Source organism: Lacrimispora algidixylanolytica, assembly GCF_003609635.1.
GTDB lineage: Bacteria > Bacillota > Clostridia > Lachnospirales > Lachnospiraceae > Lacrimispora > Lacrimispora algidixylanolytica.
In genome coordinates this window covers 1-115,343 of sequence record NZ_MCIA01000013.1, presented here as the reverse complement: position 1 = coordinate 115,343, position 115,343 = coordinate 1, and the positions used below count along the sequence as shown (strand labels likewise).

At 40.3% G+C, this 115,343-nt stretch carries 109 protein-coding genes, 1 tRNA gene and 1 pseudogene (1 of these 111 running past the window's edge); 83 read left to right on the top strand and 28 right to left on the bottom strand.

What is annotated here, in order from left to right; genetic code table 11:
• On the bottom strand, positions 1-749 hold the 5' portion of the coding sequence (locus BET01_RS09705) for a DUF5688 family protein (RefSeq protein WP_120196603.1). It extends 217 nt beyond the left edge of the window; only the first 749 of its 966 coding nucleotides appear in the window; the start codon lies at positions 747-749; its stop codon lies beyond the left edge, outside the window.
• A gap of 292 nt (positions 750-1,041) precedes the next feature.
• Between BET01_RS09705 and BET01_RS09700 the strand changes: the two genes are divergently transcribed.
• From BET01_RS09700 to BET01_RS09675, 6 genes are all read left to right on the top strand, one after another.
• A complete protein-coding gene (locus tag BET01_RS09700) occupies positions 1,042-1,287 on the top strand; it encodes a hypothetical protein (RefSeq protein ID WP_120196602.1) in 246 nt (81 codons plus the stop codon).
• A gap of 416 nt (positions 1,288-1,703) precedes the next feature.
• The gene (locus BET01_RS09695) at positions 1,704-2,918 is read left to right on the top strand and encodes an HD-GYP domain-containing protein (RefSeq protein WP_120196601.1); all 1,215 of its coding nucleotides are present in this window, start codon (positions 1,704-1,706) and stop codon (positions 2,916-2,918) included.
• Between the two features lie 324 nt (positions 2,919-3,242).
• Complete coding sequence (locus BET01_RS09690) at positions 3,243-4,670, top strand: serine hydrolase domain-containing protein (protein WP_120196600.1); 1,428 nt, start codon at positions 3,243-3,245, stop codon at positions 4,668-4,670.
• A gap of 83 nt (positions 4,671-4,753) precedes the next feature.
• Positions 4,754-5,419, top strand: coding sequence for a hypothetical protein (locus BET01_RS09685; protein ID WP_243117175.1), 666 nt, complete (start codon positions 4,754-4,756; stop codon positions 5,417-5,419).
• A 101-nt stretch (positions 5,420-5,520) separates the two neighbouring features.
• Positions 5,521-6,099: a hypothetical protein gene (locus BET01_RS09680; protein WP_120196599.1), complete on the top strand. Its 579-nt coding sequence runs from the start codon at positions 5,521-5,523 to the stop codon at positions 6,097-6,099.
• A 203-nt stretch (positions 6,100-6,302) separates the two neighbouring features.
• Entirely contained in the window at positions 6,303-6,470 is a 168-nt protein-coding gene (locus tag BET01_RS09675) for a transposase (RefSeq protein ID WP_243117174.1), read from the top strand.
• A gap of 290 nt (positions 6,471-6,760) precedes the next feature.
• Here BET01_RS09675 and BET01_RS21565 read toward each other — a convergent pair whose 3' ends face one another.
• The 17 genes from BET01_RS21565 to BET01_RS09600 all read right to left on the bottom strand — a co-directional run bounded on the left by BET01_RS21565 (position 6,761) and on the right by BET01_RS09600 (position 28,513).
• Positions 6,761-6,907, bottom strand: a complete 147-nt coding sequence (locus tag BET01_RS21565) for a hypothetical protein (protein WP_158585022.1) — start codon at positions 6,905-6,907, stop codon at positions 6,761-6,763.
• Positions 6,907-7,290, bottom strand: coding sequence for a hypothetical protein (locus BET01_RS09670; protein ID WP_120196598.1), 384 nt, complete (start codon positions 7,288-7,290; stop codon positions 6,907-6,909). Before BET01_RS09670 ends, BET01_RS21565 begins: the two co-directional genes overlap by 1 nt.
• Positions 7,291-7,301: 11 nt before the next feature.
• On the bottom strand, positions 7,302-8,693 hold the full coding sequence (locus tag BET01_RS21560; protein WP_158585021.1) for a glycine-rich domain-containing protein: 1,392 nt from the start codon (positions 8,691-8,693) through the stop codon (positions 7,302-7,304).
• On the bottom strand, positions 8,686-9,312 hold the full coding sequence (locus BET01_RS09660) for a hypothetical protein (protein WP_120196597.1): 627 nt from the start codon (positions 9,310-9,312) through the stop codon (positions 8,686-8,688). The genes BET01_RS21560 and BET01_RS09660 overlap by 8 nt, the downstream gene beginning before the upstream one ends.
• On the bottom strand, positions 9,313-10,809 hold the full coding sequence (locus BET01_RS09655; RefSeq protein WP_120196596.1) for a DUF5048 domain-containing protein: 1,497 nt from the start codon (positions 10,807-10,809) through the stop codon (positions 9,313-9,315).
• An 8-nt stretch (positions 10,810-10,817) separates the two neighbouring features.
• A complete protein-coding gene (locus BET01_RS09650; protein WP_120196595.1) occupies positions 10,818-11,711 on the bottom strand; it encodes a hypothetical protein in 894 nt (297 codons plus the stop codon).
• Positions 11,712-11,726: 15 nt separating this feature from the next.
• The gene (locus tag BET01_RS09645; RefSeq protein ID WP_120196594.1) at positions 11,727-12,782 is read right to left on the bottom strand and encodes a hypothetical protein; all 1,056 of its coding nucleotides are present in this window, start codon (positions 12,780-12,782) and stop codon (positions 11,727-11,729) included.
• A gap of 50 nt (positions 12,783-12,832) precedes the next feature.
• On the bottom strand, positions 12,833-13,105 hold the full coding sequence (locus tag BET01_RS09640; protein ID WP_120196593.1) for a hypothetical protein: 273 nt from the start codon (positions 13,103-13,105) through the stop codon (positions 12,833-12,835).
• A 35-nt stretch (positions 13,106-13,140) separates the two neighbouring features.
• Positions 13,141-19,488 (bottom strand): hypothetical protein, encoded by a 6,348-nt coding sequence (locus BET01_RS09635; RefSeq protein WP_120196592.1) that lies wholly within the window; start codon positions 19,486-19,488, stop codon positions 13,141-13,143.
• Between the two features lie 51 nt (positions 19,489-19,539).
• Entirely contained in the window at positions 19,540-19,755 is a 216-nt protein-coding gene (locus tag BET01_RS09630; RefSeq protein ID WP_120196591.1) for a hypothetical protein, read from the bottom strand.
• 128 nt (positions 19,756-19,883) lie between these two features.
• Positions 19,884-20,612: a hypothetical protein gene (locus tag BET01_RS09625; protein ID WP_120196590.1), complete on the bottom strand. Its 729-nt coding sequence runs from the start codon at positions 20,610-20,612 to the stop codon at positions 19,884-19,886.
• 56 nt (positions 20,613-20,668) lie between these two features.
• Positions 20,669-21,490, bottom strand: a complete 822-nt coding sequence (locus tag BET01_RS09620) for a hypothetical protein (RefSeq protein ID WP_147422805.1) — start codon at positions 21,488-21,490, stop codon at positions 20,669-20,671.
• 4 nt (positions 21,491-21,494) lie between these two features.
• A complete protein-coding gene (locus BET01_RS09615) occupies positions 21,495-21,884 on the bottom strand; it encodes a hypothetical protein (protein ID WP_120196588.1) in 390 nt (129 codons plus the stop codon).
• A 253-nt stretch (positions 21,885-22,137) separates the two neighbouring features.
• Positions 22,138-22,986, bottom strand: a complete 849-nt coding sequence (locus BET01_RS09610) for a hypothetical protein (protein WP_120196587.1) — start codon at positions 22,984-22,986, stop codon at positions 22,138-22,140.
• A 14-nt stretch (positions 22,987-23,000) separates the two neighbouring features.
• The gene (locus BET01_RS09605) at positions 23,001-25,775 is read right to left on the bottom strand and encodes a hypothetical protein (RefSeq protein ID WP_120196586.1); all 2,775 of its coding nucleotides are present in this window, start codon (positions 25,773-25,775) and stop codon (positions 23,001-23,003) included.
• A gap of 53 nt (positions 25,776-25,828) precedes the next feature.
• Positions 25,829-26,002 carry a hypothetical protein gene (locus tag BET01_RS21555; RefSeq protein WP_158585020.1) on the bottom strand — a complete coding sequence of 58 codons (174 nt, stop codon included), beginning with the start codon at positions 26,000-26,002 and terminating at the stop codon, positions 25,829-25,831.
• A gap of 2,439 nt (positions 26,003-28,441) precedes the next feature.
• Positions 28,442-28,513: transfer RNA gene (locus BET01_RS09600), tRNA-Arg, on the bottom strand.
• 112 nt (positions 28,514-28,625) lie between these two features.
• On the opposite strand from BET01_RS09600, the gene BET01_RS09595 reads away from it, so the two are divergent.
• The 10 genes from BET01_RS09595 (at position 28,626) to argH (ending at position 40,352) form a co-directional block, all read left to right on the top strand.
• Positions 28,626-29,444: a hypothetical protein gene (locus BET01_RS09595; protein ID WP_120196585.1), complete on the top strand. Its 819-nt coding sequence runs from the start codon at positions 28,626-28,628 to the stop codon at positions 29,442-29,444.
• A 71-nt stretch (positions 29,445-29,515) separates the two neighbouring features.
• Complete coding sequence (queA, locus tag BET01_RS09590) at positions 29,516-30,556, top strand: tRNA preQ1(34) S-adenosylmethionine ribosyltransferase-isomerase QueA (protein ID WP_120196584.1); 1,041 nt, start codon at positions 29,516-29,518, stop codon at positions 30,554-30,556.
• 159 nt (positions 30,557-30,715) lie between these two features.
• Positions 30,716-31,375, top strand: a complete 660-nt coding sequence (locus BET01_RS09585; RefSeq protein WP_120196583.1) for a redox-sensing transcriptional repressor Rex — start codon at positions 30,716-30,718, stop codon at positions 31,373-31,375.
• Positions 31,376-31,394: 19 nt separating this feature from the next.
• Complete coding sequence (locus BET01_RS09580; RefSeq protein ID WP_120196582.1) at positions 31,395-32,321, top strand: LysR family transcriptional regulator; 927 nt, start codon at positions 31,395-31,397, stop codon at positions 32,319-32,321.
• A gap of 114 nt (positions 32,322-32,435) precedes the next feature.
• On the top strand, positions 32,436-33,626 hold the full coding sequence (locus BET01_RS09575; protein ID WP_120196581.1) for an iron-containing alcohol dehydrogenase: 1,191 nt from the start codon (positions 32,436-32,438) through the stop codon (positions 33,624-33,626).
• 142 nt (positions 33,627-33,768) lie between these two features.
• A complete protein-coding gene (locus BET01_RS09570) occupies positions 33,769-34,566 on the top strand; it encodes a sirohydrochlorin cobaltochelatase (RefSeq protein ID WP_120196580.1) in 798 nt (265 codons plus the stop codon).
• A 32-nt stretch (positions 34,567-34,598) separates the two neighbouring features.
• On the top strand, positions 34,599-35,564 hold the full coding sequence (locus tag BET01_RS09565; protein WP_408610161.1) for an FAD:protein FMN transferase: 966 nt from the start codon (positions 34,599-34,601) through the stop codon (positions 35,562-35,564).
• A 67-nt stretch (positions 35,565-35,631) separates the two neighbouring features.
• Entirely contained in the window at positions 35,632-36,057 is a 426-nt protein-coding gene (locus BET01_RS09560) for a GtrA family protein (RefSeq protein WP_120196578.1), read from the top strand.
• 15 nt (positions 36,058-36,072) lie between these two features.
• Positions 36,073-38,955: a YfhO family protein gene (locus BET01_RS09555; protein ID WP_120196577.1), complete on the top strand. Its 2,883-nt coding sequence runs from the start codon at positions 36,073-36,075 to the stop codon at positions 38,953-38,955.
• A gap of 23 nt (positions 38,956-38,978) precedes the next feature.
• Complete coding sequence (argH, locus tag BET01_RS09550; protein ID WP_120196576.1) at positions 38,979-40,352, top strand: argininosuccinate lyase; 1,374 nt, start codon at positions 38,979-38,981, stop codon at positions 40,350-40,352.
• Between the two features lie 89 nt (positions 40,353-40,441).
• Here the strand turns inward: argH and sdaAA are convergent, their stop codons facing one another.
• From sdaAA to BET01_RS09535, 3 genes are read right to left on the bottom strand one after another with little or no spacing between them, the layout of a single operon-like run.
• Complete coding sequence (gene sdaAA / locus BET01_RS09545; protein ID WP_120196575.1) at positions 40,442-41,320, bottom strand: L-serine ammonia-lyase, iron-sulfur-dependent, subunit alpha; 879 nt, start codon at positions 41,318-41,320, stop codon at positions 40,442-40,444.
• A 50-nt stretch (positions 41,321-41,370) separates the two neighbouring features.
• Entirely contained in the window at positions 41,371-42,030 is a 660-nt protein-coding gene (gene sdaAB, locus BET01_RS09540) for an L-serine ammonia-lyase, iron-sulfur-dependent subunit beta (RefSeq protein ID WP_120196574.1), read from the bottom strand.
• 29 nt (positions 42,031-42,059) lie between these two features.
• On the bottom strand, positions 42,060-42,857 hold the full coding sequence (locus BET01_RS09535; protein ID WP_120196573.1) for a histidinol-phosphatase HisJ family protein: 798 nt from the start codon (positions 42,855-42,857) through the stop codon (positions 42,060-42,062).
• A 422-nt stretch (positions 42,858-43,279) separates the two neighbouring features.
• On the opposite strand from BET01_RS09535, the gene gap reads away from it, so the two are divergent.
• From gap to holA, 11 genes are all read left to right on the top strand, one after another.
• Positions 43,280-44,311: a type I glyceraldehyde-3-phosphate dehydrogenase gene (gap, locus tag BET01_RS09530; RefSeq protein ID WP_120196572.1), complete on the top strand. Its 1,032-nt coding sequence runs from the start codon at positions 43,280-43,282 to the stop codon at positions 44,309-44,311.
• 93 nt (positions 44,312-44,404) lie between these two features.
• Positions 44,405-45,616, top strand: coding sequence for a phosphoglycerate kinase (locus BET01_RS09525; protein ID WP_120196571.1), 1,212 nt, complete (start codon positions 44,405-44,407; stop codon positions 45,614-45,616).
• Between the two features lie 65 nt (positions 45,617-45,681).
• A complete protein-coding gene (gene tpiA / locus BET01_RS09520; protein WP_120196570.1) occupies positions 45,682-46,434 on the top strand; it encodes a triose-phosphate isomerase in 753 nt (250 codons plus the stop codon).
• 125 nt (positions 46,435-46,559) lie between these two features.
• Positions 46,560-48,098: a 2,3-bisphosphoglycerate-independent phosphoglycerate mutase gene (gene gpmI, locus BET01_RS09515; RefSeq protein WP_120196569.1), complete on the top strand. Its 1,539-nt coding sequence runs from the start codon at positions 46,560-46,562 to the stop codon at positions 48,096-48,098.
• A 150-nt stretch (positions 48,099-48,248) separates the two neighbouring features.
• Positions 48,249-49,493: a hypothetical protein gene (locus BET01_RS09510; protein ID WP_120196568.1), complete on the top strand. Its 1,245-nt coding sequence runs from the start codon at positions 48,249-48,251 to the stop codon at positions 49,491-49,493.
• Between the two features lie 8 nt (positions 49,494-49,501).
• Entirely contained in the window at positions 49,502-51,283 is a 1,782-nt protein-coding gene (locus tag BET01_RS09505) for an ABC transporter ATP-binding protein (protein WP_120196567.1), read from the top strand.
• 12 nt (positions 51,284-51,295) lie between these two features.
• The gene (locus BET01_RS09500) at positions 51,296-52,162 is read left to right on the top strand and encodes a DegV family protein (RefSeq protein WP_120196566.1); all 867 of its coding nucleotides are present in this window, start codon (positions 51,296-51,298) and stop codon (positions 52,160-52,162) included.
• A 28-nt stretch (positions 52,163-52,190) separates the two neighbouring features.
• Positions 52,191-53,633, top strand: coding sequence for a sensor histidine kinase (locus tag BET01_RS09495; RefSeq protein WP_120196565.1), 1,443 nt, complete (start codon positions 52,191-52,193; stop codon positions 53,631-53,633).
• A gap of 16 nt (positions 53,634-53,649) precedes the next feature.
• A complete protein-coding gene (locus tag BET01_RS09490; protein ID WP_120196564.1) occupies positions 53,650-54,645 on the top strand; it encodes a GerMN domain-containing protein in 996 nt (331 codons plus the stop codon).
• Positions 54,646-54,698: 53 nt separating this feature from the next.
• The gene (locus BET01_RS09485; protein ID WP_158585019.1) at positions 54,699-57,065 is read left to right on the top strand and encodes a DNA internalization-related competence protein ComEC/Rec2; all 2,367 of its coding nucleotides are present in this window, start codon (positions 54,699-54,701) and stop codon (positions 57,063-57,065) included.
• Positions 57,066-57,107: 42 nt separating this feature from the next.
• Positions 57,108-58,079, top strand: coding sequence for a DNA polymerase III subunit delta (gene holA, locus BET01_RS09480; RefSeq protein WP_120196562.1), 972 nt, complete (start codon positions 57,108-57,110; stop codon positions 58,077-58,079).
• An 82-nt stretch (positions 58,080-58,161) separates the two neighbouring features.
• Here the strand turns inward: holA and BET01_RS09475 are convergent, their stop codons facing one another.
• From BET01_RS09475 to BET01_RS09465, 3 genes are read right to left on the bottom strand one after another with little or no spacing between them, the layout of a single operon-like run.
• Positions 58,162-58,359, bottom strand: a complete 198-nt coding sequence (locus BET01_RS09475) for a DUF6774 domain-containing protein (RefSeq protein ID WP_120196561.1) — start codon at positions 58,357-58,359, stop codon at positions 58,162-58,164.
• Positions 58,360-58,416: 57 nt separating this feature from the next.
• Positions 58,417-58,872 carry an ImmA/IrrE family metallo-endopeptidase gene (locus tag BET01_RS09470; protein WP_120196560.1) on the bottom strand — a complete coding sequence of 152 codons (456 nt, stop codon included), beginning with the start codon at positions 58,870-58,872 and terminating at the stop codon, positions 58,417-58,419.
• Between the two features lie 24 nt (positions 58,873-58,896).
• Positions 58,897-59,379 carry a helix-turn-helix domain-containing protein gene (locus BET01_RS09465; protein WP_120196559.1) on the bottom strand — a complete coding sequence of 161 codons (483 nt, stop codon included), beginning with the start codon at positions 59,377-59,379 and terminating at the stop codon, positions 58,897-58,899.
• 97 nt (positions 59,380-59,476) lie between these two features.
• On the opposite strand from BET01_RS09465, the gene BET01_RS09460 reads away from it, so the two are divergent.
• From BET01_RS09460 to BET01_RS09385, 18 genes are all read left to right on the top strand, one after another.
• Complete coding sequence (locus BET01_RS09460) at positions 59,477-59,776, top strand: toxin-antitoxin system, antitoxin component, Xre family protein (RefSeq protein WP_243117173.1); 300 nt, start codon at positions 59,477-59,479, stop codon at positions 59,774-59,776.
• Positions 59,777-59,803: 27 nt separating this feature from the next.
• On the top strand, positions 59,804-60,217 hold the full coding sequence (locus BET01_RS09455; protein ID WP_120196558.1) for a phage tail terminator family protein: 414 nt from the start codon (positions 59,804-59,806) through the stop codon (positions 60,215-60,217).
• 13 nt (positions 60,218-60,230) lie between these two features.
• Entirely contained in the window at positions 60,231-60,428 is a 198-nt protein-coding gene (locus tag BET01_RS09450; protein ID WP_120196557.1) for a hypothetical protein, read from the top strand.
• Positions 60,422-61,720 carry a phage tail sheath family protein gene (locus tag BET01_RS09445; RefSeq protein ID WP_120196556.1) on the top strand — a complete coding sequence of 433 codons (1,299 nt, stop codon included), beginning with the start codon at positions 60,422-60,424 and terminating at the stop codon, positions 61,718-61,720. The genes BET01_RS09450 and BET01_RS09445 overlap by 7 nt, the downstream gene beginning before the upstream one ends.
• 17 nt (positions 61,721-61,737) lie before the next feature.
• A complete protein-coding gene (locus BET01_RS09440) occupies positions 61,738-62,211 on the top strand; it encodes a phage tail tube protein (protein WP_120196555.1) in 474 nt (157 codons plus the stop codon).
• 22 nt (positions 62,212-62,233) lie between these two features.
• Entirely contained in the window at positions 62,234-62,662 is a 429-nt protein-coding gene (locus BET01_RS09435) for a phage tail assembly chaperone (protein WP_120196554.1), read from the top strand.
• 14 nt (positions 62,663-62,676) lie between these two features.
• Positions 62,677-62,844, top strand: a complete 168-nt coding sequence (locus BET01_RS21720) for a hypothetical protein (RefSeq protein WP_166428724.1) — start codon at positions 62,677-62,679, stop codon at positions 62,842-62,844.
• Between the two features lie 67 nt (positions 62,845-62,911).
• Complete coding sequence (locus BET01_RS09430) at positions 62,912-65,410, top strand: phage tail tape measure protein (RefSeq protein WP_243117178.1); 2,499 nt, start codon at positions 62,912-62,914, stop codon at positions 65,408-65,410.
• Positions 65,410-66,075 (top strand): LysM peptidoglycan-binding domain-containing protein, encoded by a 666-nt coding sequence (locus tag BET01_RS09425; RefSeq protein WP_120196552.1) that lies wholly within the window; start codon positions 65,410-65,412, stop codon positions 66,073-66,075. Before BET01_RS09430 ends, BET01_RS09425 begins: the two co-directional genes overlap by 1 nt.
• Before the next feature lie 14 nt (positions 66,076-66,089).
• A complete protein-coding gene (locus tag BET01_RS09420; protein WP_120196551.1) occupies positions 66,090-67,046 on the top strand; it encodes an XkdQ/YqbQ family protein in 957 nt (318 codons plus the stop codon).
• Position 67,047: 1 nt separating this feature from the next.
• Entirely contained in the window at positions 67,048-67,353 is a 306-nt protein-coding gene (locus tag BET01_RS09415; RefSeq protein ID WP_243117177.1) for a DUF2577 domain-containing protein, read from the top strand.
• A gap of 15 nt (positions 67,354-67,368) precedes the next feature.
• The gene (locus BET01_RS09410) at positions 67,369-67,770 is read left to right on the top strand and encodes a DUF2634 domain-containing protein (protein WP_120196549.1); all 402 of its coding nucleotides are present in this window, start codon (positions 67,369-67,371) and stop codon (positions 67,768-67,770) included.
• Positions 67,770-68,849: a baseplate J/gp47 family protein gene (locus BET01_RS09405; protein WP_120196548.1), complete on the top strand. Its 1,080-nt coding sequence runs from the start codon at positions 67,770-67,772 to the stop codon at positions 68,847-68,849. Before BET01_RS09410 ends, BET01_RS09405 begins: the two co-directional genes overlap by 1 nt.
• Positions 68,833-69,387, top strand: a complete 555-nt coding sequence (locus tag BET01_RS09400) for a putative phage tail protein (protein WP_158585017.1) — start codon at positions 68,833-68,835, stop codon at positions 69,385-69,387. The genes BET01_RS09405 and BET01_RS09400 overlap by 17 nt, the downstream gene beginning before the upstream one ends.
• Positions 69,377-70,324 carry a hypothetical protein gene (locus BET01_RS09395; protein ID WP_120196546.1) on the top strand — a complete coding sequence of 316 codons (948 nt, stop codon included), beginning with the start codon at positions 69,377-69,379 and terminating at the stop codon, positions 70,322-70,324. Before BET01_RS09400 ends, BET01_RS09395 begins: the two co-directional genes overlap by 11 nt.
• A gap of 90 nt (positions 70,325-70,414) precedes the next feature.
• On the top strand, positions 70,415-70,834 hold the full coding sequence (locus BET01_RS09390) for a phage holin family protein (protein WP_120196545.1): 420 nt from the start codon (positions 70,415-70,417) through the stop codon (positions 70,832-70,834).
• 189 nt (positions 70,835-71,023) lie between these two features.
• The gene (locus BET01_RS21550; protein WP_158585016.1) at positions 71,024-71,179 is read left to right on the top strand and encodes a hypothetical protein; all 156 of its coding nucleotides are present in this window, start codon (positions 71,024-71,026) and stop codon (positions 71,177-71,179) included.
• Between the two features lies 1 nt (position 71,180).
• On the top strand, positions 71,181-72,011 hold the full coding sequence (locus BET01_RS09385) for a peptidoglycan recognition protein family protein (protein ID WP_120196544.1): 831 nt from the start codon (positions 71,181-71,183) through the stop codon (positions 72,009-72,011).
• A 155-nt stretch (positions 72,012-72,166) separates the two neighbouring features.
• Here the strand turns inward: BET01_RS09385 and rpsT are convergent, their stop codons facing one another.
• A complete protein-coding gene (gene rpsT / locus BET01_RS09380; protein ID WP_120196543.1) occupies positions 72,167-72,430 on the bottom strand; it encodes a 30S ribosomal protein S20 in 264 nt (87 codons plus the stop codon).
• Positions 72,431-72,607: 177 nt separating this feature from the next.
• Between rpsT and gpr the strand changes: the two genes are divergently transcribed.
• From gpr to hemW, 4 genes are all read left to right on the top strand, one after another.
• Positions 72,608-73,585 (top strand): GPR endopeptidase, encoded by a 978-nt coding sequence (gene gpr, locus BET01_RS09375; protein WP_120196542.1) that lies wholly within the window; start codon positions 72,608-72,610, stop codon positions 73,583-73,585.
• A gap of 55 nt (positions 73,586-73,640) precedes the next feature.
• Complete coding sequence (locus BET01_RS09370; RefSeq protein WP_120196541.1) at positions 73,641-75,053, top strand: stage II sporulation protein P; 1,413 nt, start codon at positions 73,641-73,643, stop codon at positions 75,051-75,053.
• A 107-nt stretch (positions 75,054-75,160) separates the two neighbouring features.
• Positions 75,161-76,975, top strand: a complete 1,815-nt coding sequence (gene lepA / locus BET01_RS09365; RefSeq protein ID WP_120196540.1) for a translation elongation factor 4 — start codon at positions 75,161-75,163, stop codon at positions 76,973-76,975.
• Entirely contained in the window at positions 76,965-78,179 is a 1,215-nt protein-coding gene (gene hemW, locus BET01_RS09360; RefSeq protein WP_120196539.1) for a radical SAM family heme chaperone HemW, read from the top strand. The genes lepA and hemW overlap by 11 nt, the downstream gene beginning before the upstream one ends.
• Before the next feature lie 98 nt (positions 78,180-78,277).
• Here the strand turns inward: hemW and BET01_RS09355 are convergent, their stop codons facing one another.
• Together BET01_RS09355 and BET01_RS09350 are read right to left on the bottom strand one after the other, a co-directional pair.
• Positions 78,278-78,988, bottom strand: a complete 711-nt coding sequence (locus BET01_RS09355; RefSeq protein ID WP_120196538.1) for a 3D domain-containing protein — start codon at positions 78,986-78,988, stop codon at positions 78,278-78,280.
• Between the two features lie 229 nt (positions 78,989-79,217).
• Entirely contained in the window at positions 79,218-79,775 is a 558-nt protein-coding gene (locus tag BET01_RS09350; RefSeq protein WP_120196537.1) for a 3D domain-containing protein, read from the bottom strand.
• Between the two features lie 265 nt (positions 79,776-80,040).
• On the opposite strand from BET01_RS09350, the gene hrcA reads away from it, so the two are divergent.
• The 10 genes from hrcA to thiI all read left to right on the top strand — a co-directional run bounded on the left by hrcA (position 80,041) and on the right by thiI (position 90,855).
• On the top strand, positions 80,041-81,090 hold the full coding sequence (hrcA, locus tag BET01_RS09345; protein ID WP_120196536.1) for a heat-inducible transcriptional repressor HrcA: 1,050 nt from the start codon (positions 80,041-80,043) through the stop codon (positions 81,088-81,090).
• A gap of 12 nt (positions 81,091-81,102) precedes the next feature.
• On the top strand, positions 81,103-81,732 hold the full coding sequence (grpE, locus tag BET01_RS09340; protein ID WP_243117172.1) for a nucleotide exchange factor GrpE: 630 nt from the start codon (positions 81,103-81,105) through the stop codon (positions 81,730-81,732).
• Positions 81,733-81,790: 58 nt separating this feature from the next.
• Positions 81,791-83,647 (top strand): molecular chaperone DnaK, encoded by a 1,857-nt coding sequence (dnaK, locus tag BET01_RS09335; RefSeq protein WP_120196534.1) that lies wholly within the window; start codon positions 81,791-81,793, stop codon positions 83,645-83,647.
• A 149-nt stretch (positions 83,648-83,796) separates the two neighbouring features.
• Entirely contained in the window at positions 83,797-84,936 is a 1,140-nt protein-coding gene (dnaJ, locus tag BET01_RS09330; protein WP_120196533.1) for a molecular chaperone DnaJ, read from the top strand.
• A 40-nt stretch (positions 84,937-84,976) separates the two neighbouring features.
• Positions 84,977-85,543, top strand: coding sequence for a glucan-binding protein (locus tag BET01_RS09325; protein WP_120196532.1), 567 nt, complete (start codon positions 84,977-84,979; stop codon positions 85,541-85,543).
• Positions 85,544-85,956: 413 nt separating this feature from the next.
• Positions 85,957-86,700 (top strand): sulfite exporter TauE/SafE family protein, encoded by a 744-nt coding sequence (locus BET01_RS09320; RefSeq protein WP_120196531.1) that lies wholly within the window; start codon positions 85,957-85,959, stop codon positions 86,698-86,700.
• Between the two features lie 10 nt (positions 86,701-86,710).
• The gene (gene prmA, locus BET01_RS09315; protein WP_120196530.1) at positions 86,711-87,673 is read left to right on the top strand and encodes a 50S ribosomal protein L11 methyltransferase; all 963 of its coding nucleotides are present in this window, start codon (positions 86,711-86,713) and stop codon (positions 87,671-87,673) included.
• A 13-nt stretch (positions 87,674-87,686) separates the two neighbouring features.
• The gene (locus BET01_RS09310) at positions 87,687-88,424 is read left to right on the top strand and encodes a 16S rRNA (uracil(1498)-N(3))-methyltransferase (RefSeq protein ID WP_120196529.1); all 738 of its coding nucleotides are present in this window, start codon (positions 87,687-87,689) and stop codon (positions 88,422-88,424) included.
• Between the two features lie 58 nt (positions 88,425-88,482).
• On the top strand, positions 88,483-89,637 hold the full coding sequence (locus tag BET01_RS09305) for a cysteine desulfurase family protein (protein ID WP_120196528.1): 1,155 nt from the start codon (positions 88,483-88,485) through the stop codon (positions 89,635-89,637).
• Between the two features lie 39 nt (positions 89,638-89,676).
• Complete coding sequence (gene thiI, locus BET01_RS09300; RefSeq protein ID WP_120196527.1) at positions 89,677-90,855, top strand: tRNA uracil 4-sulfurtransferase ThiI; 1,179 nt, start codon at positions 89,677-89,679, stop codon at positions 90,853-90,855.
• 194 nt (positions 90,856-91,049) lie between these two features.
• Here thiI and BET01_RS09295 read toward each other — a convergent pair whose 3' ends face one another.
• Entirely contained in the window at positions 91,050-91,283 is a 234-nt protein-coding gene (locus BET01_RS09295) for an HPr family phosphocarrier protein (protein ID WP_120196526.1), read from the bottom strand.
• Between the two features lie 148 nt (positions 91,284-91,431).
• Between BET01_RS09295 and mtaB the strand changes: the two genes are divergently transcribed.
• The 24 genes and pseudogenes from mtaB (at position 91,432) to fsa (ending at position 115,139) form a co-directional block, all read left to right on the top strand.
• Entirely contained in the window at positions 91,432-92,763 is a 1,332-nt protein-coding gene (gene mtaB, locus BET01_RS09290; RefSeq protein ID WP_120196525.1) for a tRNA (N(6)-L-threonylcarbamoyladenosine(37)-C(2))-methylthiotransferase MtaB, read from the top strand.
• Between the two features lie 67 nt (positions 92,764-92,830).
• A complete protein-coding gene (locus tag BET01_RS09285) occupies positions 92,831-93,091 on the top strand; it encodes an IreB family regulatory phosphoprotein (RefSeq protein WP_120196524.1) in 261 nt (86 codons plus the stop codon).
• 261 nt (positions 93,092-93,352) lie between these two features.
• Entirely contained in the window at positions 93,353-93,787 is a 435-nt protein-coding gene (gene ruvX, locus BET01_RS09280; RefSeq protein WP_120196523.1) for a Holliday junction resolvase RuvX, read from the top strand.
• The gene (locus BET01_RS09275) at positions 93,784-94,065 is read left to right on the top strand and encodes a DUF1292 domain-containing protein (protein WP_120196522.1); all 282 of its coding nucleotides are present in this window, start codon (positions 93,784-93,786) and stop codon (positions 94,063-94,065) included. Before ruvX ends, BET01_RS09275 begins: the two co-directional genes overlap by 4 nt.
• Before the next feature lie 320 nt (positions 94,066-94,385).
• A complete protein-coding gene (locus tag BET01_RS09270) occupies positions 94,386-96,053 on the top strand; it encodes a ribonuclease J (RefSeq protein WP_120196521.1) in 1,668 nt (555 codons plus the stop codon).
• A 48-nt stretch (positions 96,054-96,101) separates the two neighbouring features.
• Positions 96,102-96,506, top strand: coding sequence for an endolytic transglycosylase MltG (locus BET01_RS09265; protein ID WP_120196520.1), 405 nt, complete (start codon positions 96,102-96,104; stop codon positions 96,504-96,506).
• Positions 96,493-97,134, top strand: coding sequence for an O-methyltransferase (locus tag BET01_RS09260; RefSeq protein WP_120196519.1), 642 nt, complete (start codon positions 96,493-96,495; stop codon positions 97,132-97,134). Before BET01_RS09265 ends, BET01_RS09260 begins: the two co-directional genes overlap by 14 nt.
• Before the next feature lie 21 nt (positions 97,135-97,155).
• Positions 97,156-98,385: a peptidase U32 family protein gene (locus BET01_RS09255; protein ID WP_120196518.1), complete on the top strand. Its 1,230-nt coding sequence runs from the start codon at positions 97,156-97,158 to the stop codon at positions 98,383-98,385.
• 178 nt (positions 98,386-98,563) lie between these two features.
• On the top strand, positions 98,564-99,385 hold the full coding sequence (locus tag BET01_RS09250; protein ID WP_120196517.1) for a YdcF family protein: 822 nt from the start codon (positions 98,564-98,566) through the stop codon (positions 99,383-99,385).
• A 34-nt stretch (positions 99,386-99,419) separates the two neighbouring features.
• The gene (locus tag BET01_RS09245; RefSeq protein WP_120196516.1) at positions 99,420-102,344 is read left to right on the top strand and encodes an insulinase family protein; all 2,925 of its coding nucleotides are present in this window, start codon (positions 99,420-99,422) and stop codon (positions 102,342-102,344) included.
• Between the two features lie 16 nt (positions 102,345-102,360).
• Positions 102,361-103,266 carry a GTPase Era gene (gene era, locus BET01_RS09240; protein WP_120196515.1) on the top strand — a complete coding sequence of 302 codons (906 nt, stop codon included), beginning with the start codon at positions 102,361-102,363 and terminating at the stop codon, positions 103,264-103,266.
• Between the two features lie 42 nt (positions 103,267-103,308).
• The gene (gene recO / locus BET01_RS09235) at positions 103,309-103,947 is read left to right on the top strand and encodes a DNA repair protein RecO (protein WP_408610160.1); all 639 of its coding nucleotides are present in this window, start codon (positions 103,309-103,311) and stop codon (positions 103,945-103,947) included.
• 187 nt (positions 103,948-104,134) lie between these two features.
• Positions 104,135-104,764 carry a hypothetical protein gene (locus BET01_RS09230; RefSeq protein WP_120196513.1) on the top strand — a complete coding sequence of 210 codons (630 nt, stop codon included), beginning with the start codon at positions 104,135-104,137 and terminating at the stop codon, positions 104,762-104,764.
• Positions 104,765-104,778: 14 nt separating this feature from the next.
• A complete protein-coding gene (locus tag BET01_RS09225; protein ID WP_120196512.1) occupies positions 104,779-106,167 on the top strand; it encodes a glycine--tRNA ligase in 1,389 nt (462 codons plus the stop codon).
• Positions 106,168-106,216: 49 nt separating this feature from the next.
• Positions 106,217-106,807: pseudogene (locus BET01_RS09220) on the top strand (family 1 glycosylhydrolase); the annotation flags it as partial.
• A 225-nt stretch (positions 106,808-107,032) separates the two neighbouring features.
• Positions 107,033-107,728: a FadR/GntR family transcriptional regulator gene (locus BET01_RS09215; RefSeq protein ID WP_120196510.1), complete on the top strand. Its 696-nt coding sequence runs from the start codon at positions 107,033-107,035 to the stop codon at positions 107,726-107,728.
• 365 nt (positions 107,729-108,093) lie between these two features.
• The gene (locus BET01_RS09210) at positions 108,094-109,086 is read left to right on the top strand and encodes a sugar ABC transporter substrate-binding protein (RefSeq protein ID WP_120196509.1); all 993 of its coding nucleotides are present in this window, start codon (positions 108,094-108,096) and stop codon (positions 109,084-109,086) included.
• A gap of 50 nt (positions 109,087-109,136) precedes the next feature.
• Positions 109,137-110,645 (top strand): sugar ABC transporter ATP-binding protein, encoded by a 1,509-nt coding sequence (locus tag BET01_RS09205; RefSeq protein WP_120196508.1) that lies wholly within the window; start codon positions 109,137-109,139, stop codon positions 110,643-110,645.
• The gene (locus tag BET01_RS09200) at positions 110,639-111,646 is read left to right on the top strand and encodes an ABC transporter permease (RefSeq protein WP_120196507.1); all 1,008 of its coding nucleotides are present in this window, start codon (positions 110,639-110,641) and stop codon (positions 111,644-111,646) included. Before BET01_RS09205 ends, BET01_RS09200 begins: the two co-directional genes overlap by 7 nt.
• Positions 111,647-111,680: 34 nt before the next feature.
• On the top strand, positions 111,681-112,493 hold the full coding sequence (locus tag BET01_RS09195; protein WP_120196623.1) for a transketolase: 813 nt from the start codon (positions 111,681-111,683) through the stop codon (positions 112,491-112,493).
• A 3-nt stretch (positions 112,494-112,496) separates the two neighbouring features.
• Positions 112,497-113,432, top strand: coding sequence for a transketolase family protein (locus BET01_RS09190; RefSeq protein ID WP_120196506.1), 936 nt, complete (start codon positions 112,497-112,499; stop codon positions 113,430-113,432).
• The gene (locus tag BET01_RS09185; protein ID WP_120196505.1) at positions 113,429-114,067 is read left to right on the top strand and encodes an RpiB/LacA/LacB family sugar-phosphate isomerase; all 639 of its coding nucleotides are present in this window, start codon (positions 113,429-113,431) and stop codon (positions 114,065-114,067) included. Before BET01_RS09190 ends, BET01_RS09185 begins: the two co-directional genes overlap by 4 nt.
• A 10-nt stretch (positions 114,068-114,077) precedes the next feature.
• The gene (locus BET01_RS09180; protein ID WP_120196504.1) at positions 114,078-114,452 is read left to right on the top strand and encodes a VOC family protein; all 375 of its coding nucleotides are present in this window, start codon (positions 114,078-114,080) and stop codon (positions 114,450-114,452) included.
• A gap of 33 nt (positions 114,453-114,485) precedes the next feature.
• Entirely contained in the window at positions 114,486-115,139 is a 654-nt protein-coding gene (fsa, locus tag BET01_RS09175) for a fructose-6-phosphate aldolase (protein ID WP_120196503.1), read from the top strand.
• The last annotated feature ends 204 nt before the right edge of the window (positions 115,140-115,343 follow it).

Below are 115,343 nucleotides of genomic sequence, written 5' to 3'. Positions count from 1 at the left end.
AAATCGCTGTCTGTGCACGCTGCGAAGTCTTTTAGTATGTCATCGTATAACATGCAGGCTGCTCCATTGATTCCTGTGGAGTTGGTGAGTACGTACATAGGAGGGGAAAGAGGTTCGGTATCAAAAAAGTCAATCAGATCATCTTCATCCATGTCACCCGATGAGGATTTTAGTGCGATATCTTTAATGACTTCTGAGAGAGATCGGATTCGAGCGGGAAAGAGAATCGGCGTATTGACTTTTGCTGCCTGCTTCAAATCTTCAAATGACAGATTCCAGGTCTTTAGATGGCTGTTATGAATGAGTGCTGTTAATAGATTATCCTGGGTTTCGTGAACGGATATGCAAAAGACAAGACATAAGTCAAGAGCTGGATAGGAAATGTGAGGGATATCGGTAAACTGTGCCTGATTGGCGGATTCATTGATAAGACGGTGGATAACTCTTCTTTTGATGTGATCGGGTGAAGTAAGGTCATTTAGATGGACCTCGTCTGGTAGTTTATTAGCCTGATAGAGTAAAAGAATATCACTAATAATCTCGTAAATAGGAATCCCATCTTGATAAAATTTGTAGAAGTGGTTTAGATAAATGGTGGGAGCAACTTTTTCTCCTGTTTTACCGATACAAAGTCCATCTAAACTTAAGCCGTTGTTCTTTGTTATGGTCTGAATACTAAGAGTAAAATCTGATCCAAGACGCTCTTCGAGGGATTGTTTAATAGTTGCTAGAAAATCTTCGTATACCATAGGTATACCTCCTTAGATGTGATTTATGTAAATTGCCTGAGCACATTTACAACAATTGAAGATGATTATCCTGTTATTCATCGATAGGATTTAGAAGTGTTATAGAAATTAGATGTGAGTTAGATTTGACCTAAATTCATTATACAGAACCAAAAGGAAAATAACAACAGGTTTATCTGTTTTTAGCGGTTCTTTTTTGATGATAAGATGTTTCAATAGAGGAAAATTAACATATTTTAACATCCATTTATGATATAATTAAATTATAAAATAATACGAGGGGGAGAATAGAATGATCAGAAAATTTCCTTATTTTGTTTTGGGTATTCCGATTACTTTAATTGCAACCTATGGGATTTTTAGTATCCTGGCAAACAGGAATCAACTCTCGCAGCTTATTGTATTTATCGGCCTTTTTGCTTTGGGCATGGGTCTGAATGTCTGGGGAGTTAGAGCAAAAGAAATTAAGAGACCTGAATTCCAGGCAGGAATTGTTAACCTGAACGGAGAAAGAAAATTGCATGAACTTGAGTATTAAGATGCAGGAGATAAGGAATTCTCTAGGCAAAGTTGCTCGTCGGATTGGTAGTATAAAATAAACACTTACAGGATTGTTTCTGGTTGGGAGTTCTTACCGGGAATGATTTCTGTAGGTGTTTTTTTGTGGGGAAAGAAAATAAGTAGAAAGTAATGATTTTATTGTGTGTTAGGGTCTATTCTTGTTTTGATATCTGTCTTTTGAATTATCTTCTGTATCTGAAGATGAGGAGGAGGATATAAAAAAAAGGGGTTGGAGATTGGGGATAGATAGTCTTTGTGCATTGTTTAACTGGAAAGGATTGACAATGTGTTTTTTGATGCTTAGAATTGTGGTTATATGGATTTTTACTTATGTATCACATCCTTTTTGACTTTTTAATTGAGACATAATATACGAAAGAGAGGATTATATGAATGAAATTTAGCTTGAATAATTTTTTGATCTCAGTTTCTTTTGCACTAGATTTTGTAGAGATGGACAGATTGGGAAAACAGTCTAATCATGGGAAGAGAACTGCATTTATTGCTTTGTATCTTGGAAGAGAACTTGGATTATCAAAAGAGGAGCTTTATGATACAGCAGCCCTGGCTATGTTGCATGATAATGGATTGAGTGAGTCTAGTTTATATGAAGTTTTACCTGGAGATGGTGATTTTTCAGTTAACGATTTTGAACGGTCAAAGGCTCATTGTGTGATTGGGGAGAAGAATATTAAGGACTATCCATTTCTCACTAATCCCGAAAATGTGATTCTTTATCATCATGAAAGGTATAATGGAAGTGGGTTCTTTGGATTAAGTGGAAATGATATTCCTTTGATTTCTCAGATTATTGCAGCGGCGGATGGGTTTGAGGATAGGTATCAGCCGGGTGAAAAAGGGGATTGGAAGGAAGTATTGTTACAATGGATCAAAGAAATGGATGGCAAAATGTTCTCTAAGGATTTGGGGATTGCGCTTCGTACAATGGCGGTTGATTCTTCTATCTGGGATAAACTCACGGATGATACTATAGGTAAAGCTATTTCGGAAGAGATACCAGTTTTTGATTGTCACCTATCCTTAGAGGAAATACATAAAATTACTAAGATCTTTTCTAGAATCATTGACTCCAAGTCTCATTTCACAAAGCGTCATTCCAGTGGGCTTGCAGAAAAGGCAGCAGCAATGGCGGATTATTATGGGAAGGATAGTGAGGAAAAGACAAAGCTGGTGATTGCAGCTGATTTGCATGATCTTGGAAAGTTAGCGGTTCCTAACAGCATTCTGGATTGCCCCAGGGCGCTTACGGATAAGGAATTCAAGATTGTGAAAAAGCATGTGTATTATACCAGGGTTGCACTTGAGACGATTAGTGGGTTCGAGGATATTACTGAGTGGGCAGCCAATCATCATGAAAAGTTGAATGGGAAAGGTTATCCGTTTGGGAAGACTGGAGATGAGCTTGATTTTAATTCGCGGCTGATGGGATGTCTTGATATATATCAGGCACTTACGGAGGAGAGGCCTTATCGGAAGGGGATGTCTCATGGGGAAGCGATGAAGGTGCTTGGGAATATGGCGGAGATTGGGATGATTGATGGTGGGATTGTGAGGGATGTGGATCGGGGGTTTGAGGGAGGAATTTAGTTATAATGGAATTTATATAATGCTGAATTAATATCGGGCAACGACAAAACAAGTATTTACTAGATACAGTACGAGTAGGGAGCGGGGGAAATTTCTTCTATAGAGTATTTGCAGCAGTTCTCGAATAAGTATGGAAATCTTATAATTAATTTGAAACAGTGATTATTTGACCAGACCTGATTTATGACATAATATATTGATTGATGAATAATTAAGATTCAATTGAATTGTTTTGCAATTTGTCATAGAATGATATTAAATACAAAATGGTCTTATTATAAAAATATTTTAATAATAATTATAAAATAATTTAGGAGGTACGGTATGAGATTTGAAAAAGCAACTCCAGAATCACAGGGAATCTCTTCCTCAGCAATTCTGGATTTTTTAAACAAGGTAAACAAACAGGGATTTGAGCTTCATTCGTTTATGCTACTTAAGAACGGTAAAAATATCGCTGATTGTTGGTGGAAGCCATATGCACCGCAGTACAGGCATCAATTATTTTCCTTAAGTAAGAGTTTTACTTCAATTGCAATTGGTTTGGCAGTGAAGGAAGGTTTAGTGACAACAGATACACTGATTGCTGACATATTTGAAGTTGAAATGAAAGAACTGGGCGAGAAGGTTGACGAAAAAATCAAGAAAATGACGGTAAAAAACCTCCTTACAATGGGAACAGGTATGACTTATGAAAACTGGGTATGGAATGATGAAAATTCTAATAACGTTCTAGGATTTTTAAGCTCCCATGTGAAAAATGAACCAGGAAGCGCTTTTTTCTACAATACCCTCGGCACATATATGTGTTCTGCAATAATCACAAGGCTTACGGGGCAAAAGCTTGTGGATTACCTCATGCCGAGATTGTTTGAACCTCTGGGAATTGACCCCATTTGGGAGGAAGATAAATTAGGAATCAACTATGGTGGATTTGGTTTGAATATCAAAACAGAAGACATCGCTGTTTTTGGGCAAATGCTTCTGCAAAAAGGGAATTTCAATGGAGTTCAGCTCGTTCCAGAAGCATGGATAGAGGAAGCATCCTCCAAACAAATGAATAATGGAGATGAGGCAGATAGCGATTGGGCGCAGGGATATGGCTACCAGTTCTGGAGGTGTGTGCCCGATGGAGTGTACCGTGGAGACGGGATGTACGGGCAATACTGTATTGTCATACCTGATCATAACTGTGTCATTGCCGTGACCAGTAACGTTGATATGGGAAAATTTATGAAGTTGATATGGAGTGACCTCCTTCCCTGGGTTGGAGGTGAAACTGCTCTGCTACAAAATAGTGATTATAATAAATTGGTTGAGTTTGAGACCAGCCAGACACATCTGCAGGTGAACGAAAATGCCCAACCCTATCCGACCTTTCGGGCGTCTTACCGTCTTACCAAAGACGCTGTAGTTGAGGATGAGTTCAAGATAAATAAGATCGATTTTGATTTTGAAAATGGCGAGTGTCTTCTTGCGCTTTATAACGAGGAAAGCTCTCAACCTTTATATGTGGTTCGCTTTATACAAAAAAAGTGGGTGGAAACAGCAAAGCAATTCTGGACTTCCGAATCCTATTATAGGGCTGTCTGCTATGGAGAGTGGAATGATGAAGAATTGACAGCTTGCATTTGGCACTATGAGACGCCTTTGAATACAAAGCTTAAATTCACGTTCAGTGAGGAAAGAAAAATCCTGGTACTGCACGTGGAAGCGCAGAAGGAACTGACACTTAGTTATGTTAAAATATAAAAGAATTGTAATAGGATAAATCGTTCTTCTGGTTTAGGTCAGGATATGTGGCTCTCAGGTTGGAATGAAGTTTAGAAGATAAGATGGCTTACGAATTGGAAGTATTCAGTTATTTATGTGTAAAAATGAAAAAATCCGAGAAAAGTCTTAGTAATCCCCTGAAATATCCGATAAATATTATAAGAAATGCAGCAGGCTGGTTGCTGATATTTTCTAACAATTTTAGAATAGGGGGTATTTTTATGAGTAGAAACAAGTTTTTAAAATTGATGTTCAGTGCCGTATTAATATTGACAATGGTCTTTACAACAACGAACGCTACATATGCTGCAACGGGAAGCAAGAAGGTGACTTCTTCAGGTACCATGAGCATTGCGTTAAAAACAGGACAAACCGGTAATTCCAGTGAAGTTGTATTTATAGTTTCAGGTCTGCCGACAAATGCTGTAATCACGAAGCTTGAGGTGAATCCGGGCTTCATAAAATATTATGCCGGTGGGATGCTGACCAATTATTTGACACTGACGAGCAGTAATAGGAGCGCATCGGAGAAAGTAACGTGGGGCGGTGCGGGTAATACAACTTTGAAAACAAGCGGGTTTTTAGCTTCAAGAGCGAATGGAACTTATACAATTTCATTTAACTGCACTTGCTTAAGCGGTGCTATTGTGAATGGTATGATACTAGACGTTGGTGGTAAAACATACTCCAGTCCTTATATTACAATTTATTGGGACGATTCTTTATAATTTTTTGTAATTTGAACAGATAAGCATTATATTAAAGATTTTCATATGACCAGCCCATATGGAAGTCTGAAATTAAATTAGATAGTAAGGAGTATATAGAGATGCGCATCGGAAACGACAACCCCTTTGCACAAAGCCACCTGCTTTCCGGAACGGAGAAACGGGGTAATGTGCAATTACCTGATTATACCGATTTTCATTTAAATACAAAAACAGCACCAGCAATGAGCGATGATAAATATAGGGCAGCCATAATTGAACAAGCAAAGAAAGATCAGGAAGCTGGAAAATTTCAGTCAGAATCCGCAGGGTTTAGAAGTTTGGTAAAAAGCTATGTTTCTGTCGTTTCTCCTGACAGAAAAAATATGATTTCAGAAGGCTTAAGAGCAATATATAAAAACAACAACCCTGAACCTAAAACCTTTAATTTGCTCGATTATTTACTTGGGACTGTTAAATATAATAAAGAAGGAAATGACTTGTCTTACGCTGAATTTTACGATAGTAATGGCGAAATGGTAGCCACTTATTCTAATAGCGGCTGGACTTCCTTTGGAACAAAAGAGGAAAATGCCCGTGAATCTGAACTTTGGGGTATTTATAATAATGCATGGAATAGTGCGGCGAGAGAAAGTCGGGGAAAACAAGGTGCTGCAGATTCAATTTATATTTCTGGTTAATATTTTTAAAAGGATAGAATGATTGGTTATAGATCAGTTTTTGATTTAATTATATCATTTGATCATATTAAGAAGAAAATACTGTATTTAAGCCTTCTTTCTTAGATACAGAGACTGTTTCAAAGTGGACTTGTTGACAAAGTAGCAAAAATGGCCTTCCTAATGATATAATATTTCTATAAAAATATGGGGAGGCTGTTTTTATGATGGGCAGACAGAGTAATCAGGTATGGTCGGAAGGAACGTTTTCCGTGTTAAAACGAGAACATAAATTGAAAAAGATTAAAAAAAGGGGCATTCATAAAGCAACGGAAGAATGCCTCTTATCAGTAACTGCATTAAATCTTAAAAGACTGGTAAAAGCGGTATAGGTACCGTGCATTACCAGTCTTATTTGAAGTGAAATGACCATAAAGTTAACCAACATAGAACTTAGAGTTTATTTGTCAACAGGTACATTTGTTCACATACTCCCGTAAATATCTCGGATATACTACCGCTATTCTGTGAATATACAAATAAGTAATACATATCTTTTTTATCGATTAGCTTTTTATTTTCTTTGGAAAAGAAGTTTCAATATACCTATCTTAAAAAATATTCTGATGATGTTACTATTTTTTATGGTAAATACTTTCAGCAGTATTAAAGTAGGTTTTATTTATACCTCAATATTCCTTTTTAATAATAATTCTTTTACTTCTGATTTGATTTTTTCAGGCACTTCATTAATTGATTTGTAATTAATACCTGTTTTTAAGCTAGTTTCTATTAAATCAGCGTAAATGTATGTGATAGGTGTAATCATTAGTTTGTTTCCTCCATCTTTTCATAAAGGTTAGCAATAGTTTGCTGTAATTTTAGTATTTTGTTTTCTAGTGACATTTTGTCTTCGTAGCTATCTGTTAATGCTAGTTGAGATTTTATTAATTTCACGTGTAATTCATCTATTATTACTTTTTCAGAGGGTAAATATATTGCTTCTTCTTGATTTCCGTTTTCATTAAGATAATAAAACTTTCCATTTATAAATTTATTTCCTATGCTTGTTAAGTAATCTGTCGTATCTACAGCAAAAGCATCATTACCGAAAGATGCTTTTGCTAATTGGTTTGCTAATTCATAATTCTCACATAAGAAAATATTTTTTATTTGATTTTCTTGTATTAAAGCATATTTGATTTCTTGCATAATTTGTCTCCTTAATTTGTATACCTTATTATACATATGCCTGAACTACCATTTCCTCCGTAAGCGTATCGGTAGTCATCGTCAGTTGCATGACCGCCACCACCACCGCCGCCACCACCAGAGTTAGGTGAACCGGACAAACCATTTTCGCTATTTCTTGACCAGTCACCACCTTTACCGCCGCCAGAACCACCAGCGCCACCAGAGGAACCAGTTGCTCCTCCCCCACGAAAGCCACCGCCACCGCCACCGCCGCCAGCATATAGCGTACCGTTTCCTTCTCCAAATGATCTAGTAGTGCTGCCTTGTCCTTTGCCTCCAGTATAGCCTTGGGAATCTGTACCGTTTCGGCCATCAGATCCGCCATCTCCAGCATATGGCCTTCCATAGGTAGAGTAACCATTATTAGACCCTCCACCCCCACCGGATCCGCCATTTCCACCATTGCCCCAGGACATGGATCCACCAGCCGCAGATAAATAGTTTCCAAAATATGTAGCTGACCCGGAGGTTGAGTTAGACCAATGGCCGATACCACCTGCACCTATTATTACATTAATTTGACTACCAGGAGTTACTAGAACTGTACCAGTATTAGTATAACCCCCTCCGCCACCACCCCATGCCCCTGAGTAATTTGAAACATTTCCTCCAGAACCTCCTCCTCCAACTAAAAAGACTTGTACTGTATACACATTTGATGGAACAGTCCAAATAGTACTAGTAGTAATGATCTGACTTGCCAAATTAATAGTAATTGTTGACATTCTTGTGGAATTATCAATCCATTCTTGATTGTTTACAGTAGAGTAGCTAAACGCTCTAAAATAGTAAGTTATACCTAGACTAAAACCACCAATTACTATATTAGAGACCCCAGAAGAATTTGTATTATTTCCAAATCCTTTATAATATCTTGTACCATCTGAAATATTTGCAGGATAGCCCCCTGTACTTCCGACAATTATCACTCCTGAAAATGGACCAGAAGTAGGATTTCGCCATGTAAATATAATTTGGTTTGTTGAATAGGGGGCACAACTAAAAGACAAAATACTTTGCACAGACATTGTGCCTGTAACTTTATTTCCATTAACCCAAGCTGTCTTTCCATTTACAATTTCATTGAAGGCGGCAGTAGCCGAAGTCTGACTTAATAAATTATTAGCATTAACCGAAAAATCCTGAGCATGGTATCCCTTCTTCACGCTAAAGGAACCACCGGCATTTAAACTCTGATTCCCCGTAGCTCCATTATTATCCATTGTTCCAGTACCAATCTCATCATTGGTATCAGAGCCTACATAAGTTTTGCCATTTAATATATATTCCTTAGTAGCGGAGACCTCATCGGATCCAATCCCACCTCCGCCGGCGACGTTTGTTACACCATATCTAGCCATCTTTTCTCATCACCTCGATTTCTCTAATTGTCAAAGTACTTTTGGGTAACTTATTTGCTTTTAAAACAAAGTTCCCTTCGCCTGTATTTTCTTTCACAACAATAAATGCTTTCGCAGCATGGAACATACTGTCAGAGTTAAAAAATACATTTACTCTGTCATTTTCCAGAATCTTATCAGATGAATAAGTATAAGTTAAATTCTCACCCCATGCACTTACCGGTATTTCCACATTATTTGCAATCGTAACACCGGTTAAATAATCCGTTTTTTTGGCGGAGTAAGCATTTCTTTTTTTGTCTTCCCCTTCTGCGGAATCGTTGATTCCCACAGTTTTCTGAGCAACTGTAAGAACCATTTCATCGACTTCATCTTTAAAAAACTTCTGTGTTGCTTTTACTCCGTCCAGCAGGACATTGAATTTATCTGCATTAAATAATGATTTTGTTAAATTGGGATACTGCTTTATCAATGCAGTCATTTTATCCGTATCATTATTCATCCATGCCTCATTATATTGATCAATGATGGGACGAAGAGTAGAAGACGCATCCTGCATGTTTGGCAGGTCGCATATTATTTCTGGAAATTTACTTTGTGGGTATTCTGAATAGCTCACTTAATTAGCTCCTTTCTTTTTTCTCCCATATACATAAGAATAGCTCTCTAAAAACTTATAAAGAGTCATACTCATTGTTCCGTCACCGGTTGACCAGCTTAGATTTTTAACAATATACTGGTTGGTTTCCTTGTTGTATCTGGGAGTGTATTCGAGTTTTGTGTTTACTTCTAACCAGGGGATCACTAAGGTACTTAAGTTTATGGTATCCAACATGGCAGTTGATTTATAGGTCAGATATTCGGCCTGATTATAACAGGCGGCATCGTCACTTAAATTTCCGTAATCCATTGACTGTGAAATTTCATAACCTATATTTTTTACTGAGTATGGACAATCTGGTGATTCTTCCACGTACCTTCCATAGCACTGAAACTGTCCTAAGAGAAACAGGGCATTCTGATCTGGTGAGAGACGCCGGTATCGAAAGACATAAATGTTATTTTTCTTTAATGCCCCTGGTTTTAATGGGTTCCCATCACCGTCATAGATAGGAATGGTGGGAGAGAAGCTGTTGATTATAAACTTTGGAGCAGCAAGATTGTCATCGCTTACCTTAAATGCCAATTGAGTCAGGTTATCTACGCTGTCCCAGGCTGTGTACATACTGAGATTGATCCCATACGTATTGTTGGTGTAGCTTGAGATATCCGCGTATCGGTCTTCCTGCTCCAATGTCAAGACCTTGCCCCATACTTCAGTAACATTAAAGATTCCGTCAAATTTGGAATCAGCATTTTCACTTACTACGATGTTCTGCATGACCGTATCATTTAGAATGACCGGGTCTTCCAGGCAGGTGGGGATCTGTCGCCAGATAAAGGTTCCGTCTGCATCAAAATAAAATTCCCAGGAATCGTATAGATCCCGGATCATTTGCCAGATATCTGCGTATGTGCTTCCAGTCGCAAAGGTTAAGTCATAGGGAATTGGTTTTCCAATGTCCTCAACAATATACTTTTCAATTCTGGACTCTTTCATAGTTGCGATGACGGAAGCGCGGATGTCCTCTCCAGCAGGTATGGTAAGATTTTGGACGGCATAGTCCGGGGCGTTGTTGGAGGAGCCGTATCCGTTTAGATGACCGTTTAAAGTGCCATCGTATAAGGACATCAGGTCCCCGCAGGAGACGGATAACTTTTTTTCGGTATTAGAAAAGGAGTATTTCATGCTCAGATAGCAAAATACTCCCAATTGATACCAGATAATTTCTTTTGTCTTCACAGATTTGATTCCGTAGAAGACTCTCAGGCGTTTGTCCAACCATATTTTTTTATCTTTCCCGATAATGAAGGAAGAGTTTAATACCACCAGATCAAACTGGTAGCTTCTGCGTTGTATGGATTCGCTGTCCTGGCTGTAGCTGTCATTTATGATTTGTCCTTCTAGGGAATCTAGTGTTTTAAATGTGGAATCCATTAACTCTACCTTTAAATAAATCTCCTGGGTGCCTTGCTTTAACAGGTCTAAGTCTTTTTGAGTTACTTCATATGCCATTGTTTCACCTACCTGTCAATGTCGGCGTTTATAAAGCCGTTGTCATAAAGATCCCCGGCATCATAGGCACTGCCGCATTCAGCTACGCTAAATTTTGTGGTTACGTGCTCATAATGATCGGATTCTTCTGTAATATCATTGCTTGTGACAGCCACCATGTAGACATTTCCCAGAAAATCTTTTAAAATCTTTGGCTGACTGTTAGTAAGGAAATCATAGATTCCATTCCGATATTCCCAGGAAGAATGAGTCTGCCAGCCATCCTCATTTAATTCAATAAAGGTACAGGATAGATCGCCGGAAAAATATCGGATTTTACCACCCTTTAATACTACAGGTTTTTCTCTTCCCAGAAGCTCAATCAGGTTGGTGCGCTGGGTTAGCTTTTTATCAAATCTTGTGTCCAGAACCATAGGATATGAGATATCCTTTTCGCAGATGAAATAGGAGTCGAACCAGGATTCTACTCGGTTTGTAATATAATTATTTTCACCGCCGGAAATGATTGGTACGTAGGCGTATTCCACCGTGCCCACTGGTTCATAGTAATCCATAAGTTCAATTTTAAAATCTTCATTGGAACGAATGGGCTTTTCATAAATAGTCTTAAACTTTTTATCGCCTTTTACCCTCTTTTTAATTCGTATGGATTCTACGATGCTTTCTGTAAAACTTACGTTACCACCGTAGAGGTTTCCCTGAAACAGGGCGTGAAGCCGGGTATCAAAGCCCCAGACAGAAGGAAATGTCTGATCTACTCCTGACAGCTCGATCACTTTTTCCGTAGCAAAGATTTCATCATAGATGGCTGAGGCTATGGTTAAGTCGGAAATGTCAGAAGATGAGGCTGGTGATGAGGCCAGGGATTCCTTGCTTGAGGCAAAACAGCTTCCTAAAAACATAATATCACCGCCTTTCTATTTATTTACCAATTCAGCTCTGATTTCGTAATAGCCGCCGATTCGGTTGGTGCAGAGCACAAATTGTTGGGTATCCTTGGGGAGTGGAAGGTATTTGCTAAAGAGAATATATTTGCTGCCCAAAGAGACTGCCTCCAGTTCAAAGAAAGCTTTCTCACCTCCAGAGTCTGAATAATTACCTTCCCTGTAATAAATGTTTACATGGCATTGATCTTTATTGGTAAAATGGATGATTTTAGCATTGGGTACCGGTCGGTGGAAGCGAAATGCTTTGGTAAAGTCTCCATTTACTTCGAAGCCAATATCATAAGTAACGAAATTTTCTCTTAAGTCGGCAAACTCATTGTCAATGTAAATGATATCTTTTTCCGGGATGCCAATGGTGGAAATAATATTGCTTTTAATTTCAATGGCACCGTGTTCCGCTCTATTGTTTAGCTCTAGAGGATTGAAAATCTGAGCTTGGGTATAGGATACCGTAAATAAAATATATCCGGTATCCAGATTCATGTTGTGAAGGGTTTTTCCTGTTGCTCTTATGTAGTACTGTTTTGCATTTTCAAGACCTGAAATCAGATACTCTAATTGACTGGTATCGTATAGATCGCCAGAGGTCTGCAGCTCTGTTTTCTGGTAGGTGTAGAGCGTGATACAAAAGGAATTTAAGGGTTCATTCTGCTTTTGGGTATAGATAAGTCCAGTTTGATAGGCAGATGATTTTAAAACATCACCAGGATTCACGGACAATTTGAATTCCGGCGTTTCGTAGCAGTAAAATGGAGTTCCTACGCTTTGCAGAGTGGACTCTTTGCCGTCTATATCAAAGACGGATAGATAGGCTACGTAATAGCCGCCATTTTTAAGCTCGGAATCTGCTGGAAGAGAATAGCTTTGCTTCATGGTGCTAATGATTTTGTCATATACGGTTGTTCCAGAGGCATTTTCTTTTATGAGGCATCTGGCTTTATAGATCTGATTCCCCTGCCAGGAAAAATGAATGTCAGTTCCAATTGACGAGTCAAATGGTTCTATTGGGTGAATGGTTGCATACATGTTTAGCTCCTTTTCTTATTTGAAATGGTTTAGCCAGTTCCAGCTTTTGGTCAGGAACTCTCTTGTGGTTCTGTCAACCTAATAAATAAGGAATTCCAGTCATTACAGGGAGCACAGACCCAAATAGTATCGTTTGGCTGAAGGCTACGGCCGCACCTGGCAGTGAGAGTTCTATTCTTATAGGAAATAATGTATTTTCCTTTGGAGGCGGGGCCAATCACCTTGGCACGGAATGTACGGTCAAATTTCATAGTTTCTGTTGCGCTCGTAAATAAGTAATGAATGTCATCTACCAGCTTTTTATAGACATCTTGTAGGTTCAATTGAGTTCACCTCCTTTCCGTTTTCGCCGTCACTACTAACGCTTTCCTGTATGCTGAATCATAGCATTTCTTAGACCACCGTTTAAGATGCCTTGAGCCAGTTCATCTGCATTGTTGCATGACTCAATGTGGATATCACCAAATTCAAAATTGGTAGTGGTCTGTCCTGTACCTTTTGATGTGTCTGCGAGAAATGATGAAGCAAATGGTGTATAGTTCCAGGCTTGCCCCAGGTTGGATAGAAGGGTATCCTGCTGGTCGGAGTTGAAAACAGCTTCATTTTTATGAAGGATTGCGGGAAATTCATCTGGCTCCAGTTTTTTAAGACCTAAGAGCTTCATATTTGCCTCTCGGTTAAAAGGGGTGCTGTTACCTACCAGTCCGTTTTGTATGCCGCTTTTGTAGGGGCCTACATTTTTGCTACTGTGATCACCCGGTCCTCCGCTTACCCAATCTCCACCTATATATGGTTCACCATTGGAATGCTCTTTGTCGTCGTCATCATCGTCTTCCGTAGACTCTAGATTATCACGAACTTCTTTTAATACACGAAGCATAGATGCTACATTGTCCGTTAGTTGCTGCCAGCTGGAGGTATATTCGGAGATAGCACCGTAATTTTTGTTATACTGCTCCAGAGATTTCATAAGGTCCCCGGCAGTGGCGGCTAAGCTTTTCTGAATTCCGGATAAAATGCTGTCACCGTTGGCAGCAGTCCCTTTAATAGCGCCGTAATAATCGTACAGATTTTGAAGGCCTTCGGCAGCAGGCATTTTTTGATTGAGCTGGGACAAGAGGTCATTGATTCCAGTTAGTGCTTGAGTATAGCTTAAGGTTCCATCTTTGTAGGAGGAAATGTAGCTCTCAAGGAGAGTAGATATCTGATTGGTAGTATCCAGTTGCTCTTTATACTGTAGTATTTGTACCGAAATACCTGAATACATCTGCGTGAAATTTTGAAAGAGCTTTGCATCATCGCCGGATAATATTTTCTCTTTCCAGCCGTTTCCAAGAACTTCGTTGGCCTTTGACTCATTCTGGGCTTGAGAGATTTTACTGTTAATCTCGGACCATTTGTCAGAAATTTTCTGTAAGGAATCTAGTTGGTCCTGGTATTTATCGTTTAGTCCGTTAAGGGTTTCTTGGAGGCTGTCTATCTGAGTTTTAAGCTCATCGGCTTCCAGGCTAAACTTAGCATCCTGAACCGCTTCTTTGGCTTGTCGGAGCTTATCGGCATCCTGTTCGTAGACCACCTGCCCATCTCGAATGACCTTTTCTGTGGCTTGTCGATTGGCCTTTTGAAGATCATACAACGATTGTTCGTATCTTTGCTGTAATTTGAGCTTTTCGTTTTGTTTGTTTAATAGGTCTAGCTTGTCTTGTAATGATTTTTTCGAGGCTTCGTATTCTTCATTGACTGCCTCTTTTTGTTCATTAATAGCTTTGACCTGATCGTTAATGGCGCCTGTTATCGCACTGATTACGGTATCGTATTCCCCTTTTACGGATTCCAAGCCGCTTAATAGCTTTTGGAGATCCGATGAGTTAGCGGTGATTTTTTCCAGGGGCATTTTTAGAAGTGCTTCGTTCCATTTGTGGAGATTTTGAACCATTGAGGACATTTCGGAGTTCACATTTTGAAGTTTGCCGTATAACTCGTTCCAATTGTCAGTGCCGGCATCATATTCATTCATGACATCTTCGATAAGTCCAACCTGTTTTTGGTATTGATCCATTAAGGTGAAGCCATTTGAAATTAATTTTTGATAATAGCTGCTGTCTGCTTTTTTCCCGGAAGCTTCCAGTTCACTGTTCCAATTTTCCATGGAAGACTGGATGTTCTTATACATTCCAGCAACTGTCTCCATATGCTCGATTGGCATTTTTAGAAGCTGGAAATTGTATTCTTCCTGAGATTTTTTTAAATCGAGAGTAGAGGATTCTAATTCACGGACCTCCTGATCAAGTTTGCGATATGTTTCGGAATTATCGGAATTTAGTTTTTGATCCCGTAAATCCTGCATTTCTTTTCGTTTGATTTCTATCAGTCGTTGATTGTTTGCTTCCTGCTTTTGGGACTGCTCGATTAGCTTGTTATAAATGGAGGCGTCTATTAGTTCACCGGCTGTTTTCATGTAGGAAATTTGCTTTTCAATAAGTGAACTTGAGGCTTTTAGTTCTTCGTTTTCAGCCTTTACGGCGGCTGCCTGGTTTTCGTAGCTTTCCATAAAGCTTTCAGTATAATTCTTTTGTAGATCAATTTGTTTGTCTTTTGAGGCTTTTAGCTTGTCGTATGCAGCAATGGCAGCCTGGACGTTTTCGGCCTCCGCTCCAGAAAGATTATCGGTGGATAGCTCTCCAGTCTCAATTTTACTTATGTACTTGGAATCAATTTTGGAGAGAGCAGTGTCATATTGAGTCTTGTATTGATCAATTACTTTTTTTTGCTCTTCCAGCGCGGCTTTATCGTGTTCCACTAACTGCTGCAAAGCGCTTTGGCGGGAGGCGGTCCAGGTTCCGCTTGTTAATGTGCGGGTCAGATCATTGATGGATAGCCCTGATTTCTCAGCCATGTTTTTTAGTTCTTCTAACTGTTCTATGTTTGGGGCTTCATTTTCTAAGATTTCCTTGCCATTTTTAAAATCGTCTTCGGATATGCCTAGATAATCGATGTAGGTGTTGGAGGCAGCGTCTTTTAATTTACTCCTCTTATCATCCTGGTATTTATCATAGCGATCGGCCCAATCAAATTTTTGTTTTTGAACAGAAGATGTATTTTGGGGTGAAGATGATGCTTTTCCCCCAAATTTAGAGTTTGTTATTTCGGGTATAGTTATTTCGGCTTTTGAAGCATCATTCAATTGTCTAACGAACTTATTGTATTTGTCAGCCTCTGTCTCTATATTTTGAAATCCCTTTTCGTATATTGCGGTAGGATCATCTGAAATTACAGTTACTTGACCATCTTTTCCCTCTTTTATGTTGTTTTCAAAAGAACCATAAGAACCGGCTTCTCCAGTTTTACCAGTCCACATACCAGAAAGAGTCTTTTCTAAAGCAAGCTTCATCCTGGCTTTTGCATTCATGAGATTTTTCCAGTTCTTTAAATCGTCTCCATATGCTATAGCTAGGTCTACGAATAAACTTTGATTGTTCTTTCTTACGTTATCATAAAAAGATTCATTATCACTAAGCTTGTTAACCATGTTAAGTTGAAAAGATTCTGCGTCATCCTCGTATACTGCTAATAATTGATTACGTAGTTTTTCTGAACTGGACAATCCGTTTTTATATGCTTCTATGTTACTTTGCATGGCTGGAAACTGGTCAGCCATTGATTTTAGACTAGAAGAGCTGATTTTACCTGTATTTAGAAATTCTTGATTTATTGAATTAACTACATCAGCAGCCTTTTCCATATTGGCTTCTAATTCTGGAGTGAAATCTATATTTTTAGAAAAGTTCTTTATATTTTCTATAGCACTAGATGAACTTACACCTGTAGACTGAATTATTTTATTTAAGTTCTCGAAGGAAGTAATTGTTGTTTCGTTAAGATCACCGCTATCAAGTTGATTAATGTAATCTTTAATTTCGTTAATAGGAAGTTCTGAGAATGAATTTATAAAGTTATTATTCATTTCATCATTAATTTGTTGCTTTGCCGAGGATATGACCTTCTGATATGTTTCTGCATAGCCTAAGCCAGTTTCACTTGCAAGCTTTTGAAAATTAGTATCAAAAATAGGTTTGATTCCAATAAAATTACCTGTCTCGATTTGGGAAGTTAGTGAATTTTTTGAATTGGAAAATTCTTCGGAATTCCATATATTATTAAACTTTTCTTCAGGAGAAATATTTGGAGATTGTCGGATATATGTATTAAGAATATTTTTTATTTTGCTAATGGAATCTTTATCATTTTCAGAATCTAAATTATAAAGTTTTTCAGTGATTTTTGGAATTTCCTCTGCTAGCGTGGTTTCTAACTCTTTAATCCGACCTTCTAGTATAACTCGTTCTTTATCCGTATTTATATATTTTATATCCCATTTGTATCCTTTGGGATCTGATACTTTGATACCATCTACTTCTGCTTTTTTACCTTTAAGCTCTGATTTTAATCGTTCTATCTCTGCTAGTTCACTTGAAGTCTTATCTAATACAGTACCAGATCTACTAAAAATTTTTGCTTGAGAAACAGGTGCTCCAGCTCGATTAGGCAGAGAAGAGGTAAAACCATTGTATTCGTCATATTGCGTCTCCGCACTAAAGTAATCTAATGTTTTTTTTCTTTCGTTCTCTTTATTAAACTCTTTGATAGCTTTTTCAGCCAGGAGCTGTCGATTCAATTCCTCATTATATGTTTTTAGTTTATCAACTTCCTCTTGCTCAACAAAAGTTAGTTTACCCTTTGAATTTAATTCATTAAGTCGATCTGATGTTTCTTTCAGTTTGTCATTAATTGAAGATATTCTTGAATTAGAGTCTTCTAACTTTTGTTCAGCATCAGCTAGAGCTTTTTCTGCAATTTCTACTTGATGGTAATGATCATAAATAGCTTGACCTATGGCGGAGACAGCCATAGATAAAACCTGCATTGCAATAGCAACAATACCAGACATGGCTGCATTAAGTAATATAGTTTTTGATCTTAAGAGATCTGTTTCTACTCCTGTTTTTTCTAAGTGAGCTTTATACCCGCTTAACGAAGCTGGTGCTTTTTTCGTACATGTTGCCAAGTAATCATTTAATGTTACATGGTTTCTTGCAACAGAAGCAGAAAATGAATTAAGTCCATATTCCCCCTTGATTAAACCCTCTTCCAACGCATCAACTGATTTTGAAAAATCAAGAAGATTATTAGCAGGTTCTAATATGGATTTTAGATCAAAGGAAATAGGGGATCTTGATGAATCCGTTTTTAAGGATTTATTATCTACATTTGGAGTTATTCCATTAATACCATCCAACATCTGAGGTATTCGTTTAATGTTTTCCTCCAGCGCCTCAACGCTAACAAGCGTTTGCTCCAGAAACAATCCCATACCCGCTGATTGATTTTGACTGGTCAGAGAGTAAATAAATGAATTCCAGGAATTCTGAAGAGAAACAAGTTGGCTTTCCCAAGTGGAAGCAGAAGCAATTGCTGCTGCCATAGCTGCCTGACTACCGTTAGAATAATTAGCAAGAAGCTGTTCATAAAGACTCCATTGTTCTAACAATACCTTTATCGGGTTTGTCATCTCCTGGCCATCAATATCCCCAAACAAAGAAACATCTTTCTTGCTGGAAATAGAAGCGTAGGCTTTTGCCATTTCTTCCAAGCGTTTGATTGGTTCTGTAAGCTGCCCAGATGACTGATTTATACGATCCATCTGTTCTAAAACGGATTGAAACGATTGGCTTACAGCAACTCCTGTCTGTCCAGATGAAGCAATCAGAGTCGCTTCTGCAGCAGTAAGCTGATCAATTCCAATGCCTGCCTTTGCAGCAGATATGGCATTGGATTCCATAGCAGCGGTAAGGTCTAGAAGGGGTATCTTGCTTTGCATTGACACAGAAATAACACCCTCAAGTGCCCTGGTCAATTTCTCTACGCTACCGCTGTATTGGTAGGCAGTATCCATAGATTTGATAAAGCTGTCCGCAGCCGCTGCGGAAATAGATCCCAGAGACTGGGCTAGGAGGGACAATTCACTCAACTCCTTGGAGATAGAGCCATACCCGCTTTTTGCCATGGAAAGAACACTTAAGAGATAATCTTTGGCGGAGGTTCCATAAGCACTAGCAGATTGAAAGGAATCTTTTCCTAATTTCTTGATTTCTTCTCGACTCATTCCAGCAGCTTTTGAAATATCGTTTAAGATAGTAGAAATTTCTTTTAGGGTTACCATGGACTGCCTAAATTTAACGACTCCCATTTTTGCAAGTCCAAAGGCTGTAGTCACTGTGTTTACTTTACTTTGAATACCAGTAAGGTCCTTTTTCATCCCTTCAGGCTTTAAATCAATTTTTGGTAATATCGTATATTTTGATAAAACGGAGTTTAAACTCTGGGCGATTTTCATAGCCGAGACTTTAAGACCCTGTTCGCTGATTTTTATCTCTTTTAATGATACATTGCTTAATGCATGGTCTAAGTCTGCTTTTAACTTTTTATTGTCAATTTCCGCTTTTAAGCGGATGACATCTACTTTCTTTTCCAGTTCTTTTATGGAAGCATTTAATTTATTTTTGCTTTCCCCTTGATAGAGTTTTGCCATCAGATGAAGTTGGTTGATGGTTTTCTCCATGTTTTTAATATCCTGATTTAACTGCTTTGTACTCTTTTCTTTTTCCAAAGCAGCAGTAAGTTTTAATATCGAATCTTTGTCTGCCATAGATTTTCCTCTTCTATATATAAGTGGGAGATAAGGTGAGATACAATCGTGTTACGCTTTGTTTTCCTGCCATCGTTTGTAGATGAGCTCGCTTTTGGCTTTGTGGAACCAGGCGACAATCTTTCCTTCCTGTCGTTCTGATTCCCAGATAAACTCGGGCTGCAGCCCATTGGAACAGTAAAATATAATCTGTTTTAAGGAGGAGATAGGAATCAGGGAATCCTCACCATAAACAGATTTCGCTTCTTCTAACGAATAAAATTTCATAACGTCTCCTTTATGCAATGGGAAAAAAATAGGGAATAACGATTGTAGCGGATTCGTTATTCCCTAAGTGTTATAAATAACACAAACTACAATCGGTTATACCTTGATTTAATCTTGAATCGGAACGCTTATGCTTCCGCTTCCATGTACTCTACCATGTCAGCAACATTGCCATCCCTATCTTCTAAGCAGGCAAATTCAATCTTTACAGTAGCTGCGTCACCGCTGGAAGAGAAGCTTAAGTCTAAAGCTTTCTTAGGCTTACATTTGTAGCCGGTGATGACATATGGTGTGATTACGCCGCTTTCATCTTTTTCTACTGTTTTCATAGTGATATAGTAATCCAGCGGATTCTTCTTGTTGTTAAAGCTGATCTTCTGAACGCCGGATTCTTTGGCGATTAAGTATCCTACTTCATAAGCTTTGCCAGTTAAAATGTCAGTAGCAGCAAATTTATTACCTTCTACAGCGCCCTTTACAGCCTTACCACCGAAATCTCCTTCTTCGTATACAAATACGGAACCAGCTTTTACGCCTTCTGGAAGAGTGAGTTCCCCTGCAGTGGTACAGGAAATGGTCTTTCTTTCTGCAATAACAGCAGATGTTTCGATGACACCATCAGATAATAAAGCATAAAGCTTAAATGGTTTCACCTGAGCTTCGATTGTCATCGTGCCATCCATTGGATTAGAGAAAGCAATCTTTTTCGCACCCTTGCTGGTAGCGTAGGTTTCATCTGCTGTAAAACCAAATGTAGTTACATTTGCATCCTCAAAAAAGAGATATGGAGCCAGTGTTTTTAATACACGGATATCCACGTCACAGCAAGTTCTGTTGGCTTTGTTCATGTTTGTCATAATAAATTCCTCCTGTTTTTTGTAATATAAAAAAAAGATCTGCAATTTTGCAAATCTTAATTTTCGTTGTTAAGGTTTTTGTACCATTGGGCTGGATCGAAATTGTTTTTACCATCTCCCCAAGCGGCCACTGACATGGATTGAATATCATACAGTGTGTTGTTTTGCAGCCGTTTAAATTGATCGTATAGCTGATAAATAGTAATATCCCATATGTTTAACATGTTAAGGGAAGGGTGCCTTGCAGCAACGGCAGATAAGATATTGGGCAGGTCCATGCTTGCATTGGTATTTTTACCTTTTTCTCTTTTCGACTCTGCCTCTTTGGTACGATAGAAGAGTTTTCTTGCAAGTTCACTTTTGAATTTTGGCTTTTCCAATTCTGTCTGAGAGGGAAAGATTCCATTTCTTTGTAAAATAAGTGTTACGACAAGAGTGTAAATATCTCTTGATATAGAGCAGAAGGTTTCTTTCCCGGTGGTTTGAATAAATCCCTTGTGTTCATGGGAATATTGCAGTTGACATTCTAGGAAAAAGGACAGTGAATCTGCAATATCGTTTAAAAGCTTTCCATCAAAGGAAAAAATATCGATTGGCATTATGCCATCTTTTTCCTCTTCGGATAATCCTTCATATTCTTCTCGAATTTGTAAGATCGTCTGTTTCTCTTGGTGAGAATAGTTTGAAAAGTAGTCAGTCATGTTTTTATCCATACTGCTGTAATAAGATTCAATGTCCAGCAATAAAACCCCTAAGTAGGATTGGTAAGCCGGGAATGTGAGCGCTGCAATTTCCTTTAACTTAGGGGAACGGATGCTCAATCCGTTTTTTAGCTCCAAAGGCGATATACTGATAAGTGTTCCGTAATCTAATTTCATAGGATTACCTTTCTTCTTCTTGGGAAAATTCAAATTCAATCATTGGCTGCCCCTTGTTCTTTATCACGAATGCACTGCTGCAATCGGAATGTACATAGGTTATGATTCCATCCACCCATAAATATCCTTTATCATTTTTTGCTTCCTGACACCAGATCTTTTTATCAGATAAAGAAAGTATGTATTCGTCTCTATATCCATCAACATGGGAGTCGCTTAGTTTGATATTGCAGAGCTGGTAATCGCTATTTTTCACGATCGCATTTAAAATAGAACAAAGGCGTTCATATTCAGCTACAATATTAACTTCCTGAAAATATGGGAAAGAGGAATCTGCCAGTGAGATTACTTCACTTATCAAATGATCCACGTTTGGAAAAATGTGTTTTTTCATGGTAATACCTTCTTTCTGATAAATAAACATAATTCCATAATAATTGTTATACTCTCAACCGGTACATATAAACGGCAGTCCGATCAAGAACTGTATCGGACTGCCGGTGCCAAGGAGTGTTATGAGAAAGGATTGGATCTTTTCTACCTTTCCATATTAGAAATATTACAATTGAACACATGTTCTTGAAAAACGTCGTAAGATCAATGGTTTTAAAGGGGTATTTTTAAACTCTACTTTGAAATGAGTTGGGTTACACTGTCATTTTGCTGCGATATCGTTTCAATTTCATCTTTTGAATTTCCTTTTTGTGATGAAGCTTACATTCTTCACATCTGCACTCTCTGCTGGCGGGTGCTGCTTCAAATGTGATCTTGCAGTCAATACAGGTAATTGTCTTTTTCTCCATAGGAGAGTAGTAGGGGTTCTGCTTTGCGCAATTGCTGCAGTATTTCTTATTTAAGGAAGTTTTTCTCACCAGGATATCGCACTGTACGCATTTGATATAATTCTCGCCTTTGATCGTTCTCCACTCGTAACCCAGCTTTCTAAAATCCGTAATAAATATCCTGCCTTTTTGTGCTTCCTCTGCAAACAAAACTCGAATGCTTAGATTATCAATGCGATTAGCAAATTCAATAAGGCCTAATTCCCTTAACTTATGAAAACGGATATCTTTGTCATACGCAGTTGTGGTAATGCAGGCGAGTTTATAGATCTCACTATCACTGTTGGTTACCCAATTTTGATTTTCTTCGTTTCTAAAATTGCGAAATTTAGCCAGGCATAAGAGAGTAAATGCAAGGCGCTCCAAAACCTTATTGGAAATACGTTCTATGATATCTATCTCCTTATCTGTAACCCAAATGCCATCACATTGACATAAGGGATATTTGGGAGCACGATTTACGCAGGACTCTATTGCATCAGACCAATCGATTGGATTGTATTTGGGATTGTGATTCTCCATAAAGGTATGAAGTGTTTCAATTATTTCCTTGTTCTCAAATCCTTTTATATGGAAGAAGTATCTGGCAAGCATACTTAAGGTCTGATAGGTTTTTGAGAGATCCAGACGATTAGATTCCAGCAATTGTTCCACATATACTTTTTCATTTAAAATAATAATGGTTCCTCAACCTCCTTTTCTACTCTTTGTTTCATGACAAATGATTCTCCCGCAAATTCAAATTCTCCTTTAGAGCTTGTTTTGGCGGGGTAATTGATAATATGGTGATTCTTTTCTAATAAGTTATTGATAACTGTTTCACCGCAAACATCCCAGACAAATTGCTTTGATTTACTGGTGGTATAACACAGATCCAGCAAGATGTCACACAGTTCTTTTTCGTTGGGGCAGATTGCTTCACAGGCAGCCTTGAATTTAAGAATCAGCATAGTTCGGTTCAGGCTTACTTCGTCTTTATCCAGACGTTCTGTTTTTGCCAGGCACTGATAATTCTTAACTTCCAAATCATATTCAGCTTTCACTTTCTCTATTTTCTTATAATCATTTTTGTTGTAGGATGCTCCTGATTTTAAAATAGTATAATCAAAGGAAGTAGCTGATTTTTGTTTTGGTAGGATATTATGAAACTCCTTTTCAAATAGCCAGCAGATCTGATTGACCGTACAGGGGCGGTTTCCAACGGGTAAAAGTTCTTTGTGATAGTTAAGAAATTCCATTTCTTCGGTTGATAGATCCCGCTTTTCCATTAGTTCTTCAATTGACATCTGAAACAATCGAATTGATTTCTTGTTGCTGTCATTGATGAAGCTTTTATACTCTGTCATAAGATCCGGGTAAATGTATTTCATGAAATATGGCTTTTTATTGGCACAGATCCTAAGGCAAAGCTCCTTATATTTTTTCTCTTCCTCACTGGTCTCTGGTAGCTTTTTGCAGGCAGATTGATCGTACCAATGTTTTGGCATTGGCTTTGATAGGATACCTTTTGCTTTATCAATGGAGTTTTGCTGGTAATGCTGTCCGCACATGATCCGGTAATCCAATTCCTTATATTCCTGACTGTCCTTATGATAACCAGATTGAATCTCTATCATGGCAGTGATTTTATTGGTGGTAGCACCGATTTCATCTCCAAATGCAAGGACATTTGCCTGTACGAAATGGGATTCCTCTGGAATGACCGTATCAGCCCGTTTTTGTACGCACTCAATGGTGGGAGCATTCTTTGTGTTCCTTACAATAATCGGATGATCTGTGGTAAAGAAAGCATCGCTGTCCTTATCTGCGCCATTTAAAGCATCACAGGTACTATCCCAGGAATTAAGAATCATACTGGTTTGGTTGTATTGATACCAGTCATCCATTTCTGGATTATGGACGACCTTGCGTCTTCTAATGTTGTTATGACATGTCATGGGAGCACGAAAGCAGGCAATCCCTTTCACTCCCTTGTCTTTCCAGTAGGAATGGTAAACCTCCCCTGCTTTTAAAAGCCCGGTAACCGGAAGTCCAAAGATAGATTGGGCGAGAGAGTAGGGGTCACCGGAGACAATGGCAAAATTTCCGGTCAGCTTTATAGACCCTTTTGCGGCCATCTGGATTCTCTTTCGGATCATATTGTAGATCTTTCCGACTACAAAAGGATCCTTAGCCATTTGCTTATCAATCATCAATGCTTTTATAAAATCGTGCTCCCAACTATCTGCCTGCGATTCATCAAGATGCATTCCTTTTAGAAATACAATGGTTTTACGCCAGTCATCGAAAAGAACATCCTTGATTTCACGGATCGTAGGTTCACAAAGCTCATAGAGCTCCTCCTCTGTAAATTCAAAGGTCTGTAGAAACTGGTAGTTGGCATTTCTCACATGTTCCAGCTTGCTTGGCGTTGTTTTGGAAACGGAAAACTCATAATGGTTTTCCTGGGAACATTGCAGGAAATGCTCTAGACTATAATAGGAATCCCACAGCTTTACCATGGAGGTGGTAAGTATGACGTCATAATCTCGAATATCTCGTGAGGTACCCCAGGCATCGTAAAACGTGTAATTTTCCTTGTTAACCTCCCCGGCAAACTTCTTAAAATCAAAGGTAAAAAGCATACCTTTGGTCCAGGCAAAGCGGGTATTAATTCCTGTAATTGTTTCCCCATTGGAGGATTCTCCATGAAGATTCTTATTTACGATCACGGAATATTCCGGAGACATAAGACCATATCCGTCAGAATCGCAATAAGTAATTTCGTAGTCTTTCTCACGTGTCATCTCAGGCTCATCTTTGATCCCATCTTGAATTAGAATCACATCTTCTTTAAAGGTTACAACGCAATCCTTTACAATTGCAATTCTTGGCATAGTTACCGGAATGGAGCTGCTGCAGATTAAGGCCTGATAAGCTTCCAGTTTAGCTGGAATCAAAGGCTTGCTTAAATTTCTTCCGTTATCCATACGTTTCTTTATTTCATCATATATGGAACTTCCCACATAGGTTATGGTAGATTTTTTAATGCCACCGTTGGTTCCTAAAAGTCTGCGGTAATGGAATTGGTTAATGGTAAATCCTTTGTTTGCTCTTAAGTAGTCTTTTTTTGTGTTCATGATGATACATACATAATCCTTCTGATATTGAAGGGAATAAAGTTTTTTGTATAACTCTCTTATGTTATTTTTAGTTGCTTCGCTTTTTGGTAAATTTTTTTGATGTTTGATTTGGGATTGAATGGACTTTACCTCCAGATCCAGATCTTTAATCCCATTTAGCTCACAGATCCAGCGTAAAAGCTGGCTATCGCTAAGTGCTACCACATCGTTTTTATTTTTGAGTGCCGTATGTATTGGTAAATTGAGATTCCAGTCCGCTTTGGCAAGACGTTTGCTGGGTAGTTTGTAAATGAATTTATGGCATGATTTTTCCTTTGCCAAGGATATCCCCCCTTGATTCAATGGTTCTTATTTATGGTGAAACATATGGTGTTTTATGTGTGCAGATTTTTGCTCTTTGACTGAAGCTTTCGTTCGGTCAGAGTATATTGAGGTACTTTGCGCTTTTTTGACTGATGCGTGCAGAAATCACTAACGCTGATTTCGCCTGCATACATTTTGTGAAATTCTTCCCTGGTGGGAATTTTTGTTTCTCTGTTAAACTCCATGATAGTGTTTGATTCTCCTTTCCATCTGATCTGATGTCTGTGTCTTAAGGGTGTCGAAATGGAACTTACCCTAAATACATAAATTGGCATGGGAGGCAGAAATGGAAAAGAAATTTGTGGAATGGGAGAGGATAGCAAAATATAATACAGTTAATATTTTCTTGTGATGTCATACTAACATGATGTAGACAATTTGTCAACAATACAATTGAATTAAGTAAAATGGTATCTGATGTAGTAGTAGAACTGTTTTGAAATAATATGGTTCTTGGGTGATTTACAGAGTAAGAAGGTAATTTACTGTATGTTAGTAGGGAGTGGGATCAATCAACAGAAAGACAAGGATTAGGGGGATGGATTTTGCGTAGAAAATATCTAAATTAAGATAACTAGGTGAACTAAGTCAATTAAGCTAGCTGAACCGATAAATCTAGCCTATTTTCTAATGAGTATAATAAGATTAGAATTGTATCTGAAAAATAATGATACAACACTTGACGAAAACAGGTTAGGGTGATATGATACACAAAGAACATATGTTCGAATAGAGGCGCGGAGATGTGAAAAGAATTTGTGGATGTTCTGCTAAAAAGCAGGATGAACAGTAGCAAACTGTTAATATTATTTCTTGTCGAATAGGAGTAGGCTATAATGCCTATTAGACTATTAGTTGAACTTGTATTTTAAAATAGGGCTTCTACGTGAACCTGGTAAATAAAAATTACAAGTATAGAAAGTCATTGTAAAAATAATTTTTTAATTGAAAAAGCCAGAATCATTAAGTTGGGAGACTTGATTCTGACTTTACAATACCATATAGTTTGGATATAACTGGCTATAAAAAAAAGAGGGATACAAATCTAAAGAAACAGGCACAATAAAAGTGTAAGACTCAAGTTCGAGATAAAACACTACACTAACTCATCCTTTATTAATATTTTTAGTAGGGTTAATGCTTAGACAGAAGAACTGGAAAAGAATGATTATTCGAGCAGGTAGTCAGGCACAAGGAAGTAGAATACTTCATAACTTAGGTATAGACGCCTGTGACGGATCATCTTACTCATGCTTTACATGAACAGCGGCATTATCAGTGTCAACCGAGCTGCTGCGGTAAAGTTTATTTATAATTTTATATAGAGCAAATTTTTATAATCACCCCGGGTGTTTTCATAAATAATATAGGTTATATATGAATCTTACTATGAATCATAATAAAACATTTTTATGGATGCACCACGGCTATTTTGTTTATAGCCGTGGTGATTAAAGGAATTTAAGTTGAATCCTGACAAAAAAGGGAAGAGTGTTCAAAAGTTACATTTAGATAATTTATGATTTAAAATCAGAAACATTATTATTATTATTTTACTATTGAAATTAATTTCTTACTTAATCTTCTGAAGTCTCTTAATTATTTTCCTAATTATAAAACCACAATTAAAATAAGTTTTATATTTTTAATTTGACACTATTTTTTTTTCTCCAACAATAGTATTTTACAAATACTATTACAATCCTAAGCTATATGTATATAGTAGATAAGAGGGACTTTTTATCAGTCTTGTTTTTATTGGATTAATATATTAAAAATTGATATCTGAATTATTTTAACATTTTTTTTAGATATTTACTCTTTTATAACGTCTTATCTGCTTGAAGGAAATAAGTGCTTCATATGCATTCTTATATTTCGGACCAAAAAATAAGTAGTTTTTTTCGTAAAAAAAGGCATAAAACGAGGACAGGTTTAAATATACTGTAGCGTTAGAAGTTTTGTAGGTATTGTGAATCTAAGTTAGCCAGAGATATTTAAATGCAATTGAGATAAAGAGGTGAAAGTATATTTTTTCTGCTTAAATATTAATTATGGAGTAAGAATCAAGATGAAATGTCAAAAATTACGGAACCATAACAATACATGCATATAATAATTATTATATATTATACATAAGTTATGAAGGTGCGCACTATTTAGAAATATTGCTTTATATAAGATATCTTAATAATAAAAAGTATGTTGTAGGGATTAAATAAAGTCATTTGCTATATTAGAGGTAATTATAATATTAGGAGTTTTTTCTACCTATTAAAAAAATGAAAAAGAGTATAGTCGTAAGAGATAATATTAATCATGCGAATTATTTATATAGAAATACAATTTTAATGTTGAATGAATCAAGACTAAATCTTTTTTGTGTGTGATATTTTATTTGATAATTATTGGGGAGTTTTAATAAGATAAAAAAGTATGTTTAAGATTGAATCATAATATTCTTAGATAAGAAGTTTAAAACTTCATAGAAGAAGCAATTGAAGAAAAAAATATAAAAACAAATAAGTATGTAATCTCTAATATAAAATGATTAACATGAAAAAATATACTCATATTTATTATAAAAAATAAAATTCAGAGATTTGTTTTTGACATACAAAAAGTGCATCTGATAGGAATCGAACCTACGCACACGGCTCCGGAGGCCATTGCTCTATCCACTGAGCTACAGATGCATCTTATACATTCTACTATAAGATGTTTTAAAGCGCAAGAGTATTTGTTGATTTTTATCGTTTTTTTTGTTAAAATGGAAAGGAGATTCTTTCTCCAGGAGGTCAAGCCGATATGAAGCACTTATTGGAAAAATGGAAAAATGGTACCAAGGACGGATTGAAACGTTATTGGAAATTTCTTACCATTCCATTGGTAGTAATAATACTTATGATCGTGGTAGTTATAATGGATAAGCCTGGTCAAAAGGAAAAGGATTTAACAGAAAAAGCAGGGAATTCTTCCGTAGGTAAAGAGGAAAATGGATCAAAAGAAGTGCCAAAAGCTGAGATCACTTTAAAGAAGGACGCGGTACCGGAGATCAAGGAATTAATGGAAGCATATTTTAAAGCCAGAAAAACCTGTGATAAAGAAGCGCTTTCTACTGTGTATGGAGGAAGTTGCCCGACAGAAGGACTGGAAAAACAGAATGCTAGACTGGAAGAAGAAGTTAAGTTCTATCAAAGCTATGAGAATCTGGTCTGCTATACAACTTCAGGTGTGGAAGAAGGGGATTACCTTGTTTACACTAGGTTCGATGTAAAATTCCGCCAGGCGGAATCTCTGGCTCCAAGTCTTATTGTTTGTTATGCGAAAAAAAACGCTGACGGAACCTATTATCTGGTTGCAGATACGGATAAAAAACAGTCTGAACTGATGGAAGAAGCCAATCGTTCTGATGAGGTTCAAAAACTGGCAAAGGAAGTAAATGAAAGTCTTGATAAGGCTTTAAAGTCTGATGAGAATCTTTTGGCTGTTTATCATACCTTGATGAACCAGAAAGATGAAACCGAAGAAAGCTCTCAGGCAGAGTCAGAAACCGGGAAAGATTCAACTGGTCAGGAGTCGGAAAGTGCCAAGGAGTCTTCTAGCCAGACAAGTCAGACAAATTAATAGGTAAGAACAGATGCTTCTCTGCGTGGCACCGTGCAGAGGGGCATTTTTATCAAAGGAGATAATAAATCATGAACGTAAAGGATTTTGATTTTGATTTACCCCAGGAACTGATTGCTCAGGATCCACTTTTAGATCGTTCTTCATCTAGGCTTTTGGTATTGGACAAGCAAACAGGAGAGATTAAACATAAACACTTTAGAGACATTCTTTCCTATTTAAAAGAGGGAGACTGTCTTGTTATAAATGACACTAAGGTAATTCCAGCCAGACTATTTGGAGTGAAAGAAGGAACGGAAGCTAAAATAGAGATCCTTCTATTAAAGAGAAGAGAGAATGATATCTGGGAGACTCTTGTAAAGCCAGGTAAAAAAGCGAAGGAAGGAACTGTGATTTCCTTTGGAGATGGATTATTAAAAGGAACTGTAATCGATGTAGTAGAAGAGGGAAATCGACTAATACAGTTTTCTTATGACGGAATCTTTGAAGAAATATTAGATCAGTTGGGCCAGATGCCGTTGCCTCCTTATATCACTCATCAGCTTCAAGATAAAAACCGCTATCAGACCGTGTATGCAAAGCATGAGGGATCAGCCGCTGCACCAACAGCAGGGCTTCATTTTACAAAAGAATTATTGGAAGAGATCGAGAAAAAGGGAATAACCATTGCACGAGTGACCCTTCATGTTGGTCTTGGAACGTTTCGACCAGTTAAAGTGGATGAGATCGAAAGCCATCACATGCATTCAGAATTCTATGTTGTTGAGGAAGCAGAAGCCAAAAAGGTAAACGATGCCAAAAAGAATGGGGGCAGAATCATCTGCGTAGGTACAACCAGTTGCCGCACCGTTGAGTCTGCTTCCACGGAAGAAGGTATCTTAAAAGCAGGAAGTGGCTGGACGGAGATTTTCATTTATCCAGGTTATCGCTTTAAGACTCTGGACTGTCTGATTACCAACTTTCATCTACCAGAATCCACTCTAGTCATGTTGGTTTCCGCTTTGGCAGGAAGAGAACATGTACTGCATGCTTATCACGAAGCAATCAAGGAGCGCTATCGTTTCTTTAGTTTTGGAGATGCCATGTTCCTTGCCGATCTGCAAGAAAATTAAGAGGAGGGAGACCTTTAAATGAAGACTTCCTGGGATTTGAGGTAATATCTCCGCTCCATTGATAGAGAGGTTAATCTAGCTGTTCCCAGAAGACAGGAAGTATTTGCGGCATTTAACCGGTGCAGGAGCCTGCGGTTTTAGAAGGGGGAGTATTTGCTTATGGAAGAAAAAAGACACATGGTGGGAGGAATCTCCAGAAAGACACTGGAACGCCTCCCAGTTTATCATCATTACCTGGAGCAAAAGGGTAAGGAAAAGGCAGAAACTATATCAGCTCCCTCTATGGCAGCCGACTTAAAGCTTAATGAAGTTCAAGTCCGTAAAGACCTTGCCATGGTGACAAAGACTGGCGGCAAACCGAAAATGGGGTACCTGATCAGGGAATTAATTCGAGATATTGAAGAATTTTTGGGATTTCATAACACTAACCAGGCCGTTTTGGTAGGGGCAGGGTCATTAGGAAAAGCACTTTTAACCTACAAAGGTTTTGAGCAGTATGGGGTGGAAATTGTCATGGCTTTTGATTCCGATGGAAGAAAGGTGAATACCAAAATCGGAGGAAAGCTAATCTTTCCATTTGTAAAGCTTGAAAACCTCTGTCAGAGAATGAATATTCATATCGGAATTATCACGGTTCCGGCGTATGCAGCTCAGGAAGCATGTGACCATCTGGTGGCAGCAGGCGTGAAGGCGATCTGGAATTTTGCTCCCATTCATTTATCAGTCCCGGATCATGTACTGGTACAGAATGAAAATATGGCAGTTTCCCTATCTGCCTTGTCCAAGTATCTTTACGAAGCCGAAAAGGAAGGCAGGTAAATACAAAGGAGGAAGATGATTGAACACTGTATTATTGCAATATGCGGTAGAGGTTGAAAAGACAGGCTCCATCACACAGGCAGCAGCCAACCTTTTTATGGATCAACCAAATCTAAGCAAATCCATCAAAAGTCTGGAAGAGAGTCTTGGTGCACCTATATTTAAGCGGACTCCTAAGGGAGTGGTTCCCACGGAGAGAGGGAGGGTATTCCTTGAATATGCCAGGAATGTACTGGTTCAGATAGAGGAAATGGAGCATTTATATAAGCCGGACCAGATCAATGGAATGAGATTTTCTCTTTCCATGCCAAGGGCAAGTTATATCAGTCTTGCCTGCACTAAATTTATCCAAACCATTGACCCGGAGGAATCCATGGCTGTCTGGCTAAGGGAGACCAATACAGCGGAAACTTTGCGGGATGTGGAGACTGGGGAATATAGTCTGGGAATCATCAGGTATCAATCTACTTCAGAGGCTTATTATAGACAAACCACAGTGGCAAAAGGTCTAATTATGGAACCGCTGTTTGATTTTCCCTTAAGGCTACTTTTCTCTTCTCGTCATCCACTAGCTCAAAAGAAGGAAATCGATTCAAAAGATTTGATGCCCTATATTGAAATTGTCCATGGAGACGGTGTGACCAGCCGTAAGGAGAATTCTGAAAAGGAAACAGGTCGTACAAACTCAGCTAAGAAGATTTACGTGTTTGAGCGAGGAAGTCAGTTTGACCTATTGTGTGAAAATCATGATGCCTATATGTGGGTATCTCCAATGCCTGGCAAGATGCTAAAAAGGTATCATTTAATGGAACGGGAATGTAATGGAGATGACCGGATTTTTCGGGATTCCTTGGTATATAGAAAGGGATATTCTTTAACCCCCTGGGAGAAGGAATTCATAAAAGAACTAGAATCCTCTGAGCATATGCACGCCTCGGAATGTTAAATATATATCAATATTTATATACTGATATATACCTTTTTACCTTTGTATTTCCTGTCGAATTATAATACAATATTGTTATAGCAAAAACTGGGAATTCATAAGGAGGGTTATAACATGGCTAGATTTACATTACCGAGAGACTTGTATCACGGAAAAGGTGCCTTAGAAGAACTTAAGAATTTAAAGGGGAATAAGGCAATCGTGGTAGTTGGCGGCGGTTCGATGAAACGATTTGGATTTCTTGACAGAGTAGAGGCTTACTTAAAGGAAGCTGGAATTGAAGTAAAGTTATTTGAAGGGGTAGAACCTGATCCAAGCGTAGAGACAGTATTAAGAGGCGCAGAGGTTATGCGTGAATTTGAACCGGACTGGATCGTTGCAATCGGCGGCGGCTCTCCAATTGATGCAGCTAAGGCAATGTGGGCATTTTATGAGTATCCAGATGTCTCATTTGATGATTTGTGTATTCCATTTAATTTTCCATCCTTAAGAACTAAGGCTAAATTCTGTGCGATTCCTTCTACTTCCGGTACAGCAACCGAAGTAACGGCGTTCAGTGTTATTACAGATTATCACAAGGGTATCAAATATCCGCTAGCAGACTTTAACATCACACCAGATGTAGCGATCGTTGATCCTGATCTTGCTGAGACGATGCCTCAGCAGTTGACTGCATACACTGGTATGGATGCTTTGACTCATGCAGCAGAGGCTTATGTATCTACGCTTCACTGTGACTATACCGATCCTCTTGCGCTTCATGCGATCAAGATGATACATAATGATTTAGCAAAATCCTATGGTGGTGATTTGGAAGCTCGTGCTCGTATGCATAATGCACAGTGCCTAGCAGGTATGGCATTCTCCAACGCTTTATTAGGTATCGTTCATTCTATGGCTCATAAGACAGGAGCTGCATATTCAGGCGGACATATTGTACATGGTTGTGCAAATGCAATGTATCTTCCTAAGGTAATCAAATTCAATGCAAAAGATTCCGAGGCAGCAAAACGTTATGGTGAGATTGCCAGTTTCATCGGTTTAAAGGGTGATACGGACGAAGAACTGGTAGATGCATTGATCACTGAAATCCGTTCCATGAATGAAGGACTTAGTATTCCTACTTGTATTAAGGAATATGAAGGTGGAATCATTGACGAAGCAGAGTTCAATGATAAATTAGCGACAGTAGCTGAGTTAGCAGTAGGTGATGCATGCACCGGCTCCAACCCAAGACAGATTACACCGGCTGAGATGGAGAAACTGTTGATTTGTTGTTACTATGATACAGAGGTAGATTTCTAATAATCTCCTAAAATGAATGCAATGTGAGTCGTAGGCGCAAAACCGTTTGGTTTTGCGCCTATGGTGCGTGAAAAGCAGTTTGACAGTAAAATTCATCTGTGATATGGTAATCAGGAAAAAGATATACATATAGGAGAATAAGATGAAAAAAGCGGTTTTAGTAGTTAGTTTTGGTACAACCTATCATGATAGCAGAAGAAAAACAATTGAGTCCATTGAACAGGCAATCAAAGATGAATTAAAAGGCTTTGAAATGCGCAGAGCATTTACCAGTCGGATTATTATTGGGATTCTTAAAAATAGAGATGGAATAGAAATAGATGGCGTTTCTGAAGCGCTGGAAAAGTTATATAAGGAAGGATATACTCATGTATTAGTCCAACCCACCCTGGTAATGGGGGGAGAGGAAAATGACCGCATGTTTTCTGCTGTGGAGGAGTATAAAGATCAATTTAAAACGATTATCTGTGGAAAACCTCTGTTATCAACAGAGAAAGATTATGAAAGACTCACCACGATTCTTACAGACGATACCAGAGAATACGATGAGGCAGGAACGGAAATCATATTTATGGGTCATGGAACGGAACATGTAGCCAACGAAGCGTATGAACGACTGGCAGGTGTTTTTTCTAGAAGAGAATTTGACCGATACCATATTGGTACAGTAGAAGCAGAACCTACCTTTCAGGATATTATGGAACAAGTAAAAAAGACGGATTCCACACGCATTGTGCTTCAGCCCCTTATGATTGTATGTGGCGACCACGCCCACAACGACATGGCAGGAGAAGAAGACGATTCCTGGAAGACACAGTTAGAAGAAGAAGGGTATCAAGTAATCTGTCGTTTAAAAGGTATGGGAGAATTAAGTGGTGTTTGCCAGATCTTAGTTGACCATGCAATGGAAGCAAAGGGTGAGATGGAGGAAGTGGAATGATAAAAGGGAAAATGCTCCTTTTTATAGCAGTGATGGCGGCTTTGGTACTTTCCGGATGCAATCGAAAGATAGAACCTATTTCTAAATCTGGGTTTCTGTTAAATACCTATGTTACAGTGACAATCTACGATAAAGATGATCCTAAAATATTAGAGGGTTGTCTGGAATTATGCCGCTCTTATGAAAACATCTTAAGCAAGACCTTAGAAGGCAGTGAGGTTTATAAGTTAAATCACAGACCATCGAATCAGCAGACAATGACAGTATCGGATGATTTAAAGAATCTTATTACCAGGGCAGAGTATCTCTCTAAACTGTCAAATGGCGGATTTGACATCACAATTGAACCTTTATCTTCCTTATGGAACTTTACATCTCAAAATCCTGTCATTCCTTCGGAAGAAGAAATTAAAAAGGATGTAAAAAAGGTGGATTACAGGAATTTAAAGCTGGAAGAAAACAGTCTTACCTTTTTATCTCCGGATACCACTCTTGATTTTGGTGCCATTGCCAAAGGGTATATTGCAGATCGGCTAAAGGATTATCTTTTGGAACAGGGGGTAAAAAGTGCAATTATTAATTTAGGTGGTAATGTGCTTTGTGTCGGAGAAAAGCCAGATGGGACACCATTTAAAGTCGGTCTTCAAAAGCCCTTCGCAGATCGGAATGAGACCATAGAGACGCTTAATATAAAGGATATGTCTGTGGTTTCCTCTGGTGTATATGAACGCCATTTTATCAAGGATGGAGTTAATTATCATCACCTTTTGGATCCTAAGACAGGTTACCCCTTTCATAATGGACTTGTATCCGTCACTATCATAACTAAAATCTCCGGTGATGCAGATGGTCTTACAACGGCATGTTTTTCCCAGGGACTTGAGGGAGGACTTAAATTAATCAATTCCTTAGATGGTGTTTATGGGATATTTATCACCGATGATTATGAGGTTTACTACTCAGATGGAGCCAAAGAGTTTCTGGAAGTCAAGCCTTAGATACCCTTTACATTTTTTCTTCCTTATAATACAATAGAGGAAATGTAAATTTACAGGAGAAAAAGAAATGTTAAAAAAAATATGGCGTAAGCTCATGAGCCGTGAAGTCATTTCTTATTTGATATTTGGAGTTTTGACAACCCTCGTGAACTGGGTATTCTATGGTTCGATGGTAAAGACCGGCATAGATTATCGCATCGCAACAGCAGCAGCCTGGGTAGTATCGGTTCTGTTTGCCTATGTAGTCAATAAAATTTTTGTTTTTCAAAGCTATAACATGCATTTGGGCTACTTGATAAAGGAAGTGATATCCTTTACCGCATGCAGAGTAGTGTCAGGCGTGATGGAATTGGTTCTAATGGTGATTATGGTTTCCTGGCTCAATATGGGTGAGTATGTAAGTAAAGTACTGGTGTCCGTAGTCGTAGTGGTAGCAAACTATGTATTCAGCAAACTTTTCATATTCCGAAAAAGTGAGGAAAAACCCCTGTAAAGAGAGGTAAATGAAATGGAGCATGATGACGAAATTGAGAAGATATCAAAAGAACTAGAGGATATGCTAAAGATAACATCAGACGAAAATAAAGATACAGCAGGGGAAACAGGTTTGAAAGAGAACGATATTAACGCGATGAAACAAAAGATAGAACCGGATTTTATGGAACCTCCAAAGATCCATTTAATCGTTCCTGTGGAAGGGATGGAGGAGCTCTATGATGGTGAAGAAGAGCTTCCTGATATGGAAGAACCTGAGATGACTTTAGATGATTTATACGAAGAAGAGGACATTGAAGAAGATATTATAATAGAAGAAACGCCAAAGGAAGATGAAGCCGTTTTTCCAGAACGAAGAGGCCGTTTCTTAAAAAAACGATCTGCATTCCATGAAAAAGGGGCGAAAGGAGCTTCCTTAGTGCGGCCTGCTGATGGATTGTTAGCAGCTTTTTTTGTGCCTATGGTTATTATGGTTATTATATTTGCCCAGAGAGGAATTTTTCCATTTGGAGAAGAAAGCTTTTTACGGACGGATATGTATCACCAGTATGCACCGTTTTTTTCTGAGTTTCAGTACAAGCTAACCCATGGGGGAAGCCTTTTATATAGCTGGAATATTGGAATGGGAGTGAATTTCGCTGCCCTTTATTCTTATTACTTGGCAAGCCCTTTAAACTGGCTGTTGATTTTCTGTCCCAAAGATTCCGTCATTGAGTTTATGACCTATATGATCGTGTTTAAAATCGGTCTATCTGGATTAAGCTTTTCTTGGTATTTGAGAAAACATTTTAAAACCAATGATTTTGGAATTGCATTCTTTGGTATCTTCTATGCCCTGTCTGGTTATATGGCGGCTTATAGCTGGAATATCATGTGGCTGGATTGCATTCTGTTGTTCCCATTGATCATGCTGGGACTTGAGAGACTGGTAAAAGAAAGAAGATGCTTTCTATATTGTATAACACTAGGGTTATCTATTATATCGAATTATTACATATCGATTATGATATGTATTTTTATGGTCTTTTATTTTGTAGTTCTTCTTATCTTAGAGGGAAAACGCCCATGGAAGAACATCTTTATAAATACAGGTCATTTTGCCCTGTTTTCGCTTTTGGCTGGAGGTCTTTCTGCGGTTGTCCTGCTGCCAGAGATATATGCGCTTCAGATGACTGCTTCCAGTGATTTGAATTTTCCTCAGACCATAAGTTCTTATTTCTCCATATTTGATATGATCGCCAGACATCTGCCAGCGGTAGAAACGGAGATTGGACTGGATCATTGGCCTAATATATACTGCGGAGTTGCGGTTTTAATGTTTTTCCTGTTATATCTGGTCAGCTCAAAGATTGGTAAAAAAGAAAAGATTGTTATGTGTTCCTTGATTCTCTTTTTCTATGCAAGCTTTTCCTTTAATATTTTGAATTTTATATGGCATGGCTTTCATTATCCAAACAGCCTTCCATGCAGACAATCCTTTATTTATATTTTCATTATGCTGATGGTGTGCTACCATGCATATATCCATCTTTATGAGACCAAGTGGAAACACGTAGTGATGGCATTTTTTGCTTCTGTAATCTTTGTATTATTGGCTCAGAAATTGATAACTGACGATGCTTATCACTTTTCTATCTTTTATGTGGCTCTTTTATTCCTTGGGGCTTATGCGGGGCTAATTAACCTCTATCAAAAGGGAATTAATAAAAATGTATTGGTTTTGGTTGCACTTGGAGTTGTGGCTTTAGAAGCCGCGGTAAATACAACTGTAACCAGTGTGACGACTACCAGCCGGACCAGTTATGTAAAAGATAACGAGTCAGCAACTAAATTGACTTCCAGTCTGATGCCAAACGACTCCTTTTACCGGGTAGAAAAGGTGAACCGTAAGACCAAGAATGATGGGGCATGGCTCAACTTTCCAACGGTATCCCTGTTTTCCTCCACAGCCAATGCGGACCTTTCTAAGTTCTTTAAAAAGCTTGGATGTGAAAGTTCTACCAATGCTTATAGCATTACAGGAAGTACACCTCTAGTGGATGCTCTTTTTGCAGTGAAATATGCTCTTTACCAAGATGAAACAGAGGCTAGTGACACGATCTCGACTCCAGTTTCTAACGAAGAAGATATGTACCTGCGACAGAATACCTATGCCATGTCTTTGGGATTTATGGTACCTTATGACGTGGAGAATAACTGGCAGTTGAATCTTACCAATCCAGCAGAAGTACAAAATGATCTTTCCGTAGTGCTAGGTGCCAGTCCGGTACTGACCGAAGTGCCCAGCGAGATTAAGGGAACCAGTTTTTCCTTTACGGCTCAGGACGAGGGAGATTATTACGTCTATGTGAGCAATAAGAAAGTGGAAAAGGTAAATGCATTTATCGGTGAAAGGTCAAAAAGCTTTGATAACGTAAGCCGGGGATATTTACTGGAGCTTGGAACTGCTAAGGCAGGTGATAAGGTCACCATTAACAACGAAGACAATGAGCAAGATCTGATTGCAGTTGCCTATCGTTTTAACCCAGACGGACTTAAGTCTGTTTCTGATATCTTAAGTAAAAATTCCTTAAAGCTTACCAAATGGTCGGATACCCAGATTAAGGGTACTGTGGATGCCAATCGAGCAGGTCTTTTGTTCCTAAGCATTCCATATGACAAAGGCTGGACCATCTATGTAGACGGTAAGAAAGTGGAATCTTATAAAGTATTTGATACCTTTTTAAGTGTGCACATGACGGAAGGTGCGCATGAGATTAAACTAGAATACATGCCTCAAGGTCTAAAACTTGGCGGAGGCATTACATTAGGAAGTATCCTGATTCTTCTTGTAATTGCAGGCATCTCCTTAGGAAGAAAGAAAAAACAACCGATGCGGGTACATTCGATTAACTAACAGCGAAAAGAGGAGATTTGATTATGAAATTATGGGGCGGACGCTTCACAAAAGAAACCAACCAGCTGGTACACAACTTTAACGCATCCATATCCTTTGACCAGAAATTCTATCATCAGGATATTGAAGGCAGCATGGCTCACGTGAAAATGCTTGCAAAGCAGGGAATCCTTACAGAAGAAGACAAGGATGCCATTGTAAACGGACTTTTGGGAATACGGGAAGACCTTGAAAATGGAATTCTTGAAATTACAGCAGAGCATGAAGATATTCATTCTTTTGTTGAGGCTGTTTTGACAGAACGGATTGGAGAAGCTGGAAAGCGCCTTCATACTGGACGCAGCCGAAATGATCAGGTAGCCCTTGATATGAAGCTTTATACAAGAGACGAGATCGATGAATTATCTGGTCTGGTAAAAGGACTTTTAACAGAACTTATAAAGGTAATGGAGGAGCATATCGATACTTATATGCCTGGATTTACCCATTTGCAGAAGGCTCAGCCAATTACGCTTGCCCACCATATCGGCGCTTACTTTGAGATGTTTGACAGAGATTTCTCCCGTCTATCTGATATCAGAAACAGGATGAACTACTGTCCTTTAGGCTCTGGTGCGCTTGCTGGAACGACCTATCCCTTAGACCGAGAATACACGGCAACGCTTCTTGGTTTTGCAGGTCCTACCTTAAATAGTATGGATTCTGTAGCTGACAGAGACTATCTCATTGAACTCTTAAGTGCTTTGTCTACCATTGCCATGCATTTAAGCAGATTTTGTGAGGAGATTATCATCTGGAACACCAATGAATACCGGTTCGTAGAGATTGATGATTCCTACAGCACGGGCAGTAGTATTATGCCTCAGAAGAAGAATCCAGACATTGCTGAGCTGATTCGCGGTAAGGCAGGAAGGGTGTATGGAGCGCTTGTTTCCATGCTCACTACCATGAAGGGAATTCCTCTTGCTTATAATAAGGATATGCAGGAAGATAAGGAACTTACTTTTGATGCCATTGATACGGTAAAAGGCTGTCTGGCTCTCTTTACAGGCATGATTTCTTCCATGTCCTTCCGTAAGGATGTGATGGAGGCAAGTGCAAAGAATGGCTTTACCAATGCTACTGATGCAGCAGATTATTTGGTAAATCACGGTGTCGCTTTTAGAGACGCTCATGGAGTCGTTGGGCAATTGGTTCTGTTCTGTATTGAAAAGGGAATTGCACTTGATGATATGACTCTAGAAGAATATAAGGCAATCAGTCCGGTATTTGAACAGGATATTTTTGAAGCCATCAGCTTAAAAACCTGTGTAGAAAAAAGAATGACCATTGGTGCGCCAGGACAAGAGGCCATGAAGAAGGTAATAGAGATTTACAAAAAGAAATTGGAACAGTAATAGAATAAATAAACAATAAAGCCTGCTGGCTTAGGAGCATCTAAAAGCTCCTGATTCCAGCAGGCTTTTCTATCTGTACATGTATCTGACTATCCGAAGATTTTTTTGCAGAGTCTGCATCCTGTAGGCGTGGCCGCGAGACCCCCTTCTGCAGTTTCCCTAAGGGAAGGAGACATCTGATCCCCCACCTTCTTCATAGCTACGATAACTTCATCTGCGGGGATAACACTTTTAATACCAGCCAGAGCTAACTCGGAAGCGGTAAAGGCGTTGGCAACTCCCATGGCATTTCGCTTGATACAGGGGACTTCTACTAGACCGGCAACTGGGTCACAGACCAGTCCCATGGTGTTTTTTAAAGCGATGGCACAGCTATCAGATATCATTTCTGGAGTACCGTCAAATATTTCAGTAAGAGCTGCAGCTGCCATGGCAGATGCAGAGCCTACCTCCGCTTGACAACCTCCCTCGGCTCCAGCGATGCTTGCGACCTTAGCAATGACCATGCCGATGGCAGAGGCCGTAAACAGTGACATGACGATCTCTTTTTTTGGAAGATTGTATTCTTCTAAAACAGAAATCAGCGCAGCAGGAATGACACCGCAAGAACCTGCCGTTGGTGCAGCCACAATCTGTCCCATACAGGAGTTATATTCGGTAACCGCGAGAGCCATGCTGATGGCATTGCCTAGAAGATGGCCATAATGGTTGCGACCTTCATCCACTGCTTGCTTTAACTTTGCGGCTGCGCCACCGGATAAACCGCTGGGGGAGCGAAGATCTTTCTCCATTCCATTTTCCACAGACTGCCTCATAACATCAAAGCTTCTTTCCATGGTCGCATAGACTGCTTCCTCAGTAAGTTCCATATCTTCCGCCTGTTCCGTAAGAACGATTTGTGATATCTTTTGATTGGAAGAGAGAGCGGCGTTTACCAGTTCTTCCACAGAATTATATTTAAGTTTCATGAGTTTCTCCTAGATGACTGTTTTCCTATGGATGCTGATATAGATAGGGATCAGTTTAATTTTAATAAGATGGTATTATATACAAAAGGAATGGCCTTAATCTGGCTGATAAAAGATGCATCAAAATCAGAATCCATTTCAAGGGTCATGATAGCCAGACCTCCTTTTTCTTCTCTGTTTAAGCGGAAGTTGCAGATGTTTGCATTTCCTGCTGCCACCAGACCTGTAACATGGGCAATGATTCCAGGTACATCCTGGTGCATAACGATCAAAGTGGTCTTTTGCCCTGTGAAATAAACTTCCATGTCGTTTACTTTGGTGATGACGATGTTACCGCCCCCAATGGAAGCACCTTGTACGGAAATGGTCTTTCCCTTTTGGGAGGTCAACGTAATAAGGGCTGAATTCGGATGAGCATTTTCAATGGTTCCGGTTCGAAAGATAATTTCAATGCCCATTTCCTTTGCAGTCTCAATGCTAGTTCTAATACCAGGATCCCAAGGGTCTAATTTCAAGATGCCACCAACAATGGCTTTATCTGTGCCGTGTCCCCGATATGTTTTTGCAAAGGAGCCATGAAAGAGGATGTCTGCTTTTGCAACAGGGGCACCCAAAAGCATAGCGGCAGTTTTCCCAATTCTGGAAGCCCCAGCAGTATGTGAGCTGGAAGGACCTATCATAACAGGGCCTACGATGTCAAATACATTCATAATTTTCTCCAATTCTGTATTTCTTATGTTTATAAAGGCTTAAATTCTGGCCTTCGTTCTTTAAATTCCGTATAATAGTCAAATCCAACCAAACGTAACAGTTCTTTTGCTTTTATAAAGTCTGCACCAAGATCCTTCGAGACGTGGGCATCAGAACCAATGGTGATGATTTCTCCGCCTAGTTCCTTATAACGTTTTAAAACTTCCTGACCTGGATTAGACTGATGAATTCCTTTTCGGAACCCGGCCGTATTGCACTCAATTCCTTTGCCTTTTTCAATGATGGCTTTTAGAATTTCATCTATAATATCCTGGTATGTGTGGTAATTATAGAAATCTGCTTTGTTTGGACCATATCGGACGATATAATCCAAATGACCAGCAACATCATAAGTGCTTACGTTCTTTACATTATCTAGTGTGACCTGGAAATAGTGAAGATATGCTTCTTCCTCCGTTCTGCCTTGGAAAAATTCAGAATATGCGGCATCCTTGCCATCAACAAAATGCGTGGAACCGATCACAAAATCCAAAGGATAGGCTGACTCCAGGTCTTTAAAATATTCTTCCAGATGAGTTTGAAGTCCAAGTTCAATTCCTATGCGAAGATCTAGTCTGTTCTTATATTCTTCTCTTAACCCAATCATGGTTTCAAAATACCGGTCTAAATTCAAATTAAAATCAATGGGAGAATCCACATCAAAGTCATGGTGATCTGTGACACAAAGGGATTTCATTCCAAGTAGGATGGCCTGGTCTAACTGCTCCCTCACCGGTGTATCGGAGTCTCCTGAAAAAATGGTATGAAAATGATAATCTGGCAGCATGAAGGTCTCCTTTCAAAAGTAAGTTCATTATAATCAATTAAGATGAGAAAATCAACGCATAGAATCCGGGGTTCTACCAAAATTAATACAAAAGTTTACAAATAACGCAAAAAGCATTGGAATTGATAATTAAATAAAGAAACGTAAAAAATATATGTTTTTAAAATAATATGTATAATTTAGATAAGCATATTTATAATAGAATAAGATACGTATAATGAAAGAATTTACCCTTTATTTATCCTAATAAATTGTCTTTTTACAGAGGTCTTGCAGGACCTAACAGACATCGTAAATACGATTCTGGGAAAAGATAAAAATAAAAAAAGGACTTGCTATTTATTGGGTTATTAGGTAGAATAAAAGGTAGTTGATTAATATTTAACAATCACATCAATTTTATTCTTAGGAGGAATTGAATTATGGCAGTAAAAGTAGCAATTAATGGTTTCGGACGTATTGGTCGTCTTGCTTTCAGACAGATGTTTGGAGCAGAAGGCTATGAAGTAGTAGCAATTAACGATTTAACAGATCCAAAGATGTTAGCTCATTTATTAAAATATGATACTGCACAGGGCGGATACGCTGGATACTACGGCGAGAACGTTCACACGGTTGAAGCTTCTGAAGATTCTATCACTGTTGATGGAAAGAACATTAAAATTTACGCTGAGAAAGATGCTGCAAACCTTCCTTGGGGTAAAGTAGGTGTAGATGTAGTTTTAGAGTGTACTGGTTTCTACTGCTCAAAAGCTCAGTCACAGGCTCATATCGATGCAGGCGCTAAGAAAGTAGTTATCTCTGCTCCAGCAGGCGACGATCTTCCAACTGTAGTTTTCAGTGTTAATGAGAATGTATTAACTGCAGATGACAAAATCATCTCCGCAGCTTCTTGTACCACAAACTGCTTAGCACCTATGGCTAAGGCTCTTAATGATTTAGCACCAATCCAGTCTGGTATCATGAGCACCATTCATGCATACACTGGCGATCAGATGATCCTTGACGGACCTCACAGAAAAGGTGATTTAAGAAGAGCTAGAGCAGGCGCTGCTAATATCGTACCTAACTCTACTGGTGCAGCAAAAGCAATCGGTTTAGTTATTCCTGCATTAAACGGCAAGTTAATCGGTTCCGCTCAGCGAGTTCCAGTTCCAACAGGCTCAACTACTATCTTAGTAGCAGTTGTTAAGGGCACTGATGTAACAAAGAACAGCATCAATGCAGCTATGAAGGCAGCAGCAAGCGAGTCCTTCGGCTACAACGAAGATGAGATTGTATCTTCTGATGTTATCGGTACAAGATATGGTTCCCTGTTTGATGCAACTCAGACAATGGTATCAAAGATTGGCGATGATTTATATCAGGTACAGGTTGTTTCTTGGTATGATAACGAAAATTCATATACAAGCCAGATGGTTCGTACAATTAAGTACTTTGCTGAATTAGGCTAATGATCCAAGAAGGGTCCGGTCGTTGAGGACCGGGCCCTTTTTATTTTTTATTAATTATATTGTATACACATATTGGAAAGGAGCATTATTAGCATGCTTAGTAAAAAGACAGTAGACGATTTATCTGGATTACAGGGAAAGAAAGTTTTAGTTCGTTGCGATTTTAATGTACCATTAAAAGATGGAGTGATTCAGAACTTTAACCGTATTGACGGAGCAATTCCTACCATTAAAAAATTATTAGATTTAGGCGCAAGAGTCATTCTTTGTTCCCATTTAGGAAAACCAAAGGGTGAGCCTCTTCCTGAATTGTCTTTAGAGCCAGTGGCACCTGCATTAAGCGAGAGACTTGGTGTTACTGTTAAATTTGTAAATGATCCACAGGTAACAGGAGCTGAGACACAGAAGGTTGCTTCTGAATTAAAAGATGGCGAAGTTCTTTTACTTCAGAATACCCGTTACAGAGTTGAGGAGACAAAATACGGCAAGGACGAGAGTGCAGAAGTCTATGCAAAAGAGCTTGCTGCTTTAAGCGATGGCATTTTCGTAAATGACGCCTTTGGTACCGCTCACAGAGCTCACTGCTCCAATGTAGGCGTTACAAAGTATACAACTGTTAACGTGGTTGGATACTTAATGGAAAAAGAAATCAAATTCTTAGGTGAAACAGTTGAGAATCCAGTACGTCCTTTCGTTGCAATTCTTGGTGGAGCTAAGGTTTCTGATAAGATCAATGTAATCAATAACCTTCTTGATAAGGTTGATACTTTAATCATCGGTGGCGGCATGGCTTATACCTTTGAAAAAGCTCAGGGCAGAGAAATTGGTAATTCTTTATGTGAAGAAGATAAGCTTGATTATGCATTAGAGATGATTGAGAAAGCGAAAGAAAAAGGCGTTAAACTTCTTCTTCCAGTTGATAATGTAGAAGGAAAAGAATTCTCCAACGATACAGAAAGAAAAGTTGTTGAATCAATCGATGTAGGTTGGTCAGGTTTTGATATCGGACCTAAGACAATCGAGATTTTTAAGGAAGCATTATCAGACGCAAAGACCGTTGTATGGAACGGACCAATGGGGGTTTTTGAATTCTCTAATTTTGCAGAAGGAACCTTAGAAGTATGTCGTTCCGTTGCAGCTCTTACTGATGCAACTACCGTTATTGGCGGTGGTGATTCAGTCAATGCAGTGAAGAGACTTGGATTTGCTGACAAGATGACTCATATCTCTACAGGTGGCGGTGCTTCCTTAGAGTTCCTAGAAGGAAAAGAACTTCCAGGCGTTGCAGCAGCTGACAATAAATAAGAACAAATACCGGCCCGGGCGGTGAGCGTCCGGGCTTTGAGTGTAGATAAAGGAAGGGTAATCGTATGTCAAGAAAAAAAATCATAGCAGGAAACTGGAAGATGAATATGACGCCAACCGAGGCGGTTGAGCTTGTAAATACATTAAAGCCTTTAGTAGCAAATGATGAGGTAGATGTTATTTTCTGTGTACCAGCAATTGATATTATTCCGGCCATGGAAGCTGCTAAGGGGTCCAATATCAATATTGGTGCAGAAAACATGTATTATGAGGATAAGGGCGCTTATACCGGTGAGACTTCTCCAGCCATGTTAAAGGATGCAGGAGTAAAATACGTGGTAATCGGCCATTCTGAGCGTAGAGAATATTTTGCTGAATCAGATGAAGATGTGAATAAGAAGGTATTAAAGGCTTTTGAATACGGCATTACACCAATCGTATGCTGTGGAGAGTCCTTAACTCAGAGAGAACAGGGCATTACACTTGACTGGATCCGTCAGCAGATTAAGATTGCATTCTTAAATGTTACGGCCGATCAGGCAAAAGAATCTGTCATCGCTTATGAACCAATCTGGGCCATTGGCACAGGTAAGGTAGCAACCACAGAACAGGCACAGGAAGTATGCAGTGCAATCCGTGTTTGCATCGGTGAGATTTATGATCAAGCAACTGCTGCTGCAATCCGTATTCAGTACGGCGGATCTGTATCTGCAGCAAGTGCACCAGAACTGTTTGCTCAGCCAGACATTGATGGTGGTTTAGTAGGAGGAGCTTCCTTAAAGCCAGAGTTTGGTTCCATTGTTAATTATAACAAATAAAGAATGCTGCCGACTCCTTATCATGTAACCATGAGTCGGCAGTTTTTATCTTGATACACGTTTCGGTTACCTACAACAATTTTTCATTCCGATTAATATAGCATAATGAAAAGGAGAAACTAGTTATGAGCAAAAAGCCAGTTGTATTAATGATACTTGATGGTTATGGATTAAATGATAATTGTGACCACAATGCTGTCTGCGAAGCAAGAACACCCATTATGGACCAGTTGATGAGCCAGTGTCCTTATGTAAAAGGAAATGCCAGCGGTCTTTCCGTAGGACTTCCTGAAGGACAGATGGGAAATTCAGAAGTAGGACATTTAAATATGGGCGCAGGACGCGTGGTATATCAGGAGTTGACTAGAATAACCAAATCCATAGGAGATGGAGATTTCTTTGAAGTACCTGCATTTTTACAGGCAGTTGAAAACTGCAAAAAGAATCACTCAGCTCTTCATATGTGGGGATTGGTTTCAGATGGCGGCGTTCATAGCCATATTACCCATATTTATGGTTTACTTGAGTTAGCAAAGAGAAGCGGACTTGAGAAAGTTTATGTACACTGTTTCTTAGATGGACGTGATACTCCTCCTGCTTCTGGAAAAGGTTTTGTAGAAGCTCTAGAAGCGAAGATGAAGGAGTTGGGCGTTGGAAAAGTGGCATCTGTGGCAGGTCGTTATTACGCCATGGACCGTGATAACAGATGGGACCGTGTGGAACGTGCCTACAATGCTCTGACAAAGGGAGAAGGAAATCATGCAGAATCAGCAGTAGCTGGGATTCAGGCCTCTTATGATAAGGGCGTCAATGATGAGTTTGTGGAGCCTCTAGTCGTAACAGAAGGAGGAAAGCCGGTAGCTGTGGTATCAGACCATGATTCGGTAATTTTCTTTAATTTCCGTCCTGACCGAGCAAGAGAGATGACAAGAGCTTTCTGTGATGATGAATTTAAGGGATTTGAGAGAGAGAAGCGTCTTGATCTTACCTTTGTTTGCTTCACCAATTACGATGAGACCATTAACAATAAACTGGTAGCATTTAAGAAAGACTCCATTACAAATACCTTTGGTGAATTTCTTGCAAATAATAACATGACTCAGGCAAGAATTGCTGAGACAGAGAAATATGCTCATGTAACCTTCTTCTTTAATGGTGGCGTGGAAGAACCTAATGTAGGTGAAGATCGGCTTCTGGTACCTTCTCCAAAGGTTGCAACCTATGATTTACAGCCAGAGATGAGCGCTTCCATTGTAAGTGAGAAGCTTACCGGAGCCATTCGATCAGGTAAATACGATGTAATTATCGTAAATTTCGCTAACCCAGATATGGTTGGTCATACAGGAATTGAGGCTGCTGCCATTAAGGCAATTGAAACCGTTGATGCTTGTGTGGGAGAAACCGTTGATGCCATTAAGGAAACTGGCGGCGTATTATTTATCTGTGCGGACCATGGAAATGCAGAGCAGTTAATGGATTATGTAACAGGAGAACCATTTACGGCTCATACGACTAATCCAGTTCCATTCATCTTGGTGAATGCAGACCCTTCCTATAAGCTAAGAGAAGGCGGAAGCCTTGCAGATATTGCTCCTACTCTTATTGAGCTTTTGGGTATGAAGCAACCAGTGGAAATGACAGGAAAATCATTGCTTGTTAAATAATTTATATGTAAAAAGAGGGCCTTCCAGGGAAAATCTGGACGGCCCTCCTTTCACTGTCCGGAAATTTATATTTGTCCAAATTAGTTTTGGGCTTCCATTTCTAACGGAAATACGATAGAATAGATAAAGATATGTTAGGAAGGGTTTCAGATGAGTATTCGTATCAGATTTTCTTTGGAGCCAAAGAAAAAAATATTTTCTGGAGTAGTCTGGAATCTCCAGAATGCCGAGCGAATGACGAAAAGTCTGGTAAAGGAAATGGGGTACCATTGTTACAGGATTGAAGGCTTTTTGCTGGTACAGCTCTGCCCGGAAGGTTATATCTGGTTTCAATGGAATAAGAATAAGCTACAGGGGGAAAGCCAAACCAATATAGCAGGACCAGGTTTTCATGTTGCGGTTATTGAATTCCTGGAGCGCCTTGCAGAGATAGAAAAGCTTAAGCTAAAAGTAGAGGACCGGACGGGTTTTTATGTGAAAAGAGATTTTCTGGCTATGCGGCAGAAATATTTCTATCAGTGGTTTTCAGATCTTGTGGATCTTGTATCTAAATGGAATCAAAGTGAGGAATATATGTTTTGCTGGCCTGCCATCTATTACATACCAATGCGGCAGGAAGAAAAGCTGATTACTCATATCCGTGCATTTTCATTTAAGGAACTAAAGGGAATGACGAATTCTGGTATGAGCGTGGCGTTTGCCAGAGACTTTTTTGTGTGGAACGAGGTGGAAAAAGATGCCTGGTTCTATCGAAACAGCGCCCTCGTATTGTTAAACCAGTTTTGCTATTTCATGCCATCAGAGCGAAGTCGTCAAGATAAAAACATTAATAAAGAAATCATTGACCTATTAGAGACAGCGATTTCTATGGATGATAAGATTCCATTTCCCAGGAAGGAATATCTAGAGGTATGCAACCTTCACAATCATAAACCAGTTGATCTTTTAGCGACCGTGCTCTTATCTGAGGATTGCATTGGTTGCAGAAAACACCTGGTATACAGAAAGATTGGAAGCATGAGCTTTGGAATACCGGGAAACTTCTTATATGATGAAGCAGATTATGGGATCATGGATCACTATTACGATGGCGACTTGTATGGGGGACATGATTATTACATTTATGCTGCTCTCTTTAAGGGACGAGAAGCAGAATTTAAAAAGCAGTGGTTTGAGCAGGGGATTGTGGAAGAAATCATGGAATTTCCTGTGGGAGATGCCAAGGCACGTGTTGCTTTTTATGAACCAGAGAGTAAAATAAATGAGGTTCTTTATGGGGTATCAGCCCAAGTGATTTACAAAGAACAGCGCATGAATATAAACATTATAAGCAGAGGGCCCGGAGAAAAGGACTGGGCTTTGGACCTAATTAAAAGCATAAGAATTACAGAGTAGAGGATTATATGAAAGAAAAAGAGATGAAGACAGGCGTATTGCTAAAACGCTTTGTGCCTTACTATAAAAAATACACCAAAGTGATGATCATGGACTTGTTCTGTGCGTCACTAACAACAATTTGTGAGATGGTTTTACCCTTGATTCTACGTTATGTAACGAATCAGGGACTTAAGGATGTGGCTTCTTTATCAGTGAACACCATTGTAAGTATGGGTTTGTTTTATTTTGCGCTCAGAATCATTGACGGAATTGCTAGTTTTTATATGGCTTATACGGGACATGTCATGGGAGCCGCCATTGAGACTGATATGAGGCAGGATGCCTTTTCTCATTTACAGAAGCTTTCTGATAACTATTTTAACAACACCAAAGTTGGGCAAATCATGTCAAGGATCACCAGTGATTTGTTTGAAGTGACGGAATTTTCTCACCATTGTCCGGAAGAGTTTTTCATTGCATTTTTAAAGACTGTGGTTTCCTTTATTATTTTATCTAGGATCAATCTGCCTCTGACTTTAATTATTTTCTGTTTGATTCCGGTGATGGGAGTTTCTTGCATATACTTTAACCTTCAGGTAAAACGTGCATTTAAGCAACAGAGAAATCACATCGGGGAATTGAATTCAAGGATTGAAGACAGTCTTCTTGGTAACCGTGTGGTACGTGCATTTGCCAACGAACAGATAGAGATTGAGAAGTTCACTCAGGACAATATGGAGTTCCTTAACATCAAAAGGAAAGCCTACAAATACATGGCTGCTTTTCAAAATACCATCCGCATGTTCGACGGACTGATGTATGTGGTAGTTATCGTAGCAGGTGGAATCTTCATGATCAAAGGGCTGATTGAGCCAGGAGATTTGGTAGCATATACCCTTTATGTATTTACTCTTCTTTCTACCATTCGTAGAATCATTGAGTTTGCAGAACAGTTCCAAAGAGGTATGACAGGAATTGAACGTTTTATGGAACTCATGGATGCAGATGTCGATATCTTTGACGAAGAAGGTGCGACTCATCTTGATGAGGTAAAGGGCAGCATTGAATTTAAGGATGTTTCTTTTGAATATCCTGATGATCACAATGCGGTCTTAAGCCATATTAATCTTTCCATCAGGCCTGGAGAGAAAGTAGCTTTAGTAGGCCCCTCTGGTGGAGGAAAAACTACATTATGCAATCTACTTCCCCGGTTTTATGATCCAACAGAAGGAAACATTCTTCTTGACGGACAGGATATAAAAACAGTTACACTAGACAGTTTAAGAAATGCAGTAGGTGTTGTCCAGCAGGATGTATATCTATTTTCCGGCACTGTTTTTGAAAATATTGAATATGGTCATCCAGGTGCCTCCAAAGAGGCTGTATATGAGGCAGCAAAGCTGGCAGGAGCTCATGAGTTTATTATGGGACTAAAAGAGGGCTATGAAACTTATGTGGGAGAACGAGGCGTGAAATTATCCGGTGGTCAAAAACAGCGGGTCAGTATCGCCAGAGTATTTCTTAAAAATCCACCAGTACTGATATTAGATGAAGCGACCTCCGCCCTGGATAATGAAAGCGAGTATCTGGTATCCAAGTCCCTGGATCGATTGTCAGAGGGACGAACCACACTTACCATTGCCCATCGTCTTACAACCATACAGAATGCTGACCGAATTTTGGTTCTGTCTGAAAGCAGGATCGTAGAAGAAGGCAGTCATGAGGAGCTTCTTTCAAAGCAAGGAATGTATTATCAGCTTTATACCTCTGTAAGGGAAACAGAGAAGGAAGTTGAGTTAGAGAAATAAAGGAGAACGGAAATGAAAGTAGCGATTTTAACGGACAGCAACAGTGGAATTACCCAATTGCAGGGCAAGGAAGCTGGAATTTATGTGATACCAATGCCTTTTATGATGGGTGGAGAAACATTTTTTGAAGATATTACTCTAACTCAAAAAGAATTTTATAAAAAATTAGAGGAGGGAGTGGACATTTCCACCTCTCAGCCATCTCCTGCAGACCTTATGGATGCCTGGAATAAGCTTTTGGAAGAATACGATCAAGTGGTTCACATTCCGATGTCCAGCGGATTAAGCAGCTCCTGCCAGACGGCCCTAGTGCTTGCAGAGGATTATGCTGGGAAAGTATTCGTAGTCAATAACCAGCGTATCTCCGTAACATTAAGAGAGTCTGCCCTGGAAGCAAAAAGAATGGCAGATGCCGGTATGAGTGGCAGTGCGATTAAAGAAAAGTTAGAAGAGACCAAGATGGATTCTACTATCTATATTACATTGGATACCTTAGAATACTTAAAAAAGGGTGGTAGAATCACACCGGCGGCTGCTCTTTTAGGTTCCTTCCTTCGAATCAAGCCAGTTCTTACGATTCAGGGAGAAAAGCTGGATGCTTTTGCTAAAGCAAGAACCACCAAACAAGCAAAAACCATGATGATTACTGCTGCTAAAAAGGATATGGAAGAGCGCTTTGGAGATCCCAAAGGAATACATACGAACATATCTGTGGTACATTCCAATAATGAGGCTGCTGCGTTGGAATTTAAACAGGAGCTGAAAGAGATATTCCCAGAGACAGGTGAGATTTACGTGGATCATCTATCCTTAAGCATATCCTGTCACATTGGACCAGGTGCTCTAGCCATTACCTGTACGAAAAAGCTAGAACTATGACAAGAGATTATGTAGGAGGAATGGGACGATGTTTCTGGATAAGATTTTAAAAATAAATCGCACCATAAGCCTGCGGGCTACCCTTATCATAGCCTTTTTATTGATTGGAAGCATACCTGTCTTTATCCAGAGTCCGGTTATGCTTGGTTCTTATAAGCAGAATTTAATTGATTCCAGGATGCAGGATATTCAAAACCAATGCTGGATTTTAAGCAATAAGATGACCCGCAGCGGTTATTTGACGTCTGAGCCAAGGGATCCTCTCCTGGACAATGAGATGTCTGTGAAAGCAGATATGTTTAATGGAAGAATTGTAATTGTGAACCGAAGTTTTCGTATCATCAGTGATACCTTTTCTTTATCCATTGGCAAGATTAATGTTTCCGAAGAAGTGATTAAGTGTTTTGGCGGGGAAAATAGTAATAAATACAATTCTGAAAAGCGTTATTCTGCTTTGACCATCCCAATCTATTCCAATAGTCAGGATAAAGAGATCGACGGTGTGATGATCGTAACCGCTTCCGCAGAAGATCTTCTAAACCGGGTCGCCCAGGTATCGGAAAAAGGATCCCTATTAAACGTGATGATTGTATCGATTCTCGCCATCATAGTAGTTCTGCTCGCAAAGCTGATTATGAAGCCGTTTCAGGAGTTACAACGCCTGTTAAACCGTGCTTCTGAAGGTGATATGGATGAACCAATCAGTTCTCGAGCCTATAAAGAAACTATGGCGATTACGGATTCCATTAATCAGACCTTAAAGAAATTAAAAGCAGTGGATAAATCAAGAGAAGAGTTTGTATCCAATGTTTCCCATGAACTTAAGACACCCATTACCTCTATCCGCGTACTGGCTGATTCTCTTACAGGAATGGAAGATGCTCCGGTAGAGCTTTACCGAGAATTTATGAGTGATATCTCTGTGGAAATCGAGCGGGAGAGCAAGATAATCGACGATTTATTGGCCTTGGTTCGGATGGATAAAACCTCTGGTGGTAGCTTAAATATAGCGCAGGTCAACATCAACGGACTTTTGGAGTTGATTTTAAAGAGATTACGGCCCATAGCTGGAAAGCGCAATGTGGAACTGATCTTTGAGAGCATCCGAGAGGTGACTGCCGATGTCGATGAGATGAAGTTATCCCTTGCACTGAGTAACCTCGTAGAGAATGCCATTAAGTATAACATGGAGAGTGGCTGGGTTCGTGTAACCTTGGACGCAGATCACAAGTTTTTCTATGTAAAGGTGGCTGATTCTGGTATTGGTATTCCGGAAGAATTTCAGGAACATGTATTTGAGCGTTTCTACCGGGTAGACAAAGCGAGATCCAGAGAAACCGGCGGTACTGGTCTTGGCCTATCCATCACAAAGAAGATAATACTGATGCACCAGGGAGCCCTGAAACTTCAAAGCAAAGAAGGAGAGGGAACTACCTTTACGGTGCGAATTCCTCTTACCTATATCTCATAGAAACAGGAGGAGTCATATGAGGAAACAAAGAATTATATTTTTAATCCTCCTGGTCTGCCTTCTTAGCCTGACAGGCTGCAAAGGAAGAAGTAAATTGGGAGGAGAAACACCAACTGGTAATGTATATAAGATTTATTATTTAAATTCGGCTATGACAAGGCTTGATCCTCAAGATTATACAATGCCCGAGAAGACGTCTGATCGTGATGAGACTCAGATCGACTGGGAGATCATTCGACTGATGGATCAGCTTAAGACTGTGCCAAAGGATTTGGATCGTCAGGCAGCAGTGCCTGATAAGGTTGGATTTGAAAAATACAAGCTGGAGGATAAGGTTCTCTATCTGTATTTTGATAACAATTATTCTATGATGAATAGTACTAGAGAGATATTATGCAGAGCTTCTCTGGTTCGGACCTTAACCCAGGTAAAAGGTGTGGACTATGTAGCAGTCTATACGGCAGAACAGCCCCTTATGGATAGTGCAGGAAGTCCGGTAAGGCCTATGGCGAATTCCGATTTTATTGATAACATCAGTAATGTAAACTCCTATGAGAAGACAGAGCTTGTATTGTATTTCTCAGATGGGGCAGGGGAGAAGCTGGTAAGGGAAACAAGAGATGTGGTCCATAACGTCAACACCTCTTTGGAAAAGCTCATTATAGAACAGCTCATTGCAGGTCCAAGTCGTCAGGGAATGAATCCTACACTACCAAAAGAAACAAAGCTATTAAATGTTTCCGTGAATGAAAATGTCTGTTATATTAATTTTGATTCCACTTTTTTAAATAATACTCTGGAGGTAAAAGAGTATATACCTATATACTCCATTGTCAATTCTCTTGCTGCTGTTACAAGTATAAACAAAGTGCAGATCACGGTAAATGGCTCCCAGGAATTTGTGTTTCGGGACTCTATTTCCCTAAATCAGCTATTTGAGCGGAATCTGGATTATAACGCGGAGAATGAAGTAGAAGAAAAGGAATCTGAAACAGGAGGAAATCAACAATAAAACGTCCATTATGTCTGATCGCAGGGGGATTTGTACTTGGAGAGACTGCCGCTTTGCTGGCTCTGACATCATGGTTTTTGATTCCGGCTTTTTTTGCAGCCGGGATGATTCTTTATGGTTATTGGAGAGGCAGGGATACCAGGTGGGTTCTTTTGCCTCTTATCTTTTTCTACCTTGGTATGGCTTGGTCATGTAAATACGAAAGAAGCTGGGAAAGGCGGGAAGAAATTGCACAAAGCCTTTCTAAGACTTATGTGGAAGCAAAGGGGAGAATTACTTCCCTAGAGGAAGCAGACGGAACTCTAAAAATCACACTAAAAGACAATCAGGTCTGGAAGCTGGGGTATAAGGGAAAAAGAAGTGCAGATAGCCTGTTTGTAAAAGGCTTGATGGTATCGGTTAAAGATGATTTAAAGAATGAGAAAGTTGGAGATTCCACTAGATTTAAGAATCTCTTAGTGGGGCAAATAATCCTGGTAAAAGGGGAGGCAAATCTCTTTTCCAGGGCAAGAAATCCAGGCGAATTTGATTCAAAATCTTTTTATCAAGTCATGGATCTGGATATGAAGTTATATGGTGAGGATATTGTTATTGTGGACAGCCGTAAAGATCCCATTCTTGAGGGAATCCGTCAGGTAAAACTTTGGATAATCGCAATTTTCTACAGACTCACGGGAGAAAAGGAAGCTGGGATATTTGTAGCTGCTGTCATTGGTGACAAGGAAGGGATACCAAAGGAGATCAATGATCTCTATCAGAAGAATGGCATCGCCCATCTTCTCGCTATCAGTGGGATGCATATGTCGGTCATTGGTCTGTTTTTCTACAAGATTCTTAGAAAGATGGGGCTTTCCTATGGGATATCTGGAAGTATCAGCTCTGTGCTTGTGATTCTCTACGGAATCCTATCTGGTGGTTCCCCGTCAGTGGAGAGAGCTGTGATTATGATGATCATAGCATTTCTAGCTTCTTATCTTGGCAGAACCTACGATCTTTTGTCTTCGGCTGCCCTTGCGCTTTTTCTTCTAGCAGTAAAGTCACCCCTTATCCTTATGCAGGGAGGAGTGCAACTTTCCTTTGGTGCTGTGTTTGCCATTGGAGGGATCATGCCCCTAATGGTCAAATGGGTGGGGGATGAGAGGCCATTTGTCAAAGTTATATCGGCTTCCGTCGCCATACAGATGATTACACTTCCAGTTGTGCTTTATCATTTCTATCAACTTCCTCTCTATGGAATCTTCTTTAACTTTATAGCGATACCTCTTATGGATGCAGTTGTTTATTCTGGTCTTGCTGTGATCTTTATAGGCAGCATTTGTCCCATCCTAGGGACCGCAGCTGCAGGACTTGGAAACTACATTCTAATCTTTTATGAGTTTGCCTGCAGGCAAATTTCAAAGCTCCCCTATTATAATCTAACATTTGGAAGGCCTAATCCGCAGCGGATTGTTGCATACATATTCTTTTTGGCGGCTCTATTCTTTCTTCTTTCAATTACAACAAATCCCAAACCAAAAAAAACAGAGGAAAAATCCATTTCTTCATCCATTTCACTATCTCTGCGCTTGATTCTTTTGTTTTCAGTATATGGTATCTGTATCCTGCTATTTAAACCTGCGCCAGTTTCTGGGTTGGAAGCTAATTTTCTTGATGTAGGTCAGGGAGACGGTATTCTTCTTCGTACGGGGACTTCAGCGGTACTTATCGATGGTGGCAGTTCCTCCAAAAAGACCTTGGGGAAATACACGTTGGAGCCATGTCTAAAAAGCCTTGGAGTATCTGTTATTGACTATGCCTTTGTTAGCCATGGAGATCTTGATCATATCAGTGGTGTCCGTTTTCTTTTAGAAGAAAGCAAAGATATTAAGATAACAACCATCATGCTCCCTTATCACGGTAAGGAGGATGAGAAAATAAAGGAACTGGAGGTTCTAGCCAATAAGCGGGGAACCAAGGTTAAATATTTGGCTGGGGGAGAAGAGATGCGAGTAGAGGAGCTAAAGATATCCTGTCTCTATCCAAACATTGAGGATGTCCCAGAAGATGTAAATGATCAGTCTGAGGTACTTAAAATGGACTTTGGAGATTGTCATATGTTATTTACCGGGGATATGGGAGAAAAGGGGGAGATGAAACTTTTGGAGCGATCCCAAAAGGAATTATCTGAAATTAATGTGTTAAAAACAGCTCACCATGGATCCAATTATTCTTCTTGTGCCCCCTTTCTTGATGCCGTTTCACCCCGTTTTTCTATCATCTCTTATGGCGAGAATAATACTTACGGGCATCCCCATAGGGAGGTTATGGAGCGGTTAAAAGAGCGTGATGTAAGAGTATTTGAGACAGCAAAAAATGGAGCTATCCGCTTGTGGACCGATGGATCTAACATACAATTTACCGGCTTCGTTGACGAGGAGTGAATCTATGGGTATAATAAAAGTAAGAAAGAGAGAGGAAACATCATGCAGACGTTAGCTCAGGATATGAAAGAACAAAGCTTTAAATTAGTCTACTTGCTATTTGGAGAAGAGACATTTTTAAAGAATAGTTATAAAAACCAGTTAAAAGCATCCATTACCCAAGGAGATACCGTTAATTTTAACCAGTTTGATGGGAAAGGAATTGATGTAAGGGAGCTTATAAGTTTATCTGATACCATGCCTTTTTTTGCAGAAAAGAGGCTGATACTAATAGAGGATAGTGGATTTTTTAAAAGCCCAGCGGACGAGCTTTTATCCTATCTGCCTCAGGTTCCGGAAACTACTTGTATGATCTTTGTGGAATCAGAAGTGGACAAGCGGAGCAAGATGTTTAAAAAGGTAAAAGAAGTTGGTTATACCTGTGAGATGGAACGTCAGAATCTAAACCAGCTTGCAAAGTGGGCAGGAACCATATTAGGCAGAGAAGGGAAAAAAATTACCGGCAATACCATGGAGCTGTTTCTTCATAAGACAGGCGATGATATGGAAAACATCAAAATGGAGTTAGAGAAGTTAATCAGCTATACTTTGGGGCGTGAGGTAATTGAGGCTGATGATGTGGAGACTATTTGTACGGAGCGTGTTACCAATAAGATATTTGATATGGTAGCAGCCATTGTAAATAGACAAACTAGAAAAGCCATGGATTTATACGAAGATCTGCTGACCTTAAAAGAACCGCCTATGAGAATCCTATTTTTGATTGCTAGGCAATTTAATCAATTATTGCAGGTAAAGGAGTTAATGGGAAAAGGGCTTGATAAGACTGGGATTGCCACAAAGCTTAAGGTACCAACCTTTGCAGCAGGAAAGCTTATACCACAGGCCAGGTCCTTTTCTAAAGAAGATATCTTGTCTTATGTAAATCTCTGTGTGGATGCAGAAGAAGCAGTAAAGACGGGACGTCTAGGAGATCGTATGGCAGTGGAGTTATTGATTACCAGAAAATATTAATTACAATAAAATAAAACCCAAAAGTGTGATGTATCTATGTACGCTTTTGGGTTTTTCTCATGTGCTTTTGATGCACAGGGTTCTAGTCCTGATCTTCGCAGCAGCATGGATCCTTATCTTCACTACAGGAGCATAAAGCCTCCTGTGCGGAGATAGTTCCTAGAGTGTCACCAAGCTGTGAGAAGATACAACTTAACAGTGCGATTTCTTCATCGGTCTTGTCTTTGGCAATGCAGCAGGCCAGAGAAGACACAAACATGACAAGTTCACAGGATTGCATAAAGACATCACCTCGGGATATTATATGTATAAAAACTGTGCAGGAGAGAGAACATGCTCAATCCATTAACTTATAAATATTAAAAGGTTCAAAAAGGATCAAATAATCATCTTTTTGAAATCCTTTCCCGTATTTTGCCTGATAGCAGTTGATGGCTTCGTAGAAAAATTCCTCGGTTACCTCTAGATATTCTGCGACCTCATAGCCATTACGGCACCCGGCCTCCTTGGCAGCCACCAGTTTATCTAAAGTAATCATCTTATTATATGCCCAAAGCCTGGCGGTTCGTTCCTGCTTTTGATGGGAAACTTCAGACTGATCTGAAATATCCCCTACCGTAGTGTAATAGTGTCCAAGTTCTTCTGCCAAGACGCAGGCCTTTTTGCAATCCGGCATGTTTTGGCGGATCAGTATCTTATCTCCGTTAATCCGCCCATCATTGGCCTTAAGCGGCCTTTCTTTAATCATAATTCCAATTAATTCTGCTTCTTCAGTTAACGCTTCATAATTCAAACAAATCACCCCAGCGAGTTAATATTATTCATCAAAAAATGCATCATCGTGTCTCTTCATCTCTTCCGTTACTTCAATGTCCGTTCTTTCATGAGAGGCAACGGGTAAGAGATAAGACTTGTCCTTTGGACTTAATGTTCTTATATTGTTTTGTTCTTTGATGTATTCAGGTATGTGTACCATTTCCCTGACACGCTTTAACGCTTCTTTTTGACCTTTTTCATTCATGCTGTGGAAATTCTCAAGGATTTCCCCAGCATCTGTACCAAAACAGTTATTCACATAATCGAAAGCAGATGCAGCATCATTCTCCCAACCCATAAGAAAAGCTGGAGTAGTTTTAAGTATCTTTGCAATCGACTCAATCTTAGACTGTGGAAGTCCTCTGCCGTCTACTTCAATTTTATTAATAGAAGAACGAGATTTGTAGCCTGCCTTTAACGCCAGTTCTTCCTGGGAGATACCAAGTTCTTCCCGTCTTCGTTTAATGATTTGACCTATTTCCATTGGATCACCTCCATAGCTATATTATACCACGTTGTAGAAAAGAATTCAACAAATTTCGGAAATGATGTTGACAAAAGTGGGACAAGAGAGTATGATAATGAATGTAGACGATATGACTACAAGGGAGGGTAATATGACGGATACGGTTCGATTGAAGGAAGAAATCAAACGATCCGGTCTGAAAAAAGGGTGGATAGCATTGGAACTGGGGTTGTCTAGCTATGGCTTTCATCGGAAGATCAACAATGAGAGTGAATTCAAGGCCGGAGAGATTAAAAACTTGTGCCAGCTTCTTAAGATTACGTCATTGAAAAAGAAAGAGGAAATTTTTTTTAATGACGGAGTAGACAAAATAACTACAAAAACTCGGAAGCTGGAGAGCAAAGGACTTAAATGATTGGCAATATGGCGAAGGAGGTTGTAAGTGTATAACAAAATTTTGGATGCGGTTATGAAAAAGCTTGGGGACCTATTCCCAGAAGCACAAATTACAGCAGATCCCCTGGGGGCGGGGAAGGAAACTCCATGCTTTGAGGTGAGTATTACTCAGGCCGAAGAAAAGCCGGTAAATGGAAATCGCTATTTTCGAAGCGTAAGTCTTTCCATCATGTATTACCCCAGGCAGTCCCAATATGCGTCCAGAGATCGAAACGAGGTACTGGATACTTTAATGGATAACTTAGAATACATAACGGCAGCAGATGGTTCAATCATCAGGGGTAGCATGAGAACTGGAAAAATTCAGGAAGAGGCTTTAATCTTCCAGACAGATTACGAAATGTATGTTTTAAAATCTTCTAAATCAGAAGATTCTATGGAAGACATAAAATTATCATGAAAGAGGTGCAGTTTTGGCAAAGAAAGAAGTAAAAGCAACAAATCAGACAGCCAGTGAACGTTATACAAAAAGACAGCTGGTCTGCTCCGAACGGTATTGCAATCAGAGTGATCTATTATGCGCTCTGCTAGAAGATGGGAAGTTATATTCCCTGTCAGAAGCAGATGAGATTATGAATCGATTTATGAAAGGAAAGGTGAAAGTATGTTAGGTGGAGGAAATTTTACAGTTCAAAATAAGGTGTTCCCAGGTGCGTATATTAATTTTGTAAACAGCGTTTCAGCTAGAGCATCTTTAGGAAACAGAGGCGTAGCAGCAATTCCTATGATTCTGTCCTGGGGACCTGAAAAGCAGGTGTTTGAGGTAACCGCAGAGGAATTCCAGAAGAACTCAAAGGAAATTTTTGGTTTTACATCGGATGATGCTGCCATGCTTCCTATTAGAGAGCTGTTTAAAAATATGACAAAAGGTATTTTCTATCGTCTAAATGGTGGGGCTTATAGTTCCAATGATTATGGCACAGCAAAATACTCCGGCGAACGTGGTAACAGCCTTATGACTTTAATCTCAAAAAATGTTGATGACGCAAAGAAATTTGATGTAAGAACATTGTTTGACGGCAGAGAAGTAGATTCCCAGTCCGTAACAGCAGCAACAGAATTAAAAGACAATGCCTATGTAATCTTTAAAAAGGAAGCTCCTCTTGCAGAGACAGCAGGTAGTGCCTTTGCGGGAGGAACCAATGGAAGCAATGTGACTGGAGAGGATTATGCAGCATTTCTTGAAACAATAGAAAATACTTCATTCCAGGTTCTTTGCTGTCCATCAACCGACGATAAAGTAAAAGCATTGTTTGCAGCATTTACGAAACGTTTAAGAGATGAAGCTGGAATTAAATTCCAGACCGTTTTACATCAGTATGTAAAAGCAGACCATGAAGGAATTATTTCCGTAGAAAACGAAACAGAAGAAGCGGTTTCTGGTCTAGTTTACTGGGTAGCAGGTGCAGAAGCAGCTTGTGAGATTAATAAAACCAATGAAAACAGGGTCTATGATGGAGAGTTCACCGTAAAGGTATCTTATTCACAGACCCAGCTTGCAGGTGGAATGAAGGAAGGAAAATTCCTGTTTCACAAGGTTGGCAAAAACATCAGAGTCCTTACTGACATCAATACTCTGGTTACCTATACCAATGAAAAGGGAGAAGATTTCTCCAATAATCAGACCATCCGAATTCTGGATCAGATTGGAAATGACATTGCTTCCTTATTCAACACCCGCTATCTTGGAAAGATTTCTAATGATGCAGCAGGCAGGGTAAGCCTTTGGAATGATATTGTTACATACGGAAAACAGTTAACAGTTCTAAGAGCCATTGAGGCCTTGGATTCAAAAGCAATTACGGTAGATAAGGGAGAAGGCAGACGATCTGTTGTTGTTAATTTCCCAGTTCAGCCTGTTAACTGTATGAGCATTTTATATATGACTGTTGTTGTATCTTAAGAAAGGGGAGATGAATTATGAGCAATATTACTATGAACGCATGGGACGCAATCAGCGCAGCAAAAGCGGAGTGTTTTATCACAATTGAAAATGAGCGTTACAATTTTATGCAGGCTTTAAAAATGGAGGCAAAAATTGAAAAGGTCAAATCCGAAATTCCAATTTTAGGACGGGCTATGAAGGGAAATAAAACAGTTGGAATGAAGGGAACGGGTTCTGCCTCCTTCCATTATAACACCAGCATTTTCCGTGATATTTTGTACAAGTATCAGCAGTCTGGTAAAGATGTTTATTTTGATATTCAGGTAACCAATGAAGATCCGACTTCAAGCGTTGGCAGACAGACTATCATTTTAAAGGATTGCAACTTAAACGGTGGCCTTCTTACTAAATTTGATGCCACTGGGGAGTATCTGGAAGAAGAGTTTGAATTCACTTTTGAAAGCTGGGAAATGCCAGAACGTTTCGGAACAATAGCAGGAATGCAGTAAAGATAAAAAGGAGAGTAAAGTTATGGGAGATTTAAGTTGTTTTTTAAGCCAGAATGCAGTAAAGGTTGATCAGGAAAAACATGTGGCATCCAAACGATTCATGGGAGCAAATAAAAAACCGGTAGAATGGGAGATCAAAGCCATTACTTCAAAAGAAGATGAAGATTTAAGAAAAGAATGTACAAAAAGGGTACCAGTCACCGGTAAAAAGGGACAGTATACCCAGGAGACAGACTTTAACTTATATCTTGGAAAGTTGGCATCGGAATGTACCGTATATCCTAATTTAAACGACAAAGCATTACAGGACTCTTACCATGTGATGGGAGCGGATGCGCTATTAAAGGCGATGCTGACAGCTGGAGAGTATGCTGGATACCTTGAAAAGATTCAGCAGGTCAATGGCTTTGATTCCACAATGGATGAGCAGGTAGAAGAAGCAAAAAACTAATTGAGGGGGGCGATATGGAGGCAAATATTGCTTACTATTGCCTCCATAAGATCCACAAATGGCCTCATGAGTTTTTAAGCCTGGATCGATATGAACGAGCTTTTGTCATAGCCGCGGTGCAGCTAAAGCTTGAGCATGATAAAAAAGAAGCGGATAAGGCAAAGGCAGGTAAATACAGGTAACATGGAAGAACGTCCTAAGGGCGTTCTTCCAATCATAATAGGAAAGGAGGAGATAGGTTTGGCTTCAGTGGAATATTCTCTTGCCATTCATGATGGAATGAGCACAGCTTTAAGCGTAATCGATAACTCTATCCAAAAAACCATTACGTCACTTATGAATTTTCAGAGAATGAATGCCTTATTTTTTAATGTTTCATCCTTTGAGAAAATGGGAAAAAAACTTGATATTATAGACGGTGAATACAGAGAAATTACCGATAGCGTATCTAACGTTGAAAAAAAGCAAAAGGATCTTGGAAAAGCAACCGATGATAACGAAAAAAAGATCAAAAAGCTAAAGGATGTCTGGAAGTCTTTTGTGGGCGGGCTGGATAAGATGGGAATTGCGCATAGTCCGTTGGATATCATGTCTCAGGCGAATAATATAAATGCCTCGGGCAATATCATACAAGCCCAAACTGGTATGAAGGGGCAGAACCTGGATATGGCAAAGCAAAGTGCCAAAAATCTATTTACAGATAATATGAGTAAAAGTCCTCAGGAGGCAGCTCAGAGTCTGTCAGCAGTGAACCAGCTAACAGGTAAAGCAGGGGAAGGATTAGAACAGACAACTCGTGCAGGATTACTATTACAGGATGCATTTGGGTATGGGCTAACGGACAGTATTAAATCAGCAGGTACACTTCAACAGCAATTTGGTCTTCAGGGAGCGGAATCATTTGATTTAATTATACAGGCAACCCAGGCAGGACTAAATAAAAATGGTGATTTACTAGAAACCATAAATGCAAGTAGCGATAAGTTTAAGGAGTTGGGGTTAGGCGGGCAAGAGATGTTTAATATGCTGGTAAACGGGGCACAAAATGGCAATGTTTCAATCAGCTCCATTGGCAATGCTGTAACTGAATTCTCACAAAAGGCTGTCAGCGGAGGAAAAGATGCTTCAGATGGATTTGCTTCTTTGGGACTTGATGCAGGAAGGATGACGGAAGCATTTGGCAGTGGTGGAGAAACAGCAAAGCAAGCATTTTTGGAAACGGTAAATGCCCTAAACGCTATGGATGACCCTGTAAGCAAAAATATTGCGGGAACAAAATTGTTTGGTAACTCATGGGGAGAATTAGGACAACAGGGACTAGAGGCACTATCTGAATTAAATGGTTCAGTAAGTTTATCCTCCCAACACTTAGACGAATTAAATCAACTTAAATTCAACAATGCCAGCGGTGCAATATCCTCACTTGCCAATACTATAAATGGAGGATTAGCGGGTCCAATGACAACCGCAGTTACCTTTATTACTAATATAATAAATGATTTTACTGCTGGACTCCAAGGAAAAGTGGACGAGATTAATGGAATATTTGGTATGTTGGGACTTGGTATTGGAATAGTGGGAGGTTTTATTTCTGACAATTGGTCCATTATAGCACCTATACTTTTTGGAATTATTGCGGCTCTAAATGCAAAGGCAGCCTGTGATTTAGTTTCAGCTGCAGCTACTATGGTTCTGGCAGCTGCTCAGACCGCTTTAAACGCAGCGTTTTGGGCTTCTCCAATTGGTTTAATAATAGCAGCTGTAATAATTCTAATTGTGGTTTTCTTTGCAGTGATTGCATTAGTTAATAAGTTTACGGGGACTACTTTAAGTGCAACCGGATTAATAAGTGGATTTTTTAGTGCAATGGCAGCTGTTATTCATAATATCTTTACCGGTATTGGTGTGATCTTTTTTACTTCTGTGGCAGTATTTATGCAACTATTTGGGAAATTCGCAAATTTTCTAAGTAACGTATTTACTCCTCCAATTAAGACTGTAATTAGTTTGTTTTTTACCATGGTTGATAATATTTTTGGGGCACTTCAAAAAGTTGCGGCGGGAATAGATGCAATTTTTGGATCTAAATTTGAAGCTACGATTACAGCACAGAGAGAAAAGTTTTCTTCTATCCAAAAAATAGTGGAAAAAAAATTGGAAGACAAGAAAAACAAAGATGACGAAGTTAATAAGAAATTAGAAAACTTAGATGCTAAAAAAGTAATGGAAGAATTTAATTTCAAACCTGAATTTAAAAATGTTGAGGAGGAGGCTAAAAAGGGCTATGAAGGAGGAGCAAAAAATGGTTTGTTAAAAGGCGAATTTGGAAATATCAAAGATATTTTAGGCGGTCAAAACAAACCATTTGATCCCGACAACTATGGCGACAATTTAGGCGCGGATAATCAACCTGACCTATCAGCAACCCAAAACAACTTAAATCTAAATTCACAAAATAATCCAAACCTATCACCATACCAGGACAGCATCTCGAAAAACTCCGGTGATACTGCAGCAAGCACAGCGGCCATGGCAAACACCATGGATTCCATGGATGAAGAACTAAAATATATGAGAGATGTGGCGGAACAGGAGATTATAAATCGATTTACGCTAGCGGATTTAAAACTGGATATCAATAACAACAATAACATTAGAAATATTGCGGACGCAGAAAGCGTTACCAGTATGCTAAATAATTCAACATCGGAAGCACTTTATTCGTTTGCGGAAGGAGTGACTGGATAATGGCCTATGAAGTATACATAGATGACATGCTACTCCCACTACCACCAGAAAAGATTCCCGTGAAATACAGTGGTCAAAATAAGACGGCAAACCTGATAAATGGAGAAGAGATCAATATCTTAAAACCTGCAGGTCTAGCAGAGATCAATATTGATGTGACCATTCCCCAAATGGATTATCCATCCGCCGTATGGGATGGGAGTATTGACAATGCAGAAGATTTCCTTGGAAAACTGGATGCATTAAAAAAGGGCAAAAAACCCTTCGAATTTACCGTAGTCCGTGAAGGATTTGGAGGAGACAGCCTGTTTGATACAAGTATGGACGTCACTCTGGAAGATTATAAGGTGTCAGACGATGTCAGTCAGGGCCTTGATCTTCTTGTATCTCTTACCATGAAAGAGTACAGACACTACGGAACGCTTATCTTGAATTTTGTCCTAAAAGAAAATGGGGATGCCCAATCAGAACAGGCAGAAGGCGAGCGCTCGGGGGAAGCACCTCAGGAGAAGAATTATACCGTGGTAAAGGGTGATTGTCTTTGGTCTATTGCCAAAAAACAACTTGGCAATGGAAGCCGCTGGCAGGAGATTCATCAATTAAATAAGGACAAGGTAAAAAATCCGAATCTGATTTACCCAGGACAGATTCTCGCATTGCCATAGAAAGGAGGGGAACAGTGGAAGCACATTTATACATTCAAAATGGTGAGACCGTCTACGAGCCAGTAGTCCAGGGGAGTATCACCTGGGAGACGCAGCGCAAAGGTCAGCCTGGAAAATGCACGTTTACCCTGATCCCTGACAACATCCTAAAAATTGAGGAGGGCAATGCCCTCCGACTGGATGTAGATGGGACTCCGGTTTTCTTTGGCTTCATATTTGAAAGAAGTTGGAACAGTGACGGTCTGGTAAAGGTAAGCGCTTATGATCAGCTACGATATCTAAAAAATAAAGATAGTTATAACTATGTTGACTTAACGGCTGGTGAAGTCATTAAAATGATTGCCGGAGACTATAACCTTGAGGTTGGGGAACTGGAAGATACAGGGGAGAAGATTATCAGAAATGAGAAGGACAAGACTCTATTTGATATTATCACCACTAATATGGACATAGCTATGATGCATAAAAAGAAGATATTTGTTTTTTACGACAATGCAGGAAAGCTGACCTTAAAAGATGCAGAGAATATGAAGCTAAATGTAGTCATTGATAATAAAACAGCCCTTGATTATGACTATAAGATCAGCATTGACAGCAACACCTACAATCAGATCAAGCTATATCGTGAAGATAAAAACACAAAAAAACGAGAAGTATTTCTAACGAAGAGTTCAGAAAACATAAACAAGTGGGGTATTTTACAAAAAGATGAATCGATTGATGAAGGGGTTGACGGACAGTCAATTGCAGATAATTATTTAAACATTTACAACCGTCCATCTAAAAGCTTATCAATTAAGGATGCCTTCGGAGATATCCAGGTTCGCGCAGGCTGTATTCTTCCAGTAATTTTGGATACAAAAGATACTGTTCTAAAAAACTATTTATTGGTTGAATCCGTAACCCACAAAATTGACACTGGGACTCACACCATGGATTTAACATTGAAAGGAGCAAATATCTTTGGCTGATGTGGAATGGATAGAAAATATAAAAAGGATAGTAATTCAGGCTATGGAAGCAGGAGATCCATGTGATGTGATTCCTGGTACAGTGGTCAGAGAAAATCCAGTTGAAATTCAGTTAAGTGATAAAATTGTTCTGTTCCATTCCCAGGTTCTGGTACCAGAACAATTAAAAGATCACAGTCGAATCATGAATATCCCTGGATTGGGAGAAGTGACGGTTGAGGTAAAAGGAGAAGTGAAAATGGGAAAAAAAGTGCTTCTTCTTCAAAAACGAGGCGGACAGCAGTATGTAGTCATTGGCACTTGGTAGGAAAGGAGGAACTTTATGCTTCCGAAAACAAGTGAAATTTTACGAAAGAATTTAAAAATCGTTCAGAAACCTTCAAAAACATATAGATTGGACGTAGAAAATAAAAAAATCATTGATGTGGTAGATGGCCTAGAAGCGGTGAAGCAGGCGGTATACTGTATTTTGAATACAGAACGATTTGAATGGCTGATCTATAGTTGGAACTATGGTTCAGAGCTAAAGGATTTGTTTGGCAAGTCAACAGGGCTAGTCAAAGCTAAAATAAAAAAGCGAATCAGGGAAGCTTTGAAACAGGATGACAGAATTTCAGAGGTGGACTCCTTTTCTTTTGATTTGGTGGAACGAAAGCTCCATGTAACATTTATCGTGCATACCCAATGGGGGGAAATTGAGGCAGAGAAAGAGGTGAGTATTTAATGTATGAGGATATGACTTATGAAACTATCATGAGCCGGATGTTAAACCGGGTTCCCCAAGGTCTTGATCAAAGAGAAGGCTCTCTCATTTACACAGCAATTTCCGCAGCGGCGGCAGAGATGCAAGTGGTGTACATAGAGTTTGATACTATTTTAAAAGAAACATTTGCCCAGACTGCTTCCCGAGAAAACTTAATTCGAAGAGCTGCAGAGAGAGGAATGGAGCCAAGTCCCGCTACCAATGCGATTATAAAGGCGAAAGCCACGCCGTCAGAGGTTGTTATTATGCCAGGGCAGCGATTTCGCCTAGGAATTTATTACTATACGGTTATCAAAACAGTAGGAGATGGTATCTATCAGCTAAGCTGTGAAACAGCGGGAACGGCTGGCAACAGGCAGACAGGGCGCTTGATACCGATTGAAAGTATTTCAGGCCTTACCTCTATGGAGATTACCGATCTACTGATTCCAGGAGAAAATGAAGAGGATACAGAAACCTTTCGCAAGATTTACATGAGTTCCTTTACAGAGAAAACATTCAGCGGAAATCGAAAGGACTATTTAATCAAAACAAATGGAATCCCTGGGGTAGGGGCCACAAAGATTACAAGGGCATGGAATGGACCTTCCACCGTAAAACTGACAATTTTGGATTCCAATTATAACAAAGCATCGGATCTGCTGATTCAGACGGTGCAGGAAACCATAGATCCATCTGGCAGTGGAAAAGGGGATGGACTAGCTCCAATTGATCACGTAGTAACGGTAGATACGGTGGAGGAAGTAAAGGTAGGGATAACCTGCACTCTGGAGTATGAGAACGGCTATGAGGAAGAGACTCTTAAAACACTGATAAAAGAGGCAGCAGAATCTTATTTAAAAGAGCTCAGAACCTCCTGGGAAGGTCTTGGAGAACGGGGATGCATTATAAGGATTTCTCAGATGGAAGCCAGAATACTGGCACTGGAGGGAATTTACGATATTAAAAATACTCTTATTAACGGTGCACCAGAAAATCTGGAATTGAACCAGTATCAGATTCCAGTGTATGGGGGGGCTGAAATTGATTCGAGAGGTTGATTTATTATCCTATATTCCAGACTTTCTTAAGGAATATGAAGAAATGAAAACCATTCAAGAAGTCATGCAGTCAGAGATTCAGCGCATGGAAGATGAAACTGAGGTATTGTTCGACAATCAATTTATAATGAGTTCGGATTTGGATAACATTCGCCGATATGAGCAGATGCTGCATTTACAGGCATCTTCCAAGGATACGTTGGCAGACCGAAGATTTAAAGTCTTATCCAAATGGAACCGGATCATCCCTTATACCAAAGTGACATTAAGACAAAGGCTAGCTGTGTTATGCGGAGAAGATGGATATACGCTGGATATTGACCCTGATAAAAAGGTCATTGTAAAGGTCGCATTGAAAAGCAAACGGAATCTAAACGAAGTGAAGAAAATGTTAGAGGAATTCGTACCATGCAATATGGTAATTGATCTGGATCTTCTCTATAACCAGCATCATTTACTCAGCGGATTTAAACACAAACAATTAGGAGCCTGGAGTCACAGGCATATTAGAAATGAGGTGCTTATCAGTGGCAAATAAAACGAACAATTATAAGTTTCCCAAGCCGGAGGCAGATGATTTTTACGACATATCAGAGTATAACAAGGCCATGGATATTTTGGATGATTCTCTGTCAGAGATGGATAAAAAGAAGCTGGATAGGAATGGGGACGCTTCAGAAGCAGTCACTGAATTCGAACAGGAGATTTTAAGAGAGAATATTGAGTCTGGGGAGACATTATCATCTACTTTTGCGAAGGTGAAAAAATGGTTTGCAGAGATGAAAGATGTTGCGTTTTCAGGTCATGCGAAAGATGTTACGACAGATGCGGCTCATCGGTTTGTTAGTGATACTGAGAAGAGTAACTGGAATGGGAAGGTGGCGGCTACTGGGGGAGATATTTCAGAGACTAATATTGACTCATTGGAATCCATATCTACTGAGTTCCCTGTTCCAAATCAAGGGGAAACAACTAAGATTTTTCTGGGAAAGGTTAAAAAGTTTATACAAGATTTTAATAATTTCAAATCTGGTATTATTACCGTTGGCAAGTTGGTCAATAGTGGAAACACTACTTTAGAAGGATATGCGTTAGATGCAAGGTATGGAAAAACATTATTTGATCTATATACTAAATTAAATAGTGATTTAGCGTTACAAGTATTAAACCCTCGCTCTATATTGACACTGCAGAATGGATTTACATACTGGCAAGATACTACTTTTGGAATAATTAGTAGATGCGGGAAAAACGTACACATAAATATGTTATTAAAGGGAAATGCAGGTAAGCCATATAGCTCAATATGCTCATTACCATTTACGCCGGCCATGGCAGAGCTACATACATGTACATTAATCGATGGAAGCTACGTAGAATTTAGAACATATAGTGATGGAACCTTATTTTTGCAATCTTCAACTATTCCAACAATTAATTGGTGGCCTATAGACATCACTTATACTTGCCAGTAAATCACTATTATATTTAGTTTAAAACAATTATTATTTAGATCCGTTTGATACCATGTAAACTTGTAATAAAATTAAAATTGAGGTAAAAAAATGAAGAACATATTATGCACATCCACAGGCATCATCGGCAGCATCATAGCATCACTATTCGGAGGGTGGGATACAGGTATCGCAACGCTAATCCTTTTCATGGGCATCGATTTTTTCTCCGGCCTAGCAGTTGCCGGAATTTTCAAAAACAGCAGCAAAACAGAAACCGGGGCCTTAGAATCAAGAGCCGGCTGGAAGGGACTATGTAGAAAGAGCATGACTCTTCTCTTCGTCCTAATCGCCCACCGCCTGGACCTATCCATTGGGACAAGCTACATAAGAGATACCGTCGTCATTGGTTTTATGGCAAACGAGTTAATATCCATCGTAGAAAACGCTGGACTAATGGGCATACCGCTCCCAGCCGTATTAACAAAGGCAATTGATATCTTAAATCAGAAATCAGAACCAATCAAATAACATCACGTGTAAATCACAAATACCATCGCAAACACCATAACCTCAAACCAACTTTTTTCATCCCCCAATTTTCCCAGATATGAAAAACAAGGCTACAAAACAATTTGTCCCATTCCCCACCCGGGACATTCTACCTTTCACATTCATATCATAAAATTATAATAGTATAGAAAGGACAAGGTGAGAGGTATGGTAAAAAGCGAATCAACGAAGGATATGCCCCATCTAGAACTCATAGGAATCCAGGAAAACCTAAACGATGCCGACTACACGGAAATCCAGCGTTTCCGGGAATCCTTTGACCCGGATGATATGGGATTTTCCGGCAGAAGGGAAGGAATCTAATATGGAAATCCATCAATTATTAACGCCATATAACTATACAAACGGCAACCTCAGCCGTATCAAATATATTGTAATTCATTATGTAGGCGCTCTGGGAGGAGCAGAAGCCAACTGTAAATACTACGCATCTCAATATATTGGTGCCAGTGCCCATTACTTTGTTGGCTTTAGCGGCGAGATTTGGCAGTCTGTAGAAGACAAAAACATCGCATGGCATTGTGGCGCCAAAACTTACAAGCATCCAGAATGCCGCAACACCAACAGCCTGGGAATCGAGCTATGTGTTAGAAACAAAGGTTCTCAGAATGATACCAGCCGGGATTGGTACTTTGAAGAGGCAACCGTAAGAGAAGCTAAGAAACTGACTAAGACTCTCATGGAGCAATACGGTATCAAAGAAGATCATGTCATCCGCCACTACGATGTTACAGGAAAAATCTGCCCCAATCCTTATGTCTATAACCACACCAAGCATACCTGGCAGGACTTTAAGGATGGCCTGGTAACTGCATCCGAAATAAAGTCAGGTTGGGTAGAAGATGAAAGCGGTTGGAAGTTTTATCTAGGAGATACCGGGAACCTTGTAAAAAATGACTGGTACAAAGACGGAGAGAAATGGTATTGGTTTGATGGAGCTGGATATATGGTAAAAGATACCTGGAAAACCGGCTCTGATGGAAAATGGTATTTCTTAACAAGTGATGGTTCCATGGCAAAGGATCAGTGGATTGTCTGGAAAGAAGAGCTATACCGGGCGACCAAAGACGGCATCATGTCGGAAGGAACTATGACGCTCGGCACGGATGACAAAGGTGCACTAAATATTATATAGAAAAGGCGAGTGCCGGATATGAGAATAGCTCCCTGTCAAATTGACAGAGGGCTGCTTTCATAAATCGACCCCGCTTTTTTCTTTTTGCCAAAAAAGGCAACAAAAAATCCCACTCAGCGGGTTAAACCGAATGGGATAAAATTCTGTTCTATGAATTAAGCCATTGCGTTAACAGCTCTAGAGATTCTGGATACTTTCCTGGAAGCGTTGTTCTTATGATATACGCCTTTAGTTGTAGCCTTGTCAATCTCTGTGATAGCGCTGATTAATGTTGCCTGAGCAGCAGCCTTGTCACCGGCAATAATAGCAGCGTCTACCTTCTTAATAGATGTCTTCACTTTGGATCTGGTCGCTTTGTTTCTTTCAGCCTTAGTTTCGTTAACTAAGATTCTTTTTTTAGCAGATTTAATGTTAGCCAATCTGTACACCTCCAATATACTGTTATATGATTATTCTTTGTTTTGCATCAAAGTCTGGACACGGACAGTTCAATGTAAACATACCTTTATATTTTAACGAATATCGTCCCATATGTCAATACATAATTCCTGCTTTTTTGCAGAAAATACCTATGATAAGCTGGAAAGGAGGAAAAAATGGAAAACACATTTGAAGTGCGTACAGATCTGGCGGTAGAAGAGAAAGAAAGTTTTCCTGGTGATGGTGGTGAGATCTCGGGTGTATCTCTAAGAGAATGGCATCGTTCCGGCAGCCGAATTAAAATGACGGAAGTTAAAATTTTAGACAAAAAAGGTGAAAAAGCCATGGGTAAACCCGTTGGCACCTACATTACTTTGGAGGCCGATGAGCTCTCCAAAAAGGATGAAGATTATCACAGGGAGGTGTCCGAAGAACTAGCCTCCCAAATTGAGCGCCTTTTGGAAGGGAAAAAGTTCAGGAAACCAGATTTCCACGTGCTGGTAGCAGGACTTGGCAATTCCTCTGTTACCCCAGATTCATTGGGACCAAGAGTCCTTAATAATCTACAGGTAACGCGGCATTTAAAGGTCCAATATGGAGATGACTTTCTAAAAGGAAGAAGCATGCCAATAATCAGCGGAATCGTACCGGGGGTAATGGCTCAGACCGGTATGGAAAGTGCGGAGATTTTAAAAGGAATTATCATGGAGACAAAACCTGACCTAATCATTGCCATTGACGCTTTGGCGGCTAGGAGTGTCAAGCGCCTTGGAACAACCATACAGCTAACAGATACAGGCATTCATCCTGGCTCTGGTGTTGGAAATCACAGGGTTAGTCTGACAAAAGATAGCCTTGGGATACCTGTAATGGCCATCGGTGTGCCAACGGTAGTGGGAGCTGCGGCCATTGTACACGATACAGTATCTGCTATGATTGGGGCCTTATCCAATAAAATGGAAACAAAGGGCATGGGGGATTTTGTTGAGAAGCTTAGCTCGGATGATCAGTATAACCTGATTAAAGAGCTGTTAGAGCCAGAATTTGGTGCTCTTTATGTAACACCTCCAGATATTGATGAGACAGTCAAGGAGTTGAGCTTTACCATCTCAGAAGGAATTCACCTGGCATTTTTGGGACAGGAAGAATCGTAGTAAAATACAGGCTTTCTGCATAGGATATTAAGAATGATAGTGCAGGAAGGCGGCTATGAAAAAAAGTAATGGTTTCCTAAACCGGATAATTAAAAATTTGATGATCACAGTAAGCCTTATTTTGGCCGTTTTCTTAGGCATTAGGGAAGCTTCCCAAGTTGGGAAAAAGGCTGATTTTAGTAAAGCAGAGGTACTGGTAAAAGAAGGAGCTGGCTTTGGTGTCTCCTATATCTGGAGACACCAGTATCCTGCAGTTGTGTGGGATGAAGAAAATAGTAAAAGCAGTTCTGAAAAAAAAGATGAATCTATGGGAAGTGCACTGTTTCATTTTTTTGTAAGCCGTTCTCCTCTTTACCGTTATTCCAGTGACAGTAAAAAAGGAGATATAGACTATGAAGAAGCAGATCCCTCTTATCGTGGTTATATAGAAAGTGGTAAGTTTTACGAGGAACATGGGTTTCTTCTGTATGATGGTGGAGAAGAGAGCGGTGAAGATGGCTCAGTAAATGCGGGATCTCCAACAATGAAATCAGGAGAAGCAAATGCAAAAGCCGGAGAGAATACGGCAACAGATCAGGGCAACGTAACATCTGCTAAGGAAATAGCTGGGGTTAATGAACCACTAAAAGATCATAATAAAACGGTAAATAAAGATGATAGCCTTACCTGTGCATCAAGCAGTATATGGCCCATTGTGGGAACCACATATTTAAAAGATCAATTGGCTGACTATGATTTCATGATGAAGCATTTTTATAGTGTTCACACTTCTACAACAGCAGGAAGAGATCTTATGAAGGCAAATGAATTTCTATCAGAAGATTTCACCTTAAAGGGAGGAAATGACAAACCTCAGATTCTTATCTATCACACCCACTCCCAGGAAGAATATGCGGATCATGGACCGAACAAGCCAGATGCGACCGTTGTAGGATTAGGCAACTATTTAACAAAGCTCCTCACAGAAAAAGGATATAATGTCATCCACGATACAACAGTCTATGATTTGCAAAATGGAAAACTAGACCGGAATAAAGCATATACTTATGCTTTGGATGGAATTACCGGGATCCTTCAAAAGAATCCATCCATTGACGTAGTACTAGATGTTCATAGAGATGGGGTAAATGAAAGCCTGCATATGGTAAATCAGGTCAATGGAAAACCTACGGCTCCCTTAATGTTTTTTAACGGTGTCAGCCAGACGCCAGAGGGTCCCATTGAATACCTGGCAAATCCATTTCGTGAGAAAAATCTGGCTTTTAGTTTTCAAATGCAATTGGACGCAGCAGCTTATTTTCCGAATCTGACCAGAAAAGTTTATATAAAAGGACTCCGTTATAATCAACATTTAAGAGCAAGATCTGCCTTAATCGAGGTAGGTGCTCAGACCAATACATACCAGGAAGCGTTAAATGCCATGGACCCCCTCGCAGAAGTTTTGGATATGGTGTTGCAAGGAAATTAAAAAAATGGTATATTTTTAAGGATATCATAAGATTTTTGGCGGATTGTCTCTTTTTTAACTAGAAGCGCCCGAATCGACCAGAAACATCAGAAAAGAGGAGTTACTTTATGGCAGCTGTCCAGCAGAATAAGATACGCAATTTTTGTATTATCGCTCATATTGATCACGGGAAGTCAACCCTTGCAGACAGAATTATAGAGAAGACCGGACTGCTTACCAGCAGGGAAATGCAGGCTCAGGTTCTTGACAATATGGATTTGGAACGAGAAAGAGGAATTACCATCAAAGCTCAATCCGTTCGTACCGTATATAAAGCACAAGATGGTCAGGAGTATATTTTTAACATGATTGATACACCTGGTCATGTGGATTTTAACTATGAGGTTTCCAGAAGCCTTGCAGCTTGTGATGGCGCTATTCTAGTCGTAGATGCCTCCCAGGGAATCGAGGCTCAGACCCTTGCCAATGTATACCTGGCGCTGGATCATAACTTAGATGTTTTTCCAGTACTCAATAAGATTGATCTTCCAAGTGCTGACCCAGAGCGTGTCGTGCAAGAGATTGAAGACGTCATAGGCATAGAAGCTCATGATGCTCCCCGCATTTCTGCAAAGACCGGATTGAATGTGGAAGATGTTTTAGAAGCTATCGTTAAAAAGATTCCTGCCCCAGAGGGAGATCCCGAGGGACCTTTAAGAGCGCTGATTTTTGACTCTCTTTACGACACTTATAGAGGGGTTATTATATTTTTCCGAGTCAAGGAAGGAACTGTAAAAAAAGGCGATAAAGTGCTTATGATGGCGACCAAAGCAGTGGAAGAAGTGGTTGAGGTAGGTTATTTTGGAGCAGGACAGTTTATTCCTTGTGATGAATTAAGAGCCGGCATGGTAGGTTATTTAACCGCCAGTATAAAGAATGTAAAAGATACTTCGGTAGGCGATACCATCACACATGCAGCAAGACCATGTGCAGAGCCGCTTTTGGGATATAAAAAAGTGACCCCTATGGTTTATTGCGGACTTTATCCTGCAGACGGGGCACGCTATAATGATCTTCGTGAGGCACTGGAAAAGCTTCAGTTAAATGATGCTTCCCTGTTCTTTGAGCCAGAGACATCTCTTGCCCTTGGTTTTGGTTTTCGATGCGGATTTCTAGGGTTGCTCCATTTAGAGGTAATCCAGGAACGTTTGGAACGAGAATACAACTTGGATCTTGTAACCACGGCCCCAGGCGTTGTTTACCGGGTATATAAAAGAAATGGCGGAATGCTAGAACTGACGAACCCATCAAACCTTCCAGATCCAACAGAAATTGAATATATGGAAGAGCCAATAGTAAGTGCGGAGATCATGGTTACTACGGAATATGTAGGATCGATTATGACTCTTTGTCAGGAACGACGCGGTGTTTATCTTGGCATGGAATATATGGAAACCACAAGAGCCTTATTAAAATATGAGCTTCCTCTTAATGAAATCATCTACGATTTCTTTGACGCATTAAAATCCCGTTCCAAAGGATATGCTTCCTTTGATTATACATTAAAAGGCTATGAGCGTTCCGAGCTTGTAAAGCTGGACCTCCTGGTCAACAAAGAAGAAGTCGATGCGTTATCCTTTATCGTTCACGCAGAATCTGCCTATGATAGAGGAAGGAGAATGTGTGAAAAGCTGAAAGATGAGATACCAAGGCAGCTTTTTGAGATTCCGATTCAGGCAGCCATCGGCGGCAAGATCATTGCTCGTGAGACCGTTAAGGCTATGAGAAAAGATGTACTCGCCAAATGTTATGGTGGAGATATTTCACGTAAGAAAAAACTTCTTGAAAAACAGAAAGAAGGTAAAAAACGTATGCGTCAGGTCGGTAACGTAGAGATACCACAGAAGGCATTTATGAGCGTACTGAAATTAGATGATGAATAAAAAAAGTTTGGAGATTTACGTGCATATCCCATTTTGTGCACGTAAATGTGCATATTGTGATTTCCTTTCCTTCTCCGGAAATGAGTGTGTGCAAAGAGATTATACAGAAAAATTGATAGAAGAGATCGAGTATCAAAGTGCCTATGCAAAAGAATATCAGGTGATCAGTATCTTTATCGGTGGGGGCACTCCTTCTATATTAAAGACAGAAGATATGGAAGCTGTCTTAAATGCCTTAAGAACCCGGTTTGACATTCATCCTCATGCAGAGGTTACCATGGAGGCCAATCCTGGCACTGTGACCCAGGAAGGGCTCTTAAGCTACCGGAATGCTGGGGTCAACCGTATCAGCATGGGACTTCAGTCTGCCGATGATAAGGAACTTCGTTATCTTGGCAGAATTCATACGTATGATGCCTTTTTGAAAAGTTATCAAAGGGTGCGAATGGCAGGTTTTGATAATGTAAATGTAGATTTAATATCTGCAATTCCAGGACAGACCGTGGAGTCATGGAAAAACACCTTAAAAAAGGTGACCATGTTGAAGCCAGAGCACATTTCCGCCTATAGCCTTATTATAGAAGAAGGAACTCCTTTTTACGACAGATACGGGGATCATGTGGAGATGGAAAGCCATGCGATGACAAAGGAAGAGCGAAGGCTGTTAATGGCATTGCCAGACCTCCCTGACGAGGACTCTGAACGAGAGATGTATTATCTCACCCAAGAGTTTTTATTGGAGCAGGGATATGAACGGTATGAAATTTCTAATTACACGAAAAAGGGATATGAATGCCGCCACAATATTGGGTATTGGACCGGCATGGAATACCTTGGTCTGGGACTTGGAGCTTCCTCCTATATGAATGGATGTCGCTTTCACAATACCACGGATTTAAATGATTATCGCAATGCCCATTTTGATCAGGAGGAAGGCTTTCATCAGGCACTCAGGCAAGAATTAGAGCGTCTTTCCATCGAGGAAAAGATGGAAGAGTATATGTTCCTGGGACTCCGTTTGACAGAAGGAGTATCGGCTCATGGATTTGTCAGCAACTTTGGCCAGAATATTCGCAATGTTTATGGACAGATACTTGATAGACTAGAACAGGACGGGTTGATGGAATTTAAGGATGGTTTTTACCGACTCACTTCCCGAGGGATTGATTTAAGTAACTATGTTATGAGTCAGTTTTTGCAATAAAAATAGTTTTTTGTCATAAATCATTTGAGAAATATATTAGGCGTAGGACGCAAAGAGGATTATCACTTTTTGCATTCTACGCCTATTATTATCCAAATCTACTGAACCAGAAAGATCTCCATACTCCTGGTACCGTAAAATCTAGTTTCACCATGAGTATTAAAAAAGATATCAATATGTCTGCCCTTAACACCGCCGCCGCAATCCTCTGCTGTGTAAATGACGCCACCTATCATAAGCTTGCTTCCATAAGGAATGACTCTTGGATCAACGGAGATGGTATGGTTGGAAGCTGCAATGGTTCCGGTGCTGGTATGGCCGCCCCATTTACCAGAGCACTGTCTGCAAGGACAGTAAGCGGTTGTTTTAAATGTACCAAGAGAGCGGAGATTAACCGCAGATACGTCAGTTCCAACACCATATACCTTGGTACCGGAAAGCTTCTGACCGGCGGCATAGGCATCAATGAGATACGTGCCGTTTCCATAGGAATCCCAGGGAACGCTTACCTCAAACCCGTAATTCCCCGTTCCCGTGCCTTGTTGGGGTAAGTCCGCCCTGTGCTTGGAGGTTGTGGTTTCAAGCTCAGCAGTTACCTGTCCACTTAACTGGTTGGTGATAATAACCTTCACCGGTAGAGAAGAATCAGGCTCCGAGCTGTTAAAAGCCCAACCCCTTACGTTCTTATCATCCGCTCCGTCAATAATTCCTGTGACCGGGCCCGCATAGGATATAAAAGCATTTATCAAAACAAATACCGTCATTAGTAAAAATCCTAGAATCTGGTGGATGTGAATTCTTTTTATCATATTACAAATACTTCCTTTCTTTTTTACAAACCGTAATATAATTTAATACTATTATAATTATATGTAACAGTTTTGTAATAAATGAGGTACAAGTATTCATTTTACATATTTTTCCATAAAAGTCAAGACTAACTTATCCATTTGGGGGAGTGGGGTTAAATTTAGACATCAAAAAAGCACCTCAGAAAGCGAATTCTTATCGCTTTACTGGGCGCCATTTGGACATGTATTAGTTTACATTCACTGCAAAAATCTCTTTTGTCTGTCTGCCGAAGTTTATCGCTTCATCCCGACTACCAAAGAAGATATCAACCTTATTTCCTCTGATTCCGCTTCCTGTATCTTCCACAGTATAGATCACGTCATCGATCATAACCATCGTGCCGATAGGCAAAATCGTTAAATCAGCAGACAAGGTATGCTGTGCTTTTGGTGTGGTACCGGAGTAGGTCCGGCCGATTTTTCCGCTTTTGCTAGGGCAATATGCAGTAGCAGAAAAAAGTCCTAGTGATGCTCCTTTTTCATAAACAGGTCCAGTTGGCTCTGTTTTCGTTGGTTCTGTTTCTTTTTTGATACCAGGTCCGGTTTCTTCTGAGGCTTTTGTGCTCTCAGTGCTGCTCTCGCTTTTGGCATCACTTTTTATCGTTTGGACACTGGCGGACTGTGCATCCGCTGTAGTCTGTTCTTTTCCTACAGCTTCATCTGCCATTGCAGATGTAGATAACAGCAGAATACAAAGGATTGTCAGGAGTCCGGTGATTCGTAATTTACCTGAAAAACGCTTCATGATTAACCTCGCAATCGTGTTGTTATTGTGTATCATTTACTATTATATTACAAAAGTGTTAAAAGTCAAGAAAAAAATGTCAACACCTTTGTAATATATCAAGGAACAATGCGAAATTATGTAGAAACAGGTCACAAAACTTAACTTATTTTTTTTATAGGAATGTATTGACAAATGTTGAAAAAAAGCATATATTATGAAAAGAAGATGTTAGCACTCCTGAACGTTGAGTGCTAACAAGGCATTAAGAAAGGAGCGTGGCAGTTTGAAGGATAAAGATCAGCTTGATGAGCGTAAGATAACTATTTTAAAGGCTATCATTAAAACTTATCTGGAAACCGGAGAGCCGGTTGGTTCTCGGACAATATCAAAGTATACGGATTTGAATTTGAGCTCTGCCACAATCCGTAATGAGATGTCTGATCTGGAGGAGCTGGGGTATATCGTACAGCCCCATACTTCAGCAGGAAGGATTCCTTCCGACAGGGGATACCGCTTTTACGTCGATCAGATCATGCTGGAAAAGGAAGAAGAAGTTACTGAAATCAAGGATCTGATGTTAAAGAGGGTGGACCGGGTAGAGGGTATGTTAAGGCAGATGGCAAAGCTTCTGGCTCAGAACACCAACTATGCGGCTATGATAAGCGCTCCCCAGTATCACCTTAATAAGCTTAAGTTTATTCAACTTTCAAAGGTAGACGAAGGAAAGCTTTTGGTGGTAATCGTAATCGAGGGCAATATCATTAAGAATACCATAATTCCTATTGATAAGGTACTAGAGGAGGAAGAGCTTCTAAATCTCAATATTCTTCTAAACAGTGCTTTAATTGGACTGTCTATAGAAGAAATCAATCTTGAAGTGATCAGCAGGCTGAAGGTTCAGGCTGGCCCTCACAGCGAGGTGGTTGACCGAGTGCTTACCGAGGTGGCAGCAGCCATTCGGGCAGATGATGAGGATTTACAGATTTACACCAGCGGAGCTACCAATATTTTTAAATATCCGGAGATTAGCGAAGGAGATAAGGCCAGCAGGCTGATTAGTACTCTGGAACAAAAGGAATTTTTGCAGGAGCTGGTTGACGATGTCAACGACACGGAAGCAAATTCCGGAATCCAGGTTTATATTGGTGATGAGGCTAAATTTAAGAATATGAAGGACTGCAGTATTGTAACAGCGAACTATGAGCTTGGAGAAGGGCTAAGAGGAACCATTGGAATCATAGGCCCCAAGCGAATGGATTATGAGAAAGTTCTCAGTACTCTGCGCAATTTAATGACGCAGCTTGATGTCATATTGAAAAAAGATGAAAGGTAAAGGGAAAGAACATTGAGCATGGAAGATGTGAAAAAAGATGAGAAACTGGCAGAAGAGGTTTTGAATCAGGAAGATGCCATTTCCTCTGAAAAAGAGATAGAAGGCACAGAACCCACAGCAGAAGAGACTGGGCAGAATGAAGATGGAAGTACAAAGGGTGATCCTTTAAAGAAAGGCTTCTTTGGTAAGAAAAAAGAAAAGCCTGATCCAAGGGATGAAAAGATTGAGGAGCTGACCGATCGTCTCCAAAGAAGTATGGCTGAATTTGACAACTTCAGAAAGAGAACAGAGAAAGAAAAATCAGCTATGTTTGAAATCGGTGCAAAGGATATCATTGAACGGATTCTTCCAGTCGCTGATAACTTTGAACGAGGCCTTGCAGCCATTCCTGAAGAGGAAAAGGATTCTGCATTTGCAGACGGCATGGAAAAGATATACAGACAGCTTGTAAAAGCTCTGGAAGAGGCAGGCGTAAAGCCAATCGAAGCAGTTGGTCAGCCGTTTAATCCTGATTTCCATAATGCAGTTATGCACATTGAAGATGAGTCTTTGGGAGAGAATGTAGTTGCCCAGGAACTTTTAAAAGGTTATACCTACCGTGATACTGTGGTGAGACATTCCATGGTACAGGTAGCTAATTAAATAAATCATAAAAATTGAAAACATTAACATTGTTTCATAAATAGGAGGAAATAAAACTATGGGCAAGATCATTGGTATTGACTTAGGTACGACAAACAGCTGTGTAGCCGTTATGGAAGGCGGTAAGCCAGTTGTAATCCCAAATAGCGAAGGAGTAAGAACAACTCCATCTATCGTGGCATTTACAAAGAACGGAGAAAGATTGGTAGGTGAGCCTGCAAAGCGTCAGGCAGTAACAAATGCAGACCGTACCATTTCATCCATCAAGAGACATATGGGTACTGATTATAAGGTAACCATCGACGGCAAGAATTACAGCCCTCAGGAAATCTCTGCTATGATTTTACAGAAATTAAAAACGGATGCAGAAGCTTACTTAGGTGAGAAGGTAACAGAAGCAGTTATTACAGTTCCTGCTTACTTTAACGATGCTCAGCGTCAGGCAACCAAAGATGCTGGTAAGATTGCAGGACTTGATGTAAAACGTATCATCAACGAGCCTACAGCAGCAGCTCTGGCATATGGTCTTGACAATGAGCATGAGCAAAAGATTATGGTATACGATTTAGGTGGCGGTACTTTCGACGTATCTGCAATTGAAATCGGTGATGGCGTTATTGAAGTACTCTCAACCAACGGTGATACCCGTTTAGGTGGTGATGATTTCGATACCCGTATTACACAGTGGATGGTTGACGAATTCAAAAAGGCAGAAGGCGTTGATTTATCTGGTGACAAGATGGCTATGCAGAGATTAAAGGAAGCAGCAGAGAAGGCAAAGAAAGAACTTTCTTCCTCTACTACTACAAATGTCAACTTACCATTTATCACTGCTACCGCAGAAGGACCAAAGCATTTGGATATGAACTTAACCAGAGCTAAATTCGATGAGCTTACTCTTGATTTAGTTGAGCGTACCGCAGTTCCAGTTCAGAGTGCCCTAAAGGATGCAGGAATTACATCTGCTGAATTAGGAAAAGTACTTTTAGTTGGTGGTTCTACTCGTATGTTAGCAGCTCAGGAAAAAGTAAAACAGTTAACTGGCAAAGAGCCTTCCAAATCTTTAAACCCAGACGAATGCGTTGCAATCGGCGCTAGTATCCAGGGTGGTAAGCTTGCAGGCGATGCAGGTGCAGGTGATATTCTTTTACTTGATGTTACACCACTTTCTTTATCCATCGAGACTATGGGTGGCGTAGCAACTAGATTAATTGAGAGAAATACCACAATTCCTACAAAGAAGAGCCAGGTATTCTCCACTGCAGCAGACAACCAGACCGCTGTTGATATCAATGTCGTACAGGGTGAGAGACAGTTTGCGAGAGACAATAAGACATTAGGTCAGTTCCGTCTTGATGGTATTCCACCAGCAAAAAGAGGTGTTCCTCAGGTCGAAGTTACGTTTGATATTGATGCCAATGGTATCGTTAACGTATCCGCAAAAGATTTAGGAACTGGTAAGGAACAGCACATCACCATTACTTCCGGCTCTAACATGTCTGATAATGATATCGATAAAGCAGTAAAAGAAGCGGCTGAGTACGAGGCACAGGATAAGAAGCGCAAGGAAGGCATTGATGCAAGAAATGATGCTGACTCCATGGTATTCCAGACAGAGAAAGCGCTTCAGGAAGTTGGAGATAAATTAGATGCCAACGATAAGGCAGTTGTAGAAGCAGATTTAAATGCATTAAAAGAAGCCATCAACAGAGCACCAATTGATGAGATGACTGATGCGCAGATTGAAGATATTATGACAAATAAGGAAAAACTGATGACTGGTGCCCAGGCTTTATTTGCTAAGGTTTATGAGCAGGCACAGGGTGGCGCTGCAGGCCCAGATATGGGCGCGGCAGGAGCAGATGCTTCCTATCAGGATAGTGACGTAGTTGACGGTGAGTACAAAGAAGTGTAAACTAGTCTGGTCAGTTAACAGGGCTTGGGAAAAAGTGTTGTAGTGATACAGCACTTTTTCCGCAGGCATGAGTTCCTTACAGTTGGACTCTTTTGTTCGGCAGGATGAGTCCTGCCGGACTTCCTTAATTTATGAAAGGTAGACCTAAGATGGCAGAGAGTAAGAAAGATTATTATGAGATTCTTGGCGTTCCCAAAGATGCAGATGATGCAGCGATTAAGAAAGCTTACAGGGCATTGGCTAAGAAATACCATCCAGATACGAATTCCGGAGATGCTGTAGCAGCAGATAAGTTTAAGCAGGCTTCCGAAGCTTACAGTGTTTTAAGTGATTCCGATAAGAGACGCCAGTATGATCAGTTTGGATCAGCTGCATTTGACGGCAGTGCAGGAGCCGGCGGATTTGGCGGCTTTGATTTTGGTGGATCAGATATGGGAGATATCTTTGGAGATATTTTCGGAGACATGTTTGGCGGCGGCCGTGCAAGAGGCGGTGCCAGTTACAATGGCCCAGCAAGAGGTGCCAATGTTAGAACCAGCATCCGCATTACCTTTGAGGAGGCTATTTTCGGTTGCGACAAAGAAATTGAGATTAATTACAAAGAAGAATGTAATTCCTGTCATGGAAGCGGAGCTAAGGCTGGAACAACGCCAGCTACCTGTACGAAATGTAATGGAAAAGGTAAAATCATGTATACCCAGCAGTCCTTCTTTGGTCAGGTACAAAGTGTCCAAACTTGTCCAGACTGCAACGGCACTGGTAAAGTGATTAAAGATAAGTGTCCAGATTGTTATGGTAGTGGATATAATACCAAAAGAAAGAAAGTCAGTGTTTCAGTTCCACCAGGAATTGATAACGGCCAGTCCGTTCGATTTGCAGGCAAAGGCGAGCCAGGAACCAACGGAGGAGAAAGAGGCGATCTTCTTGTAGAAGTAGTCGTATCTAATCATCCAATCTTTAAGCGTCAGGATACCAGCATCTTTTCAACCGTGCCTATTTCCTTTGTAAATGCGGCACTTGGTGGTACCATAAAGATTAAAACAGTTGATGGCGATATGGATTACGAGATCAAATCTGGAACCCAGACCGATACCAAGGTTCGTCTAAAAGGAAAGGGAGTTCCTTCCTTAAGAAATCGAGCTGTACGTGGTGATCATTATGTAACATTGGTAGTCCAGGTACCAGAGCGTTTGACAGAGGTTCAAAAAGAAGCACTTAAGACGTTTGAAGATGTCATGAATGGCACTACGGACGGGGAAAAACATAAAAAAAAGGGAATCTTTAAATAGGTTTTTTGGGGGGATATATTTGTAAAAGGGAAGGGAAGAAATGAGAAAGACTCAGGGAAAGCTGGTACTTATTTTATGTTGCCTACTTCTTTCCGGTTTTTTTTCGGGGCGTGCTGCAGCCGATGAGACACAAGCAGTGAGAAAATTTCCAGGCATTCATGGTTCGGGAACTACGTTTCGGGGACCAATGGAAGGACCCGGTTCTTCCGACTGCTGGGACGACGATGAAGATGATGACGACGACGATGGTCCTAACAGCCACAGTTACGAAAGAGGCTGGCGTTACAGTCCTGCTGGCTGGTGGTATCAGTATGGTGACGGAACCTGGCCATCGGATGGCTGGAAATACCTAGATGGCAGATGGTACCGGTTTGATCAGGGTGGCCATTTGCTTTTGGGATGGTATATTGATCCCAGAGGGGACCGGTACTATTTAAATCCAGTGGATGACGGAACCTTTGGCTCTATGAGGATTGGCTGGCAGATTATCGATGGCAAAGCCTATTATTTTAATACGATGTCAGATGGATTATTAGGAAAGCTCTTAGTAAGTGTCGTGACTCCCGATGGTTACTCGGTAGGAGCGGACGGCGTCTTAAAGCAGTAAAGTAGTTATTCAAGGATTGGGGTATACAAAAAGCAGAAAACAGATCTAAACGTGGATTAACTCCAGTTATAAGATCCGTCTTCTGCTTTTTGTGTTGCATATTATGAAAATAGATTCTGCTTCGTTGTTAGGCGTTCAGGCGGGTGTGATGGAGCGTAATGCATCAAGGAATTTCGTTTACTTGATATTTTTTTGCCTTAGTTCCGGGAACGAAACAGAAGTCCTTTTCATCCGTTCTATTAGTTAATGCACTAGGTATGTTTTTTATTGCATCTTTTTTTAAAAACTTTTAAAATATTTTTTTTGAGTCGAAAATTCTTCCATAAATCCATGATTTTATAAGCTTGCAACGGATTTCATTGTATGTTATGATATCATGTGGTTTAGTTTTGACAGAAGAAAGGAAACCGCAAATGTACCAATATCTGATCGTATGTCCCCTTGTTTTTCTTGCGGGATTTGTAGATTCCATTGCAGGCGGTGGCGGACTGATTTCCCTTCCAGCTTTTATGGCAGCAGGAATACCACCTCATTTTGCACTTGGAACCAATAAACTTAGTTCCACTCTGGGTACTATTATTTCAACCGCCCGGTATGCAAAAAACGGATTCATTCAAATAAAACTATCCGTATTGTCTGCTCTTTGTGCGATCGTTGGTTCTGTGATAGGAGCTCATTTATCGTTGCTTGCCAGCGAGCAGGTGCTAAAAGCTATGATGGTGGTAATTCTACCAATCGTTGCATTTTATGTTTTCAAAAATAAAAATTTTGGTGATTCAAAGGAAGAAAGTCTTCCCGAACGAAAAACCCTTTTCATTAGTATGGGCGCAGCACTAGTCGTTGGTTGTTATGATGGATTTTACGGTCCTGGGACAGGCACTTTTTTACTGCTTCTCTTAACAGGTCTTGCTAAGATGAATGTTAGAAACGCTTCGGGAACCACGAAAGTAATCAATTTGTCATCAAACATAGCGGCACTGGTGACTTTTTTAATAAATGGTAAGGTGATGATACCCCTTGGACTTGCAGCAGGTGTTTTTTGTATCGCAGGTCATTACATTGGTTCTGGTCTTGTCTTAAAAAATGGACTTAAGATCGTGCGCCCGGTGGTATTCGTGGTGCTCCTTTGCCTGTTTGTGAAAATAATAAAAGGATAGGGTAATAAATATGAGATGGAAAAAATTTACACTCACTACAACGACTGAGGCTGTGGATTTAATCAGCAGTATGTTTGATGAGATAGGAATAGAAGGAATTGAAATCGAGGATAATACACCTCTTACTGAAGCTGAGACAAAGGGAATGTTTATAGATATCCTGCCTGAGCTTCCACCCGATGAAGGTATTGCAAAGGTAAGCTTTTATCTTGATCCGGATTCCGATGTTGATATAGAAGAGATGTTAAAGCGTGTAGAGGAAGGACTTGATGAGTTAGCCCTTTTTACCGATCTAGGTGTCCGCACTCTTGAAACCAGTGAAACAGAAGATAAAGACTGGATTAATAACTGGAAGCAGTATTTTAAACCATTTACTGTCGATGATATTTTGATCAAACCTACCTGGGAAGAGATTCCAGAGGAGCATAAGGATAAGCTTCTAATAGAAATTGATCCTGGTACTGCTTTTGGTACTGGTCAGCATGAGACGACTCAGCTTTGCATTCGTCAGCTTAAGAAATATGTAACTCCTGATACTAAGATACTTGACGTAGGTACTGGAAGCGGTATTCTTGGAATTACTGCGTTAAAGCTCGGGGCAAAAGAAGTATTTGGAACCGATCTCGATGAGAACGCCATCGTTGCAGTCAAAGAGAACATGGAAGCGAATGATATCTCTGATGATAAATTTAGAGTTTTAAAAGGTAATATTATTGATGATGAAGATGTGAAACAGGAAGTCGGATTTGAAGCTTATGATCTAGTGGTAGCAAACATCTTAGCTGATATTATTATTATACTTCAAAAAGAAATTCCAGTTCATATGAAAAAAGGCGCTATTTTTATTACCTCCGGCATCATTAATATGAAGGAAGAAGCAGTAAAGAAAGCATTTTCAGAAAATGAAGCTTTTGAACTGGTAGAAATTACTTATCAGGGCGAATGGGTTTCCGTGACGGTGAGAAAAAAGTAGAAAGAGGGATAGGATGTATCACTTTTTTATCAGCCAGGACCAGGTGGGAGAGGATCACATAACCATCTTAGGACCTGATGTAAACCATATCAAGAACGTTCTGCGCATGGGTGCAGGAGAAGAAGTACTCATAAGCAACGGTATCGATAAAGATTACCTGTGTGAAATCGTGTCCGTGACTTCTAAGGAGGTCACCGCCAGGATTTTATCCGTGGAAGAGGGCGGGAAAGAACTTCCAGCCAGGATTACCCTATTTCAGGGACTTCCAAAAAGTGATAAGATGGAACTTATCATACAAAAAGCAGTAGAGCTTGGTGCCTATGAAATTGTTCCGGTAGAAACAAAGCGTACTGTGGTAAAATTAGATAAGAAAAAGGAAGAGTCAAAGCTTCGCCGCTGGAATGCGGTTTCAGAAAGTGCTGCCAAACAGTCCAAACGACTGATTGTGCCGGAAGTGGCAGGTGTCATGACCTTAAAAGAAGCTCTTGCTTTTGCAAAAGATTTTGATTTAATCATAATTCCTTACGAGAATGCCAAAGGCATGGAACGAACAAGGGAAGTTCTGTCTTTCGTAAAGCCGGGGATGAATGTAGGCGTATTCATTGGACCGGAAGGCGGCTTTGAGGATTCGGAGATCGCTCTTACGGAAAGCTTTGGAGCAAAGACAATTACACTTGGAAAACGGATTTTGCGGACAGAAACGGCCGGGTTATCCGTGTTGTCCGTATTGTCTTTTTTGCTGGAACCATAAAGAAAGTTTCCTCGTCCCGGATCGAATCCGTTTGAAGAGGAATGGGAGTAAAACATAGATGGAAGTTTATTTTGATAACGCGGCGTCCACGAAGGTGCTGGAGCCGGTAAAAGACATTGTTCTTAAGGTTATGACAGAGGATTACGGGAATCCGTCTGCAAAACATAAAAAGGGAATGATAGCGGAACAGTATATAAAAGAAGCAGCAGAAATCATTGCGGATACCTTAAAGGTAACACCGAAGGATATTTTATTTACATCAGGTGGCTCCGAGTCCAATAATATGGCTCTTATTGGAGCAGCCATCGCCAATAAGCGAGCTGGAAACCACATCATAAGCACTGGGATCGAGCATCCGTCGGTATACAATCCTCTTGCTTATTTAGAGGAGTTGGGATTTACGGTTACTTACCTGCCAGTAGATGCCATTGGAAACATCTCTTTGGAGGCGCTTAAACAGGCCATACGTCCTGACACCATCTTAGTTTCTGTCATGTACGTAAACAATGAGATCGGTGCCGTAGCCCCCATTGAAGCCATATCTAAGGTGATAAAAAAGAAGAATCCTTCCACTATTTTTCACGTGGATGCCATACAGGCTTACGGAAAGTTTGTCATTCGGCCAAAACGACAGGGAATTGATTTGATGTCAGTCAGTGCTCATAAGATTCATGGACCAAAGGGAGTTGGCTTTTTATATATCGACCCTAAGGTTAAGATTCGTCCTTTGATCTATGGCGGCGGACAGCAAAGAGGGTTAAGAGCAGGTACGGAGAATGTCCCTGGGATTGCAGGTCTTGGAGTGGCAGCTAAATTCATGTATACCGATCATGAACAAAAGATGAGTGCCATTATGGATCTAAAGGATTATATGATAGAAAGACTTAAAGAAATCGATGGAGTGACGGTAAACAGCCTGAAAGGGGATTTATCCGCGCCTCAAATCGTCAGTGCAAGCTTTCTTGGGACACGCAGTGAAGTACTTCTTCATGCGTTGGAAGATAAGGGAGTTTATGTTTCCTCAGGCTCTGCCTGCTCCTCCAATCATCCAGGAGTCAGCGGAACCTTGGTGGGAATTGGAGTTAAGAAGGAACTTCTTGATTCGACCCTAAGATTTAGCTTTGGAGTCTTTAACACAAAAGAAGAGATCAATATCTGTATCGATACGCTAAAGGAACTTCTTCCAATCCTCAGACGGTATCAAAGAGGTTAGTGTTTATTCACTAGGAAGTATAGAAAGAAAGGACAACAGATGCAATATAAATCATTTTTAATTAAATACGCAGAAATAGGAGTAAAGGGAAAGAACCGTTACTTATTTGAAGATGCTCTAGTTACTCAGATTCGTCATTCTTTAAAGAGAGTGGAAGGAAATTTTGAGGTTTGTAAGGAATCTGGTAGAATTTATGCTACAGCAGAATCTGACTATGATTTTGATGAAGTGGTAGCAGCGCTAAAGCGCATTTTCGGAATCGCAGCCATTTGCCCCATGGTTCAGGTGGAGGACTTAGGTTATGAGGATTTAAAAAAACAGGTATTATCTTATGTAGATGAGTTTTACGAAGATAAGAATTTTACCTTTAAGGTTAATACAAGAAGAGGAAATAAAAAGTATCCAGTCAACTCCGAACAGATCAACCGTGATCTTGGAGAAATTATTTTACATGAGTTTTCAGAGACAAAGGTTAATGTTCATAATCCAGATGTGATGCTTCATGTAGAAGTGAGAAATAAGATCAATATTTATTCCCACGTCATTCCAGGTCCAGGCGGCATGCCGGTAGGAACCAATGGAAAAGCCATGCTTCTCTTATCTGGTGGTATCGATAGCCCGGTAGCTGGCTACATGATCGCAAAGAGAGGCGTAAAGCTTGACGCCGTTTATTTCCATGCGCCTCCATATACCAGTGATCGCGCAAAGCAGAAGGTAGTGGATCTTGCAAAGCTTGTTTCCAGATATTCCGGCCCAATTCGCCTTCATATCGTAAACTTTACAGATATCCAGCTTTATATCTACGACAAGTGCCCTCATGAGGAGCTTACCATTATCATGAGACGTTACATGATGCGAATTGCAGAGAGTCTGGCTGCAGAAAGCGGAGCGTCTGCACTGATTACAGGAGAGAGCATTGGACAGGTAGCATCTCAGACCATGCAGTCATTGATGGCAACCGATGCATCTGCCACCATGCCAGTATTTCGTCCGGTCATTGGTTTTGATAAACAAGAAATTGTTAACTTATCGGAAAAAATAGGAACGTATGAGACTTCAGTTCTTCCTTTTGAAGATTGCTGTACCATCTTTGTAGCGAAACACCCGGTAACAAAGCCTAACTTAAAGGTGATTGAGCGTTCTGAGGAGAATTTGGCAGAAAAGATTGATGAATTAGTAGAGACTGCAATCAATACAGTAGAAAAAGTTTGGTGTTAAAGAAGCAAGAAAGAGTCTGACTTGTCAGACTCTGGCGCTGACGCGCTGTCACTTTAGTGACATCTTCCTCTTAAGCGTCATGCGCATCCTGCAGGTCGTGCTTTTTATTTTATAGGGGAGTTCTACGAACTCCCCTATAAAATAAAAAAGGGGTCCGGCATCAATGGCCGGGCCCTATTTTAAAACTGATTTTTTTAATCTACGATGTATGGAGCTAAAATGTTTAGAATTTGTTCCACATCGCTTTCGGAATGAATGTTTAAATCGATTGGTTTGGATAAATCAAGACTAAAAATACCCATAATGGATTTAGCGTCGATCACATATCTGCCAGAAACGAGATCAAAATCGGTGTCAAATTTTGTTAAATCATTTACGAAAGATTTTACTTTGTCGATTGAATTTAAAGATATACGAACTGTTTTCATGAGAAAACCTCCTTTAGTGAGCTCTTTATTTATATTGGGGATCGTCCCCTTTTCCCTTACATACTACTGGCATATTATGTAAAAGTCAATGGTAATTTTAGATGAAAAAAATCATAATAAAAGGATAATTTAGATAGGAGAAAATAAAATGAGAAAGGCAGCCCTGCATAACCTTGGTTGTAAGGTTAATTCATACGAAACAGAGGCCATGCAGCAGCTTCTGGAGAATGCTGGATATGAAATTGTCCCATTTACAGAAGAGGCTGATGTTTATATTATAAATACATGTTCTGTCACCAACATTGCGGACAAAAAGTCCAGGCAGATGCTTCACCGGGCCAAAAAAATGAACCCGGGCGCAGTGGTGGTTGCTGCCGGATGTTATGTTCAGGCAGCAGGAGAAGAATTAAAAAAAGATGAAGCCGTTGACCTGATTGTGGGCAATAATAAAAAAACGGAGCTGGTTACTATTCTCGATGATTATTTTTCAGACCGAGAGGATGTATTAGAGGAGACCGTTATTGATATTCGTAGTACAAGGGAATATGAAAGTCTCTCTATTGATAAAATTGCTGATCATACAAGAGCTTTTATTAAAATTCAAGATGGATGCAATCAGTTTTGCAGCTACTGTATCATTCCTTATACCAGAGGACAAGTGCGAAGCCGTAAGGCAGAGGAAGTGGTAGAAGAGATAAAGCGCTTGACTGCTACCGGTTTTCAAGAGGTGGTGTTGACAGGGATTCATCTAAGCTCCTACGGGAAAGATTTCCCAGCAGAAGAAAGAATCACTCTTTTGGACCTGATTATTAAAATTCATGAGGTGGAAGGGCTTAAGAGAATTCGGTTAGGTTCTCTGGAACCAAGAATCGTAACAGAGGAGTTTGCAGTCACTTTATCAAAGCTTACAAAGATATGTCCTCATTTCCATCTATCCCTGCAAAGTGGTTGTGATACCACGTTAAAACGTATGAATCGTCATTACTCTGCGGAGGAATTTTATAACTGCTGTAATATTCTAAGAAAAGCCTTTATAAACCCTGCCATTACTACCGATGTAATTGTGGGCTTTCCGGGAGAAACAAAAGAAGAATTTGTAATGACAAAGGAATATCTTGAAAAAGTTCGTTTTTATGAGATGCACGTATTTAAGTATTCGAAGAGAAACGGAACCAAGGCAGCCGAGATGACGGATCAGGTACAGGAATTTATAAAATCAGAGAGAAGCAGCGAGCTTCTTATACTGGAAAAAGAGATGTCTCTAGCTTATCGAAAGTCTTATTTAGGCAGCAAAGCAGAGGTTTTAATAGAAGAATCTTTTGAAATCAATGGAATCAAATATATGATCGGTCATACAAGGGAATATGTAAAGGCAGCCGTACCTTATGAGGAAGGCTTAAAGGGAAAATTACTTGTGGGAATACTGACTGAAATGCTTACGGATGAAATAGCATTATTAAATATTATGGGACAAATATAATTTTTATCTTGCCGAAACTATAATTATGGTTTAGAATATAAGAGAACAGTTAAAGGACGTGAGGAACATGGGCGATATTCATAACACACAATTTTTCAAAGCAGTTCAGGAAAATAAAATGAACGTAAGCCAGGTACTGGAACAGGTTTATATTGCCCTCACAGAGAAGGGGTATAATCCTATCAACCAGATCGTGGGTTACATTATGTCAGGAGATCCTACTTATATTACCAGCCATAAGAACGCCAGAAGTCTAATCATGAAAGTTGAACGTGATGAGATTTTGGAGGAATTGATGCGGGTATATATTGATACGATGTTAAAGTAGCGACGTGGATAATCTTTAGTCTAGCTGTCAGATGAAGTGAAAGAGGCGGAGTCTGACAGTTTGTTTTTTTATGTAATAGGAAATTGTTTTCTATTCCGTAAAAAGCCCTGCCGGGCTGGAGGCACATGACACCCATTAGAATGATTGTCACTATTGTGACAGCGTGTCAGCGCTAGTGTATGAGAAACCAAACTCGTTGTTCTACAGTTGGCTGCGCACCAGCTTTGTTTTGTTGCATAAATTTGACGTGGAGAAAAAAATATGAGAATTATGGGACTGGATTTTGGTTCTAGAACTGTAGGAGTCGCAGTTTCTGACCTCCTTGGCATAACTGCCCAGGGCGTAGAGACCATTACAAGAGAAGAAGAAAACAAATTACGAAAAACCTGTGCCCGGATCGAAGAATTGATTCAGGAATTTGAGATTGAAACCATAGTTTTGGGTTATCCTAAGAATATGAACAATACAATAGGTGAACGTGCTTTAAAGACAGAAGAATTTATGGAAATGTTAAAAAGACGGACCGGGCTTCCTGTCATCTTATGGGATGAAAGATTAACAACCCTAGCATCAGAGCGCATCTTAATAGAAAGCGGCGTAAGACGGGAGAATAGAAAGGCTGTCATTGATAAAGTGGCGGCAGGACTAATATTACAAGGTTATCTGGATAGCTTAACAACAGGAGATAAAGAATGAATAACGAAGAAAAGAAAATCACCCTGACAACAGATGAAGGGGATTGTGTTGATTTTTACGTTCTGGAAGAAACCAGAATTAGTGATATGAATTATCTGTTAGTTACTGATGCAGCAGATGATGATGAAGAAGGTGAATGTTACATCTTAAAAGATTTATCAGAGCTGGAAGAATCTGAGGCTTTGTATGAATTTGTGGAAGATGATAACGAGATAGATTATTTATTTAAAATATTTTCCGAACTGCTTGACGGAGCGGATGTAAATATCGAAAAATGATGGTGAGCAGATAGCATCCCGGGTCACATCTACTGACAGAGGAGATCTTTGATCAGGTCAGTCTAAAGTGTCCGGGGATTTGGTTTGTGATGATTCTTTTTAAAGTCAATGACAAAGTGAGTGTTACAATGGAGGTGCCCGCTGTAAATTGGGGGCTTAAATTGTGAATCCTGACGTCATCATGATAGGATATGAAGCCGGTGCGAAAACGTATTTTCTTTTATAAGTGGCTTTTTGGATACACTTGGGCAGGTCCTAAGGTATTACGGTGGAAAAGTGAAAAAGAATAGAACGGAAAATGATAAAATGGAGGTAAAAGATTGAAGAAACAAGACAGCAACGCGAAAGTTAAAATTATTCCCTTAGGCGGAATGGAACAAATCGGTATGAATATCACTGCGTTTGAATGCGAGGACAGTATCATTGTCGTAGACTGCGGATTGGCATTCCCTACCGATGACATGCTTGGAATCGACCTGGTAATACCAGACGTTTCTTATTTGAAACAGAATATTGAAAAGGTGAAGGGGTTTGTTATCACCCATGGTCATGAAGATCATATCGGTGCTCTTCCTTACATTTTAAAAGAGATCAATGTACCAGTTTACGGAACCAAACTGACCATTGGACTTATTGACAACAAATTAAAAGAGCATAACCTTTTAAAGAACACAAAGAGAAAAGTAATCAAACACGGACAGTCCATTAACCTTGGATGCTTCCGTATCGAATTTATCAAGACAAACCACAGTATCGCCGATGCTTCTGCTCTTGCCATTTTCTCTCCGGCAGGAGTCATTATACACACGGGCGATTTTAAGATTGACTATACTCCTGTATTTGGAGAGATCGCTGATCTTGAGCGTTTTGCAGAGCTTGGCAAAAAGGGAGTACTGGCACTTTTATGCGACAGCACCAATGCAATGAGACCTGGATTTACGGCTTCTGAAAAGACGGTAGGAAAGACTTTTGATAATATATTTTCTGACCATAAGAACAATCGTATTATCGTGGCTACTTTTGCATCGAATGTGGACCGTGTGCAGCAGGCCATTAATTCCGCAGCCAAATACGGGCGTAAGGTAGTTGTCGAAGGACGAAGCATGGTAAATGTGATCGGCACTGCAAGTGAGCTTGGCTATATCAATATCCCAGAAGGGACTTTAATTGACATAGACCAGCTAAAGAATTACCCAGACGAGCAGACCGTTCTTATTACCACAGGAAGCCAGGGAGAATCCATGGCAGCGCTTTCCCGAATGGCAGGCAGCACCCATAAAAAGGTTTCCATTAAGCCAAACGATGTTATTATATTAAGCTCTAACCCGATTCCAGGCAATGAAAAGGCTGTCTCTAAGGTAGTCAATGAGCTTTCCGTGAAGGGAGCTGAGGTAATCAGTGATGATACCCACGTATCAGGACATGCGTGTCAGGAAGAAATAAAGCTGATGTATGCACTGGTTCACCCCAAATACTCCATTCCAGTTCACGGTGAATACCGTCATCTTATGGCACAGAGAAATTTGGTTCAGTCCATGGGAATGCCAAAGGAAAATATCATCATCATGTCTTCTGGTGACGTGGTAGAGTTGTGCCAGGAATCTTGTAAGATAGTTGATCATGTACAGTCAGGCGCTATTTTAGTTGATGGCCTTGGGGTCGGCGATGTAGGAAATATCGTATTAAGAGATAGACAAAATCTTGCACAGAACGGAATCATCGTAGTGGTTCTTACTCTGGAGAAGTTCTCAAACCAGCTTTTAGCTGGACCAGACATTGTATCTCGTGGTTTTGTATATGTACGAGAATCTGAGGATCTGATGGAAGAAGCCAGAAGGATTGTCAACGACGCAGTTCAAGATTGCCTGGATCGTAAAATCAATGACTGGGGTAAAATCAAGAACATTATCAGGGACAGCTTAAGTGATTTCCTTTGGAAGAGAATGAAACGTAATCCAATGATTCTTCCAATTATCATGGAAGTATAATCAAAAGCTGAAATAACCGTACCTTTAACAAGAGAGGAATGGAATTTTATGAGCCGGACGACGAACGAGATCAATAAAGTAACAGGAGCGGTTATTGCCATATCCATAAGGCTTATCCTTCTGGCTCTTATTGTCCTTCTTCTTTATGAAGGAGTCACAAAGGGTTATGAATTCGGCCATGAAATTTTTTATGCGTCAGCGATGGAGGAAAAGCCTGGACGGGATATTGATATCAAGGTGGAGAAGGGTGATTCTATCGCTAGCGTGGCAAAGCTTTTAAAGGAAAAAGGCCTGATTACCAATTCTTATTCCTTGATGATACAGGCTGAGTTTTTTAACTATAAGGCAAATTCGGGAAGCTATACCTTAAATACTTCCATGACCTCTAGGGATATCCTTCAGATGATGAATGAGAATACAGAGAAAAAGGAAGGCAAAGATGATAGTAAATGACCGAATTACAGAATATATCAAGTCTCTGGAGCCACAAGAGAGCCCGCTCATTTATGAGATTGGGAAAGAGGCAAGAGAGAACGGTGTTCCTGTTATAAGGGAAGAAACCGCAGCTTTTTTAAAGACTATGACAGCGGCCATGAAGCCGAAAGCTATATTAGAGGTGGGTACGGCTGTTGGCTATTCCACTCTTTTGATGGCAGAAGCAATGGGTTCTGACTGTCAGATTACAACCATTGAAAAATATGAAAAAAGGATCCTCATAGCCAGTCGGAATTTTGAAAAGGCAGGCAAAACAGATTGCATCACCTTGTTAGAAGGAGATGCAGGGGAGATATTAAAGGGGCTTACAGGCCCCTTTGACCTTGTCTTTATGGATGCGGCCAAGGGACAGTATTTAACCTGGCTGCCCCAGATTCTTAAAGTGATGAGAGTTGGCGGTATGCTCATATCAGACAATGTGCTTCAAGATGGAGATATCATAGAGTCCAGATATGCGGTAGAGCGTCGCAATCGCACCATTCATGGGCGGATGCGGGAATATCTCTACGAGTTAAAGCATTCTGATAATTTGACCACCACCATTGTACCTATCGGTGACGGTATTACCGTCAGCGTTCGAATATAAAGAACCAAAGAAAGGAACTTCATGAGAAAGACGGAACTTTTAATCCCGGCAGGCAGTTTAGAGACATTAAAGACCGCAGTTATTTACGGTGCGGACGCTGTTTATCTGGGAGGAGAAGCCTTCGGACTTCGTGCCAAGGCGAAAAATTTTACACAAGATGAGATAAGGCAGGGAATTGCCTTTGCCCACGAACATGGAGTCAAAGTATATATTACAGCGAATATTCTGGCTCATAACGATGATCTTACAGGAGTTGAGGAATATTTTCAGGAATTAAAGGAAATACAGCCAGATGCTTTGATCATTTCAGACCCAGGTGTGTTTGCCATAGCAAAGCGTATTATTCCTGATATGGAGATTCATATCAGCACCCAGGCCAATAATACGAATTATGGTACCTTTTTATTCTGGCAACAGCTTGGTGCCAAGCGTGTTGTCACTGCCAGAGAACTTTCCTTGGCAGAGATTAAAGAGATCCGAAGCAAGATTCCAGAAGACTTAGAGATTGAAAGTTTTATCCATGGTGCTATGTGCATGTCTTATTCTGGTCGCTGCTTGCTCAGTAACTATATGACTGGAAGAGATGCAAATCAGGGAGCCTGTTCTCACCCTTGTCGTTGGAAATATTCCATCGTAGAGGAACAACGACCAGGAGAATATATGCCTGTATTTGAAAATGAGCGTGGAACCTATATCTTTAACTCTAAGGATCTGTGTATGATCGAATATATTCCTGAGATGATTGATGCAGGTATTGATAGCTTTAAGATTGAAGGTCGTATGAAAACTGCACTTTATGCGGCGACGGTTACAAGAACTTACCGGAAAGCAATCGATGATTACCAGAAAGATCCAAAGATCTATGAGGCCAATCTGGATTGGTATCGTTCTGAAATCGGAAAATGTACTTACCGGGAATTTACCACAGGTTTTTATTTTGGAAAGGCAGATTCCACCACTCAGATTTATGAGAACAATACTTATGTAAAGAATTATACCTATCTTGGTACCGTGGAAGCGGTGGATGAGAAAGGATATGCAAGGATTGAGCAAAAGAATAAGTTTTCAGTGGGTGAGACCATTGAGGTCATGAAGCCAGATGGACGCAACCTAGATGTAGTTGTAAAGGGAATTTACAATGAAGAGGGAGTTCCTCAGGAGAGTGCACCTCATTCCAGACAAATTCTTTTTATTGATCTTGGTGAAGTTATGGAACCTTACGATATTCTAAGGCGCAGTGAGATGTCTTAAATTGTAAATAGGAGTGTGCAGAGCATAACGGAAATCCGTATGCTCTGCACGTTTTTCTTTATAAAACTAGGTATCATGGGTGGCAGTTGTAGAAATGGCCATATTGTGGTATGCTATAAAAGAATTGTACCCAGAAATTACCTGTATTTAGAGGAAACGAAACGGAGGCTTGCCTATCATGTGGATCTTATGGCTGATCGCTGTTTTATGTGTAATCTATTATGTCATAATCGTTGCTTATTCGGGACTGTCTACTTCCTTTTCCATTATTTGGCTTTTGTTGGCTGCTTGTTGCATCTTATTTGGTGTGGGCTGGGATGCTTATTTAAAGCAAAAGGACAAGGTACCCTTATGGATTCCAGTATCTGTTGTCACGATATGTTGTACAGGTATCTTGGTATTTACCATCGTGGAGATATTAGTTTTCACCGGAGTTGCTGTCCGGGATACGTCAAAGCTTGATTATGTAATTGTCCTGGGAGCCAGGGTAAAAGAAGATGGAATCAGCAAATCCTTAAAAAATCGTTTGGATAAGGCCATTGATTATCTGGATGAAAACCCGGGAACCATATTGGTTCTTTCAGGAGCAAAAGGAGAAGATGAGCCAGTTAGTGAGGCCGAAGCCATGAGAGACTACTTGGTCTTTAACGGCGTGAAGGAAACTCAGTTGATTTTAGAGGCTCGATCTTACAGTACGGTTGAGAATATTGCATATAGCCGAGTGGCAATCGAAGAGGATCAGGAGAGAAAGAAAGTAGAAAGTCAGGAGAGTCCCATCATGATGGACCCGGGAACTTATGAAGAGGTTCCGGATAAACCCATAAAGATTGGTGTATTGACCAGTGATTTTCATGTATTTCGTGCTCAACAGATTGCTAGAAAGTGGGGAATACCAGATATCTATGGCATATCCTGCAAATCTGATCCGGTTTTATTTGTACACTTTTGCGTAAGAGAGTGTGTGGCGATATTAAAAGACAAATTAGTGGGCAACATGTAAGTAATACTGATTTTGCAGGAGGAACAAATAAAGAATGTATGATATGAAGAACTTAAACGCTTATGAGTTGGTAGAAGAAAAAGAAATCAAAGAAATCCAGGCAACAGGAAGTGTACTTCGTCATAAAAAAAGTGGAGCCAGAGTCTTTATGGTATCCTGTGAGGATGATAATAAGGTGTTCTCCATTGGATTTCGTACACCGCCCTCCGACAGCACTGGAGTGGCCCATATCCTAGAGCACAGCGTGCTCTGCGGATCAGATAATTTTCCAGTAAAAGATCCCTTTGTGGAGTTGGTAAAAGGCTCTTTAAATACCTTCTTAAACGCCATGACTTATCCGGATAAAACCGTATATCCAGTGGCGAGCTGCAATGAAAAAGATTTTCAGAATTTAATGAATGTTTACATGGATGCAGTGCTTCATCCAAATATTTACAATGAGCCAAAGATTTTTATGCAAGAAGGCTGGCATCATGAGATGGAGACTCCAGAATCAGATGTAATATACAACGGTGTTGTATATAATGAGATGAAGGGGGCATTTTCATCTCCAGAGGAAGTATTAGACCGATTTACAAGAAAAGTGCTTTTCCCCGATAGCTGTTACGGGCAGGAATCAGGAGGCGATCCATCCTTTATTCCTAATCTGACCTATGATGGTTTTCTTGACTTTCACAGAAAGTATTACCATCCTTCCAATAGCTACATCTATCTCTATGGAGACATGGATATGGAAGAGAAGCTGAACTGGCTGGATAAGGAATATTTAAGCCATTATGATGAAATATCCATTGATTCTAGAATTGTAAGTCAGAAAGCATTTGAAAAACCAGTGGAGGCAGAGACTTTTTATTCCATTACAGAAGGGGAGTCTTTAGAGAATGCCACCTACCTTTCCCTGAATACTGTTTTGGGAAATAACCTGGATAAGAAGCATTATCTGGCATTTCAGATACTGGAATATACCCTTCTTGATGCGCCTGGAGCGCCTCTGAAACAGGCGTTAATTGATGCAGGCATTGGTCAGGATATCCTTGGAGGATATGACAGCGGTATCTTGCAGCCATATTTTTCAATCGTCGCTAAGAATGCCAATTCCGACCAAAAGGGAGAGTTCTTAGCAATCATAAAGGGAACCTTAAGAAAGCTTGCTGACGAAGGAATCAACCGTAAGAGCTTAAAAGCCGGAATGAACTATTATGAATTCCGTTACCGTGAAGCAGATTACGGTTCAGCTCCTAAGGGACTGATGTATGGACTCCAGTGTATGGACAGTTGGCTTTACGACGGAGATCCTATGATGCATCTTGAATATCAGGACACCTTTGATTATTTAAAGAAGGTGGTAGATGAAGGTTACTTTGAACAATTGATCCGGGAATACCTTTTGGATAATCCCTTTGAAGCCGTTCTAACCGTAAGTCCCCAGAAGAATCTGACTGCAAAAGAGGATGAAAAGACAGCCAAAAAGCTGGCAGCTTACAAAGCCTCTTTATCCCCAGAGGAGATAACTCATCTTGTGGAACAGACCCATGCTTTAAGGGAATACCAGGAAACACCTTCTGCGCAAGAGGATTTAGAAAAGATTCCTATGCTTTCCAGAGAAGATATCTCAAGGGAATCAGAAGAGTTAATCTGGGAAGAGAAAGAGGAACATGGAGTTAAGGTAATCCACCATAACATGTTTACCTCAGGCATAGGTTATTTAAAGGTTATGTTTGATACCTCAGCAGTTCCAGCAGAAGATTTGTCCTATGTGGGATTTTTGAAATCCTTGTTAGGTTATGTGAATACAGAGAATTTCACTTACAGCGACTTAACCAGTGAGATTCATCTAAACAGTGGTGGCGTAGGCTTTAGTGTCACCTCTTATCCGGACCTTAAAACCCCCGGACAATTTAATGGCTACTTTATCGCAAGTGCCAGAGTCTTATACGATAAGCTTGATTTTGGATTTTCCATTCTTGCTGAGATTTTGACCCGCTCCATCCTCGACGATGAAAAGCGTCTAGGAGAAGTAATTAGTGAAACCAGATCCAGAGCAAGAATGAAGCTGGAGGGTGCCTGTCATTCTGCAGCAGTTGCCAGAGCTACATCCTATTTCTCAGCCACCTCTTCTTATAATGATATGACCGGTGGAATTGGATATTATGAATTCCTAGAACAGCTGGAAAAGGATTATGCAAAAGACAAACAGGCCGTAATACAGAGATTTAAAGCGGTGATGGAGAAACTCTTTACCACAAAGAACATGTTAGTTAGCTATACCTCAGACGAAGAAGGATACACCAGACTCCCTGAGGCCATGAAACAGCTTACTTCTGTACTTCCAGAGGGCGATGGTACTAGCTACCCGTTTGCATATCAAAAGGGAAACAGAAACGAAGGTTTTGCAACTGCCTCTCAAGTAAATTATGTGGCTAGATGCGGAAGCTTTTTGGATAGTGGATTAAAGTATACAGGAGCTTTGAAAATCTTAAAGGTAATCTTAAGCTATGATTATCTATGGATCAATATAAGGGTAAAGGGCGGCGCTTACGGCTGCATGAGCGGCTTTGGCCGTTCCGGGGAAGGGTATTTTGCTTCCTACCGCGACCCGAATTTAAGGGAAACCAACCAGATCTATGAAGGCGTGGTATCTTATTTAGAGAATTTCCAGGTAGAAGACAGGGACATGACTAAATATGTAATTGGAACTGTTAGTGACATGGATGTGCCTAATCCTCCGTCAAGCAAAGGAAACAGAGGCCTTTCTGCCTATTTATCCGGAGTTGATCAGGAGATGATGGCAAGAGAGAGAGAGGAAGTTTTAAATGCCACCCAGGAAGATATCCGCAGTCTGGCACCTCTTGTGAAAGCCGTTCTTAATACCGGCAGTCTCTGCGTCATCGGCAATGAAGACAGAATCGCAGTGGATAAAGAGTTCTTTTTAGAGACAAAGAACTTATTCCACTCATAACACAAAGGAGAACTATATGGAAGCCAACTATAAATCGGGGTTTGTTACCCTCATCGGACGCCCAAACGTGGGTAAGTCCACCCTCATGAACCATTTGATCGGCCAGAAGATTGCTATTACCTCTGATAAACCTCAGACTACAAGAAACCGGATTCAGACTGTTTTTACGGATGAAAGAGGACAGATTATTTTCCTTGACACACCTGGCATTCATAAGGCCAAGAATAAGCTTGGGGAATATATGGTAAACGTGGCAGAGAGAACCTTAAAAGAGGTAGATGTTATTTTATGGCTGGTAGAGCCATCAACCTTTATCGGTGCTGGGGAACGTCATATTGCAGAGCAGCTTTCCAATGTGAAAACTCCTGTGATCCTAGTTATTAATAAAATCGACACACTAAAGAATCAGGAACAGATTCTTACGTTTATGAATACCTATAAGGACATCTGCCCATTTGCTGAAATCGTGCCAGTTTCTGCATTAAAGGATAAAAATACAGACTTGATGCTGGATCTGATTTACAAATACCTTCCTTATGGACCTCAGTATTACGACGAGGATACGGTAACGGATCAGCCTATGCGTCAGATTTCTGCAGAGCTCATCAGAGAAAAGGCACTGCGTCTTTTAAAGGATGAGATTCCTCATGGAATCGCAGTAACCGTAGAGAAGATGAAGGAACGAGAGAATGGAATGTTTGATTTAGAAGCCAATATCATTTGCGAGAGAGATTCTCACAAAGGTATCATCATCGGTAAAGATGGCGCTATGTTAAAGAAAATCGGAATTCAGGCTCGTAAGGAGATCGAAAATCTACTGGGAACAAAAGTGAATCTGCAGCTCTGGGTCAAGGTTCGAAAAGAATGGCGAGACAGTGAGATGTATATGAAGAATTATGGATACAATCAAAACGATATCTAAAAGTGGTGGCAGGGATTGAAAGAAGTCGAAAAGCTGACGGGGATGGTAATAAAAGTTGCCCCGGTAGGAGAAATGGATAAGCGCCTTGTAATACTCACAAAGGAAAGAGGAAAGATCACTGCATTTGCCAGGGGAGCAAGAAGACCGGGCAATCAGTTGATGGGCATTAGCCGTCCCTTTGCCTTCGGACAGTTTTCGCTGTACGAAGGCAGGGATTCCTATTCCCTTCGTTCGGCGGATATTTCCAATTATTTTGAAGATCTGGCTCTTGATATGGAAGGAACCTGTTATGGTTCTTATTTTCTTGAGCTGGTTGATTTTTATGCAAGAGAAAATGAGGACGCCACAGGACTTCTAAAGCTCTTATACCAATCCGTCCGGGCACTCTTAAAACCTGCCCTGAAAAATGAGCTGGTTCAGAGGGTGTTTGAATTAAAAGCAATGGTCTTAAACGGAGAGTATACAGAAGTTCCTCCAAGACCCGTTAGCGATTCTGCCAATTATGCCTGGGAATATGTCATTGCTTCTCCGGCGGAACATCTTTATACCTTTACTCTCACAGAGGAGGTATTAGAGGAATTTGCCCGTTGCGTGGAGATGAATAAAAAACGTTTTATCGACAGAGAGTTTCATTCCCTGGAGATTTTGCAGACCATGATGGAAATCAAAGTATTGAAATGAAAGGCAGCATTTGGTATAATGTTCGCATATGCTATGAGCAGTGCGGGTCAGGATATGAAAAAGATTTCGTTGTGCTTGCACATAAGAAATCTTTTTCGTGTCTTGATTCATAGGGCGAGTGCCTGCCAGCGGGTAAAACCGTAGGCTTCGCCCGCTTCACTGCAGATTCAATGCAGGAGGAAGATGGATGAAAAAAAGGAAAGCGGCTCTGGCAGCTCTCATTGTTGCAGGGATGCTGACAGGTTGCCTTGGCAGAACTGGTGACAGTGTCCTGAATGCGGAAAGCAGCAGGATTTATGTAACAGGAACCGGAGGTCTTCAAACAGCAACAGTGGAAACCTATGAGCAGCAGGATTATTACAATGCAGATGAGCTAAAAGCATATCTGGATGAAACTGCTTTGTCATACAACCAGGCCAATGGAGAAGGTGCAGTAAAACTGGAATCCTGCAGCATGGAAAAAGGCGTTGCCAGAATGATATTCCAGTACAGTTCCAGTAAAGATCTGGTGAATTTTGTCTCTCAGTATGAGGATAAGGATAATCAGGTGGATTCTTTTTCCGTCACCACGTTCTCTGAAGTTTCAGGGAAGGCGGAGTCAGAGGGAGTAGAGTTTTTAAAGGCTTCCGATGGAAAGAAAGCGGAAAAGAAAGCTTTGACAAGTAAGAGCGGAAGTCATGCGGTTGTGATAGAGGCGAAAAGTCCTGTCACCATACAGACAGAAGGTAAGCTGTTATTTGTTTCAAAGAACGTTGTCATTAAGGATCAGCATACAGTACAGACGTCAGAGGGAAAAAATTACATCATTTTTAAATAAGAGAGGTTAAGATCATGGAAAAGACAATGGAAAAGATTGTAGCACTTGCAAAATCAAGGGGATTTGTTTATCCTGGCTCGGAGATTTACGGCGGTCTTGCCAATACATGGGATTACGGTAACTTAGGTGTTGAGCTTAAGAACAACGTAAAAAAAGCATGGTGGCTGAAATTTATTCAGGAGAGTCCTTATAATGTGGGCGTTGACTGCGCTATTTTAATGAATTCCCAAACATGGATCGCATCTGGACATCTGGGCGGTTTCTCCGATCCACTTATGGACTGCAAGTCCTGCAAGGAGCGTTTCCGTGCGGATAAGATCATCGAAGATTACATGGCTGAGAAAAACATCACCATCGAAGGATCCGTAGATGCCTGGTCTCAGGAAGAGATGAAAAAATACATCGATGATAACAATATCTGCTGTCCAAGCTGCGGCAAACATGATTTTACTGATATCCGTCAGTTTAACTTAATGTTTAAGACATTCCAGGGCGTAACAGAGGATGCTAAGAATACCGTATACTTAAGACCTGAGACAGCTCAGGGTATTTTTGTAAACTTTAAGAACGTACAGAGAACTTCAAGAAAGAAAATTCCGTTTGGAATCGGACAGATCGGTAAATCTTTCCGTAACGAGATTACACCAGGTAACTTCACATTCCGTACCAGAGAGTTTGAGCAGATGGAGCTTGAATTCTTCTGTGAGCCAGATACTGACTTAGAATGGTTCTCCTATTGGAAGGATTTTTGTGTAAGCTGGTTACAGAACCTTGGTATCAAGGAAGATGAGATGCGTGTGAGAGACCATGACAAAGAAGAGCTTTCTTTCTATAGCAAAGCGACCTCTGATATTGAATTCTTATTCCCATTTGGCTGGGGAGAGTTATGGGGAATTGCTGACAGAACGGACTACGATCTGACTCAGCATCAGAACACCTCCAACCAGGATCTTACTTATTTTGATGATGAAAAGAAGGAACGCTACATTCCATATGTAATCGAGCCCTCCCTTGGTGCTGACCGTGTGACTTTGGCATTCTTATGTGCCGCATACGATGAAGAAGAGATTGCAGAAGGCGATGTTCGTACCGTTCTTCGTTTTCATCCTGCCATCGCTCCAGTTAAGATCGGAGTACTGCCTCTGTCCAAAAAGCTGAATGAAGGTGCAGAGAAGGTATTTGGTGAACTGCGTCAATATTACAACTGTGAATTTGATGATAGAGGAAACATTGGTAAGCGTTACAGAAGACAGGATGAGATCGGAACTCCATTCTGCATTACCTATGATTTTGATTCCGAAGAAGATCACGCAGTGACTGTTCGTGACCGTGATACCATGGAACAGGTTCGAGTTCCAATTGCAGAATTAAAATCTTATTTTGAAGATAAATTCCGTTTCTAAGAATTTAAGAGGTGCAGATTAAGGCAGGAAAGCCTTTTTCCTGCACCTTTTTTCTTCCTTTGGAATCCAGATTCATATGGAACCAGAAGATCAGGAACTATTAAAGAATGTAGTTGATTTTATTTCCTTTAGCTATTATTCCAGTATTTGTGAAACCGTTCATACCGAGCTTGCGACTTCTACTGGAGGAAATCTATCCAGGGGATATAAAAATCCATATCTGAAAGCCTCTGATTGGGGTTGGCAGATTGACCCTATGGGACTACGCTATACCTTAAATAAACTGTATGACAGGTATCAACTCCCCTTGTTCATTGTAGAAAATGGACTTGGAGCGGTAGATGAACTGGTTACCTTAAGTTCTGGAGAGAAAACCGTTTTAGATGACTACCGGATTGAATATCTAAAGGAGCATTTAAAACAGCTTAAAGAGGCCATACACGACGGTGTAGAGGTAATGGGTTACACATCATGGGGGTGCATTGACTTAGTAAGCGCTTCCACAGCTGAAATGAAAAAACGTTACGGCTATATCTATGTAGATCGAAACGATGACGGTACCGGAACAGGGAATCGTTATAAGAAGAAATCATTTTGGTGGTACAAAGATGTAATTGAATCAAACGGAGCATCCATCTAATTGATGCGTGAATCGGGGCAGTCGGTCCCACCCTTTCCAGTTTCTCCCTACGTGGAGGCTTGGATAAGGGTGGACCGGTTGCCCTTTTTTGTAAAATTGTCCGATGAGTACAGGGGAAATGACAAAAAATTGGAATCTGTTTGCAGTTTTATGGAAATGTGGTACAATAATTGTATGACATCGTTATCATTTGATGAAAGATAGGAAGAAAGAGGGGGCAATTGTATGGCAGAGGTTTCCAGAGTCCCGATTGTGCAGCAGGTCGTAAATAGCATGAAAGATTTTGTTGCATCTGACGGAACAGAGGTCGGACAAAAATTACCTACAGAAAAGGAATGGTGCGAGAATCTATCTGTTGGTCGCGGTACGGTCAGGGAAGCATTCCGTATTCTTGAAGCCAGAGGACTGGTTGAGATAAAGCCTGGACGGGGAGCATTCTTAGTAAGCAAAAAAGAACTTGGACAAGAAGAACTGGCAGAGTGGTTTCTGCAAAATGAAGTGGAATTAAAAGATTATATTGAAGTGAGAAGTGCAGTGGAACCTTTGTGCGCCAGATTGATTGCACGACGTGCCTCGGATTTGGAGCTGGAGCAGTTAGAGCGGGTTCATCAGCGTTTCATCCGGGCTGTGGAGGAGGAAGACATAGCTGGAATGGCAAAGTATGATGAGCGGTTTCATAAGCATATTGTGGAATGCAGCCGTAATAAGATGCTGATATTTATTTGCAAGAAAATTGATGAATGCATCAGAGATTTCCGCCTAAAGACATTTCAGGTACCCCAAAATGCACGCAACGCTATAAAAGCTCATCAGGATATTGTAGACGCTATAAAGGCAAGAGATGAGGAAGTAGCAGAGCTTTATGCGAAACGACATATCTCACTTATCAATATTGATATGGATGTAATCATAAAACGTTAACCAGATAGAGTGATCGGACAGGAAGAAGTCCATATTACTATGGATTGTATGATAGAGATGAAATAATGGAAAAAATATAGGAACCGAAAGCCGAGTTAAGAAGCTTTTCGGTTCTTTTTGTTTGCAAAAACATAGGACACATTGTGTAATGTGCATATATTTTAAATTCTGATTGACAAATTTTAAGTAAAGATGTATTATGAAGATGCTGATATTGTATGACAGCATACAATAATACATACCCGGGAACGTATTAAGAAAGATATCATACAATGTGTTTGGCAATAGTAACAAAAAATAGGGGACAAATACACCGTATATGAAAAAATATACTATGTATTACAAATGTTGAGAGGTGGATTATTATGAGAAGAATTGCAGCAATCGCTTTATCTGTTCTTATGGCATTTTCATTGTCAGCTTGTGGAACTGCGGAGAAGGAAACAAAAGTATCAGTAGAAGCAGCAGCCACGACGGCTGTAACAGAGGCAGGAAAAGTAGCAGAAACAAAGGAAGGCAAGCCAATTAAGATTGGTGTATCCGCACCAGATCTTACCAATGTATTCTTTATTCAGATTAAGGATGCCATGAAGAAAGCTTTGACAGGTCCAAACGATGAACTGATCATACAAGATGCTGCTGGAGATCAGAACAAACAAATGAATGATGTTGCCGATATGATCAATCAGGGGTGTGATGTGATTTGCATTTCAGCCATTAATTCAGAAGGTGTAAGAGCAACTCTTGAGGCTTGTAAGGAAGCTGGAATTCCAGTCATCGCATTCAATACTTCCGTAAAGAATCCAGAATTGGTTCAGTGTACCGTTGTATCTGACAACAAAGCCGCTGGTAAGCTTTGTGCAGAAGCTCTGGCAAAAGCTTTAGATGGAAAAGGCAAAGTAGTAGAAATTACATACAGCATTACAGAAGTATGCTATGACCGTCAGATTGGCTTTGAAGAAGAATTAAAAAAATATCCTGACATTCAGATTATTCAGGCAAAGGATGTAGAGAAGCCAAAGTCTGATTACTCTCAGCCAATCATGATAGATTTTATCAATGCAAACCCAGTGATTGACGGTGTTTTCACCATTAACGATCCAACAGCCAGAGGAGCTATTGCAGCCCTTAAGGAAGCGGGAAGATTAGAAAATACCAAAGTAGTTTCCATTGATGGTTCTGATGAAGGCAAAGGCTTTATCCGTTCTGGAGAAATGGTTGCCTCTGCCGCTCAGGACCCGGCAGGAATTGGAACTATGTGTATTGAAACTGCATACAGCCTGCTTACAGGAAAGACCATTGAAGAGAAGGTAGTGGTACCAATGTCTATTATCTCAAAGGATAATGTGGACAAATAATCCGTAATGGGTGTGACTTGAGGTAAGAATGCAGAACAGGAGTGAAAAACATGTCAGTGGAATATGTTTTCGAAATGAAAGATATTACCAAGGCGTTTGGCCGCAATGTTGTACTTGACGGAGTAAGTATCTCCATAAGGCCCGGTGAAGTCCGGGCCCTTATGGGAGAAAACGGCGCAGGAAAATCGACTCTAGTGAAAATTCTTGGAGGTATTTTCAGCGCAGATTCAGGTACTGTTTTCATGGATGGGCAAGAAGCAGTTATACGGAATGTGGACGATGCCAGAAGATACGGAGTCAGCTTCATTCATCAGGAGATTACCAATGTCCCTGAGATGACCATAGCAGAGAATATATTTTTGGGGAGAGAGCCTAAAAACCATTTTAAGATGGTGGATTACCGGAAGATGAAGCAGGAAGCTCAAATAGCTTTGGATGAATTAGGACTCATGTTGGATGCTGGTATGCTGATTCGTGGTTTATCCGTGGCACAGCAGCAGATGATTGAGATAGCAAGAGCAGTCAATGAAGGAGCAAAGATCCTGATTCTTGATGAGCCTACCGCTTCCTTATCCCACAGCGAGACCGAAAACCTGTTTGCACAGATTGAACGTCTTAAGAATGCTGGTGTTGCCATGATTTATATTTCTCATCGTATGGAAGAAACCTTTAATGTCTGCGATTCCGTAACAGTTCTCAGGGATGGCAAGTTTATCGGAACCAGAAATACAAATGAGACCACGGAAAATGAATTAATCAGTATGATGGTAGGACGGGAATTTAACAACATCTATGGGAATAAGCGGGTGGTTGGTGGGGCTGTCATCATGGAAGTTAAGAACCTGACCACGAAAAAGGTATCTAACATCAGCTTTACCTTGAAAAAAGGAGAAATTCTTGGATTTTCTGGTTTGGTTGGAGCTGGAAGGACGGAGCTAGCTCTCGCCTTGTTTGGAATCGATTCCATACAATCTGGTGAGGTATGGATGGAGGGAGAGAAGCTTTCCATTACAAAGCCAAGAGATGCCATAAGTGCAGGAATCGCCCTGGTGCCGGAAGAGCGTAAAGAACAGGGATTATTCCTGGAGCACAGCATTGGGACAAATCTAACCTTCCAGGTGCTCTCTGAATTTATAAATCATCTGAGAGTGGACAGAAAGAAAGAGACAGAGATTGTCGATGAGTTTAAGCAAAAGCTTTCCATTAAGATGGCTTCTACCGAACAGTTAGCAGGAGAACTTTCCGGAGGAAACCAGCAGAAAATTGTTATTTCCAAATGGCTTGCTGCCAAACCCAAAGTGTTAATTCTTGATGAACCCACCAGGGGCATTGACGTCGGTGCAAAGGCTGAGATCTATAAGCTAATGCACACGCTGGCAGGAGAAGGAGTTTCTATTATTATGATATCTTCGGAGCTTCCTGAGATTATCAACAACTCAAGCCGGATTGCAATTATGCGGGAAGGCTGTCTGGCAGGGGTCCTGGATCAGCAGGAAACAGAAATATCCCAGGAAACCATCATGTCATATGCAGTAGGAGGAGAACATTCAGTATGTTAAACAGGAAAAATCAAGCAGAGACACCTCAGTTAAAGGCACCAAGCCTGTGGGTTATCAATCCATTTTTTATCTGGCTGAAACGAAATATGGCAGCCATGATCGCATTGGTATTCCTGTGTATCGTATTATCCATATCGACGGATACCTTTCTTGTTAAAAATAACTTGTTCAGTGTATTACGTCAGGTCTGTGTCAATTGTTTCATTGCATTTGGTATTACCTGTGTCTTAATCTGCGGGGGCATTGACTTATCCGTGGGCTCCGTAGTTGCTGCTGCTGGTGTAATTGCAGTTCGGTGTGGCAATGCAGGTTTACCCTTAATCGTCTGCATCTTAATTCCTCTGATGTTTGGTGCAGTCATTGGATTTTTCAACGGATTTGTTATATCCCATACCACACTTCCGGCCTTTATCGTAACGCTTTCCACTCAGATTATTGTTCGTGGAATTAGTTACATATTAACGGGAGGTCAGCCAGCCCAGTCAAACAACGAGGTGTTTAACAACATGGGGGTTGGCAGTGTTTTTGGAATTCCGATTCCGGTTGTGTTCGTAATTGGAGCTTTTATTATCCTTTATTTTATTATGAACCGTACCTCCTTTGGCCGTCACGTATATGCCACCGGAGGAAATAAAGAAGCGGCAAGATATGCAGGCGTAGATACCAAATGGATTCAGGTAAGAGTATTTGTCATCAGTGGAGTGATGGCGGCCCTTGCAGGCATTGTATTAGCAGCAAGACTTTATTCTGGCCAGCCATCCGTAGGAGAAGGGTTTGAGCGTGACGCCATTGCAGCTTCCGTTCTTGGCGGTACTAGCTTTAACGGCGGTATCGGTACTTTGGGCGGTACCATGGTAGGGGTACTGATCATCGGAGTATTAAACAATGGAATGAATCTGCTTAAGATAAACAGCTATTGGCAGTTCGTAGTAAAGGGAATTGTTATCCTTGGAGCAGTATACGTGGATTACTTAAAAAAGAGAGGATCACTAAAAAAGTGATCGTTCATAAATAAGACGGAGGCACAATTACATGATGGACATAATAGAGTTAAAGAAAAAATGCAGTGATATGCGAAAAGATATTATAAACATGACGGCTGACGCAGCCAGTGGTCATCCAGGCGGTTCTTTATCCGCAGTAGAGATAATGGCAGCACTGTTTTACACCCAGATGCGGATCGATCCAAAGAATCCGGATAAAGAGGACCGTGACCGCTTCGTGTTAAGTAAAGGACATGCGGCTCCCTGCTACTATGCAGTATTAGGAGAGATGGGGTTTTTCGATAAATCAGAGTTTAAGAATTTTAGACAGCTTCACAGTATCTTACAAGGGCATCCGGATGCAAAAAAAGTTCCGGGTATCGATGCGTCAACCGGTTCTTTGGGTCAGGGGATCTCTATCGCAGTTGGAATGGCTCTTGGAGCCAAGGCTCAGAAAAAGGACACCAAGGTTTATACCCTCTTGGGTGATGGAGAGCTTCAGGAAGGTCAGGTTTGGGAAGCTTGCATGGCAGCAGCCAATTATAGACTGGATAACCTTACCATTATTATAGATAACAACGGTCTTCAAATCGATGGAAGTAATGATCAAGTCATGTCCCTTGGTGATCTTCATTCCAAGTTTAAGGCATTTGGCTTTCACGTTTTGGAGCTTCCAGATGGAAACAATTTAGAAGAGGTGCTTGCTGCATATTCCCTCAGCACCATGGAAGGAAAGCCAAAATGCATTCTGGCACACACCGTAAAAGGCAAAGGCATTTCCTTTATGGAAAACCAGGTTGGCTGGCATGGGAAGGCACCAAGTGAAGACGAGAGACAGCTAGCATTAAAGGAACTGGAGGGTTAAGACATGAGTGAATATAAGGCAATTAGAGTAGCATATGGGGAAGCTTTGGCGGAACTCGGAAAAGCAAATGAAAAGGTAGTGGTTTTGGATGCAGATCTTGCCCATGCCACCATGACAGCAACCTTCGCAGAAAAGTTTCCGGAGCGGTTTTTCAATGCAGGAATCGCAGAAGCCAATATGGTTGATATGAGCGCAGGGCTTTCTACGATGGGATACATACCGTTTTGCAGTACCTTTGCTATCTTTGGTGCAGGACGTGCCTATGAGCAGGTGAGAAATGGCGTAGCATATCCAAATTTCAATGTAAAGCTTGGCATGACACATTCGGGAATCACCCTTGGAGAAGATGGTGGAAGCCATCAGGCTATTGAAGATCTGGCTCTCATGCGTGTAATTCCAGGCATGACGGTAGTTGTTCCATGTGATGCAAGTGAAACCCATCGTGCGGTAAATGCAGTGGCAGAAATGAAAGGACCAGCTTATCTTCGTCTGGCTAGACTTCCAAGCCCTGTATTTGAAGAGGAGATGCCTTTTGTCATCGGGAAAGCAAATGTATTAAAAGATGGTATTGATGCGGTTGTATTTGCCTGTGGTATCATGGTCTCCACCGCCCTTGAGTGTGCAAAGAAACTTGAGGCGGAAGGAAAATCCGTTGCAGTGGTCAATATGCATACCATTAAGCCAATTGATAAAGAATGCATCTTGACATTTGCGTCAAAATGCAGCAAAGTAATAACTATAGAGGAACACAGCACCATCGGCGGACTTGGTGATGCAGTTGGTGACGTTCTTCTTGAACATACGTGTAATGTCACATTTAAAAAGATTGGTGTTCAGGACCGGTTCGGTCAATCTGGTAAACCAGAAGAACTTTTAGAAGAATACGGGCTGAGCGAAAATCAGGTATATCATCAGATAAAAGGAGTGTTGGAAGCATGAGAATTGCATTAATTAACGAGAACAGCCAGGCGGCTAAAAATGAATTGATCTATAACAGCTTAAAAAAAGTAGCAGATGCGAAAGGCTATGAAGTGGATAACTATGGAATGTACTCCCCAGAGGATGCATGTTCCCTTACTTATGTACAAAACGGAATTCTTGCAGCCATCCTTTTAAATTCCGGTGCAGCCGATTATGTAATAACCGGATGTGGAACTGGAGAAGGTGCCATGCTGGCATTAAACAGTTTTCCAGGCGTGATCTGCGGCCATGTATGCGATCCAAGTGATGGATATATGTTCGCACAGATTAACGATGGCAATGCCATTGCAATGCCTTTTGCAAAAGGATTTGGCTGGGGAGCAGAGTTAAATCTTGAATATACCTTTGAGAAATTATTCTCAGAAGCCAGTGGCCAGGGATATCCAAGAGAACGTGCAATCCCAGAGCAGAGAAATAAAAAAATCTTAGATGTAGTTAGAGAAAATAATTTAAAAGATATTTTAACCTGTTTAAAAGGTCTTGATGAAGAGCTTGTAAAAGGTTCCATCGGTGGTGAAAAGTTTCAGGAGCTCTTCTTTGCAAACTGCAAGGATGAAAAAATTGCAGAATATGTAAAGAGTCTTTTGGCTTAGGAGGCTTGTCATGCTGAAGAACAAACCATCAGGAATTGCCCATGTGGCAATTCCTACCGATGACCCGGAGGCAACAAAAGCATTTTATGAAAATCTGGGATTTACCCGGCTAGTAGATGGAGGGATAAGGGGAATGCTTCAGTGCGGAACCTGCGTGATAGAATTTTACCCCAGACGCAAGGATGAAAAACCTATCGGCAATATCGATCATATTGCCATGACCTGCGAGAATCTTGAGGAAGCTTATGATGAGATTGTAAAACAGGGACATACCCTTATTTCCAAGGGCATTGAATCTAATGAGATGTTTGCACCTCGCACCAACCGCTTCTTTCTCTTTTTGGGACCCAGTGGGGAAAAGATTGAATTCTGTAAGATAAGTTAGTACATAGAATGAACGATACAAAGGAGAATTGCCATGAGATTTTTTGTAGATACAGCAAATACGGAAGACGTAAAAAAAGCAAGCGACATGGGCATCATCTGCGGTGTTACCACCAATCCATCCCTGATTGCCAAAGAAGGCCGTGATTTTAATGAAGTTATTAAAGAAATCACTTCCATTGTTGACGGACCAATTAGTGGAGAGGTAAAAGCTTCTACGGAAGAAGCACAAGGAATGATCGCAGAGGGAAGAGAGATTGCTGCCATTCATCCGAACATGGTAGTAAAGATCCCTATGACAACAGAAGGGCTAAAAGCCGTAAAGGTACTTACTGCAGAGGGAATTAAAACCAATGTGACTTTGGTATTTTCCGCAGCTCAGGCGCTGTTGGCTGCAAGAGCAGGAGCTACTTACGTTTCTCCGTTCTTAGGTCGTCTTGATGATATTTCCATGCCAGGAATTGATTTGATTTGTGACATAGCAGATATTTTCGAAATACATGGAATTGAGACGGAAATCATTGCAGCAAGCATACGCAATCCCATTCATATCATCGATTGCGCAAAAGCAGGAGCGGACATTGCTACGGTACCTTTTAGCGTGCTGATGCAGATGGCAAAGCATCCTTTAACCGATCAGGGAATTGAGAAATTCCGTGCAGACGAGAAGGAAGCATTTGGTAATTAAGATTAGATGATTGCGGGGCCCTGAAGAAAAGATGAACTTTTATCTTGGAAGCAGGGCTCTTTTTTTATTATATAGGGGAGTTCTACGAACTCCCCTATATAATAAAAAGCACGACCTGCAGGATGCACATGACGCTTAAGAGGAATATGTCACTAAAGTGACGGCGCGTCAGCGCCAGAGTCTGACAAGTCAGACTCTTTCTTG

Excerpts from the sequence above, each read along its gene's own strand:
- queA (WP_120196584.1), top strand. The coding sequence starts at position 29,516 with ATGAACGTAAAGGATTTTGATTTTGATTTACCCCAGGAACTGATTGCT.
- BET01_RS09230 (WP_120196513.1), top strand. The coding sequence starts at position 104,135 with ATGAAAAAAAGGAAAGCGGCTCTGGCAGCTCTCATTGTTGCAGGGATG.
- BET01_RS09200 (WP_120196507.1), top strand. The coding sequence starts at position 110,639 with ATGTTAAACAGGAAAAATCAAGCAGAGACACCTCAGTTAAAGGCACCA.
- BET01_RS09675 (WP_243117174.1), top strand. The coding sequence starts at position 6,303 with ATGATGGGCAGACAGAGTAATCAGGTATGGTCGGAAGGAACGTTTTCC.
- hemW (WP_120196539.1), top strand. The coding sequence starts at position 76,965 with ATGATGAATAAAAAAAGTTTGGAGATTTACGTGCATATCCCATTTTGT.
- BET01_RS09505 (WP_120196567.1), top strand. The coding sequence starts at position 49,502 with ATGAAAGAAAAAGAGATGAAGACAGGCGTATTGCTAAAACGCTTTGTG.
- BET01_RS09320 (WP_120196531.1), top strand. The coding sequence starts at position 85,957 with ATGTACCAATATCTGATCGTATGTCCCCTTGTTTTTCTTGCGGGATTT.
- BET01_RS09695 (WP_120196601.1), top strand. The coding sequence starts at position 1,704 with ATGAAATTTAGCTTGAATAATTTTTTGATCTCAGTTTCTTTTGCACTA.
- BET01_RS09195 (WP_120196623.1), top strand. The coding sequence starts at position 111,681 with ATGGACATAATAGAGTTAAAGAAAAAATGCAGTGATATGCGAAAAGAT.
- gap (WP_120196572.1), top strand. The coding sequence starts at position 43,280 with ATGGCAGTAAAAGTAGCAATTAATGGTTTCGGACGTATTGGTCGTCTT.
- BET01_RS09435 (WP_120196554.1), top strand. The coding sequence starts at position 62,234 with ATGGGAGATTTAAGTTGTTTTTTAAGCCAGAATGCAGTAAAGGTTGAT.
- recO (WP_408610160.1), top strand. The coding sequence starts at position 103,309 with ATGGTAATAAAAGTTGCCCCGGTAGGAGAAATGGATAAGCGCCTTGTA.
- BET01_RS09630 (WP_120196591.1), bottom strand. The coding sequence starts at position 19,755 with ATGAAATTTTATTCGTTAGAAGAAGCGAAATCTGTTTATGGTGAGGAT.
- sdaAA (WP_120196575.1), bottom strand. The coding sequence starts at position 41,320 with ATGAAACTTAAATATAATTCTGTGGAAGAACTGGTAAACGCCGCTCTC.
- BET01_RS09410 (WP_120196549.1), top strand. The coding sequence starts at position 67,369 with ATGCTTCCGAAAACAAGTGAAATTTTACGAAAGAATTTAAAAATCGTT.
- BET01_RS09185 (WP_120196505.1), top strand. The coding sequence starts at position 113,429 with ATGAGAATTGCATTAATTAACGAGAACAGCCAGGCGGCTAAAAATGAA.
- lepA (WP_120196540.1), top strand. The coding sequence starts at position 75,161 with ATGGCAGCTGTCCAGCAGAATAAGATACGCAATTTTTGTATTATCGCT.
- BET01_RS09595 (WP_120196585.1), top strand. The coding sequence starts at position 28,626 with ATGAAGCACTTATTGGAAAAATGGAAAAATGGTACCAAGGACGGATTG.
- BET01_RS09355 (WP_120196538.1), bottom strand. The coding sequence starts at position 78,988 with ATGATAAAAAGAATTCACATCCACCAGATTCTAGGATTTTTACTAATG.
- BET01_RS09205 (WP_120196508.1), top strand. The coding sequence starts at position 109,137 with ATGTCAGTGGAATATGTTTTCGAAATGAAAGATATTACCAAGGCGTTT.
- BET01_RS09295 (WP_120196526.1), bottom strand. The coding sequence starts at position 91,283 with ATGAAAACAGTTCGTATATCTTTAAATTCAATCGACAAAGTAAAATCT.
- BET01_RS09575 (WP_120196581.1), top strand. The coding sequence starts at position 32,436 with ATGGCTAGATTTACATTACCGAGAGACTTGTATCACGGAAAAGGTGCC.
- gpr (WP_120196542.1), top strand. The coding sequence starts at position 72,608 with ATGGAAAACACATTTGAAGTGCGTACAGATCTGGCGGTAGAAGAGAAA.
- BET01_RS21555 (WP_158585020.1), bottom strand. The coding sequence starts at position 26,002 with ATGGAGTTTAACAGAGAAACAAAAATTCCCACCAGGGAAGAATTTCAC.
- BET01_RS09285 (WP_120196524.1), top strand. The coding sequence starts at position 92,831 with ATGGGCGATATTCATAACACACAATTTTTCAAAGCAGTTCAGGAAAAT.
- BET01_RS21565 (WP_158585022.1), bottom strand. The coding sequence starts at position 6,907 with ATGATTACACCTATCACATACATTTACGCTGATTTAATAGAAACTAGC.
- BET01_RS09180 (WP_120196504.1), top strand. The coding sequence starts at position 114,078 with ATGCTGAAGAACAAACCATCAGGAATTGCCCATGTGGCAATTCCTACC.
- BET01_RS09405 (WP_120196548.1), top strand. The coding sequence starts at position 67,770 with ATGTATGAGGATATGACTTATGAAACTATCATGAGCCGGATGTTAAAC.
- era (WP_120196515.1), top strand. The coding sequence starts at position 102,361 with ATGGAAGCCAACTATAAATCGGGGTTTGTTACCCTCATCGGACGCCCA.
- BET01_RS21560 (WP_158585021.1), bottom strand. The coding sequence starts at position 8,693 with ATGGCTAGATATGGTGTAACAAACGTCGCCGGCGGAGGTGGGATTGGA.
- BET01_RS09440 (WP_120196555.1), top strand. The coding sequence starts at position 61,738 with ATGAGCAATATTACTATGAACGCATGGGACGCAATCAGCGCAGCAAAA.
- BET01_RS09620 (WP_147422805.1), bottom strand. The coding sequence starts at position 21,490 with ATGAAATTAGATTACGGAACACTTATCAGTATATCGCCTTTGGAGCTA.
- BET01_RS09385 (WP_120196544.1), top strand. The coding sequence starts at position 71,181 with ATGGAAATCCATCAATTATTAACGCCATATAACTATACAAACGGCAAC.
- sdaAB (WP_120196574.1), bottom strand. The coding sequence starts at position 42,030 with ATGAATGTATTTGACATCGTAGGCCCTGTTATGATAGGTCCTTCCAGC.
- BET01_RS09475 (WP_120196561.1), bottom strand. The coding sequence starts at position 58,359 with ATGCAATCCTGTGAACTTGTCATGTTTGTGTCTTCTCTGGCCTGCTGC.
- BET01_RS09560 (WP_120196578.1), top strand. The coding sequence starts at position 35,632 with ATGTTAAAAAAAATATGGCGTAAGCTCATGAGCCGTGAAGTCATTTCT.
- BET01_RS09460 (WP_243117173.1), top strand. The coding sequence starts at position 59,477 with ATGAATGTAGACGATATGACTACAAGGGAGGGTAATATGACGGATACG.
- BET01_RS09445 (WP_120196556.1), top strand. The coding sequence starts at position 60,422 with ATGTTAGGTGGAGGAAATTTTACAGTTCAAAATAAGGTGTTCCCAGGT.
- BET01_RS09615 (WP_120196588.1), bottom strand. The coding sequence starts at position 21,884 with ATGAAAAAACACATTTTTCCAAACGTGGATCATTTGATAAGTGAAGTA.
- gpmI (WP_120196569.1), top strand. The coding sequence starts at position 46,560 with ATGAGCAAAAAGCCAGTTGTATTAATGATACTTGATGGTTATGGATTA.
- BET01_RS09255 (WP_120196518.1), top strand. The coding sequence starts at position 97,156 with ATGAGAAAGACGGAACTTTTAATCCCGGCAGGCAGTTTAGAGACATTA.
- BET01_RS09210 (WP_120196509.1), top strand. The coding sequence starts at position 108,094 with ATGAGAAGAATTGCAGCAATCGCTTTATCTGTTCTTATGGCATTTTCA.
- BET01_RS09635 (WP_120196592.1), bottom strand. The coding sequence starts at position 19,488 with ATGGCAGACAAAGATTCGATATTAAAACTTACTGCTGCTTTGGAAAAA.
- tpiA (WP_120196570.1), top strand. The coding sequence starts at position 45,682 with ATGTCAAGAAAAAAAATCATAGCAGGAAACTGGAAGATGAATATGACG.
- BET01_RS09645 (WP_120196594.1), bottom strand. The coding sequence starts at position 12,782 with ATGTATGCAACCATTCACCCAATAGAACCATTTGACTCGTCAATTGGA.
- BET01_RS09495 (WP_120196565.1), top strand. The coding sequence starts at position 52,191 with ATGTTTCTGGATAAGATTTTAAAAATAAATCGCACCATAAGCCTGCGG.
- BET01_RS09500 (WP_120196566.1), top strand. The coding sequence starts at position 51,296 with ATGAAAGTAGCGATTTTAACGGACAGCAACAGTGGAATTACCCAATTG.
- mtaB (WP_120196525.1), top strand. The coding sequence starts at position 91,432 with ATGAGAAAGGCAGCCCTGCATAACCTTGGTTGTAAGGTTAATTCATAC.
- dnaK (WP_120196534.1), top strand. The coding sequence starts at position 81,791 with ATGGGCAAGATCATTGGTATTGACTTAGGTACGACAAACAGCTGTGTA.
- BET01_RS09215 (WP_120196510.1), top strand. The coding sequence starts at position 107,033 with ATGGCAGAGGTTTCCAGAGTCCCGATTGTGCAGCAGGTCGTAAATAGC.
- BET01_RS09525 (WP_120196571.1), top strand. The coding sequence starts at position 44,405 with ATGCTTAGTAAAAAGACAGTAGACGATTTATCTGGATTACAGGGAAAG.
- BET01_RS09625 (WP_120196590.1), bottom strand. The coding sequence starts at position 20,612 with ATGACAAACATGAACAAAGCCAACAGAACTTGCTGTGACGTGGATATC.
- BET01_RS09225 (WP_120196512.1), top strand. The coding sequence starts at position 104,779 with ATGGAAAAGACAATGGAAAAGATTGTAGCACTTGCAAAATCAAGGGGA.
- BET01_RS09425 (WP_120196552.1), top strand. The coding sequence starts at position 65,410 with ATGGCCTATGAAGTATACATAGATGACATGCTACTCCCACTACCACCA.
- BET01_RS09305 (WP_120196528.1), top strand. The coding sequence starts at position 88,483 with ATGGAAGTTTATTTTGATAACGCGGCGTCCACGAAGGTGCTGGAGCCG.
- BET01_RS09670 (WP_120196598.1), bottom strand. The coding sequence starts at position 7,290 with ATGCAAGAAATCAAATATGCTTTAATACAAGAAAATCAAATAAAAAAT.
- BET01_RS09260 (WP_120196519.1), top strand. The coding sequence starts at position 96,493 with ATGATAGTAAATGACCGAATTACAGAATATATCAAGTCTCTGGAGCCA.
- BET01_RS09490 (WP_120196564.1), top strand. The coding sequence starts at position 53,650 with ATGAGGAAACAAAGAATTATATTTTTAATCCTCCTGGTCTGCCTTCTT.
- BET01_RS09465 (WP_120196559.1), bottom strand. The coding sequence starts at position 59,379 with ATGGAAATAGGTCAAATCATTAAACGAAGACGGGAAGAACTTGGTATC.
- BET01_RS21550 (WP_158585016.1), top strand. The coding sequence starts at position 71,024 with ATGGTAAAAAGCGAATCAACGAAGGATATGCCCCATCTAGAACTCATA.
- prmA (WP_120196530.1), top strand. The coding sequence starts at position 86,711 with ATGAGATGGAAAAAATTTACACTCACTACAACGACTGAGGCTGTGGAT.
- thiI (WP_120196527.1), top strand. The coding sequence starts at position 89,677 with ATGCAATATAAATCATTTTTAATTAAATACGCAGAAATAGGAGTAAAG.
- BET01_RS09350 (WP_120196537.1), bottom strand. The coding sequence starts at position 79,775 with ATGAAGCGTTTTTCAGGTAAATTACGAATCACCGGACTCCTGACAATC.
- BET01_RS09655 (WP_120196596.1), bottom strand. The coding sequence starts at position 10,809 with ATGGCATATGAAGTAACTCAAAAAGACTTAGACCTGTTAAAGCAAGGC.
- BET01_RS09680 (WP_120196599.1), top strand. The coding sequence starts at position 5,521 with ATGCGCATCGGAAACGACAACCCCTTTGCACAAAGCCACCTGCTTTCC.
- BET01_RS09275 (WP_120196522.1), top strand. The coding sequence starts at position 93,784 with ATGAATAACGAAGAAAAGAAAATCACCCTGACAACAGATGAAGGGGAT.
- BET01_RS09245 (WP_120196516.1), top strand. The coding sequence starts at position 99,420 with ATGTATGATATGAAGAACTTAAACGCTTATGAGTTGGTAGAAGAAAAA.
- holA (WP_120196562.1), top strand. The coding sequence starts at position 57,108 with ATGCAGACGTTAGCTCAGGATATGAAAGAACAAAGCTTTAAATTAGTC.
- argH (WP_120196576.1), top strand. The coding sequence starts at position 38,979 with ATGAAATTATGGGGCGGACGCTTCACAAAAGAAACCAACCAGCTGGTA.
- BET01_RS09310 (WP_120196529.1), top strand. The coding sequence starts at position 87,687 with ATGTATCACTTTTTTATCAGCCAGGACCAGGTGGGAGAGGATCACATA.
- BET01_RS09370 (WP_120196541.1), top strand. The coding sequence starts at position 73,641 with ATGAAAAAAAGTAATGGTTTCCTAAACCGGATAATTAAAAATTTGATG.
- fsa (WP_120196503.1), top strand. The coding sequence starts at position 114,486 with ATGAGATTTTTTGTAGATACAGCAAATACGGAAGACGTAAAAAAAGCA.
- BET01_RS09700 (WP_120196602.1), top strand. The coding sequence starts at position 1,042 with ATGATCAGAAAATTTCCTTATTTTGTTTTGGGTATTCCGATTACTTTA.
- BET01_RS09250 (WP_120196517.1), top strand. The coding sequence starts at position 98,564 with ATGTGGATCTTATGGCTGATCGCTGTTTTATGTGTAATCTATTATGTC.
- dnaJ (WP_120196533.1), top strand. The coding sequence starts at position 83,797 with ATGGCAGAGAGTAAGAAAGATTATTATGAGATTCTTGGCGTTCCCAAA.
- BET01_RS09325 (WP_120196532.1), top strand. The coding sequence starts at position 84,977 with ATGAGAAAGACTCAGGGAAAGCTGGTACTTATTTTATGTTGCCTACTT.
- BET01_RS21720 (WP_166428724.1), top strand. The coding sequence starts at position 62,677 with ATGGAGGCAAATATTGCTTACTATTGCCTCCATAAGATCCACAAATGG.
- BET01_RS09650 (WP_120196595.1), bottom strand. The coding sequence starts at position 11,711 with ATGTTTTTAGGAAGCTGTTTTGCCTCAAGCAAGGAATCCCTGGCCTCA.
- ruvX (WP_120196523.1), top strand. The coding sequence starts at position 93,353 with ATGAGAATTATGGGACTGGATTTTGGTTCTAGAACTGTAGGAGTCGCA.
- BET01_RS09510 (WP_120196568.1), top strand. The coding sequence starts at position 48,249 with ATGAGTATTCGTATCAGATTTTCTTTGGAGCCAAAGAAAAAAATATTT.
- BET01_RS09570 (WP_120196580.1), top strand. The coding sequence starts at position 33,769 with ATGAAAAAAGCGGTTTTAGTAGTTAGTTTTGGTACAACCTATCATGAT.
- BET01_RS09535 (WP_120196573.1), bottom strand. The coding sequence starts at position 42,857 with ATGCTGCCAGATTATCATTTTCATACCATTTTTTCAGGAGACTCCGAT.
- BET01_RS09565 (WP_408610161.1), top strand. The coding sequence starts at position 34,599 with ATGGCGGCTTTGGTACTTTCCGGATGCAATCGAAAGATAGAACCTATT.
- BET01_RS09555 (WP_120196577.1), top strand. The coding sequence starts at position 36,073 with ATGGAGCATGATGACGAAATTGAGAAGATATCAAAAGAACTAGAGGAT.
- BET01_RS09265 (WP_120196520.1), top strand. The coding sequence starts at position 96,102 with ATGAGCCGGACGACGAACGAGATCAATAAAGTAACAGGAGCGGTTATT.
- BET01_RS09690 (WP_120196600.1), top strand. The coding sequence starts at position 3,243 with ATGAGATTTGAAAAAGCAACTCCAGAATCACAGGGAATCTCTTCCTCA.
- BET01_RS09585 (WP_120196583.1), top strand. The coding sequence starts at position 30,716 with ATGGAAGAAAAAAGACACATGGTGGGAGGAATCTCCAGAAAGACACTG.
- BET01_RS09685 (WP_243117175.1), top strand. The coding sequence starts at position 4,754 with ATGGCTTACGAATTGGAAGTATTCAGTTATTTATGTGTAAAAATGAAA.
- BET01_RS09390 (WP_120196545.1), top strand. The coding sequence starts at position 70,415 with ATGAAGAACATATTATGCACATCCACAGGCATCATCGGCAGCATCATA.
- BET01_RS09190 (WP_120196506.1), top strand. The coding sequence starts at position 112,497 with ATGAGTGAATATAAGGCAATTAGAGTAGCATATGGGGAAGCTTTGGCG.